Source organism: Paragemmobacter straminiformis (genome assembly GCF_014243445.1).
GTDB lineage: Bacteria > Pseudomonadota > Alphaproteobacteria > Rhodobacterales > Rhodobacteraceae > Paragemmobacter > Paragemmobacter straminiformis.
The window spans coordinates 396,682-506,234 of the sequence record NZ_JACLQD010000001.1; the positions used below are offsets into that span (position 1 = coordinate 396,682).

General features: G+C 66.5%; 114 protein-coding genes, 2 tRNA genes and 2 riboswitches (1 of these 118 running past the window's edge). Of the genes, 32 read left to right on the plus strand and 84 right to left on the minus strand.

Going from position 1 to position 109,553, the window contains the following annotated elements; genetic code table 11:
• Positions 1-102: 102 nt before the first annotated feature.
• Positions 103-1,368, minus strand: coding sequence for an ABC transporter substrate-binding protein (locus H7F16_RS01815; protein ID WP_185795843.1), 1,266 nt, complete (start codon positions 1,366-1,368; stop codon positions 103-105).
• Between the two features lie 40 nt (positions 1,369-1,408).
• On the minus strand, positions 1,409-2,386 hold the full coding sequence (locus H7F16_RS01820; protein WP_185795844.1) for an ABC transporter ATP-binding protein: 978 nt from the start codon (positions 2,384-2,386) through the stop codon (positions 1,409-1,411).
• A gap of 239 nt (positions 2,387-2,625) precedes the next feature.
• Between H7F16_RS01820 and H7F16_RS01825 the strand changes: the two genes are divergently transcribed.
• The 4 genes from H7F16_RS01825 to H7F16_RS01840 all read left to right on the plus strand — a co-directional run bounded on the left by H7F16_RS01825 (position 2,626) and on the right by H7F16_RS01840 (position 6,633).
• Positions 2,626-3,315: a GntR family transcriptional regulator gene (locus H7F16_RS01825; protein ID WP_185795845.1), complete on the plus strand. Its 690-nt coding sequence runs from the start codon at positions 2,626-2,628 to the stop codon at positions 3,313-3,315.
• A gap of 173 nt (positions 3,316-3,488) precedes the next feature.
• A complete protein-coding gene (locus tag H7F16_RS01830) occupies positions 3,489-4,733 on the plus strand; it encodes an efflux RND transporter periplasmic adaptor subunit (RefSeq protein WP_185795846.1) in 1,245 nt (414 codons plus the stop codon).
• Positions 4,730-5,428, plus strand: a complete 699-nt coding sequence (locus tag H7F16_RS01835) for an ABC transporter ATP-binding protein (protein ID WP_185795847.1) — start codon at positions 4,730-4,732, stop codon at positions 5,426-5,428. The genes H7F16_RS01830 and H7F16_RS01835 overlap by 4 nt, the downstream gene beginning before the upstream one ends.
• Entirely contained in the window at positions 5,428-6,633 is a 1,206-nt protein-coding gene (locus tag H7F16_RS01840) for an ABC transporter permease (protein WP_185795848.1), read from the plus strand. Before H7F16_RS01835 ends, H7F16_RS01840 begins: the two co-directional genes overlap by 1 nt.
• Before the next feature lies 1 nt (position 6,634).
• Here the strand turns inward: H7F16_RS01840 and H7F16_RS01845 are convergent, their stop codons facing one another.
• From H7F16_RS01845 to H7F16_RS01870, 6 genes are all read right to left on the minus strand, one after another.
• Positions 6,635-7,411, minus strand: a complete 777-nt coding sequence (locus H7F16_RS01845) for a pyrroline-5-carboxylate reductase (RefSeq protein ID WP_185795849.1) — start codon at positions 7,409-7,411, stop codon at positions 6,635-6,637.
• A complete protein-coding gene (locus tag H7F16_RS01850; RefSeq protein ID WP_185795850.1) occupies positions 7,404-8,099 on the minus strand; it encodes an SDR family oxidoreductase in 696 nt (231 codons plus the stop codon). The genes H7F16_RS01845 and H7F16_RS01850 overlap by 8 nt, the downstream gene beginning before the upstream one ends.
• 112 nt (positions 8,100-8,211) lie before the next feature.
• Positions 8,212-9,285 carry a maleylacetate reductase gene (locus H7F16_RS01855; protein WP_185795851.1) on the minus strand — a complete coding sequence of 358 codons (1,074 nt, stop codon included), beginning with the start codon at positions 9,283-9,285 and terminating at the stop codon, positions 8,212-8,214.
• A gap of 24 nt (positions 9,286-9,309) precedes the next feature.
• Entirely contained in the window at positions 9,310-10,512 is a 1,203-nt protein-coding gene (gene pcaF / locus H7F16_RS01860) for a 3-oxoadipyl-CoA thiolase (protein WP_185795852.1), read from the minus strand.
• Between the two features lie 12 nt (positions 10,513-10,524).
• Positions 10,525-11,190, minus strand: coding sequence for a 3-oxoacid CoA-transferase subunit B (locus tag H7F16_RS01865; RefSeq protein ID WP_185795853.1), 666 nt, complete (start codon positions 11,188-11,190; stop codon positions 10,525-10,527).
• Positions 11,187-11,921 carry a 3-oxoacid CoA-transferase subunit A gene (locus tag H7F16_RS01870; RefSeq protein WP_185795854.1) on the minus strand — a complete coding sequence of 245 codons (735 nt, stop codon included), beginning with the start codon at positions 11,919-11,921 and terminating at the stop codon, positions 11,187-11,189. The genes H7F16_RS01865 and H7F16_RS01870 overlap by 4 nt, the downstream gene beginning before the upstream one ends.
• 111 nt (positions 11,922-12,032) lie before the next feature.
• On the opposite strand from H7F16_RS01870, the gene H7F16_RS01875 reads away from it, so the two are divergent.
• Complete coding sequence (locus H7F16_RS01875; RefSeq protein WP_185795855.1) at positions 12,033-12,791, plus strand: IclR family transcriptional regulator domain-containing protein; 759 nt, start codon at positions 12,033-12,035, stop codon at positions 12,789-12,791.
• Positions 12,792-12,878: 87 nt separating this feature from the next.
• Here H7F16_RS01875 and H7F16_RS01880 read toward each other — a convergent pair.
• From H7F16_RS01880 to H7F16_RS01895, 4 genes are all read right to left on the minus strand, one after another.
• A tRNA-Arg gene (locus H7F16_RS01880) sits at positions 12,879-12,955 on the minus strand.
• A gap of 50 nt (positions 12,956-13,005) precedes the next feature.
• On the minus strand, positions 13,006-14,388 hold the full coding sequence (locus H7F16_RS01885) for a sensor histidine kinase (RefSeq protein WP_185796603.1): 1,383 nt from the start codon (positions 14,386-14,388) through the stop codon (positions 13,006-13,008).
• A gap of 161 nt (positions 14,389-14,549) precedes the next feature.
• Positions 14,550-15,968, minus strand: a complete 1,419-nt coding sequence (locus H7F16_RS01890) for a dihydrolipoyl dehydrogenase family protein (protein WP_185795856.1) — start codon at positions 15,966-15,968, stop codon at positions 14,550-14,552.
• A 2-nt stretch (positions 15,969-15,970) separates the two neighbouring features.
• A complete protein-coding gene (locus H7F16_RS01895) occupies positions 15,971-16,720 on the minus strand; it encodes a TVP38/TMEM64 family protein (protein ID WP_185795857.1) in 750 nt (249 codons plus the stop codon).
• A 217-nt stretch (positions 16,721-16,937) separates the two neighbouring features.
• Here H7F16_RS01895 and rpmH point away from each other — a divergent pair, with 217 nt between their 5' ends.
• Genes rpmH through yidD form a run of 3 tightly spaced genes read left to right on the plus strand, consistent with a single transcriptional unit; the run spans position 16,938 to position 17,782 of the window.
• Positions 16,938-17,072, plus strand: coding sequence for a 50S ribosomal protein L34 (gene rpmH, locus H7F16_RS01900; RefSeq protein ID WP_023666388.1), 135 nt, complete (start codon positions 16,938-16,940; stop codon positions 17,070-17,072).
• Between the two features lie 42 nt (positions 17,073-17,114).
• Positions 17,115-17,534 (plus strand): ribonuclease P protein component, encoded by a 420-nt coding sequence (rnpA, locus tag H7F16_RS01905; protein ID WP_185795858.1) that lies wholly within the window; start codon positions 17,115-17,117, stop codon positions 17,532-17,534.
• Positions 17,531-17,782, plus strand: coding sequence for a membrane protein insertion efficiency factor YidD (yidD, locus tag H7F16_RS19505; protein ID WP_185795859.1), 252 nt, complete (start codon positions 17,531-17,533; stop codon positions 17,780-17,782). Before rnpA ends, yidD begins: the two co-directional genes overlap by 4 nt.
• A gap of 148 nt (positions 17,783-17,930) precedes the next feature.
• Here the strand turns inward: yidD and H7F16_RS01915 are convergent, their stop codons facing one another.
• On the minus strand, positions 17,931-18,488 hold the full coding sequence (locus H7F16_RS01915) for a DUF3833 family protein (protein WP_185795860.1): 558 nt from the start codon (positions 18,486-18,488) through the stop codon (positions 17,931-17,933).
• A gap of 107 nt (positions 18,489-18,595) precedes the next feature.
• On the opposite strand from H7F16_RS01915, the gene ttcA reads away from it, so the two are divergent.
• The 4 genes from ttcA to yihA all read left to right on the plus strand — a co-directional run bounded on the left by ttcA (position 18,596) and on the right by yihA (position 22,922).
• Positions 18,596-19,477: a tRNA 2-thiocytidine(32) synthetase TtcA gene (gene ttcA, locus H7F16_RS01920; RefSeq protein ID WP_185795861.1), complete on the plus strand. Its 882-nt coding sequence runs from the start codon at positions 18,596-18,598 to the stop codon at positions 19,475-19,477.
• 192 nt (positions 19,478-19,669) lie between these two features.
• A complete protein-coding gene (yidC, locus tag H7F16_RS01925; protein WP_185795862.1) occupies positions 19,670-21,514 on the plus strand; it encodes a membrane protein insertase YidC in 1,845 nt (614 codons plus the stop codon).
• Entirely contained in the window at positions 21,511-22,260 is a 750-nt protein-coding gene (locus tag H7F16_RS01930; RefSeq protein WP_185795863.1) for an MOSC domain-containing protein, read from the plus strand. Before yidC ends, H7F16_RS01930 begins: the two co-directional genes overlap by 4 nt.
• A complete protein-coding gene (gene yihA, locus H7F16_RS01935) occupies positions 22,257-22,922 on the plus strand; it encodes a ribosome biogenesis GTP-binding protein YihA/YsxC (RefSeq protein WP_185795864.1) in 666 nt (221 codons plus the stop codon). The genes H7F16_RS01930 and yihA overlap by 4 nt, the downstream gene beginning before the upstream one ends.
• A 324-nt stretch (positions 22,923-23,246) precedes the next feature.
• Here yihA and lepA read toward each other — a convergent pair whose 3' ends face one another.
• Positions 23,247-25,046: a translation elongation factor 4 gene (lepA, locus tag H7F16_RS01940; RefSeq protein WP_185795865.1), complete on the minus strand. Its 1,800-nt coding sequence runs from the start codon at positions 25,044-25,046 to the stop codon at positions 23,247-23,249.
• A gap of 375 nt (positions 25,047-25,421) precedes the next feature.
• On the opposite strand from lepA, the gene H7F16_RS01945 reads away from it, so the two are divergent.
• Entirely contained in the window at positions 25,422-25,736 is a 315-nt protein-coding gene (locus H7F16_RS01945) for a hypothetical protein (RefSeq protein ID WP_422121094.1), read from the plus strand.
• A gap of 98 nt (positions 25,737-25,834) precedes the next feature.
• Here the strand turns inward: H7F16_RS01945 and H7F16_RS01950 are convergent, their stop codons facing one another.
• The 5 genes from H7F16_RS01950 to H7F16_RS01970 all read right to left on the minus strand — a co-directional run bounded on the left by H7F16_RS01950 (position 25,835) and on the right by H7F16_RS01970 (position 28,724).
• Entirely contained in the window at positions 25,835-26,335 is a 501-nt protein-coding gene (locus H7F16_RS01950) for a copper chaperone PCu(A)C (RefSeq protein ID WP_185795866.1), read from the minus strand.
• A gap of 38 nt (positions 26,336-26,373) precedes the next feature.
• Positions 26,374-26,715 (minus strand): hypothetical protein, encoded by a 342-nt coding sequence (locus H7F16_RS01955; protein WP_185795867.1) that lies wholly within the window; start codon positions 26,713-26,715, stop codon positions 26,374-26,376.
• A gap of 114 nt (positions 26,716-26,829) precedes the next feature.
• A complete protein-coding gene (gene rpmB, locus H7F16_RS01960) occupies positions 26,830-27,117 on the minus strand; it encodes a 50S ribosomal protein L28 (protein WP_185795868.1) in 288 nt (95 codons plus the stop codon).
• 289 nt (positions 27,118-27,406) lie between these two features.
• A complete protein-coding gene (meaB, locus tag H7F16_RS01965) occupies positions 27,407-28,405 on the minus strand; it encodes a methylmalonyl Co-A mutase-associated GTPase MeaB (protein ID WP_185795869.1) in 999 nt (332 codons plus the stop codon).
• A gap of 103 nt (positions 28,406-28,508) precedes the next feature.
• On the minus strand, positions 28,509-28,724 hold the full coding sequence (locus H7F16_RS01970; protein WP_185795870.1) for a DUF1127 domain-containing protein: 216 nt from the start codon (positions 28,722-28,724) through the stop codon (positions 28,509-28,511).
• A 314-nt stretch (positions 28,725-29,038) separates the two neighbouring features.
• Here H7F16_RS01970 and hrpB point away from each other — a divergent pair, with 314 nt between their 5' ends.
• On the plus strand, positions 29,039-31,471 hold the full coding sequence (hrpB, locus tag H7F16_RS01975) for an ATP-dependent helicase HrpB (protein ID WP_185795871.1): 2,433 nt from the start codon (positions 29,039-29,041) through the stop codon (positions 31,469-31,471).
• A 156-nt stretch (positions 31,472-31,627) separates the two neighbouring features.
• On the plus strand, positions 31,628-32,809 hold the full coding sequence (locus H7F16_RS01980; protein ID WP_185795872.1) for an MFS transporter: 1,182 nt from the start codon (positions 31,628-31,630) through the stop codon (positions 32,807-32,809).
• Between the two features lie 42 nt (positions 32,810-32,851).
• Here the strand turns inward: H7F16_RS01980 and H7F16_RS01985 are convergent, their stop codons facing one another.
• Both H7F16_RS01985 and H7F16_RS01990 read right to left on the minus strand, forming a co-directional pair.
• Positions 32,852-33,403 carry a cysteine hydrolase family protein gene (locus tag H7F16_RS01985; protein WP_185795873.1) on the minus strand — a complete coding sequence of 184 codons (552 nt, stop codon included), beginning with the start codon at positions 33,401-33,403 and terminating at the stop codon, positions 32,852-32,854.
• A 1-nt stretch (position 33,404) separates the two neighbouring features.
• Positions 33,405-33,896 (minus strand): DUF1993 domain-containing protein, encoded by a 492-nt coding sequence (locus tag H7F16_RS01990; protein ID WP_185795874.1) that lies wholly within the window; start codon positions 33,894-33,896, stop codon positions 33,405-33,407.
• 179 nt (positions 33,897-34,075) lie between these two features.
• On the opposite strand from H7F16_RS01990, the gene H7F16_RS01995 reads away from it, so the two are divergent.
• Positions 34,076-34,630: a hemerythrin domain-containing protein gene (locus H7F16_RS01995; protein WP_185795875.1), complete on the plus strand. Its 555-nt coding sequence runs from the start codon at positions 34,076-34,078 to the stop codon at positions 34,628-34,630.
• Positions 34,631-34,849: 219 nt separating this feature from the next.
• Here the strand turns inward: H7F16_RS01995 and argF are convergent, their stop codons facing one another.
• Positions 34,850-35,776 (minus strand): ornithine carbamoyltransferase, encoded by a 927-nt coding sequence (gene argF / locus H7F16_RS02000; RefSeq protein ID WP_185795876.1) that lies wholly within the window; start codon positions 35,774-35,776, stop codon positions 34,850-34,852.
• A gap of 134 nt (positions 35,777-35,910) precedes the next feature.
• Complete coding sequence (locus H7F16_RS02005; protein ID WP_185795877.1) at positions 35,911-37,089, minus strand: aspartate aminotransferase family protein; 1,179 nt, start codon at positions 37,087-37,089, stop codon at positions 35,911-35,913.
• A gap of 341 nt (positions 37,090-37,430) precedes the next feature.
• Here H7F16_RS02005 and H7F16_RS02010 point away from each other — a divergent pair, with 341 nt between their 5' ends.
• Both H7F16_RS02010 and H7F16_RS02015 read left to right on the plus strand, forming a co-directional pair.
• On the plus strand, positions 37,431-38,054 hold the full coding sequence (locus H7F16_RS02010) for a GcrA family cell cycle regulator (RefSeq protein ID WP_185795878.1): 624 nt from the start codon (positions 37,431-37,433) through the stop codon (positions 38,052-38,054).
• A gap of 243 nt (positions 38,055-38,297) precedes the next feature.
• On the plus strand, positions 38,298-38,729 hold the full coding sequence (locus H7F16_RS02015) for a VOC family protein (protein ID WP_185795879.1): 432 nt from the start codon (positions 38,298-38,300) through the stop codon (positions 38,727-38,729).
• A gap of 16 nt (positions 38,730-38,745) precedes the next feature.
• On the opposite strand, the gene H7F16_RS02020 is transcribed toward H7F16_RS02015, so the two are convergent.
• Positions 38,746-38,819: transfer RNA gene (locus tag H7F16_RS02020), tRNA-Gly, on the minus strand.
• A 43-nt stretch (positions 38,820-38,862) separates the two neighbouring features.
• Positions 38,863-39,513 carry an SOS response-associated peptidase gene (locus H7F16_RS02025; RefSeq protein ID WP_185795880.1) on the minus strand — a complete coding sequence of 217 codons (651 nt, stop codon included), beginning with the start codon at positions 39,511-39,513 and terminating at the stop codon, positions 38,863-38,865.
• Between the two features lie 90 nt (positions 39,514-39,603).
• On the opposite strand from H7F16_RS02025, the gene H7F16_RS02030 reads away from it, so the two are divergent.
• Both H7F16_RS02030 and H7F16_RS02035 read left to right on the plus strand, forming a co-directional pair.
• Positions 39,604-39,942, plus strand: coding sequence for a DUF952 domain-containing protein (locus tag H7F16_RS02030; RefSeq protein ID WP_185795881.1), 339 nt, complete (start codon positions 39,604-39,606; stop codon positions 39,940-39,942).
• Entirely contained in the window at positions 39,939-41,000 is a 1,062-nt protein-coding gene (locus tag H7F16_RS02035; RefSeq protein ID WP_185795882.1) for a quinone-dependent dihydroorotate dehydrogenase, read from the plus strand. The genes H7F16_RS02030 and H7F16_RS02035 overlap by 4 nt, the downstream gene beginning before the upstream one ends.
• A gap of 107 nt (positions 41,001-41,107) precedes the next feature.
• On the opposite strand, the gene H7F16_RS02040 is transcribed toward H7F16_RS02035, so the two are convergent.
• From H7F16_RS02040 to H7F16_RS02065, 6 genes are all read right to left on the minus strand, one after another.
• Positions 41,108-41,344 carry an Lrp/AsnC family transcriptional regulator gene (locus tag H7F16_RS02040; RefSeq protein ID WP_185795883.1) on the minus strand — a complete coding sequence of 79 codons (237 nt, stop codon included), beginning with the start codon at positions 41,342-41,344 and terminating at the stop codon, positions 41,108-41,110.
• Positions 41,345-41,438: 94 nt separating this feature from the next.
• Positions 41,439-42,962 (minus strand): ATP-dependent DNA helicase, encoded by a 1,524-nt coding sequence (locus H7F16_RS02045; protein ID WP_185795884.1) that lies wholly within the window; start codon positions 42,960-42,962, stop codon positions 41,439-41,441.
• A gap of 126 nt (positions 42,963-43,088) precedes the next feature.
• Entirely contained in the window at positions 43,089-43,262 is a 174-nt protein-coding gene (locus H7F16_RS02050; protein WP_185795885.1) for a hypothetical protein, read from the minus strand.
• Positions 43,263-43,418: 156 nt separating this feature from the next.
• Positions 43,419-44,699, minus strand: a complete 1,281-nt coding sequence (gene ccrA / locus H7F16_RS02055) for a crotonyl-CoA carboxylase/reductase (protein WP_185795886.1) — start codon at positions 44,697-44,699, stop codon at positions 43,419-43,421.
• Positions 44,700-44,803: 104 nt separating this feature from the next.
• On the minus strand, positions 44,804-46,195 hold the full coding sequence (locus H7F16_RS02060; protein WP_185795887.1) for a 1-acyl-sn-glycerol-3-phosphate acyltransferase: 1,392 nt from the start codon (positions 46,193-46,195) through the stop codon (positions 44,804-44,806).
• 39 nt (positions 46,196-46,234) lie between these two features.
• Positions 46,235-46,552, minus strand: a complete 318-nt coding sequence (locus H7F16_RS02065; protein WP_185795888.1) for a hypothetical protein — start codon at positions 46,550-46,552, stop codon at positions 46,235-46,237.
• A 365-nt stretch (positions 46,553-46,917) separates the two neighbouring features.
• Between H7F16_RS02065 and H7F16_RS02070 the strand changes: the two genes are divergently transcribed.
• The 4 genes from H7F16_RS02070 (at position 46,918) to H7F16_RS02085 (ending at position 50,423) form a co-directional block, all read left to right on the plus strand.
• Positions 46,918-48,882 carry a protein meaA gene (locus H7F16_RS02070; protein ID WP_185795889.1) on the plus strand — a complete coding sequence of 655 codons (1,965 nt, stop codon included), beginning with the start codon at positions 46,918-46,920 and terminating at the stop codon, positions 48,880-48,882.
• A gap of 174 nt (positions 48,883-49,056) precedes the next feature.
• Positions 49,057-49,416 (plus strand): YjiS-like domain-containing protein, encoded by a 360-nt coding sequence (locus tag H7F16_RS02075; RefSeq protein WP_185795890.1) that lies wholly within the window; start codon positions 49,057-49,059, stop codon positions 49,414-49,416.
• 111 nt (positions 49,417-49,527) lie between these two features.
• Positions 49,528-50,175 (plus strand): DUF1236 domain-containing protein, encoded by a 648-nt coding sequence (locus tag H7F16_RS02080; RefSeq protein ID WP_185795891.1) that lies wholly within the window; start codon positions 49,528-49,530, stop codon positions 50,173-50,175.
• Positions 50,176-50,225: 50 nt separating this feature from the next.
• Positions 50,226-50,423 carry a hypothetical protein gene (locus H7F16_RS02085; RefSeq protein WP_185795892.1) on the plus strand — a complete coding sequence of 66 codons (198 nt, stop codon included), beginning with the start codon at positions 50,226-50,228 and terminating at the stop codon, positions 50,421-50,423.
• Here the strand turns inward: H7F16_RS02085 and deoD are convergent.
• From deoD to H7F16_RS02145, 12 genes are all read right to left on the minus strand, one after another.
• Complete coding sequence (gene deoD, locus H7F16_RS02090) at positions 50,420-51,124, minus strand: purine-nucleoside phosphorylase (protein WP_185795893.1); 705 nt, start codon at positions 51,122-51,124, stop codon at positions 50,420-50,422. The genes H7F16_RS02085 and deoD overlap by 4 nt on opposite strands.
• Positions 51,125-51,288: 164 nt before the next feature.
• Positions 51,289-52,065 carry a succinate dehydrogenase iron-sulfur subunit gene (locus H7F16_RS02095; RefSeq protein WP_185795894.1) on the minus strand — a complete coding sequence of 259 codons (777 nt, stop codon included), beginning with the start codon at positions 52,063-52,065 and terminating at the stop codon, positions 51,289-51,291.
• A gap of 4 nt (positions 52,066-52,069) precedes the next feature.
• Positions 52,070-52,372: a hypothetical protein gene (locus H7F16_RS02100; RefSeq protein ID WP_241741141.1), complete on the minus strand. Its 303-nt coding sequence runs from the start codon at positions 52,370-52,372 to the stop codon at positions 52,070-52,072.
• Positions 52,369-52,653 (minus strand): hypothetical protein, encoded by a 285-nt coding sequence (locus H7F16_RS02105; RefSeq protein ID WP_185795895.1) that lies wholly within the window; start codon positions 52,651-52,653, stop codon positions 52,369-52,371. The genes H7F16_RS02100 and H7F16_RS02105 overlap by 4 nt, the downstream gene beginning before the upstream one ends.
• A gap of 131 nt (positions 52,654-52,784) precedes the next feature.
• The gene (sdhA, locus tag H7F16_RS02110) at positions 52,785-54,587 is read right to left on the minus strand and encodes a succinate dehydrogenase flavoprotein subunit (RefSeq protein WP_185795896.1); all 1,803 of its coding nucleotides are present in this window, start codon (positions 54,585-54,587) and stop codon (positions 52,785-52,787) included.
• A 10-nt stretch (positions 54,588-54,597) separates the two neighbouring features.
• On the minus strand, positions 54,598-54,969 hold the full coding sequence (locus tag H7F16_RS02115; protein WP_185795897.1) for a succinate dehydrogenase, hydrophobic membrane anchor protein: 372 nt from the start codon (positions 54,967-54,969) through the stop codon (positions 54,598-54,600).
• A 7-nt stretch (positions 54,970-54,976) separates the two neighbouring features.
• Positions 54,977-55,360, minus strand: coding sequence for a succinate dehydrogenase, cytochrome b556 subunit (gene sdhC, locus H7F16_RS02120; RefSeq protein WP_185795898.1), 384 nt, complete (start codon positions 55,358-55,360; stop codon positions 54,977-54,979).
• Between the two features lie 328 nt (positions 55,361-55,688).
• On the minus strand, positions 55,689-56,720 hold the full coding sequence (locus H7F16_RS02125) for a MaoC family dehydratase (RefSeq protein WP_185795899.1): 1,032 nt from the start codon (positions 56,718-56,720) through the stop codon (positions 55,689-55,691).
• A 112-nt stretch (positions 56,721-56,832) separates the two neighbouring features.
• The gene (locus tag H7F16_RS02130) at positions 56,833-57,036 is read right to left on the minus strand and encodes a DUF1737 domain-containing protein (RefSeq protein ID WP_185795900.1); all 204 of its coding nucleotides are present in this window, start codon (positions 57,034-57,036) and stop codon (positions 56,833-56,835) included.
• Positions 57,037-57,040: 4 nt separating this feature from the next.
• On the minus strand, positions 57,041-57,586 hold the full coding sequence (locus H7F16_RS02135) for an NnrU family protein (RefSeq protein WP_185795901.1): 546 nt from the start codon (positions 57,584-57,586) through the stop codon (positions 57,041-57,043).
• A gap of 43 nt (positions 57,587-57,629) precedes the next feature.
• Positions 57,630-58,475, minus strand: coding sequence for an HpcH/HpaI aldolase/citrate lyase family protein (locus H7F16_RS02140; RefSeq protein WP_185795902.1), 846 nt, complete (start codon positions 58,473-58,475; stop codon positions 57,630-57,632).
• Between the two features lie 88 nt (positions 58,476-58,563).
• Entirely contained in the window at positions 58,564-59,322 is a 759-nt protein-coding gene (locus H7F16_RS02145) for a sulfite exporter TauE/SafE family protein (RefSeq protein WP_185795903.1), read from the minus strand.
• Positions 59,323-59,473: 151 nt separating this feature from the next.
• Here H7F16_RS02145 and mdh point away from each other — a divergent pair, with 151 nt between their 5' ends.
• Positions 59,474-60,436, plus strand: coding sequence for a malate dehydrogenase (gene mdh, locus H7F16_RS02150; RefSeq protein WP_185795904.1), 963 nt, complete (start codon positions 59,474-59,476; stop codon positions 60,434-60,436).
• Between the two features lie 118 nt (positions 60,437-60,554).
• Here the strand turns inward: mdh and ilvD are convergent, their stop codons facing one another.
• The 19 genes from ilvD to cbiE form a co-directional block, all read right to left on the minus strand.
• On the minus strand, positions 60,555-62,396 hold the full coding sequence (gene ilvD / locus H7F16_RS02155; RefSeq protein ID WP_185795905.1) for a dihydroxy-acid dehydratase: 1,842 nt from the start codon (positions 62,394-62,396) through the stop codon (positions 60,555-60,557).
• An 80-nt stretch (positions 62,397-62,476) separates the two neighbouring features.
• Positions 62,477-63,616, minus strand: coding sequence for a fumarylacetoacetate hydrolase family protein (locus tag H7F16_RS02160; RefSeq protein WP_185795906.1), 1,140 nt, complete (start codon positions 63,614-63,616; stop codon positions 62,477-62,479).
• 61 nt (positions 63,617-63,677) lie between these two features.
• Positions 63,678-65,453, minus strand: coding sequence for an ABC transporter ATP-binding protein (locus tag H7F16_RS02165; RefSeq protein ID WP_185795907.1), 1,776 nt, complete (start codon positions 65,451-65,453; stop codon positions 63,678-63,680).
• The gene (locus H7F16_RS02170; protein WP_185795908.1) at positions 65,450-66,409 is read right to left on the minus strand and encodes an acetamidase/formamidase family protein; all 960 of its coding nucleotides are present in this window, start codon (positions 66,407-66,409) and stop codon (positions 65,450-65,452) included. Before H7F16_RS02170 ends, H7F16_RS02165 begins: the two co-directional genes overlap by 4 nt.
• Positions 66,410-68,023: an ABC transporter substrate-binding protein gene (locus tag H7F16_RS02175; RefSeq protein WP_185795909.1), complete on the minus strand. Its 1,614-nt coding sequence runs from the start codon at positions 68,021-68,023 to the stop codon at positions 66,410-66,412.
• Between the two features lie 41 nt (positions 68,024-68,064).
• Complete coding sequence (locus H7F16_RS02180; protein WP_185795910.1) at positions 68,065-68,985, minus strand: ABC transporter permease; 921 nt, start codon at positions 68,983-68,985, stop codon at positions 68,065-68,067.
• On the minus strand, positions 68,985-69,866 hold the full coding sequence (locus tag H7F16_RS02185) for an ABC transporter permease (RefSeq protein ID WP_185795911.1): 882 nt from the start codon (positions 69,864-69,866) through the stop codon (positions 68,985-68,987). Before H7F16_RS02185 ends, H7F16_RS02180 begins: the two co-directional genes overlap by 1 nt.
• Complete coding sequence (locus tag H7F16_RS02190) at positions 69,844-70,446, minus strand: ANTAR domain-containing response regulator (protein WP_185795912.1); 603 nt, start codon at positions 70,444-70,446, stop codon at positions 69,844-69,846. The genes H7F16_RS02185 and H7F16_RS02190 overlap by 23 nt, the downstream gene beginning before the upstream one ends.
• Positions 70,443-71,519, minus strand: a complete 1,077-nt coding sequence (locus H7F16_RS02195) for a transporter substrate-binding protein (RefSeq protein ID WP_185795913.1) — start codon at positions 71,517-71,519, stop codon at positions 70,443-70,445. Before H7F16_RS02195 ends, H7F16_RS02190 begins: the two co-directional genes overlap by 4 nt.
• A 215-nt stretch (positions 71,520-71,734) precedes the next feature.
• Positions 71,735-72,952 carry a peptidase T gene (pepT, locus tag H7F16_RS02200; protein ID WP_185795914.1) on the minus strand — a complete coding sequence of 406 codons (1,218 nt, stop codon included), beginning with the start codon at positions 72,950-72,952 and terminating at the stop codon, positions 71,735-71,737.
• A 3-nt stretch (positions 72,953-72,955) separates the two neighbouring features.
• Positions 72,956-73,714, minus strand: coding sequence for a precorrin-6A synthase (deacetylating) (gene cobF, locus H7F16_RS02205; RefSeq protein ID WP_185795915.1), 759 nt, complete (start codon positions 73,712-73,714; stop codon positions 72,956-72,958).
• Positions 73,715-73,775: 61 nt separating this feature from the next.
• Positions 73,776-74,579 (minus strand): CbtA family protein, encoded by an 804-nt coding sequence (locus H7F16_RS02210; RefSeq protein WP_185795916.1) that lies wholly within the window; start codon positions 74,577-74,579, stop codon positions 73,776-73,778.
• Between the two features lie 20 nt (positions 74,580-74,599).
• Complete coding sequence (locus H7F16_RS02215; protein ID WP_422121095.1) at positions 74,600-74,779, minus strand: CbtB domain-containing protein; 180 nt, start codon at positions 74,777-74,779, stop codon at positions 74,600-74,602.
• Positions 74,780-74,813: 34 nt separating this feature from the next.
• Positions 74,814-75,045, minus strand: a riboswitch (cobalamin riboswitch).
• 56 nt (positions 75,046-75,101) lie between these two features.
• On the minus strand, positions 75,102-75,410 hold the full coding sequence (locus H7F16_RS02220; RefSeq protein ID WP_185795917.1) for a DUF1636 domain-containing protein: 309 nt from the start codon (positions 75,408-75,410) through the stop codon (positions 75,102-75,104).
• Positions 75,407-76,132: a uroporphyrinogen-III C-methyltransferase gene (gene cobA / locus H7F16_RS02225; protein WP_185795918.1), complete on the minus strand. Its 726-nt coding sequence runs from the start codon at positions 76,130-76,132 to the stop codon at positions 75,407-75,409. Before cobA ends, H7F16_RS02220 begins: the two co-directional genes overlap by 4 nt.
• The gene (locus H7F16_RS02230; protein ID WP_185795919.1) at positions 76,129-77,451 is read right to left on the minus strand and encodes a cobyrinic acid a,c-diamide synthase CobB; all 1,323 of its coding nucleotides are present in this window, start codon (positions 77,449-77,451) and stop codon (positions 76,129-76,131) included. Before H7F16_RS02230 ends, cobA begins: the two co-directional genes overlap by 4 nt.
• The gene (gene cobM / locus H7F16_RS02235; protein WP_185795920.1) at positions 77,451-78,233 is read right to left on the minus strand and encodes a precorrin-4 C(11)-methyltransferase; all 783 of its coding nucleotides are present in this window, start codon (positions 78,231-78,233) and stop codon (positions 77,451-77,453) included. The genes H7F16_RS02230 and cobM overlap by 1 nt, the downstream gene beginning before the upstream one ends.
• Positions 78,230-78,580, minus strand: a complete 351-nt coding sequence (locus H7F16_RS02240; protein WP_185795921.1) for a cobalamin biosynthesis protein — start codon at positions 78,578-78,580, stop codon at positions 78,230-78,232. The genes cobM and H7F16_RS02240 overlap by 4 nt, the downstream gene beginning before the upstream one ends.
• Complete coding sequence (gene cbiE, locus H7F16_RS02245) at positions 78,577-79,755, minus strand: precorrin-6y C5,15-methyltransferase (decarboxylating) subunit CbiE (RefSeq protein WP_185795922.1); 1,179 nt, start codon at positions 79,753-79,755, stop codon at positions 78,577-78,579. The genes H7F16_RS02240 and cbiE overlap by 4 nt, the downstream gene beginning before the upstream one ends.
• On the opposite strand from cbiE, the gene H7F16_RS02250 reads away from it, so the two are divergent.
• Positions 79,754-80,506 carry a cobalt-precorrin-6A reductase gene (locus H7F16_RS02250; RefSeq protein WP_185795923.1) on the plus strand — a complete coding sequence of 251 codons (753 nt, stop codon included), beginning with the start codon at positions 79,754-79,756 and terminating at the stop codon, positions 80,504-80,506. The two genes, cbiE and H7F16_RS02250, sit on opposite strands and share 2 nt — an antisense overlap.
• Here the strand turns inward: H7F16_RS02250 and cobJ are convergent.
• From cobJ to H7F16_RS02285, 7 genes are read right to left on the minus strand one after another with little or no spacing between them, the layout of a single operon-like run.
• Positions 80,482-81,228 carry a precorrin-3B C(17)-methyltransferase gene (gene cobJ, locus H7F16_RS02255; protein ID WP_185795924.1) on the minus strand — a complete coding sequence of 249 codons (747 nt, stop codon included), beginning with the start codon at positions 81,226-81,228 and terminating at the stop codon, positions 80,482-80,484. The genes H7F16_RS02250 and cobJ overlap by 25 nt on opposite strands.
• Entirely contained in the window at positions 81,225-81,962 is a 738-nt protein-coding gene (locus tag H7F16_RS02260) for a precorrin-2 C(20)-methyltransferase (RefSeq protein WP_185795925.1), read from the minus strand. Before H7F16_RS02260 ends, cobJ begins: the two co-directional genes overlap by 4 nt.
• A 2-nt stretch (positions 81,963-81,964) precedes the next feature.
• Positions 81,965-82,594: a precorrin-8X methylmutase gene (locus H7F16_RS02265; protein WP_185795926.1), complete on the minus strand. Its 630-nt coding sequence runs from the start codon at positions 82,592-82,594 to the stop codon at positions 81,965-81,967.
• A complete protein-coding gene (locus H7F16_RS02270) occupies positions 82,584-83,744 on the minus strand; it encodes a precorrin-3B synthase (RefSeq protein ID WP_185795927.1) in 1,161 nt (386 codons plus the stop codon). Before H7F16_RS02270 ends, H7F16_RS02265 begins: the two co-directional genes overlap by 11 nt.
• A complete protein-coding gene (gene cobN / locus H7F16_RS02275) occupies positions 83,741-86,974 on the minus strand; it encodes a cobaltochelatase subunit CobN (protein ID WP_185795928.1) in 3,234 nt (1,077 codons plus the stop codon). Before cobN ends, H7F16_RS02270 begins: the two co-directional genes overlap by 4 nt.
• Positions 86,975-86,980: 6 nt before the next feature.
• A complete protein-coding gene (gene cobW, locus H7F16_RS02280) occupies positions 86,981-88,015 on the minus strand; it encodes a cobalamin biosynthesis protein CobW (RefSeq protein ID WP_185795929.1) in 1,035 nt (344 codons plus the stop codon).
• On the minus strand, positions 88,016-88,372 hold the full coding sequence (locus tag H7F16_RS02285; RefSeq protein WP_185795930.1) for a DUF1636 family protein: 357 nt from the start codon (positions 88,370-88,372) through the stop codon (positions 88,016-88,018). It lies immediately after the preceding gene.
• Positions 88,373-88,469: 97 nt separating this feature from the next.
• Positions 88,470-88,695, minus strand: a riboswitch (cobalamin riboswitch).
• Positions 88,696-88,736: 41 nt separating this feature from the next.
• Between H7F16_RS02285 and cobO the strand changes: the two genes are divergently transcribed.
• Both cobO and H7F16_RS02295 read left to right on the plus strand, forming a co-directional pair.
• Positions 88,737-89,378: a cob(I)yrinic acid a,c-diamide adenosyltransferase gene (cobO, locus tag H7F16_RS02290; protein WP_185795931.1), complete on the plus strand. Its 642-nt coding sequence runs from the start codon at positions 88,737-88,739 to the stop codon at positions 89,376-89,378.
• A 308-nt stretch (positions 89,379-89,686) separates the two neighbouring features.
• Positions 89,687-91,129 carry a cobyric acid synthase gene (locus H7F16_RS02295; protein WP_185795932.1) on the plus strand — a complete coding sequence of 481 codons (1,443 nt, stop codon included), beginning with the start codon at positions 89,687-89,689 and terminating at the stop codon, positions 91,127-91,129.
• Between the two features lie 2 nt (positions 91,130-91,131).
• On the opposite strand, the gene H7F16_RS02300 is transcribed toward H7F16_RS02295, so the two are convergent.
• The 4 genes from H7F16_RS02300 to scpA all read right to left on the minus strand — a co-directional run bounded on the left by H7F16_RS02300 (position 91,132) and on the right by scpA (position 95,734).
• Positions 91,132-91,734 (minus strand): transglutaminase-like cysteine peptidase, encoded by a 603-nt coding sequence (locus H7F16_RS02300; RefSeq protein WP_185795933.1) that lies wholly within the window; start codon positions 91,732-91,734, stop codon positions 91,132-91,134.
• Positions 91,735-92,019: 285 nt separating this feature from the next.
• Complete coding sequence (locus tag H7F16_RS02305) at positions 92,020-92,994, minus strand: GGDEF domain-containing protein (RefSeq protein WP_241741143.1); 975 nt, start codon at positions 92,992-92,994, stop codon at positions 92,020-92,022.
• The gene (locus tag H7F16_RS02310; protein WP_185795934.1) at positions 92,978-93,550 is read right to left on the minus strand and encodes a heme NO-binding domain-containing protein; all 573 of its coding nucleotides are present in this window, start codon (positions 93,548-93,550) and stop codon (positions 92,978-92,980) included. Before H7F16_RS02310 ends, H7F16_RS02305 begins: the two co-directional genes overlap by 17 nt.
• Positions 93,551-93,604: 54 nt before the next feature.
• Entirely contained in the window at positions 93,605-95,734 is a 2,130-nt protein-coding gene (gene scpA, locus H7F16_RS02315) for a methylmalonyl-CoA mutase (RefSeq protein ID WP_185795935.1), read from the minus strand.
• A 79-nt stretch (positions 95,735-95,813) separates the two neighbouring features.
• Here scpA and H7F16_RS02320 point away from each other — a divergent pair, with 79 nt between their 5' ends.
• Positions 95,814-96,266, plus strand: a complete 453-nt coding sequence (locus H7F16_RS02320; protein ID WP_338401943.1) for a DUF4174 domain-containing protein — start codon at positions 95,814-95,816, stop codon at positions 96,264-96,266.
• 58 nt (positions 96,267-96,324) lie between these two features.
• Here H7F16_RS02320 and H7F16_RS02325 read toward each other — a convergent pair whose 3' ends face one another.
• The 6 genes from H7F16_RS02325 to H7F16_RS02350 form a co-directional block, all read right to left on the minus strand.
• Positions 96,325-98,328: an acetyl-CoA carboxylase biotin carboxylase subunit gene (locus tag H7F16_RS02325; RefSeq protein WP_185795936.1), complete on the minus strand. Its 2,004-nt coding sequence runs from the start codon at positions 98,326-98,328 to the stop codon at positions 96,325-96,327.
• A gap of 120 nt (positions 98,329-98,448) precedes the next feature.
• Positions 98,449-98,676, minus strand: a complete 228-nt coding sequence (locus H7F16_RS02330) for a hypothetical protein (RefSeq protein WP_185795937.1) — start codon at positions 98,674-98,676, stop codon at positions 98,449-98,451.
• Between the two features lie 322 nt (positions 98,677-98,998).
• On the minus strand, positions 98,999-99,394 hold the full coding sequence (locus tag H7F16_RS02335) for a hypothetical protein (protein ID WP_185795938.1): 396 nt from the start codon (positions 99,392-99,394) through the stop codon (positions 98,999-99,001).
• A 123-nt stretch (positions 99,395-99,517) separates the two neighbouring features.
• Positions 99,518-99,655, minus strand: a complete 138-nt coding sequence (locus H7F16_RS02340) for a hypothetical protein (protein ID WP_185795939.1) — start codon at positions 99,653-99,655, stop codon at positions 99,518-99,520.
• A 214-nt stretch (positions 99,656-99,869) separates the two neighbouring features.
• Positions 99,870-100,277 carry a DUF6497 family protein gene (locus H7F16_RS02345; RefSeq protein WP_241741145.1) on the minus strand — a complete coding sequence of 136 codons (408 nt, stop codon included), beginning with the start codon at positions 100,275-100,277 and terminating at the stop codon, positions 99,870-99,872.
• A 33-nt stretch (positions 100,278-100,310) separates the two neighbouring features.
• Entirely contained in the window at positions 100,311-101,843 is a 1,533-nt protein-coding gene (locus H7F16_RS02350) for an acyl-CoA carboxylase subunit beta (RefSeq protein ID WP_185795940.1), read from the minus strand.
• Between the two features lie 178 nt (positions 101,844-102,021).
• Between H7F16_RS02350 and H7F16_RS02355 the strand changes: the two genes are divergently transcribed.
• From H7F16_RS02355 to H7F16_RS02365, 3 genes are all read left to right on the plus strand, one after another.
• Positions 102,022-102,375: a DMT family protein gene (locus H7F16_RS02355; protein ID WP_185795941.1), complete on the plus strand. Its 354-nt coding sequence runs from the start codon at positions 102,022-102,024 to the stop codon at positions 102,373-102,375.
• A gap of 37 nt (positions 102,376-102,412) precedes the next feature.
• The gene (locus tag H7F16_RS02360) at positions 102,413-103,621 is read left to right on the plus strand and encodes a multidrug effflux MFS transporter (protein ID WP_185795942.1); all 1,209 of its coding nucleotides are present in this window, start codon (positions 102,413-102,415) and stop codon (positions 103,619-103,621) included.
• Positions 103,622-103,718: 97 nt separating this feature from the next.
• On the plus strand, positions 103,719-105,113 hold the full coding sequence (locus H7F16_RS02365) for a helix-turn-helix domain-containing protein (RefSeq protein ID WP_185795943.1): 1,395 nt from the start codon (positions 103,719-103,721) through the stop codon (positions 105,111-105,113).
• A 74-nt stretch (positions 105,114-105,187) separates the two neighbouring features.
• On the opposite strand, the gene H7F16_RS02370 is transcribed toward H7F16_RS02365, so the two are convergent.
• The 5 genes from H7F16_RS02370 to betI all read right to left on the minus strand — a co-directional run.
• A complete protein-coding gene (locus H7F16_RS02370) occupies positions 105,188-105,427 on the minus strand; it encodes an HP1242/YdcH family protein (protein ID WP_185795944.1) in 240 nt (79 codons plus the stop codon).
• Between the two features lie 73 nt (positions 105,428-105,500).
• On the minus strand, positions 105,501-106,148 hold the full coding sequence (locus H7F16_RS02375) for a thermonuclease family protein (protein WP_185795945.1): 648 nt from the start codon (positions 106,146-106,148) through the stop codon (positions 105,501-105,503).
• A 53-nt stretch (positions 106,149-106,201) separates the two neighbouring features.
• The gene (gene betA, locus H7F16_RS02380; RefSeq protein WP_185795946.1) at positions 106,202-107,860 is read right to left on the minus strand and encodes a choline dehydrogenase; all 1,659 of its coding nucleotides are present in this window, start codon (positions 107,858-107,860) and stop codon (positions 106,202-106,204) included.
• An 18-nt stretch (positions 107,861-107,878) separates the two neighbouring features.
• Entirely contained in the window at positions 107,879-109,333 is a 1,455-nt protein-coding gene (betB, locus tag H7F16_RS02385; protein WP_185795947.1) for a betaine-aldehyde dehydrogenase, read from the minus strand.
• A protein-coding gene (gene betI / locus H7F16_RS02390) for a transcriptional regulator BetI (RefSeq protein ID WP_185795948.1) crosses the window boundary here: on the minus strand, positions 109,330-109,553 show its 3' portion. It continues 361 nt past the right edge of the window; the window shows 224 of its 585 coding nt (coding positions 362-585); its start codon lies off the right edge, out of view; its stop codon occupies positions 109,330-109,332. The genes betB and betI overlap by 4 nt, the downstream gene beginning before the upstream one ends.

Consider the following 109,553-nt stretch of genomic DNA (forward strand, 5'->3'; position numbering starts at 1 on the left):
GCACTTGTCGGGAAAGGCCCCCCGCAAGACGGGGGGCGCAGGCTTTGCCAGGGGCGCAACGCAAGGATTTTCCTGAAAATCCTTGCGCCGCACCGCCACCGCTCAGGCGGCGATGAACTCGTTCCACTTGCGGACCATGTACTGGTTCTCGTCCATGACCGAATTCCAGCAGGCCACCTTGCCCATGCGGTCATAAAAGGCCCCGCCGTCGCGCGTGTCGCCCGCACCTGCCAGCTTGTCGCCGAAGGGGTTGGTGATGTCGCCCGCAGCGGCCTTGCCTTCGAACCAGTAGCCCCATTCGTCGGCGGTCATGAACTCTTTCGAGGTTTCCGGCACCGCCGAGTAATAGCCCTGACGCATCAGGAAACCGCCGACCCAGCCCGAGAGATACCAGTTGATGTATTCATAGGCCGCATCCAGCGCCACGCCCGACAGGTTGGCCGACAGCCCGATGCCGCCACCCCACGAGCGGTAGCCCTCTTTCAGCGGCTGGTAGACGCAAGGGATACCCTTGGATTTGACGGCGGTGATCGCGGGCGACCACATCGACTGGATCACCACCTCGCCCGAGGCCATCAGGTTCACGGATTCGTCGAACGACTTCCAGAAGGCGCGGAACTGTCCCGCCTTCTTGGCCTCGGTAAAGATCGCCATCGTCTTGTCGATCTCCTCCTTGGTCATGTTGCCCTTGTCGCCATACTGGATGGCGCCCATCGCCTCGCAGACCATCGCGGCGTCCATGATGCCGATGGACGAGATGTCGAGGATCGAGGCCTTGCCCTTGAACTCGGGGTTCAACAGCTCGGTCCAGCTTTCGATGGGGCGGCCGATCAGGTCGGGGCGGATGCCCAGCGTGTCGGCGTTGTAGATCGTGGGGATCAGCGTCATCCAGCCCGATTCCTCGGCCACGAAATCCGTGCCGCCCGGCCCCGAGGTGAAGCCCACCGTATGCGGAGCCGTGCCTTGGGCGATGGTCGATTCCGGCGTCAGCTTGCCGTTGCGGAAGATGCCCACGATCTTGTCGTAATTGGCGATCTTCTTGGTATCCATCGCCTGCAGGTTTCCGGTCGGCCAGACCTTCTTGCAGATCCAGTATTCGATATCGGCAATGTCGAAACTGTCGGGCTGGGTCGCGGCGCGCTGCGTCACGGCGTCGGAATCGAGCGCCGTCATTTCCAGCGTGAAGCCAAGGTCCTCTTTCACCTTGGCCGCCACCTCGTTCAGGTTGGAAACGCCCGTGCCGAACTGGCGCAGCGTGATGTCCTTGATGTCCTGCGCCCAGATCATCGGCGCGGGAAAGGCCGAAGCGGCAAGGGCGGCAGCGCCCCCCTTCAGCAGGCTGCGGCGGCTGTAATGGTTCTTTTTCATTGCATTCGTTCCTCTGACTGTTGGTTTCTTTTTCGGGCTTTCAGGCGGAAAGGCGGTGCAACCGCCCTTCGTCCCAGGCAAGGCGCACGGCATCGCCGGGGGATTTCGGATCCGCGAAGAACTGCTCTTCGGGAATAAGGGCGAGAATGTCCTGATCGCCCGCCGCGCGGGCCGTCAGCGCGACATGCGCACCCTGGAACTCGACCGAGGTCACGACCGCCTCGGCCCCCTGCGCGGCAAGGCGCACGGCATCGGCGCGGATGGCGAAACGCCCCTGCGGCAGGGCCAGCACATTGTGCCCGCCCATGAAGCGCGCCACGAATTCGGTCTGCGGCGCGTTGAACACATCGCGCGCGCTGCCCGCCTGTTCGATCCGGGCGCTGTTCATCACCACGATCTCGTCGGCCAGCGCCAGCGCCTCGTCCTGCCCGTGGGTGACGTGGATGAAGGAAATCCCCAACTCGCGTTGCAGCCGCTTCAACTCGGCCCGCATCCGGATACGCAGGAACGGGTCGAGCGCGGACAAGGGTTCGTCCAAAAGCAGCACCTGCGGATCGGTGATCAGCGCCCGCGCCAGCGCCACGCGCTGCTGCTGCCCGCCCGAAAGCTGCGCCGGAAGCCGCGCGGCAAGCGCCGTCATATCGACCAGCTCCAGCATCTCGCCCGCACGGCGCATCCGCGCGGCCTTGTCCACGCCCTTCATCTTCAGCGAGAAGGCCACGTTCTCGGCCACCGACAGATGCGGAAACAGCGCATAGCTCTGGAACATCATCGCCGTGCCGCGCTGCGCGGGCGGCAGCGCCGACACATCCTTGCCCGACAAAAGGATCGAGCCTTCGGTAATCGCCTCATGCCCCGCGATCATCCGCAGGGTCGAGGATTTGCCGCAGCCCGATGGTCCCAACAGGCAGACATAGCTGCCAGCACGGAACAGATGGCTCACATCCGCCACCGCCACCGCGCCGCCCGCGTACCGCTTCGTCACATGGACGAGTTCAAGGTCATGTCCGCCGCGCATGTCGTCTCCGTCTGGTGCCTTGGGTCCAGTCGAGCGGGCGAAACGCGGCGAAGGGCAGGAAAAACCGCATGGCGGATATGGCGAAACGTCAACTGCCCGCTTTTTGGGCGGCTGTATCCGGTGTGCCGCATAAATTGTCGGCTAAATTGTATACAATAAGCCAGCCGATCCACCACAACACCGCACACCCTTGCAGCTTTTCGTCGAAACCCCCAAGAATCGGGTCAAAGGAGAGCGGTATGGATGACGCGAGCCGCGCGATGGAGGGCAACAGCGAGACGGTGGCAGGCCGCCTTGCGCTGGCCATCCACGAACACCGCCTCGCCCCCGGCACCAAGCTGGTCGAGGACGAGGTGGGCGAGATCTTCGGCGTCTCGCGCACCGTCGTCCGCGCGGCGCTGCAACAGCTTGCGCATGACCGGCTCGTCACGCTCAAGCGCAACCGGGGCGCCAGCGTCGCCCAACCCACCATCCGCGAGGCGCGCGAGGTGTTCGAGGCCCGCGCCCTGCTCGAACCGCGCACCGCCCGCTCGGCCGCAGCCCGCACCACCCCCGCCGATATCGCCCGCCTGCAAAGCCATATCGACGAAGAGCATGATGCCCTTCACGCAGGCGATGCGGGCCGCGCCCTGCGGCTTTCGGGCCTGTTCCACATCGAAATCGCCCGTATCGCCGATCAGGACACGATCTGCGCCTTTGTCACGCAACTCGTGGCGCGCTCGTCGCTCATCATCGCGCTCTACTGGCAGCGGCGGAACGCGCTGTGCGAAAGCCACGCCCACCACGCCCTGCTCCGCGCCCTCGCCGACCATGATGGCGACAGCGCCGAAGAGCTGATGAAAGGCCATCTGCTCGACCTCGTCTCCTCGCTCGACCTGCGCAACCTGCCCGGCCCGCCCCGCACCCTTGCCGAGGCTTTGGGCCGCTGATCGCCCCGCAGCTTCGGCGGCAGCTTGTGTCACAAGGGCGCGAGGCGCGGGCAATTTCCGCCGCAGCCCTTTGCCACATGGAAAATCAGCCCCATGTCGCGACGGAGAAGATGCGGCGTTGCGTATAACCCGCAAAGGCCGCAGCTTGGCCGTGACCTTGTGACGGATATCCGATGACCGACGACAGCACCGACATCTCCCGCCTGATCGCAGGCACGGGCAAATCCCGCAGCCCGTGGCTTTGGGGCGCCGCGATCGCGGCCGTGCTGGCCCTTGGCGGGGCGGGCTGGTGGATGACCGCCCGCAACAGCGTGGCAACCGTCAGCTACGACACCGCCGCCGTCACCCGGGGCGCCCTGACCGTGACCGTCACCGCCACAGGCACCGTGCAGCCGACGACCAAGGTCGATCTGTCGTCCGAACTCTCCGGCACGCTGGTCGCCGTGGGCGTGGACTACAACGACAAGGTGACCAAGGGGCAGGAACTCGCCCGCCTCGACGACACCAAGACCCGCGCGCAGGTCGCCAATGCCGAAGCCTCGGTCGCCGCCGCCCGCGCCCGCGTCACGCAGGCCGAAGCCACCGCGACCGAGAACGCCGCCACCTACGATCTGGCCAAGCAGTTGGAAAAGCGCGGCGTCACCGCGCGGCGCGACTTCATCTCGACCGATGCCGAATACCGCCGCTCGCAAGCCGCCGTCGACATCGCCCGCGCCGACCTCACCGTGGCCGAGGCCAATCTCGAACTCGCCCGCGCCGATCTGGAAAACTCGGTGATCCGCGCGCCCATCGACGGCATCGTGCTGTCGCGCACCGCCGAGGTGGGGCAGATCGTGGCCTCGTCTCTCAACGCGCCCGTCCTTTTCACCCTCGCGGGCGATCTCGCCAAGATGGACCTTCAGGTGGATATTGACGAGGCCGACATCGGCCGCATCGCCACCGGAAACGAAGCCACCTTCACCGTCGACGCCTTCCCCGGCCGCAGCTTTCCCGCCCGCATCGCGCAGGTGCGCTACGCCCCCGAAACCACCGACAACGTGGTGACCTACAAGGCCGTCCTGACGGTCGAAAACCCCGATGGCCTGCTGCGCCCCGGCATGACCGCCACCGCCGCCATCACCGTGGCATCGGTCGATGACAGCCTGATCATCCCCAACGCGGCCCTGCGCTATGCCCCGCCGCAGACCGCCTCGGCCAGCCGTGGCGGCAGCGGCCTGCTCGGTCTCATCATGCCCCGCCGCGGACCGGGCGGCCCTTCGGCCACGGCAGACGGAAAATCCGTCTGGGTCCTGCGCGACGGCACCCCCGTCAACATCCCCGTCACCCCCGGCGAAACCGACGGCCGCCAGACCGCCATCACCGCCGACGGCCTGACCCAAGGCGATGCGGTGATCACCGACCAGAGCGTGGCGCAATGACCCCGTTGATCGAACTGCGCAACGTCACGCGAAGCTATGGCAAGGGCGAGGCCGAGGTGCGCGCCCTCGACGGGGTGAACCTGACCATCGCAGCGGGCGAATTCGTCGCCATCATGGGCCCGTCCGGATCGGGCAAATCGACGGCGATGAACATCATCGGCTGCCTCGACCGCCCGAGCAGCGGGCAATTCCTGTTCAAAGGGGCCGAGTTGCAGGGCCTGAACAACGACCAGCGCGCGCTGATCCGGCGCAATTACCTTGGCTTCGTGTTTCAGGGCTTCAACCTTTTGCCCCGCACGACGGCACTGGAAAACGTCGAACTGCCGCTGATCTACAAGGGCATCGCGCCCGAAGCCCGCCTTTCCGTCGCCCGCGCCGCCCTTGCCAAGGTGGGCTTGCAGGGCCGCGAGGGCCACGACCCCTCCCAGCTTTCGGGCGGCCAGCAGCAGCGCGTCGCCATCGCCCGCGCCCTTGCGGGCAACCCCAGCGTGATCCTCGCCGACGAACCCACCGGCAACCTCGACAGCCACCGCAGCCACGAGATCATGCTGCTCCTGCAAGCCCTCAACCGTGACGAGGGCATCACCATCGTCATGGTCACGCACGAGATGGACATCGCCGCCTATGCGAACCGCCTTGTCGTCTTTACCGACGGGCTGATCACCGGCGACAGCCCCGTCAAGGTCGCCGCCTGATGCTGTGGGAAACCGTCCGCCTCGCCTTTCGGGCGATCATCCGCAACAAGCTGCGCTCTTTTCTGACCGTGCTTGGCGTGGTGATCGGCGTCGCCGCCGTCATCGCTATGGTCACCGTGGGCCAAGGCTCCTCGGCGCAGGTCTCGGCCAATGTCGCAAGCCTCGGCACCAATGTCCTCGTCCTGCGTCCCGGCCGGCAGACGATGGGCCCCGGCCCGCGCGAGGATGCGCCCCAGTTCACCCTGCGCGATGCCGAGGCGCTTTCGGACCTGACCGTTGCCGCCGCCGTCGCCCCCACCACCACCACCGCCGCCACCGTGGTCTTCGGCGGCGCGAACCGTTCGACCCAGATCACCGGATCGACCGCCGGTTACCTTGCCGCCTCGAACTGGCAACTCGCCAAGGGCCGCAGCTTTTCCGAGGCCGAGGAACGCGGCGGCGCGGCGGTCTGCATCATCGGGGAAACCGTGCGCCAGTCGCTCTTTGGCGCGGGCGATCCGGTCGGGCAGGCGATCCGCGTCAAATCCGTCTCCTGCACCGTGATCGGCCTGTTCTCGCCCAAGGGCGCGGGGTCGTTCGGGCAGGATCAGGACGACATCGTCCTGATGCCGATCCGCGCCGTGCAGAAACGGCTGGAAGGCAAGGATGACGTCGAGCGCATCACCGTCGCCCTGAAGAAATCGGTCACCGCCGAACGCGGCACCCGCGACATCCAGAACCTGATGCGCGACCGCCGCCGCATCGGCATCGGCAAGGATGACGACTTCTCGGTCACCAACATGGCCGAAATCGCCTCGATGCTCACCTCGATCAACTCGGTGCTGACGGGGCTTCTGTCCTCGGTCGCCGCCGTATCGCTGCTGGTGGGCGGGATCGGCATCATGAACATCATGCTGGTCTCGGTCACCGAACGCACCCGTGAAATCGGCATCCGTCTGGCGGTGGGCGCGACCTCGGGTCAGGTGCTGACGCAATTCCTGGTCGAGGCGGTGGTGCTGTCCGTCCTCGGCGGGGTGATCGGCATCGCGCTCGGTCTCGCGCTGGCCTATGGCGCCTCGCAATTCATGACGATTCCCTTCGCGCCGCAGGTTTCGGTCGTGGCGCTGGCCTTCTGCTTCTCGGCCTTCATCGGGGTGGTCTTCGGCTTCTTCCCCGCCCGCCGCGCGGCCAAACTCGACCCCATCGACGCGCTGCGCCACCAATAGGCTAGCCGCGCAGCCGCGCCAGAACCGCATCGAGCGCCGCCGCAAGCGCGTCATGCCCGCCGCGCTCGACCAGCACGCGATGCGCCATCTCGTTCAGACCGCCCCTTGTGGAATGCTCCTCGCGCAGCCGCCCGAGCGCCGAGGGATCGGCGCGCAGCACATCGCCCAGCGACCCGAACAGCGCCCGCAGATAGGTGTCCGCATCCGCGGCGGCCACACCTTGCGCCACCATCCAGCCCTGCGCCGCCTCGACCAGCCCGAAATAGCTGCCCATCAGCGCGCTGCCCGTGGCATAGGTGTCGAAATCCGGCAGATGCGCGACCTCGATCACCCCGCCAAGGCTGCGGAACAGCGCGGCCATCGCGGGATCGGGCGGGAAAATCGGCGTCACCCCCTGCCCCGTGGCGACAAAGGGCAAAGGCACCGCCCGCACCACCGATGCCACCGGAACCCGCGCCAGTTCCGCCACCCGCCCCACCGGCAGGCCCGCGACCAGCGACAGCACCCTTTGGCCGGGCCGGAAGGTCAGCGCGGCGATCACCGCTTCGGCCACCTGCGGGCGGATCGCCAGCACCACGCAATCGGCGGCATCGACCACCGCCTGATTGCTGGCCGCCACCGTCACGCCGGAAAACCGCGCCGCAAGCTCGGCCGCCACCGCCGCCCCGCGCGGCGACAGCACGACGGGCCAATCCCGCAAGGCCCCGCCCCGCATCCCTGCAACCATCGCCGCGGTGATCGTGCCTGTCCCGACGAAGCCCAGCACCGTCTCAGACATGCCGCGTCAACCCGCCATCGACCCGCAGGCTTTGTCCGGTGATGTAGCTCGACTCCTCGGTCAGCAGGAAGGCCGCCGCCTTGGCCTGCTCCTCGACCCTGCCGATCCGCTTCATCGCGGCCAGCTCGCCATATTTCGCCACATCGAGACTGTCGGTGAACCCCGGCAACAGGCAGTTCATGCGGATGTTCTTCGGCCCGTAGCGGTCGGCGTATAGCTTGGCAAAGGACGACACCCCCGCGCGATAGACGCAGGATGCCGGAAACCACAGCGACGGCTCGAAAGCCGCATAGGTCGTGACGTTCACGATGGACCCGCCGCCCTGCGCCTCCATGACCGGCGTGACCAGCCGCGCCATCCGCACGACCGATTTGACGATCATGTCATTGGCCAGATCCCAGTTCTCGTCGGTGATCTCGAGCAGATCGCCCTTGGGCGGGTGGCCGGTATGGTTCAGCACCGCATCGATCCGGCCATACGAGGCCATCGCCAGATCGACAATTCCCTTAAGGTCGTCGGCGCTTTGCGCAACACCCCGCCGCGCCACACCGCCAAGCTCGCGCGCCAGCGTCTCGCAATTCTCCGAAGGCGACATCAGCGCAAGCCTGTAGCCGCGCGCGTGCATCTCGCGCGCCACCGCCGCGCCGATGCCCCGCCCGCCACCCGTGACCAGACAAACCTTATCCATTTCCGTCTCCCGCGCGCCGCGCAAATCATAGGGCGACTGCCGCCCTGCCCGCGCCAAGATGCCTGTGGCGGGCGGCAACGGAAAGCCCCTAACGCAGCGGTCGGGCCTTCGCCTATGCGGCGGGGCGGTCGCCCTGCCATGCGGCCTGCAACAGGGCGCGCAGCGCGGCCTTGTCCAGCGGGCGCGGGTTCCAATAGGCATTCCGCGTGGCAATCTCGGCCGCCTTGTCCAGGTCGGCTTCCGCCATGCCCAGATCGCGCAACGCGAGCGGCGCCTTCATCGCCACGGCGAAATCGTAAAGCCCATCGCCCGCGCTGGCGGCCCCGAAAAGTGCTGCCACCGGCGCCAGTTCGGCCGCCGCCGCTTGCTGGTTATAGGCGATGGCATGGGGCAGGATCACCGCATGGGTTTCGGCATGCGGCAGATCGAAACTGCCGCCCAGCGTGTGGCACAGCTTGTGATGCAGCGCCATGCCGACCTGCCCCAGCACGGTGCCGCAAAGCCACGCGCCGTAAAGCGTCTCGCCCCGCGCGGCCAGATCGTCGGGATTGTCCATCACGCGCGGCAGCGCATCGCGGAACGCCCGTATCCCCTCGATCGCCATAAGCGACGAAATCGGCGAGCGGTTCTGCGCGTAAAGCCCTTCGGCGGCATGGGCCATCGCGTTCAGCGCGCTTGTCACCGTCATGCCGACCGGCAGGCTGCGCACCAGTTCGGCGTCATACAAGATCACCTCGGGCTGCACCTTGGCCGAGGTGAGCGTGGTCTTCAGCCCGTTCTCGGTCTGGCCCAGAATGGCGGTCGCCTCCGATCCGGCATAGGTCGTCGGCACCACGATCTGCGGCAGGTCGCTGCGCAGGGCGATGGCCTTGCCCAGCCCCGTCGTCGACCCGCCCCCCACCGAAACCACGCAATCGGCCCGAAGCGCGCGCGCCAGTTCCGTCGCCTCCTCGCTGATGGCGACAGGCGTGTGCATCGCGGCCTTGGAGAATACGCCCACCGCCCGCGCCCCCAGACGCGCGGCGAATTCCGCGCCGGTATCGGCCTGTTGCGGGGTCGTCAGAACCAGCGCACGGCCCAGCCCCATCCGCTCCATCTCTTCCCCGACAGCATGGCGGACACCCGCCCCGAACCGCACGCGCACGGCGGCGCTGTTGGCCGAAAACTCCGGCTGGAACAAAGACATGCCCGCTCTCCTGTTCAGTTTGGATCAGACCCGTTCCAGCGCGATGGCAATGCCCTGTCCCACGCCGATGCACATGGTCGACAGCGACCGCCGCCCCCCCGTCAGCGCCAGTTGCAGCGCCGCCGTTCCGGTGATGCGCGCGCCCGACATGCCCAAGGGATGGCCCAGCGCGATGGCCCCGCCATTGGGGTTCACCCGCGCGTCGTCATCCGCGATGCCCAGTTGGCGCAGCGTTGCCAGACCCTGGCTCGCGAAAGCCTCGTTCAACTCGATCACGTCAAAATCGGCCTGCGTCAGACCAAGCCGCGCCATCAGCTTGGCGCTGGCAGGGGCAGGCCCGATTCCCATGATGCGCGGCGGAACGCCGGCGACGGCCCCGCCAAGCACCCGCGCGACCGGTGTCAGCCCGTGCCGCTTGGCCGCCGCTTCCGATGCAAGGATCAGCGCCGCCGCCCCGTCATTCACGCCACTGGCATTGCCCGCCGTGACCGTGCCGCCCTTGCGGAAGGGCGTGCCAAGCTTGGCCAGCGCCTCGATCGTCGTCGCGCGCGGATGTTCGTCCTGCGCCACGACGACCGCCTCGCCCTTGCGCTGCGGAATGGTGACCGGCGTGATCTCGCGCGCCAGCCGCCCGTTGGCCTGCGCCTCCGAGGCCTTCGCCTGCGACCGCAGGGCAAAGGCGTCCTGATCGGCGCGGCTGATGCCGAAATCCTCGGCCACGTTCTCGGCCGTCTCGGGCATGGAATCGGTGCCGTAGGCCGCCTGCATCAGCGGGTTGACGAAACGCCAGCCGATGGTGGTGTCGTAGATCTCGGCGTTGCGCGAAAAGGCCGCGTCGGCCTTGGGCATGACAAAGGGCGCGCGGCTCATGCTTTCCACCCCACCCGCGATCATCAACCCGGCCTCGCCCGCCCTGATCGTGCGCGCGGCGGTCAGGATCGCATCCATCCCCGACCCGCACAGACGGTTGATCGTCGTCCCCGTGACCCCGACGGGCAGCCCCGCCAGCAGCGCCGACATGCGGGCCACGTCGCGGTTGTCCTCGCCCGCCTGATTGGCGCAACCGAAGATCACATCGTCCACCGCCTCCCAGTCGAGGGCGGCATGCCGCGCCATCAGCGCCCGCAGCGGCACGGCGCCCAGATCATCGGCGCGGACCGAGGAAAGCGAACCGCCGAAACGGCCGATGGGCGTGCGGATATAGTCACAGATGAAAACGTCGGTCATCGTCGGTTCCGTTCAAAGGCTGGGCGCGACCAGATCGGCCACAGGCTGCGGGGCATGAAGCGTCGCCCCCGTCATGGATTGCAACTCGTCAAAGGACAGTCCGGCCAGCTTCTCGCGCAGCACGAAGTGCCCGCTCTCGATATCGATCACCGCGTGGCTCGTATAGATGCGCGTCACGCAGCCGACCCCTGTCAGCGGCAGGGAACAGCGCTGCACCAGCTTGGGCTTGCCGTCCTTGGTCACGTGATCGGTGATCACCGCCACCCGCTTCGCCCCATGCACAAGGTCCATCGCCCCGCCCACGGCAGGCACGCCCTTGGGGCCTGTCGACCAATTCGCCAGATCGCCGGTCTCGGCCACCTCGTAGGCCCCAAGAATCGCCACGTCGAGATGCCCGCCACGCACCATCGCAAAGCTGTCGGCATGGTGGAAAAACGCCGTTCCGGGCTTGATCGTCACGGCTTTCTTGCCCGCGTTGATCAGATCCCAGTCCTCGCTCCCCGCCGCCGGAGCCTCGCCAAAGCCGAGGATGCCGTTTTCGGTGTGAAAGATCGCCTGCCGTCCGGGGGGCTGGAACTTGGCCACCATTTCGGGAAAGCCGATGCCGAGGTTGACATAAGCGCCGTCCTCGATGTCCTGCGCCGCGCGCCATGCGATCTGTGTGGCGGAAAGTTTCATGCCGCAGCCTCCGGATAGACCGCGCCCATGCGGTTCAGAGTTTCTTCCTGCGCGGGCTTCGCCACCTCGACCACGCCCTGCACGAAGATGCCGGGGGTGATCACCGCCTCGGGGTCGATCTCGCCGGGGGCGACGATCCGCGAGACCTGCACGATGGTCGTCGCCGCCGCCATGCACATCAGCGGGTTGAAATTCCGCGCCGCCATCCGGTAGGTCAGATTGCCCAGACGGTCGCCCAGATGCGCCTTGACCAATGCGACATCGGCCTTGAGCCAGCGTTCCTGCACATAGGACCGCCCGTCGAACACCTCGACCGGCTTTCCCTGTGCCAGATCGGTGCCAAAGCTCGTCGGCGTGTAAAACGCCGGAATCCCCGCCCCGCCCGCACGGATGCGTTCGGCCAGCGTGCCCTGCGGCACCAGTTCAAGCTCGATCTTTCCGGCAAGGTATCGCTCGGTAAAGACCACCGGATCGGCCGACCGCGGAAAAGAGCAGATCAGCTTTCGCACCATGCCCTGTTCGATCAGCGCCGCCAGCCCGACATGGCCATTGCCCGCGTTGTTGTTCACCACCGTCAGATCGCGCGGGTGGCCCGTGGCGACGAAGCGGTCGATCAGCGCGTGTATCAGCTCGATCGGCGCACCCGAACCGCCGAAGCCGCCGATCATCACCGTCGCGCCATCCTTGATGCCCGCCACGGCGGTCGCAAGGTCGGGAAGAGTCTTGTCCATCGGAAACCCCCTCAATCTGCGGCAAGGGATAGGCCACGGACGGGGCTTCCGTCCACCTCATTTGTGCGATATATCATCTTTGTTCACATATCGCACAAAACGGGGCGACGGATGATTTCGGAACGCGATACGATGTCGGGCCTCGCCAAGGGGCTTGCCGTGATCGAAACCTTCGCCGCCGACCGGCCGCGCCAGTCGATCAGCCAGGTGGCCGAGGCAAGCGGCCTCGACCGCGCCACGGCGCGGCGCTGCCTGCTCACCCTCGCCCAGCAAGGCTATGCCGATTACGACGGCAAGTTCTTCACCCTGACCCCGCGCGTGCTGCGCCTTGGCAGCGCCTGCCTTGCGACGATGCCCTTGCCGCAGATCGTGCAACCCCTGCTCGACCGCCTGTCGGACGAGATTGGCGAAAGCTCCTCGGTCTCGATCCTCGACGGCGGGGAAATCGTCTATGTGGCGCGGGCGGCGCAGCGCAAGGTCATGTCCATCGCGCTCATGCCCGGCTCGCGGCTTCCGGCCTATTGCACCTCGATGGGGCGCGTCCTGCTCGCAGGCCTGCCCGAAGCCGAGGCCCGCGCCCTGCTTGGCACGGCCCCGCTGCCCGCCCGCACGCAGCACACGCTGACCGAACCCGCCGCGATCCTGCGGGAATTGGAACAGGCCCGCGCGCAGGGCTACGCCTGCATCGACCAAGAGGTCGAAACCGGCCTGCGCTCGCTCGCCGTGCCGCTGGCCGACAGACGCGGCAAAACCGTCGCCGCGCTGAATGTCGGCTTTCCTGCGGGACCGGAACAGATGTCCGACGCCACCGCCCGCCTGCTGCCCCACCTGCAAAACGTCGCCCGCGAACTGCGCGGCAGCCTCGGCTGACCGCAGGGCTGAACCCCCCGCCCACGGCGATTTCCACCACCAAAGGCGGCAGCCTGCATCTGCACAGGCGTAGGGATTTTGAGGAAATGGCGGACCCGGAGCGATTCGAACGCCCGACCCTCAGATTCGTAGTCTGATGCTCTATCCAGCTGAGCTACGGGTCCGTCTTGGGGCAGCGTTTAGCCCCGCCTCGCGGGGGTTGCAAGGGATAAAATCACGCCTGATCACTCTCTCCGCCCAAGACCCGTTTCGGCAGGTGGATCATGAACTCGGTCCCCTCGGCATCGCTGCGGGCAAGCTCGAGCCGCCCGCCATGCCCGCGCACCAGTTCGGACGCGATGGCAAGCCCCAGCCCCGTGCCCCCCTTGCGCGCCCCGCCCTGAAAGGCGGAAAACAGGTGTTCGCGGGCCTTCGGCGGCAGGCCCGGCCCCGTATCACCGACACGGATCCACCATTCGGATTCGTCCTCGCCCCCCGCGATTTCGATGGTTCCGGGCTGGCCGACGGCCTCGATCGCCTGCCGCGCATTGCGCAGCAGATTGCCCAGCACGCGGTGCAGCTGTTCGCCATCGGCGCGGATCACCAACCCCGCAGGCACGTCGATCACGCATGAGACGAGGCCGGGTTCGGCGCCCAGCCCCTCGCCCCCCAGCCCTTCCCCCTCGACCACCTCTTCGGCCAGCACCCGCAGGGGCAGCCGCTTCAGCTGCGGCGGCGGCTCCTCGGCCTTGCCGAAGGCCAGCGTCGATTCGCACAAGGACACCGCGCGCGAGATCGACCCCACCAGCTTGGGCGCCGCCCGCGCCACCGCCGGATCGGCGCTGATCTCCAGACGGTCGGCGAAAAGCTGCGCCGTGGTCAGGATGTTGCGCAGATCGTGGCTGATCTTGGCCACCGCCCCGCCCAATTGCGCCAGCCGTTCCTTTTGCCGCAAGGCCCCCGTCAGTTGCGTCTGCATCTGCGCCAGCGCCTCTTCCGCCACCCGCAATTCCACCACCCCGGCCGAGGGCGTGATCACCCGCCGCGCATCCTCGGGCGCTTCGGCATAGGCCGACATATGGCGCACCACGCGACGGATCGGGGCCACCAGCAGCCGCTGCACCGCCAGAAACAGCAAAAAGGCCGTCACCGCCGAAATCAATGCCGACAGGAACAGGATGCGCAGCCCGTATTCCGCCATCGCCTTGCGCAGCGGCCCCGTCTCCATCGTGATCTCGATCAGCAAACCCGCGTCCTGCACCGGATTGCCGATCACGCGGATCACACGGTTCTCGCGGTCGACAAGCACCTGTGCCGCATCGCGGATCAGCTCCCAAGGCCCCGCCTGCCGCAGGTCATATGTGGCGCTGATCGGCTGCGGAATCGGCGAGGACAGCGCCAGTTGCCGCACCTCGTCGCGCCGCAGCACCACGTTGAACACCTCGGCATTCTTCAGAAGCTCGGTTTCCAGCGAGGCGCTGACCTTGGCATCGTCCGTCGCCAGCAGCGCGAGCGAGGCGATCTGCGCCTTCTCCAGCCGCAGCAAAAGATAGTCGGCACGGAAACGGGCGACCGAGGGCACGAAGATCAGCACTTCGGCCAGCATGACGAAGGCCATCGTCAGCAGCAGGAACCGCCCCGACAGCGTGTTCAGAAAGCCGCGCCCCCGCAGTTCCACCGATGCCCTACCCCGCCAAAGCCGTGGTCGCACATGCCACCACCCTCATAGGGTGCAGCCTTAGCAAAGAGTTGCACGGAAAGACAGACGTAAGCCCCGCCCTAGGGCAGGCGCTGCACCAGCCCCACAAGGCGCCGCAGCAAGGGGTTGGCGAACAGTTTCGGCGCGAAATAGGCCCCCGCCGCGCGCTTTGCCAGTTCCGCCAGCGTCGGATAGGGCAGCACCACGCCCGCCAGCGCCGAAACCTTCAGCCGCTGCGAAACCGCCAGCGCCAGCGGGGCGATCACCTCGCCCGCCCCGGCACCCACGACCGTCGCGCCGATGACGCGCCCGCGCACCACCAGCAGCTTGGCAAAACCCTCGGTCTGGCCCGCCGTGATCGCGCGGTCATTGCCCGCATAGTCGGCCCGCGCCACCGTCAGGGCAGCGCCATGCGCCTTGCGCGCCTCGGCCTCGGTCGGCCCCACCTGCGCCAGTTCGGGGTCGGCGAATGTCACGCGCGGAATGTGGTCGCCCCGCGCCCTCGCAGGCAGGCCCAGCACCGCCTGCCGGATCACCACGCCCGCCTGATAGGCCGCCAGATGGGTAAACTGCCCCTTCCCCGCCGCGTCTCCGATCGCATAGACCCGCCGGTTGCTGACCGACCGCAACCCCGCCCCGACGGCAACGCCGCCCTTGTCATGCACCACGCCCCCCGCCAGCAGGTCAAGCCGCCCCAGCGCCGCCTGCCGCCCCGCCGCCACCAAGAGATGCGTCCCCGTCAGTGTCCGCCCGTCCGACAGCACCGCCTCGACCCCCGGCGCAACCGCGCGCAGCCGCACGATGCCCGCGCCCTCGACGATCTCGACCCCCTCGGCCCGCAAGCGCCCCGCCACCACCGCCGCCGCCTCGGCATCCTCGCGCCCGAGGCAGCGCCCCGCCTCGATCACCGTCACCGCACAGCCCAGCCGCCGATGCGCCTGCGCCATCTCGATCCCGATCGGCCCGCCCCCCAGCACCAGCAGATGCGCGGGCCGCTCGCGGCTCTGGAACAGCGTCTCGTTCGTCATCATCGGCACCGTGTCGATGCCCGGAATATCCGGCACCACCGCCCGCGACCCCGTGGCGATGACGAAGCGTCGCGCCTGCACCGTCACCTCGCCCACCACGATCTCGCGCGCCGAGGTGAACCGCGCCCAGCCCCGCAGCACCCGGCAGCCCAGCCCCTCGAACCGCTCGGCGCTGTCATGGTGGGCGATCTGCCCGATCACATCGGCCACGCGGTCCTTGACCGCCCCGAAATCGACCGTAGGCTCGACCGCTGCCATGCCATAGGCCGCAGCCCCCCGCATCGCCTGCGCCACATGGGCCGAGGCGATCATCGCCTTCGACGGCACGCAACCCGTGTTCAGACAGTCTCCGCCCATGTGGTCGCCCTCGACCAGCACGACGCGCGCGCCCATCTGCACCGCCCCCGCCGCCACCGACAACCCGCCCGACCCCGCGCCGATCACGCAGATATCCGTCCTGATCCGTTCCATCCCTACCCCTTACCTTGCCGCCGGTTCCGCCATGTCCGAATCACGATGGGCAGGATGCCCAGCACCACCAACCCCGCCACCGGCCCCGCCACCGCCGGGCGCAGAAAGACCGACAGATCCGGCATCCCGCCCACCTCGAACACCTCGCCCAGCCCCGACCCGACCGAGGTCAACACCAGCGCCCCCGGCAAAATCCCCAGAACGGTCGTCACCGCGAATTTCGGGAACGAGATGTTCAGCAGCGCCGGCAACAGGTTCGCCACGAAAAACGGCACGACGGGGGTGACCCGCATCAGGAACAGCACTTCCCATTCATTCGCCGCCAGCGCCGCCCGCACCCGCGCCACGCGCCCGCCCTGCGCCGCGATCCTCGCCTCGAGCCCCGCGCCAAAGCCCGCGCGCACCGCCAGAAACAGCGCCATCGCGCCCAGACTGGCCGCGAACAGGTTGAACAGAACCCCCGGAAACAGCCCGAACAGGAAGCCGCCCGTCAGGGTGGCCATCGTGGCACCGGGCAGGCTGAAGGCGACGATGCCGACATAGGCCAGCACGAACCCCGCCACGCAGGCCGCGTAATGCGCATCGCGAAAGGCCAGCAATCCGGCCCTGTGCCGGGCAAGCGCCTCGAATCCCAGCGCATCGCGGAACCAGATGCCGCCGACCAGCGCCACCGCCAGAAGCACCAGGGCGGGAATCACACGCCAGGGGCGCGGCGCTTGGGCAGGATCGGGCGGCAAAGGCATGCGTGTCATGGCGCTCAGGATGGCCCTTTCCCGCCCATTGCGCCAGATGTGTCACCAAGGCTTGACCATGCCGCGCAGGCCGCAGGCCCGCGATGCGTTTTCTTGCCCGAAATCCGCATCCCTTGCGTTGACTTGGGCCGCGACCGACCGTAAAGGACGGTTCTCGAATAAAGCGGCGCTCGAATCCGTTCGGATTTGCGTTGCGTTGACAATACGGAGAGCCGCAATGAAGCGCACTTACCAACCGTCGAACCTGGTCCGCAAGCGCCGCCACGGGTTCCGCGCCCGCATGGCGACCAAAGGGGGCCGTCTTGTGCTGGCCGCCCGCCGCGCCAAGGGCCGCAAGCGCCTGTCCGCCTGATTTCGCGAACCGGCCCCGCGGGGCCACAATGCGGATGACGTCATGACACCGCCGGAGGAAACGGGCCAAGGCATCAGCGCCGATGCGCCCGGGGTTCCCCCGGCGGTTTCGCTTTGCCCTCTCGAAACACTTCGCAACCGCCCGGATTTCCTGCGCGCCGCCTCGGCGCGGCGTCAGGGCACGGGCGGCTTCCTGCTGCAAGCCCGCGATCGCCACGATGCCAGCGCCGCAGTGCGCGTCGGCTTCACCGCCTCGAAAAAGATCGGCAACGCGGTTTTCCGCAACCGCGCCAAGCGCCGCCTGCGCGAAGTGGCCCGCGCCCTTCTGCCCGCACGGGCCAGACCGGGCTGGGACTATGTCCTCGTCGCCCGCCCGCATGCCACCGTCAGCCGCGATTTCACCGACCTTCTGGCCGATCTGGAAACCGCCCTGCGCTCGGTCCACCGCGAGGGCGGGGCGTGACCCCGCTCGCCCGCGCCCTTGCCCTGCCGGTTCGGGCCTACCGCCTGATCCTGTCGCCCTGGGTGGGTCACGGCTGCCGCTTCCAACCCACCTGCTCGGCCTATGCCCTCGAGGCGCTCGAACGTCACGGCGGGCTGAAAGGCGGCGCCCTCACCCTGCACCGCCTCTGCCGCTGCCACCCTTGGGGCGGTCACGGCTATGATCCGGTCCCCGGATCGGACCCCGCGCACGACCGCGCCAAGGGCTGATCGCCCCCCCCTTCACCTTTGCCCAAATACTCCGGGGTCCGGGGCCGCGCCCCGGCGGGTTCCGCCACGCCCCGGCCCGAAGCGGGGCGGGAATTTTCGCAGAAAATTCGTCCCTCCGAAAATCCGGCCCCGCCCGAATCCGGCCCGTTCAGCGTTTCTCGAAGCTGATCGAGACATCCCCCACATCGACGCCCCAGCGCTTCATATAGGCGCGGTTGAACAGGTGCCGCTCGTCCTGCAACCACATCCAGTCGTCAAAGCCGACCCGCGTCACGCCGGTCTCGCCCCCGGCGCTCGGCACGGGCAGGTCGATGGTGTAGCGCCAGTTGAACCGGTCGCCCTTCTCCTGGCCCTTGGCAACGCCGATCACACCGGGCGCCGTCCCCTCCCAGGCCTGATCCGCCGTCACGGGGCCAACCTTGCGCAGGGTCCAGACGCGCTGCTCCGTCGATCCGTCCTCATAGACGAAATCCTCGACCAGCCGCAGCCGCTCGCCGTCCCAGTCGCCCGCGATCTGCACGGTGAATGACCGCCGCACCGTGCCGAAGACATCCTGAAACTGCCCGCGCGCCACAAGCCGCCCGTCGAAAAACCGCTCAAGCGCGAAATCGCGCTCCGTCATCGCCGCATCGGTAAGCGCGGGTTTGCCCGTGCATCCCGCCAGAACCGCCATTCCCGCCAAAAGTCCCGCCAGCACCAGACGCATCGCATGCACTCCTCTTTCCCCTTATACGCAAAGACCCGCCCGCCGGATTGCCCAAAGCGCCGCGCTCTGGCATATCGGCCCCCTGCCCCCCGCCAGAAAGCCGCGCCATGCTGGACGATTCCGACGACATCTCCGACGACATCCACCCGCTGTTCCACGGCGCGCCCTCCTCGACCGAATTCAAGAAACTGCGCAAACGCATCGTCCGGCAGGTGCGCGAAGCGATCGAGACCTATGGCATGATCCAGCGCGACGCCAAATGGCTGGTGTGCCTGTCGGGCGGCAAGGACAGCTACACCCTGCTTGCCGTGCTGCACGAGCTGAAATGGCGCGGCCTCCTTCCGGTCGAGCTGCTCGCCTGCAACCTCGACCAGGGCCAGCCCGGCTTTCCCGCCACCGTCCTGCCCGAGTTTCTGACCCGCATGGGCGTTCCGCACCGGATCGAATATCAGGACACCTATTCCATCGTCGTCGACAAGGTGCCGCAGGGCCGCACCTATTGCGCGCTCTGCTCGCGGCTGCGGCGCGGCAACCTCTACCGCATCGCGCGGGAAGAGGGCTGCTCGGCGGTCGTCCTCGGCCATCACCGCGACGACATCCTCGAAACCTTCTTCATGAACCTGTTCCACGGCGGCCGGCTGGCCTCGATGCCGCCGAAACTGGTGAACGAGGACGGCGACCTCATGCTCTTCCGCCCCCTCGCCTTTGTGGCCGAAGAGGATTGCGACAGATTCGCCCGCGCCATGAACTACCCGATCATCCCCTGCGACCTCTGCGGCAGTCAGGAAGGGCTGCAACGCGTGCAGGTCAAGAAACTGCTCGACGACTGGGAAAGCCGCAGCCCCGGCCGCCGTCAGGTGATGTTCCGCGCGCTGATGAACGTGCGCCCGTCGCATCTGGCCGACCCGAACCTTTTCGATTTCCTCAACCTCGCCACGGGTGCCGCGCCTGAAGGTCCCGACGACGGCCTGCCGCCGCAATTGCGCTAGGCCGTGGAAAGGGGGGCTGTCCGCCCCCCTTGAACCCCCCGAGGATATTTGGACGAGCATGAAAGGCGCAGGCTCGGGAATAACCCAAGCGTGACCCGCCGGATGCGCGGCAGAAAGCCCAAAGCCCTTGACCTTTGGCCCCCCTTCTGTTGAAGCACCGCAGACCCAATTTCACGAATGGCGGCGGTCCCGATGGACGATCAGAACAAGAACCTTCTCCTTGCAACCGTGCTGAGCTTCCTTGTGATCCTCGGCTGGTTCTTCTTCTTCCCGCCGGCAGATCCGGCGGTGGACCCCAACGCCCCGCTGACGGCCGTGACCGAGGCCGAGGCCCCCGCCCCCGCCGCCACGGGTGCGGCGACAGCCCCGGCCACCACCGAGGTGGCAGAACCCCTGCCCGAAGCGCCCCGTCTGACCGTCGACACCCCGCGTCTGGCCGGTTCGATCTCGTTGCTGGGCGGGCGGATCGACGATCTGTCGCTGAAAACCTATCGCGAAACGCTCGACCCCGCCTCGCCGATGGTGCGGCTTCTGTCGCCCGTGGGTCAGGAACATCCCTATTACGCGGTATTCGGCTGGGGCCCCGGCCAGGGCACCGCGGCCGAAGACCTGCCGAACGCCAAGACCGAATGGAAGATCGCCAAGGGCGGCACCCTTTCGCCCGACCAGCCCGTCACACTGACCTGGGCGAATGGCAAAGGCCTGACCTTCACGCGCGAAATCTCGGTCGATGACCGTTTCATGTTCACCGTCACCGACACGGTCGCGAACACGGGCACGGCCGCCGCCTCGCTGTTCCCCTATGGCATCGTCGCCCGCCACGGCAAACCCGCCGGCCTGCAGGGCTTTTACCTGCTGCACGAAGGCGTCGTGGGCCGCACCGACGGCAAACTGACCGAACAGAAATACAAGGACATCGAAAAGCTTCCCGCCGTCGAACGCGAAGGCGCGCAGGCCGAGGTTCTGGATGCCACGGCCGATGGCTGGATCGGCTTTACCGACAAATACTGGATGACCACGCTGATCCCCGAACAGGGCCAGCCCTTCACCGCCGTCACCAAATTCGTCCCCTCCGCCAGCATCTACCAGACCGAGACGCGCCACCCCGTCCAGACCGTCGAGGCCGGTGCCACCATCACCTCGACCACCCGGCTGTTTGCCGGTGCCAAGGAATGGGAAACGATCAAATCCTATCAGGACGACTCGAACGTCCCGGGCTTCATCGACTCCATCGACTGGGGCTGGTTCTTCTTCTTCACCAAGCCGATCTTCACCGTCCTGCATTTCCTGCACGGCTTCATCGGCAACATGGGTCTTGCGATCATCGCCCTGACCTTCGTGCTGAAACTGCTCGTCCTGCCCCTGGCCTACAAATCCTACGTCTCGATGGCCAAGATGAAAGAGCTGCAACCCGAACTCGAGGCGCTGAAAGAGCGCGTGGGCGAGGACAAGCAGAAACTCCAGCGCGAGATGATGCAGCTTTACAAAGAGAAAAAGGTCAATCCGGCGGCGGGCTGCCTGCCCATCCTGATCCAGATCCCGATCTTCTTCTCGCTCTACAAGGTGATCTTCGTCACCATCGAACTGCGCCACGCGCCGTTCTTCGGCTGGCTCAACGACCTGTCGGCCCCCGATCCGTCGTCGCTTTACAACCTCTTCGGCCTGCTGCCCTGGGCCGCGCCGGCGCATCCCTCGCTGATGGCGACGATCTTCATCGGCGCGCTGCCGATCCTGCTCGGCATCACCATGTGGCTGCAGCAAAAGCTGAACCCCGCGCCCGCCGATCCGGTGCAGCAGCAGATCTTCAGCTACATGCCCTGGATCTTCATGTTCATGCTGGGCGGCTTCGCATCGGGCCTCGTGGTCTACTGGATCACGAACAACCTGATCACCTTTACCCAGCAATACCTGATCATGCGCAGCCACGGCCACAAGCCCGACATCTTCGGCAACATCAAGTCGAGCTTCCGCAAGAAGCCCGCCGCCGCCGTGGCCGCCAACAAGCCGACCGCGCCCAAGGGCAAGGCCAAGAAATGACGGGCGGGCGGCTGACAGACATCTGTCGCCACCCGATCAAGGGACACGGACGCGAAGACCTCGCGTCCGTTCTCCTTTCTGCGGGCGCGTGCCTGCCGTGGGACCGGCACTGGGCCGTGGCGCACGAGGCGGCCAAGCTGGTTCCGGGCTGGAACCCTTGCGTCAACTTCGCCCGCGCGGCCAAGGCCCCGATGCTCATGGCGATCACCTCTCGCCTTGACGAGGCGACAGGCACCGTCACGCTTCACCACCCCGACCGCGGCAGCCTGACCTTCCGCCCCGACGATGCCGCCGACCTGCCCCGCTTCCTTGACTGGGTCGCACCGCTGAACCCCGCGAACCGCGCCCAACCCGCACAGATCGTCACCGCAGGGCGCGGCATGACCGACAGCGACTTCCCCTCGGTCGCCATCCTCAACCGCGCCTCTCTGGCCGATCTCTCGGCCCGCATGGGGCATGACCTCTCCATCCACCGCTGGCGCGGCAACCTCTGGCTCGACGGGGCGCCCGCGTGGAGCGAATGGGACTGGATCGGCCGCAGCATCCGCATCGGCGGCGCCACGCTGACCATCCGCGAACGCATCACCCGCTGCTCGGCCACCACGGTCGAACCCGACACGGGCGTCAGCAACGCCGACACCCTTTCCGCGCTTGAATCCCACTTCGGCCATCAGGATTTCGGCCTTTACGCGACCGTCACCACGGGCGGCACCATCGCCGTCGGTGACGCATGGAGCCTGACATGAGCCTGCAATTCACCCTCGCCCCCGAACCCGAGCACGAGGCGCGGGAAAAAGGGCGCCTGCTCTTTGCCGGCCCCGTGACCTTTGTCAAAGGCGTGGTCGCCATGTCGGGCCTGCCCCCAGCCGACCGGATCGAGGTCTGCTTCGCGGGCCGCTCGAACGTGGGCAAATCCTCGCTCATCAACGCGCTGACGGGGCGCAAGACACTGGCCCGCGCGTCGAACACGCCGGGACGGACGCAAGAGATCAACTATTTCGCGCTGGGTGACGGGCGGGCGCAGCCCGAAAAATACCTCGTCGACCTGCCCGGCTACGGCTATGCCGAGGCTCCGGTGGCCATCGTCGCGAAATGGCAGGCGCTGCTCAAGCAATACCTCTCGGGCCGCCAGACCCTGCGCCGCGCCTTCGTGCTGGTCGACACGCGCCACGGCGTGAAATCGGTCGATGACGAGATCATGCAGCTTCTTGACCGTTCTGCCGTGGCCTTTCAGGTCGTGCTGACCAAGGCCGACAAGGTGAGCATGGCCGAACGCCTCGCCACCATCGAACAGGTCAAGGGCGCGCTGGCCAAGCACCCCGCCGCCTACCCCGAGCTTGTGGTGACAAGTTCGGAAAAAGGCGACGGGATCGAGACGCTACGTGCGATCGTGGCGGGCTTGGAGTGAGGGCGTAGGGTGCGCACTCGCTGCGCACCACGTCCCGTCGCCCAAAGGTGCGCAGCAAGTGCGCACCCTACGGCTGGCTGATTGCGGCCGTAAGCCATTTCGGCATGGCGCGTGAACGCCGCGCTATTCTGGCCGCGCGGGAAAAGTTGGCGGGCCGACCAGAGGCCACCGGAACACTGGTTTCCGGCACGGCTCGCCCGGCCAAAGCGATGGCTGGAACCATGCTAGCCCAGACCCCAAAACGCGGCTCATCCCGTTACGGTCAAGTCGCGGCCAAACACTATGCAAAACGGGTCGCCGTAGACGAGTCGTGACCCTTTCGGGTCACGAATCCATCTTCAACGCCGAGATGAACGCCTCTTGCGGGATCTCCACCTTGCCGAACTGGCGCATGCGCTTCTTGCCGGCCTTCTGCTTGTCCAAGAGCTTGCGTTTGCGCGTGGCGTCGCCGCCGTAGCACTTGGCCGTCACGTCCTTGCGCATGGCGCTCAGCGTCTCGCGGGCGATCACGCGGCCGCCGATGGCCGCCTGGATCGGAATCTTGAACATGTGGCGCGGGATCAGCTCTTTCAGCTTTTCCACCATCGCCCGCCCCCGCGTCTCGGCGCGGTCGCGGTGGACCATCATCGACAGCGCGTCGACCGGCTCCTCGTTCACAAGGATCGACATCTTCACAAGGAAATCCTCGCGGTATTCGCTGATCTGGTAGTCGAAGCTGGCGTAACCCTTGCTGACCGATTTCAGGCGGTCGTAAAAGTCGAACACCACCTCGGCCAGCGGCAGGTCATAGACCACCATCGCGCGGTTGCCCGCATAGCTCAGATCAAGCTGGATGCCGCGACGGTCCTGACACAGCTTCAGGATATCGCCAAGGTATTCGTCCGGCACCATGATGGTGGCCTTGATGCGCGGCTCGGTGATGTGGTCGATATAGGTCAGATCGGGCATGTCGGCGGGGTTGTGCAGGTCGCGCACCTCGCCATCCTTCATATGCAGCTTGAACACGACCGAAGGCGCGGTGGTGATCAGGTCGAGGTCATATTCCCGCTCCAGACGGTCGCGGATCACCTCGAGGTGCAGAAGACCAAGGAACCCGCAGCGGAAACCGAAGCCAAGCGCGGCGCTGGTCTCCATTTCCGAACTGAACGAGGCGTCGTTCAGCGACAGCTTCTCGATGGCATCGCGCAGCGGCTCGAAATCCGCCGCATCGACGGGGAACAGGCCGCAGAACACCACGGGCTGCGCGGGCTTGAACCCCGGCAGCGGTTCCTCGCAGCCCTTGCGCTCATGCGTGATCGTGTCGCCGACCCGCGTGTCGCGCACCTGCTTGATCGAGGCGGTGAAAATCCCGATCTCGCCCGGCCCAAGCTCGGCGATATCGACCATCTGCGGCTTCAGCACGGCCAGCTTGTCGATGCCGTAGACGGCATTGGTCTGCATCATGCGCACGCGGTCGCCCTTGCGGACCACCCCGTCCATCACGCGGATCATCACGACCACGCCCAGATAGGCGTCATACCAGCTGTCCACCAGCATCGCCTTGAGCGGCGCGTCGGCGTCGCCCTTGGGCGCAGGCAACCGCGTGACGATGGCCTCCAGCACATCGGGAATGCCAAGACCCGACTTTGCCGAAATGGCGATGGCGTCCGACGCGTCCAGCCCGATCACGTCTTCGATGTTCTGCTTCACCCGCTCCGGCTCGGCCGCCGGCAGGTCGATCTTGTTCAGCACCGGCACGATCTCGTGCCCCGCGTCCAGCGCCTGGTAGACGTTGGCCAGCGTCTGCGCCTCGACACCCTGCGACGCATCGACAACCAGAAGCGAGCCTTCCACCGCGCGCATCGACCGGCTCACCTCATAGGCAAAGTCGACGTGGCCGGGGGTGTCGATCAGGTTCAGGATATAGGTCTTGCCATCCTTGGCCGGATATTCGATCCGCACCGTGTTGGCCTTGATCGTGATACCCCGCTCGCGCTCGATATCCATGCTGTCCAGCATCTGCGCCTTCATGTCGCGCGCGGCGACCGTGCCCGTCATCTGGATCAGACGGTCGGCAAGTGTGGATTTCCCGTGGTCGATATGGGCCACGATCGCGAAATTGCGGATGAGATCAAGCTGGGTCATGGCGCGGCATATAGCCTGTAACCCAAGGGTCGGGAAGGGGTAGCAATGCGCCCGCGCCGCGCTGGTGCCCGAAATCCCTGCCAGCGGCAGGCAAAGCCCGCGCCTTGCCCTTCACGCTTGCCCAAATACTCTCGGGGGGCGGCGCGGCCCGCCGCGCCCGGGGGGCAGACAGCCCCCCGCCACTCCCGATCCGGCACGAAACGGGGGCACATCTGGTAGCCCGCCCCGCCGCGACCACCAAGACCTGCGCCACCTGCGCGGATTGTCGCGCAAAGCACGGGGGTCATTGAAAAAACCACTTCGAATCAGCATAATCGGCGCACAAAAATGACCGTGGGCGGCCGATCACCCCGCATCCGGCAAGAGGCAGAACAGATGACCAGACATACCCTCTGCGCGGCGCTTGCCGTGCTGGCACTTCCTTTCATGGCCGCCGCCGCGGCCGCCGGCCCGATCGAGCGCGCCTGCCTGTCGTCGGGGCGCGATGCGGCGAACCGCTCGGTCTGCTCCTGCATCCAGCAAGTCGCCGACATGACGCTGCGCGGCGCCGACCAGCGCAAGGCGGCGGTGTTCTTCCGCAACCCCGACAAGGCGCAAGACACCTTCATGTCGAAGCGCGACGCCGACGATGCCTTCTGGGAACGCTACAAGAACTTCGGCGACACCGCCGAGGCCTATTGCGCAGGCTAGCAAACCGCCACGAAGCCCGCAGATGAAAACGGCGCCCCGCAGGGCGCCGTTTCGCATTCCGCAAGATCGCGCGGTGCGTCAGGCGGCACGGAGGGCGGTCAGTCCGACGCGCCCTTCTTGGTCATATGGCCGGAATGCTCGGTCATATCCATCTCGCCCGCCTTGCGACCGTTGTCGACGACGACCGGAAGCGTCAACTCGGCACCATCGGCGAATTCAAGCACCAGATCGAACTGGTCGCCATCCGCCAGCGCCCGTTTCAGGCCCATCAGCATGACATGGTCGCCCCCACGGGCGAATTCATGCATCTCGCCCGAAGGCAGGGCAACACCGCCTTCGATCTTGCCCATGACCATCACGCCATCGGCGCCTTCGGTATGGCTGTGCAGCTCGGCCTTGTCGGCAATGTCGGTATGGGCCCCGACAATGGTGCGATCCACATCCGTGTTGTTGTGGATCATGAAGAAAACCGCGCCCGAGCCATTGCCGATACGGGCATAGGCATCATGGACATGCATCTCTTCGGGGTGGGTTTGCGCCGTCGCCGCAAGGGGAAGAACCGCCAGTGCGGCGGCGGCGATCAGGGAACGGAAGCTCATGTCTTTGGTCCTTTGTGGAATGTTTCGCGGTGACGGGATCACAGCGAAACAGGCGGACCACGCGCCGAGGGCACCGGCGCCCCCGCCCCCGCATCCGGCAGGGGCATGGCGCAGACCTGCGGCTCCGACCGCGTGACGGGCCGCTGAACCTGCGGTGCCACTCCGGCCACGATGCCGGCGCTTGCCGCGGTGCAGACGGGGCAATGATGCGGCCGGGAAATCGGCGCGCCCGTGGCGTCAAGCGTGATCTCGGCCGTGCCGGACCCCGCGCAAACGACCAGTTCGGTCGCCCCCGCCATCTGCGACCGCGCAACGGCCGCCGTGACCGACGTCAGCGACAGAAGGACGGCAAGGAAAAGGGAAACGAAGGCCCGCAGCATGATGCATCCGGCCTAGCGGATCGGAACCGAAAGCGAAAGAGGACAGATGCGCGCAAGCGAAAGGCCCCGCCACGGATGCACCGGACGGGGCCAGATTTCATGCCACAAGGCAGATCAGGCGGTGGCCTGAACCTTGGCAATCTCTTTCTTGATCGCACGGGCGCGGTCCGACAGCTCGTCGTCCTTCGCCTTGGCGAGGAACGCATCCAGCCCGCCACGGTGATCGACCGTCCGCAGACCGGCGGCCGAAACGCGCAGCTTGAACGACTGGCCAAGCGCATCCGAGATGAGCGTGACATCGTTCAGGTTCGGCAAGAAGCGCCGACGCGATTTGTTGTTGGCGTGGCTGACCGTGTTACCGGACATCGGGCCCTTGCCCGTCAGTTCGCAGACGCGCGACATCGTCGTGATCCTTCGTGTGTAAACGGGACAGCCCCCCGAGTCTCCCCGAGGCGTCCGAATTCGATTGGGGGCTAGTAAGGCGAAAGCCGGGGGACGTCAAGCGATCAAGCCGCAGGGCCGGCAGGCAGTGCGGGATTTTTCGCAGAAAAATCGTGGCCCCGACAGCGATTTTTCTGCGAAAAATCCCGACAGCCCCCCGATGGCCCGCTTTGCACCGCGCGGGCACGGGGGGCCGCCCCCCCAGCGGCTTGCAGCGATTCCCCCCGCGATGTTTCGCGCCGCAAAACGCCTAAGCCAGACTTGCCAGCATTTCGGCCGCAGCAGCTTCGGGCGTCAGGCTGCCCGCGACGACCATTGCCCCAAGGGCGTCAAGCCTGTCCCGGGCCGAACCGTGGTGCAGCGCGGCAAGCAGCCCCTGACGCACCTCCTCCTCGAACCAGTGGCGCGCCTGTCCGGCGCGGCGACTGTCCCAATGCCCCGTCTCGCGCCGCCATGCGGCAAGGCTTTGCATCTCGGCCCAGGCGGCCCCGAGACCCGCGCCCGTCGTGGCCGAGACGCACAGCGCCTTGGGAAAGCCCTGCGGGTCTTGCGGGCGGCGGCGCAGCAATTGCAGCGCCCCCGCGTAATCGGCCATCGTACGCCGCGCGGCGGGTTCCAGCCCGCCATCGGCCTTGTTCACAAGGATGATGTCGGCCATCTCCATGATCCCGCGCTTGACGCCCTGCAACTCGTCCCCCCCCGCAGGGGCCAGAAGCAGGATGAACAGATCGCACAATTCCGCCACCACGGTTTCCGACTGCCCGACCCCGACGGTCTCGATCAGCACCACGTCGAATCCCGCCGCCTCGCACAGCGCCACGGCCTCGCGGGTGCGCCGCGCCACGCCGCCCATCTGCGCCTGGCTGGGCGAGGGGCGGATGAACGCGCGCGGATCGCGGCTGAGTTGCTCCATCCGTGTCTTGTCGCCAAGGATCGACCCGCCCGACCGCGCCGAGGACGGATCGACCGCCAGAACCGCCACGCGCAGGCCCTGCGCCGTCAGCATCAGCCCGAAACTTTCGATGAAGGTGGATTTGCCGACCCCCGGCGTGCCCGAAAGCCCGATCCGCAGCGCCTGCCGCCCCGCCGCGTCGCTGCCCGGCCCGCGCAGGCGGCCCAAAAGCGCAAGCGCCGCCTGCCGGTGATCGGCCCGCCCGCTTTCGACCAGCGTGATCGCCCGTGCAAGCGCCCTGCGGTCGCCTGCGGCAACCCCTGCGGCCAGATCGGCGCCTTCCGTCCTGTCGGCCATTCCCCCTCCAAGCGGGCGGCCCTGTGCGGCCCCCGAAGGACCGCGCGCCCGTTCACAGGGTTGTGCCACCGCGCCGCGACATATTCCAGTGGGCGCGTCTGCGTCAGACCAGACGCGTCTTGCCGTCCTCGTCGCGTTGCAGGCCGATATCCGACAGCAGATGCGGCGACAGCCCGTCAAGCCGTTCCACGGCCATATGCAGATGCCGCGCCTCGTCGCGGTCCTGCCTCCAGCGGGCAAGCTGGGCCAAGGACGGCAGCCGCAGCTGCGGCATGGAGACTTCGAGGCCGAATTTGCCCTGAACACCGATGAACGCCATGACACCCTCCCTGCTTGCAGCCCGCGACGGGGCCGATGCCTGACCTTGCGTCACCGCCCCGGATCGCGCTGTTCCTTGGGGCACAGGGCCGTAAAGGTTTCTTACCCGGGCAGGCATCTCGCAGGCGTGCCAAGGGCGGGCGTGCCACAGGCGGGCTTGCAAGGGGCAGGCGTGTAACGGGCGGACATGTCAGGCGCGGGCACATCAAGTGCAGGCGTCACGCGGGCAGGCGCGCCAAGGGCGGGCGTGACACGGGCGGGCGTTTTGGCTGCGGCCACGGTTCCCTCTGCCCGCAAGCGCGGCGATAAGGGGGCATGCGCGACTCAGGCCCTCTGCCCATCGACGAAGCCCTTCCCGACCTGCGCGCCGCCCTCGGGCAGCGCGGCATGGCGGTGCTTCAGGCGCCCCCCGGCGCGGGCAAGACCACGCGCGTTCCGCTCGACCTTCTGGCCTCGGGTCTGGTGCAGGGCCGCATCCTGATGCTCGAGCCCCGCCGCCTCGCCGCCCGCGCCAGCGCCGAGCGCATGGCCGAGACCTTGGGCGAAGCCATCGGCCAGACCGTCGGCTACCGCATCAGGGGCGAATCCAAAGTCACCGCCGCCACGCGGATCGAGGTGGTGACCGAAGGCATCCTCACCCGCATGCTGCAATCCGACCCCGAACTTTCCGGCATCGGCGCGGTGATCTTCGACGAATTCCACGAACGCTCGCTCAACGCCGACCTCGGCCTTGCGCTCTGCCTCGAGGTGCGCTCCGCCCTGCGCCCCGACCTTGCGCTTCTGGTGATGTCGGCGACACTCGACGCCGACCCCGTGGCGCGGCTGATGGGCGATGCCCCCACCGTAACCTCGGCGGGCCGCGCCTATCCGGTCGAAACCCGCTGGCTGCCCCGCCCCGTCGATGCCTCGATGCGCTTCGAGGGGGCGGTGACCGGCCTGATCTTGCAAGCACTGGCGGAAACGACCGAAGGCGGCCTCCTCGTCTTTCTGCCGGGCGAGGGCGAAATCCGCCGCGTCGATGCCGCACTGGCAGGGCGCTTGCCGCAAGGCGTGGTGACGCGGCAACTTTTCGGCGCGATGGATTTCGCCGCCCAGCGCGCGGCACTCGCCCCCGTTGCGGGGCGCAAGATCGTGCTTGCCACCTCGATTGCCGAAACCTCGCTCACCCTGCCCGATATCCGCGTGGTGGTCGATGCAGGCCGCGCCCGCCGCGCCCGTTTCGACGCCGCCTCCGGCATGTCGCGCCTTGTCACCGAACGCGTGACACGGGCCGAGGCCGAACAGCGCCGCGGCCGTGCCGGACGGGTGGCCACGGGCACCTGCTACCGCATGTGGACCAAGGGCGAGGAAGGCGGCCTCGCCCCGCATCCCCCGGCCGAGATCGAAGCCGCCGACCTGACCGCGCTCGCCCTCGAACTGGCGCTGTGGGGCAGCGCCGACCTGCCCTTCCTGACCCCGCCGCATCCCGGCGTGCTGGCCGAGGCGCGGGCGCTGCTGACGGGCCTTGGCGCGCTTGACGAAGCGGGGCGCATCACCGCCCACGGGCGCCAGCTTGCCGCCCTGCCGCTGCATCCGCGTCTGGCCCATATGCTCGCCGTGGCCGGCCCCGCCGCCGCCCCGCTTGCCGCCCTTCTGGCCGAACGCGACCCGTTGCGCGGTGCGCCCCCCGACCTGATGCTGCGCCTGAAAGCCATCGACCGCCCCCCGCCCGAAGCGCATCGCCCCACCATCGAGCGCATCCGCGACGAAGCCCGCAGGCTGGCCAAAGCCGCCGGTCCCGCACGGGCCGACCTGTCGGCGGGGCAGATGGCCGCCCTCGCCTATCCCGACCGTATCGGGCTGCGCCGCAAGGGCGATGCCCCGCGCTGGGTGCTTTCGGGCGGCAAGGGGGCGGCGATGGCCGCAGGCACGCCCCTTGCTGCCGCGCGCCTGATCGTCGCGACCGACCTCGATGGCGACCAGCGCGAGGCGACGGTCCGGCAGGCCGTAGCGATCACCGAAGCCGAACTGCGCGCCCTTTTCTCCGACCGCATCCACTGGCACGACCTGTGCGAATGGTCCCGCCGCGAGGGGCGGGTTCTCGCCCGCCGGCAAGAGCGTTTCGGCGCCCTCGTTCTCGACGACCGCCCCTGGCCCGATGCCCCGCCCGAGGCGACAGCCCGCGCCGCCCTCGACGGCCTTCGCCAGATCGGCCTGCCCTTCACCCCTGCCGCCCGCCGCCTGCGCGCGCGCATCGAACTCGCCCGCGGCGGCGGGGCCGACTGGCCCGATTGCCGCGACGAGGCGCTGTTTGCCAGCCTCGAGGACTGGCTCCTCCCCCATCTCAAGGCCCCCAGAACCGAAGCCGACCTGCGCGCGCTCGACCTGACCGAACCCCTCCGCGCCCGCCTGACATGGGAGCAAACCCAAACCCTCGACCAGCTCGCCCCCTCGCATTTCGAAACCCCGCTCGGCCGCCGCGTGCCGATCGACTACGACGGCGACGCCCCCGCGATCGAGGTGCGCTTGCAGGAAATGTTCGGGCTGGCCCGCCACCCCACCGTCGGCGCGAACCGGCTGCCGCTGCGCATCACGCTCCTGTCTCCCGGCCAGCGGCCTGTGCAAGTGACGATGGACCTGCCCGGCTTCTGGGCGAACTCCTACGCCGACGTGCGCAAGGACATGCGCGGCCAATACCCGCGCCACCCCTGGCCCGAAGACCCCACCCGGGCCGAGCCGACCCTCCGCGCCAAGCCGCGCGGGACCTAGGGCACAGGCGGCGCGCGCCCATCCCCTCCCGCGCCCGCTCCCGCGCCAAACCAACCGAAACGCGCTGAAACATCCTGTCAGCGCCGCCCCCCTTTTCCGGAACCGTTTTCAGCCTTAGACACAGCCCGTTCGCAAAAGACGACAAGGGGCAGGCAGATGACCGACGACATCACCAAAGCACGGCGTGGCCGTTGGGCCGTGGCGGCGATGTTCCTTGCCAACGGCTTCACGATGGGCGCTTGGGCCCCGCAGATCCCGCTTCTGCTGCCGCGCCATGACATCAGCGAATTCACCCTCGGCCTCCTGATCCTCGTCCTTGGCCTCGGGGCGGTCGGCTCGATGCTGTTCTCGGGCCGCCTCATCGCCCGCTACGGCAACCGCGCCGTCCTGCGCGGCTTCGCCCTCGCGGTCGTCCCCGTCCTGCCCGCCGTGGTCTTTGCGCCCGATATCCCGATCCTCGCGCTGATGATGGCCGCCCTCGGCGCGCTCATCGGCTGCATGGATGTGTCGATGAACGCCAATGCCGTCGATGTCGAACGCCGTCTGGGCCGGGCGATCATGTCCTCCTCCCACGGGTTCTGGAGCCTTGGCGGCTTCTTCGGCGGCGCCTTGGGCAGCTGGATCATCAAGCATTGGGGGGCCGAGGCGCAGGCGCTCTGGGCCGCAAGCGTGGCGGCGGTTCTGGTCCTCGGGGCCATGCCCTTCCTGCTGGGCGAAACGGCGGCGCAAAAGGCCGCGACCGCCGGGCACCCCAAAAGCGGGCTTCTGCCGCGCGATCCCGCGATCTGGCTGCTTGGCCTGCTCGCGCTCTTCTCGATGGTGCCCGAAGGCGCGGTCCTCGACTGGGCGGCACTTTACCTGTCCGAGGAACTCGGCGCCGACCTCTCCCGCTCGGGCCTCGCCTTCGCCTTCTTCTCGGGGGCGATGGCGGTGATGCGCTTTGCCGGCGACGGGGTGCGCAACCGCTTCGGCGCGGTGCAGACGCTGCGCGTCTCGGCCCTGATCGCGGCGGCGGGCATGCTCGGCGGCGCGCTGGCCCCGACCGATGTGATCGCCATCGCCAGCTTCACCCTCGCGGGCCTTGGCGTGGCCAATATGGTGCCGATCATGTTTTCGGCCGCCGGAAACCACCCCGGCCTGTCGCCGGGCGCAGGGATCGCTGCGGTCACGATGATGGGCTACGCCGGCATCCTCGTCGCGCCCTCGACCATCGGTTTCGTTGCGGAACATGTCGGCTTCCGCTTCACCTACGGAACGCTTGCGATCCTTCTCGTGATCGTCGCGGCCCTTGCCGGACGGACGGCGGCGGCAGACGGGGCCAGACCGGTTCCGGCCTGACGCCCCCCCGAAAAACACGCTGACGCGGCACCCCCTGCCGCGTCACGCCGCAAGAACGCCTTCCACCTGATCGGCTGTCACCAGCCGCGCGAAATCCGCACCCAGCAGCGACAGCGTCACCCGCAGCACCACATCGGCCCCAAGCCGCCCGCCATCATGCGCGGGCAGATCGAAGGCCAGCAAGGCATCCCCCGGCAAAACCACCTCGAACCCGAGGTCCGACGCCGCCCGCACCGTCGAGGTCACGCAAAAGGCCGCAACCGCCCCGATCACCACGATCCGCCCGACCCCCGCCCCGCGCAACAGCGCCTCGAGCCCCGTTCCCGCAAAGGCCGACGACCGCGACTTCCACAACACCGCCTCGCCCGCCAATGGCAGCGCGCAAGGCATCGCGGCCCCCGCCGGAAGGCCGCGCCGGAACGGCGTGCCCTCCTCGTCATGATGCACATGCACCACGGGCCAGCCCTTGGCGCGGAACAGCGCCAGCAGCGCCGCCACATGCGCCTCGACTTGCGGATTGGCCTGCTCCCGCCCTGCGGCGATGCGCTCGGCCATACCCATCTGCATGTCGATGCAGACCAGCGCGGTCGCCATCTCAGGCCCCCATGTAATCGCCCTTGCCCACCTCGACCCCGTTGTGGCGCAAGATGTTATAGGCGGTGGCAATGTGGAAGTAGAACTGCGGCAAGGAGTAGAAGTTCAGAAAGGTCTCGCCCGTCATCACCATGTCGTTGCCCCGCACCTTGATGGTGATGTTGCGCGTCTCGGCCCCCGCATAAAGCGATGCGTCGAACGACGCGATATACCCCCGCGCCGCCGCGATCCGGCCCTGCAATTCGGCGAAACTGGTTTCGGTGTCGGGAAAGCTCTTCGGCTCCTCGCCCGCAAGGCGGGCCGCCGCACGGGCCGCGAAATCGCAGGACAGCTGCACCTGCTTGACGAAAGGGAACATGTCCGGAAACAGCCGGAAGGTCAGCATCGCCTCGGGCTTGATGTTCTTGGCGACGCAATGCGCCTCGGCCTTGGTCAGGATGCCCGACAGCGCCCCGAGGAAACGGTCGTATACGGCGATGGAACGGTGATGCATGGCGTCTGGCCCCTTGTATTGCGGAAGGATCGATCACGGATCGACGGATCCCGGACCGACAGGTCCCGGATCGGGGGCCACCGTCCTCCCGCCCCCTGCCGCTGTCAATGCCCCGTTTGCCCGCCACGGCAGCCGCGCCGCCCCGTTGCGCCTTGCCACCGCATCCTGCACGATGGCGCATGACCGATGATCCCCTCGCCCTCGCCATCCGCACGGGCCTTCCGCCCGAACTCCTCGACCTGCTCCACGCGCATCCCCGCGCGGGCTGGCCGGACCATCCGCAGTTCCACGGCCTCGTCTCCTTCTGGCTTGACCGGCACATGGGCTTTCGCCACCTCATGGCCCGCATCCGCACCGAGACGCAAAGCCTGATCGACGGCACCGCCGACCCCGACAGCTTCCCGCAGCGCCTCGTCCCGCTCGGCCGCCGTCTCGTCGACGAATTGATCGGCCACCACCGGATCGAGGATGACGCCTATTTCCCCGAACTCGCCGCCCTCGAACCCCGCCTCGCGCATGGCTTCGAGATTCTCGACACCGACCACCACGCGCTCGATGCCCTGCTCGACAGTTTCGTGACCGATGCCAACACCCTGCTGCAAAGCCCCGACAGGCGCGCGCAGGCAGGACGCTTCCACGACAGCCTCTCGCCCTTCACCGCCCAGCTCGAACGGCATCTGGCCGACGAGGAAGACCTGATCCTGCCCGTCATCCTGAAACACCGCTTCGGCTGACCGCGCAAAAGCCGCACCTTCGCCGCCGCCCGCCGCCGCCAGCCGCAACCCCGAAGGCAAGCGCAGGCAAAGACCCTCGCCGCCTTCACATTCGCGCAAATATCCTCGGGGGGTGAGCCGCCCCCAAGGGCGGCGAGGGGGGCGGAAAGCCCCCCTGAACCCGCGCGCCTTGGCGCGCTTGTCGCCTGCGGCCGCAAGGCCGCTCCGCCTGGTCCGCGGTCACAGGCCGAGACACCAGCGCATCACCGCCTTTTGCGCATGCAGGCGGTTCTCCGCCTCGTCGAAAATCACCGAATGCGGCCCGTCCATCACCGCACTCGTCGCCTCGTCGTTGCGATGCGCGGGCAGGCAATGCATGAACAGGCTGTCGGGCTTGGCGCGCGACATGAGCTGCTCGTTCACCTGATAGGGCCGCAACTGGTTGTGGCGGCGCTCCTTGGCGCTTTCGGGATCATGCATCGACACCCATGTGTCCGTGACCACCAGATCCGCCCCCTCGACCGCCACGAAAGGATCACGGGCGATCACCACCTTCGACCCCTTCTCGCGGGCGAATTGCACGAAGCGATCCTCGGGATCCAGCGTTTCCGGCCCCGTAAAGGTGAAATCGAAGCCGAATTGCCCCGCCGCATGCAGGAACGAGGCGCAGACGTTGTTGCCATCGCCGCACCAGACCACCTTCTTGCCGCCGATGGGGCCGCGATGTTCCTCATAGGTCATCACATCGGCCATGATCTGGCAGGGATGGGTGCGGTTGGTCAGCCCGTTGATCACCGGCACCGTGGCATGTTCCGCCATCTCGAGCAGCGTCGCCTCTTCGAAGGTGCGGATCATGATCAGATCGACATAGCGGCTCAGCACCCGCGCCGTATCGGCAATGGTCTCGCCGTGGCCAAGCTGCATCTCCTTGCCCGACAGCACCATCGTCTCACCGCCCATCTGGCGCACGCCGACGTCGAACGAGACCCGCGTGCGGGTCGAGGGCTTTTCGAAGATCAGCGCCACCATCCGCCCCTTGAGCGGCGTGTCGTCGTCGGGCGACCCCTTCGGCCGGCCGTTCCGCGCGGCCTTCATCGCATGGGCAGAATCGATCATGCCGCGCAATTCGGTCGCATCGGTCTTGTGGATGTCGAGGAAGTGTTTCATTTCATTCATCTTTCCGGCGGAAGCACCGGGGGCATTCTGCCCCCGGACCCCCTGAGAGTATTTGGGCAAGGGTGACAATCAGACCGTTCGATCGCAGCCCGCTCCGATGCACGCGTTCCACGATGGCCAGCATGTCAAAGCGCCTGTTCCACGGCCACCGCCGCACGGTCGAGCCGGGCCAGAGCCTCGGCGATGTCCTCGTCGGCGATGTTCAGCGCGGGCAAAAGGCGCAGCACATTGTCGGCGGCAGGCACCGTCAGCAGATGCTCGGCATAGGCGGCCTTGACCACGTCGGTATTGGCGGCCCGGCACTTCAGGCCAAGGATCAGCCCCTGCCCGCGCACGGCTTCGAACACCTGCGGATGGGCGGCGACCAGACCTTCCAGCCCCTGCCGGAACCGTGCGCCCTTGCGGCCCACACCGGCAAGGAAGGCGTCGTCGGCCACGATCTCGACCACCTTGGCCCCCACCGCGCAGCCCAAGGGGTTGCCGCCATAGGTCGAACCATGCGTGCCCGCGACCATACCGCTTGCCGCGTTTTCCGTGGCCAGCACCGCCCCCAGCGGAAAGCCGCCGCCGATGCCCTTGGCGACCATCATGATATCGGGCGTCACACCGGCCCATTCATGGGCGAACAGCTTGCCCGTCCGCCCCATGCCGCATTGCACCTCGTCAAAGATCAGCAACGCACCCACGCTGTCGGCCAGATCGCGCAGCCCCTTCAGGCAGGCGTCGGGCAGCACGCGGATACCGCCCTCGCCCTGCACCGGTTCGATCATGATCGCCGCCGTCCTGCCCGTCACCGCGGCGCGCAGCGCCTCGTGGTCACCGAATTTCAGATGGGTGAAGCCCGGCATCAACGGGCCGAAGCCCTTGACCATCTTCTCGGACCCCGCCGCCGCGATGGCACCGGTCGAGCGGCCGTGAAACGCGCCCTCGAAGGTGATGATCTCGACCCGCTCGGGCTCGCCTTTGTCATACCAGTATTTCCGCGCCATCTTGATGGCGAGTTCGGCAGCCTCGGTCCCCGAATTGGTGAAGAACACCGTATCGGCAAAGCTGTTCTCGACCAGCAGGTCGGCCAACCGCTCCTGTTCGGGAATGCGATACAGGTTCGAGACATGCCACAGCTTGGCCGCCTGTTCGGTCAGCGTCGCCACCAGCGCCGGATGGGCATGGCCCAGCGCATTCACCGCGATCCCCGCCCCCAGATCGAGATATCGGCTGCCATCCTCGGCCGTCAGCCACGAGCCTTCGCCCTTGACGAAGGCAATGGGGGCACGGTTGTAGGTCGGCAGGACGTGAGGGATCATGGGGCATTGTCCTTGAAAGCGAAGCCATAGCCGTAAAGGCTGGCCTTGGGAGGTGTCAACGGAAGGAAAGGGTTCGCCCGGACGACTCGGGCAGGGGATTGCAGGAAAAATGCCGGAAGGGCGCGGCGCGGTCAGCGTCGGCGTCGGGGCAGCGCAAAGGGGGCGTTTCCTGCGGTCATGGCGTCGCCATAGCGAAACGCAGCCGATAAGTCCACCGTCAAGTCGGGGTTTTCCGCCTCGGCGCTTGATCTTCCGCCCCCCCGCCTGTATCCCGCCCGCTTGTATCCCGCGACGGCCCGTCTAGAATGGGGTCTTGTCGCATGAAACCACGGGGAATGCCGATGTCCTGGACCGACGAGCGCGTCGAGACGCTCAAGCGCATGTGGGCCGAAGGCCAAAGCGCCAGCCAGATCGCCAAAGAACTTGGCGGCGTGACCCGCAACGCGGTGATCGGCAAGGTGCATCGCCTTGGCCTGTCCAACCGCGTCGCCGGCGGCAAGGACGAGGACGAGGTGGAAATCCCCGCCGCCCCCGCCGCTGCCGCACGGCCCGACCCGCGCCCCGAACCCGCGCCCCGCGCCGAAGCGCCCGCGCCCCGCGCGGCCCCCGAACGCCCCGCCGCCGCTGCCCCCAGCGCCGCGCCCGCCGCCTCGGCCCCCGGCAATGTCACGCCGCTGCCGCTGCGCAAGGCCATCGTGCCCGCAGGCCAACCCCTGCCGCCGCAGCCCTCGGCCAACGAGATCAGCCCCGAAGCGCTGGCCTCGGTGCGCGAGGTCGAAAAGCGCGCCCGCAAGCTCACGCTCATGGAACTCACCGAACGCACCTGCAAATGGCCGATCGGCGACCCCGCGACCGATGACTTCTGGTTCTGCGGCCTGCCCTCGCTGCCCGGCAAACCCTATTGCGAGGCCCATGTCGGCGTCGCCTTCCAGCCGATGAGCGCGCGGCGCGACCGCCGCCGCTAGGGCCGGATCGCATCAGGCCAAAACGATGCCCCCTGCCGGATCGGCAGGGGCACCCTGCACGGGCGGGGCGCCACGATCCGACCGCGCACCCCCCGAACCGGCACGCCCACCGCAGGCCCCCTTGCCAGCGCCAGCAACAGCGCGCGCGCGGCGTCGGCTTTGCCGATCCTCAGGCCACGCCAGCCCCCCTTGACCGCCTCCCGTTCCCGCAGTCACGATGGGGCGAAAGGAAGGGGCCCGCCCATGCACCAGATGATCTTCGTCAACCTGCCCGTATCCGACCTGCCGCGGTCCATCCGCTTTTACGAATCCCTCGGTTTCACCCTCGAGCCGCGCTTCACCGACGATCAGGCCGCCTGCATCGTGATCTCTGACGCGATCTTCCTGATGCTGCTGACCCACGCGCGTTTCGACTATTTCTCGGCCCTGCCCCGCTCGGATCCGGCAAAATCCTCGGCCGCCCTGCTCGCCCTGTCGCGCGACAGCCGCGCCGCCGTCGATACCATCACCGAAGCCGCCCTTGCCCACGGCGGAACCGAACCCAAAGCCGCCATCGACTACGGCTTCATGTACAGCCGCACCTTCCTCGACCCCGATGGCAACGTGTTCGAACCGATGTGGATGGACATGGAACAGGCCGAAAAGGCCGCCACCGCCGTCGACTATCCGGAATGATCGGGAAGGGTTTCGGTGGAGCGGGCGGCGGGAATCGAACCCGCGTCTCTTGCTTGGAAGGCAAGGGTCTTACCATTACACAACGCCCGCGCTGACGCCTATCTAGCCAGCGATAAGACCGAGTGCAAGACACTCAGGCCAAAATCGGCGCGATCAGCTGCGCACCTTCCGCGCGGTTGGAATTGACCGCCACATCCACCCGATGGCAGCGCAACACGCCCTCGGCGCTCGGCTTCATCAGGACCGCCGCCCCGTGCCCTGCCTCGCCCAGCCACAACGGCCAGTCGCGCGCTTCCAGCACCACGGCCTCGCGGTGGTGCAGCCCCGCCATCCCCGGCCCCGCATCGGTCGAGACGATGGCCACGGTGTCGATCTCGCCCCAGCGCTGCCACAGCCCCGCAAAGGCCAGCGGCGCACCGTCGCTGCGGGTGAAATACCACGGCAGCTTGGCCTTGCCTTCGGTCTGCCATTCGAAGAACCCGCTTGCAGGCACGATACAGCGCCGCGCGCGCACCGCCTCGCGGAAGGCGGGCTTCACCGCCACGGTATCGGACCGCGCGTTGATGATGAGCGGCCCGTCCGCAGGCGTCTTGTACCAACCCGGAATGAACCCCCAGCGCATCGCCCGCAGCCGCCGCGCCCCGCCCTCGCTCGTCACCACGGCGACGGGCGTCGTGGGACAGACGTTGTAGCGCGGCACCGGCGGCAGGTCGTTTCCGGGCAGCGCGTCGAACAACGCCGCAAGCGCCTCGTTCGGATGGGTGATGGTGAAACGTCCGCACATCGCGCGAACATAGGCGCGTCAGGCCCCTGCGCCAAGCCGTCCCCCTCGCAGCCCATTGACCGACCGCGCGGCGCGGTGCATGAACCGCCCATGCTGATCTACAAGATCTTCCGTCGCCCCGAATGGGATGCCTTCCGCGCCGCAGGTGAAACCGCAGGCGCGCCGGTCGATCTGGCCGATGGCTTCATCCATTTCTCGACCTCGGCACAGGTCGCGGAAACGGCGGCCAAATGGTTCGCCACCGAAAGCGACCTTGTCCTCGTCGCCTTCAACAGCGACACCCTCGGGCCCGCGCTCAAATGGGAAGCCTCGCGCGGCGGGGCACTGTTCCCGCATCTCTACCGCCCCCTCCGCCTGGCCGAGGTCGTCTGGGACAAATCCCTCCCCCTCGGGGCCACCGGACATATCTTCCCCGAGGGCGTATGGTGACCCTCGTCGAACGCGCCGCCCTCGCGGCCCTGCACCGGCTTGATCCCGAAACCGCCCACGGCCTGTCGCTCGCCGCGCTGCAATCGGGCCTTGCCCCGCTGTCCGGCCCCGTCACCTCGCCCCGCCTTGCTGCCACGCTCGCGGGAATGGCGCTGCAAAACCCCGTGGGCCTCGCCGCGGGCTACGACAAGAACGCGACCGCCGTGGCACCGCTGTCGCGCGCGGGCTTCGGCTTCATCGAGGTCGGCGCCGCCACCCCCCGCCCGCAGGCAGGCAACCCCAAACCCCGCCTGTTCCGCCTGACGGAAGACCGCGCCGCGATCAACCGCTTCGGCTTCAACAACGACGGGATGGAGGCGATCGCCGCCCGCCTTGCCGCCCGCACGCGCGGCGCGGTTCCAGTGGGCCTCAACCTCGGGGCCAACAAGGACAGCACCGACCGCGCCGCCGATTTCTCCCGCGTCCTCGCCCTCTGCGGCCCGCATGTCGATTTCGCCACCGTCAACGTCTCCTCGCCCAACACCGAGAAACTGCGCGACCTTCAGGGCCGCGCCGCCCTTGGCGCCCTGCTCGCGGGCGTGATGGACACGCGCGCCGCCCTCGCACGGCCGATCCCCGTCTTTCTCAAGATCGCCCCCGACCTGACCGACCAGGACCTCGTCGATGTGGCCGAAGTCGCCCTCGCCTCGGGCATCGCGGGCATCATCGCCACCAACACCACCCTCGCGCGCGACGGGCTGAAAAGCCGCCACCGGACCGAGGCGGGCGGCCTCTCCGGCGCGCCCCTGTTCGAGAAATCCACCCGCACCCTCGCCCGCCTCTCGCACCTGACCGAAGGCAGGGTCCCCCTCGTCGGCGTGGGCGGCATCGGCTCGGCGGAACAGGCCTATGCCAAGATCCGCGCAGGCGCCACGGCCGTGCAATTCTACACCGCGATGGTCTATCAGGGCCTCTCCCTCGCCGCCGAAATCGCCCGCGGCCTCGACAGCCTCCTTGCCCGCGACGGCTTCACGACCGTGGCCGAAGCCACAGGCACGGACCGCGCCCGCTGGCTCTGACCCGTTCAGCCTTGCGGAAATACTCCGCAGGGGGTGACGGGGCAAAGCCCCGAGGGGGGCGCGAAGCCCCCCTGATTTTTCGCAGAAAAATCGTCCCGAACGTGGCGTCAGAACGCCTTGAAGGTCATCGTCGTCAGGGTGCGCACGATGTCCGGAATGTCGAACAGCCGACCCGAGAGGTAATGCCCCACATCCTCCTCGTCGGGGATATAGACCTTGGCGATCAGGTCATATTCCCCGCTGGTCGAGAACAGCTCGCTCACCACCTCGCGGTCATAGATGGCATCGGCAACCTCGTAGGTCTTGCCGGGGGTGCAGCGGAACTGGACGAAAACGCAGCGCATGGAAGCCTCCTGATCTTGGCCAGACCCTAGCGAAACCCCGGCCCCGCCGCAATTTTCTTTGAAGAAAATTGCAAAATCCCTGCAAGGATTTTGCTCACTCCTCGCCCGACAGCGCCAGCGCCACCGGCCCCTTGCGCAGGTCGTCGACCCCCAGCGCCTCTTTCGGGCGGCCCAAGCGGTAGCGCGTGACCCAAAGCAGCCGCTTCTCGGCCCGCGTGATGGCGACATAGGCCAGACGCTTCCACAGCGGCACCCCCGCCTCCGAGCGCCCCGCCTGTGCCGCGGCATAGATGTCGGGGGCAAAGACCTGCACATCCTCCCACTGCGAGCCTTGCGCCTTGTGGATCGTCACCGCCGCCCCGTGCAGAAAGGCCGCCCCCATCTTCGCCGCCGAAGGGATGAAGGGCTCCACCTCGTCGGGCTTCTCGATCTTGATGATGCTGGCGGCCGAGACTTGCGGATCTTCCGCCCCGACCACATGCAGCCGCGCGAAACCGTCCTTGCTGCCGGGTCCAAGGTAGATGACCTGCGCCCCCTTGATCAGCCCCCGCGCCTCGAGGTCGATGCGCTTCTTGCGATGCTTCAGCGGCAATTCGATACCGTCGCAGATCAGCGGCTCGCCCGGCAGCAGCGCATCCTCGGGCGCGCCGTATGCCCCCCGAAAGGCCGAGATCAGCCGGATGCGCGTGGCATTGCGCCAGACCAGCACGGGGCTGCGCGCCATCAGGTCCGCGTCCACCCGCTCGGCCAGCACCACCCGCCCGTCGGACGCCGCCGCCTGTTCCACCATCCGCTCGAAGCGGTCGAAACTCAGCGCCTCGTCCCCCAGCGCATGGGCCAGATCGAGGATTGGGTTGTCCTGCGTCTGGCGGTGTATCCGGCTCAGCACCAGCTTGCGCGACCCGCCCAGCCGGTCAAAGACCATCTCGCCCGAAAGGCCCACGGGGGCCAGCTGCGCGGGGTCTCCGAACAGCACGAGCGTCGGGAATATCTCGCGCAGATCCTCGAGCGCCTTCTCGTCCAGCATCGAGCTTTCGTCGATGAATCCCACATCCAGCGGCTCTTCGCGCCGCTTCCAGCCCTTGATGAAATCCGACCCCTTCAGCCCCGCCGCCGCCAGCGCACCGGGGATCGAGGCGACCTGCTGGTAAAAGCCCAGCGCGCGGTCGAGCGCCAGATCGGTCAAACCCTCGACCACCGGCCGCTCGCCGTTTCCGGCCAGCCATTCCGCGATGCGCTCGTATTCCGGATCGTAAAGCGGGGTGTAAAGGATGCGGTGGATCGTCGTCGCCGGAACCCCGCGCAAGCGCAGCACCGAGGCCGCCTTGTTAGTCGGCGCCAGCACCGCCAGCGTGCGCCGGTCCTTGCGGCGCTTGCCCTCGTAATCGCCCGAAACCACGTCGACACCGGCCGCGACCAGCGCCTTGGTCAGGCTGGCCAAAAGCATGGTCTTGCCCGACCCCGCCTTGCCCACCACCGCCAGCACCGAAGGCTTGCCCTCGGCCCGCGGCGTCAGCTCGCCCGAGGCAAGGTCGATCCCGTTGAGGTAAAGCTCGGCCGCCACGCGGTCCCAGGCTTCGGCCTGATCGTCGGAAAAGGTAAGGGCGGGCACGTTCATGCCGGCCAGCATAAAGGCCCGCGCGGCAAGATGACAGGGGCTGCGGCCCGATGCCCGCCCCAAGGGGGGCCGCCTGCCCCCCTTGACCCCCCCGGGAGTATTTTCACAAGGCTGAAACGGCGCGGGTCAGTTCATCCGCCCCGACGGCGTATCCCCGTCTCCGGCAGGCGCGTGGCCGGCGATCTCGTCGCGGGCGACCGCGATCAGCTCTTCGGTCTTGCGGGCGATGTCGGGAAGGTCGTTCTGCTCGGCATAGGCCCGCAGGTCGGCGAGCACGTCGAATATCCACTCGTGACCCATGACCTGACCCGCAAAAACCACAACCAACCGTACCGGATCAGCATAACACTCCACCAAGGGGTGAGAGTATCACCCCGAAACGCGACAATCGGTTTCCGGAACGGAAACGAAAACGCCGCCCGAAGCGGGCGGCGTCTTGCGGGGTTGCGGTCAGGCTCAGGCCGGGCGGCTGGCTTCCAGCGTATCCTCGAACGTGCGCAGCCCGGGGCGCGGGGCCTGCACAAGAACGGCCATATTGCCCGGTTTGTGCTGGTTTTTCAGCATCTTCATATGGGCCTGCGGAATTTCGGCCCAGGGAAAGACCTCGGACATGCAGGGGTCAAGCCGGCGCTCGATCATCAGACGGTTCGCCGCACTTGCCTGTTTCAGATGGGCGAAATGGCTGCCTTGCAGGCGCTTCTGGTGCATCCACATGTAGCGCACGTCGAAGGTGCAGTTGAAGCCCGTGGTGCCCGCGCAGATCACCACCATGCCCCCTTTCTTGCACACGAGGGACGAGACGGGAAAGGTCGCCTCGCCCGGATGTTCGAAGACCATGTCGACGTTCACGCCCTTTCCGGTGATGTCCCAGATCGCCTTGCCGAACTTGCGCGCTTCCTTCAGCCAGTCGTTGTATTCGGGCGTGTTGACCTTGGGCAATTGCCCCCAGCATTTGAAATCGTTGCGGTTGATGACCCCCTTGGCGCCAAGGCCCATGACGAAATCGCGCTTGGATTCGTCCGAGATCACGCCGATCGCATTGGCCCCCGCCGTGTTGATAAGCTGGATCGCGTAGACGCCAAGCCCGCCCGATGCGCCCCAGACCAGCACGTTCTGGCCCGGCTTCAGGTCATGCGGCTCGTGTCCGAAAAGCATCCGGTAGGCTGTGGCCAGCGTCAGCGTGTAGCAGGCCGATTCCTCCCATGTCAGGTGCTTGGGCCGCGGCATCAGCTGCTGGGCCTGAACCCGCGTGAACTGGGCAAAGGATCCGTCCGGCGTCTCGTATCCCCAGATCCGCTGGCTGGGCGAGAACATCGGATCGCCGCCGTTGCATTCCTCGTCGTCGCCATCGTCCTGGTTGCAGTGGATCACGACCTCGTCGCCCACCTTCCAGCGCGTGACCTTGTCGCCCACCGCCCAGACGATGCCCGCCGCATCCGACCCTGCGATGTGATAGGGCTGCTTGTGGCCGTCAAAGGGGCTGATCGGCTGTCCCAGACCGGCCCAGACGCCGTTGTAATTGACCCCCGCCGCCATCACCATGACCAGCACCTCGTGGCTGTCGATGGCCCATGTGTCGACCACTTCCACCTGAAAGGCCTGCGTCGGCTCGCCATGCCGCTCGCGCCGGATCGCCCAGGAATACATCTGCTTCGGCACATGGCCCAAGGGCGGCATCTCGCCCAGTTCGTACAGGTCCTTCACCTCGGCGTCATAACGGTGCGTGTCCAATGCCATCGGGGCCTCCATGCCATGCCGCGCCGCAGAATCGGGGCGGGTCGAGACAGAGATAAAGGATGAAAGCGCAATATTGCAATAGATGAAGCGCCGTTTTTGTAATTTTATGTCTGCCGCGTTGCGGCATCCGCCCGCTCCAGCCGCTGCAGGACTGGGGCTGCGTAAAAGGCCACCAGCCCCTCCTTGCCCGCCCGCACCTGCAAATCCGGCCCGATCATGCCGCGCCGCTGCAAATGGCGCAGCGCCCTGCGCAGGGTTTCGTCCAGACCGCCCGGATGCAACCGCAAGGACGCGCCGTCAGCCTCGAGCCGTCGGACCAGATCGGCCACCCGCGCGGCCAAAGCCCCCGCATCCCCCGCGCCCAGCGCCGCGGCGACCAGAGGCACGGGCAGCACCGGCACCGACCGCACGATGCGCGCCATCATCTCGGCCCCCAGCGCCGCGACCGGATCACCCCCGGCATCGCCCCCGGCACCGGCACCGGATTCGGCCATGAAGGCGCGCAAGGACACCGGCGCGCCGAATCCCGCAGCCGTGGCCCCGAAACCGGGAAAATTGCCCCGCAGCATCCGCCACAGCATCCGCGCCGAAAATGCAGCCGCCCCCACCACCGTGGGCCGGAAACGCCGCTGCCCCGTATCGGCCGCCTCGACTAGCACGCGGTCCTCGAGCACGCGGTCATAGGCCAGCCCGACCGGCACGAACAGCACGTCGCGCCCCGCCGGATCGAAGCCCGCGACGAAATAGGACAAAAGCCCCAGCCGCGCCGCGCCCACCTTTCCGTCAAGGCTCAGCCCGCCCTCGGGAAAGATCGCCTGCGCCACCCCTTCCGAGGCCGCCATCTGCACATAGCGCGCCAGAACCCGCCGGTAGAGCGTGTTGCGCGACCCGCGGCGGATGAAATAGGCCCCCATGCCGCGGATCAGACGGCTCAGCGGCCAGACCCGCGCCCATTCGCCCACGGCATAGGAAATCGCCTGCCGGTCGGCGATCAGCCATGTGACCAGCACGTAATCCATGTTGCTGCGGTGGTTCATCACGAAGACCACGGTCGCGTCGCGGTCGATCCGGTCGAGCGTTTCCGACACCGATCCGATGCGCACCTCGTAAAAGGCCCGGGTGATCCAGCGGGCCAATTGCACGGCAAAGCCGAAATACATGGTCGCCGAAAAGGCGGGCACGATCTCGGCGGCATAGTCGCGCGCCTGCTCGGCGGCGACATTGGGGGGAATCCCGGCCTCGGCCGCCTGTTCCGCCACGGCCTGCATCACCTTGGGGTCATAGGCCAGCCGCAAGATCATGTCGTGACGCCGCGCCAGCTTGAAGGGCGCTATGGGCCGTTCCAGCCGCGCGTTCAGCCGCGCGACCGCCTGCTCCATCCGGCGGCGGAAGAACCAGCGCACCGAAGGCACCAAAATCCGGTCAAGCGCCGCGATGGCCGACAGGACCACCACAAGGATGACCAGCCAAAGCGGAAGTTCGACCGTCGCATTCATGCAGCCACGCTGCCCGCAGCGCGGTCCGCTGTCAAAGCGTCAGTTCAGCGTGACGGATTTCTGCGTGCAGACATCGACATCCTGCACCACCGTCTCGTCGCCATCGTCAAAGACCGCGCGCAGGTCGAAGACGCAATTGCCCGACCCGTTGTCGAAGTTCACCGACAGGCTTGCCCCCGGCGCCAGCGTCTGGCCGCCCAGAAGATTCTCTTCCCACGACACATCACCATCGGCCGAGCCGTAGAAGCCGACGATGCCGAAGCCGGTCGCGTTGACCACATCGAAAACCGCATCCTGCGCCGCCACAGGGGCAGCCATCAGAACCGAAACGACACCAAGCGCAAGCGAAACGCGCATCGATCAAAGGCCCTTCGACCCTCGGCCCCCCTTGTTGTGCCGCAGCGCGGCAGGAGCCTTCGCCGTGAATATAGGTGCGGGATACCGAGTTGTTAAGAGGGTCCTCCCACGATCTGCATCGGCCAAGGCAAGGGGGGCTTTCCGCCCCCCTCGGCCCTGCGGGCCTCACCCCCCGAGGATATTTGGGGCAAGAGGAAGGGAAAGCCGCCCTGTCCTTTTCACACAGCGCGCGGCACATCGGCCCGCCGGGGGCCACCGATGCCGCGCCGCGGAATGCCGCAACGCGGCGAATTGACAAGGAACGATTATGTCCTCTATTACCGTCCTGACGTAAGAAAATTGCCGAGAGCGCGCAGGAGTCCCCCATGACCGCCAAGAAAGACAGCCCCTGGCTCTTCCGCACCTATGCCGGCCATTCCACGGCCACCGCCTCGAACGCGCTCTACCGCACCAACCTTGCCAAGGGGCAGACGGGCCTGTCGGTCGCCTTCGACCTGCCCACCCAGACCGGCTATGACAGCGACCACGAACTCGCGCGGGGCGAGGTGGGCAAGGTCGGCGTGCCCGTGGCGCATCTGGGCGACATGCGCATGCTGTTCGACGCGATCCCGCTCGAGGCGATGAACACCTCGATGACGATCAACGCCACCGCCCCGTGGCTGCTGTCCCTTTACATCGCCGTGGCCGAAGAACAGGGGGCCGACATCGCGGCCCTGCAAGGCACCGTGCAGAATGACATCATCAAGGAATATCTCTCGCGCGGGACCTATATCTGCCCGCCTGCGCCCTCCTTACGCATGATCACCGATGTCGCGGCCTATACGCAGAAACACCTGCCGAAATGGAACCCGATGAACGTCTGCTCCTACCATCTGCAAGAGGCGGGGGCGACGCCCGAACAGGAACTTGCCTTTGCCCTCGCCACCGCCTGCGCCGTGCTGGACGACCTGAAAACCAAGGTCCCCGCCGCAGACTTCCCCGCGATGGTGGGCCGCATCTCGTTCTTCGTGAACGCGGGCATCCGCTTCGTCACCGAACTGTGCAAGATGCGCGCCTTTGTCGACCTATGGGACGAGCTTTGCGCCACCCGCTACGGCATCACCGACGAGAAATTCCGCCGCTTCCGTTATGGCGTGCAGGTGAACTCGCTCGGTCTCACCGAACAGCAGCCCGAAAACAACGTCTACCGCATCCTGATCGAGATGCTCGCCGTGACGCTGTCGAAAAAGGCCCGCGCCCGCGCCGTGCAACTGCCCGCCTGGAACGAGGCGCTTGGCCTGCCCCGCCCGTGGGACCAGCAATGGTCGCTGCGGATGCAGCAGATCCTCGCCTATGAAACCGACCTTCTGGAATACGACGATCTTTTCGACGGCAACCCCGCCATCGACCGCAAGGTCGAAGCCCTCAAGCAAGGCGCGCGCGAGGAACTGGCGCAGATCGACGCGATGGGCGGGGCGGTCGCGGCCATCGATTACATGAAATCCCGTCTTGTCGAATCGAACTCCGACCGTCTTGCCAAGATCGAGTCGAAAGAAACCACCGTCGTCGGCGTCAACCGCTGGACCGAGGCCGCGCCCTCTCCCCTTACCGCAGGCGATGGCGCGGTCATGCAGGCCGATCCGCAGGCCGAGGCCGACCAGATCGCCCGCCTGACCGCATGGCGCGAAGCCCGCAACCCGCAGGCCGTGGAAAAGTCGCTCGCCGCCTTGCGCCAGGCCGCCGCCACGGGGGCCAACATCATGCCCGCCTCCATCGCCGCCGCCAAGGCGGGGGTGACCACCGGCGAATGGGGCGCCGTGATCCGTCAGGCCTTTGGCGAATACCGCGCCCCCACCGGCGTTTCCTCTGCCCCCTCGAACCGGACCGAGGGGCTAGAGCCGATCCGCGACGCCGTGGCGACCCTTTCGGCCAAACTCGGCCGCCCGCTCACCTTCCTCATGGGCAAACCCGGCCTTGACGGCCATTCCAACGGAGCCGAGCAAATCGCCGCCCGCGCCCGCGACTGCGGCATGGCGATCCATTACGACGGCATCCGCCTGACCCCTTCAGAAATCGTGGCCTCTGCCGCCGAAAAGCGCGCCCATGTCATCGGCCTGTCGATCCTCTCCGGCTCGCACCTGCCGCTGATCACCGAAACCCTCGACCGCCTGCGCGCGGCGGGCCTGTCGGACATCCCCGTCGTCGTGGGCGGCATCATCCCCGACGAGGATGCCGCCAAACTCCGCGCGATGGGCGTCGCCGCCGTCTACACCCCCAAGGACTTCGAGCTGAACCGCATCATGCTCGACATCGTCACGCTGGTCGACCGTCAGGCCATCGCCGCCGAGTAAAGGCCAGTCGCGCAGGCGCACCCGACAGGGCGTAGGGTGCGCAGGTGCTACGCACCTTCCACCGCCTTCTGACGAAACCTCGTCATTTCCCCGCCTTGCGTTTGACCCAAATCAAGGCCCGATCCGTGCCACGGGCGCAGGGTTCCCCCAAGCAACATAGCCAAAGGGACCCCCATGTTCGACCGTATCCGCGCCTTCCTCGACCGCTGGCATGACCTGAAATCCGTCGACGCCCTGTCCGACCGCGAGCTTGACGATCTTGGCATGTCGCGCGCCCAGATTGCTGAATTCATCGCCATCCCCGCCGATGTGCCCGACCGCATCGCCCGCATGGCCGCCGTATTCGGCATCCCCGAAGCCGAGCTTCAGGCCAGGCGCGCCGATTACCTCGAACTGCTGTCCACCTGCCACCACTGCCCCGACCGCGCCGCCTGCACGCTTGCCCTGCACAAGGGCGACATCCGCAGCCCCGCGGACGCCGCCTTCTGCCCCAACGCCGAAATCTACGCCGGCCGCAGCCCGCTCGCGGCCTGACCGGAACGGGAGGGTCCTCCCCTCTCCCGACCCTGCCCCCCCGCACCCGTGATGGAACGGGGCGGGGGGGGTTCGTGTTACTCCTGTGTCTCAACAAGGAGGACACGACCGATGCTCCGCTTGCTTACCCTTTCCGCACTGCTTCTCGCCGGTGCCGCCCATGCCCAGGACCAGATGGCGGTCACCGCATGGACCGACCTGAACCTGCGCGCAGGCCCCGGCCCGGTCTATCCCATCGTCGCGGTCATCCCCGCACAAACCGCCGTCAGCGTCGGCGGCTGTCTGGCCGAGCAAAGCTGGTGTCAGGTCACCTTCGACGGCCAGACCGGCTGGGCCTCGGGCGATTATCTGACCGTCGTGGAAAACAACGCCCCCGTGGCGATCTACCCCAACCGCGACCGCTTCAAGCTCAAGACCACGACCTATGACGGCGACACCGCAGGCAATGCCACAGCAGGCGGCGCAATCGGGGCCGTTGCGGGCGCGCTCATCGCGGGGCCCATCGGCGCGGCCGTGGGCGGTGCGGTCGGCGCGGCCAGCGGGGCTGCGTCCACGCCCGAAACGACGGTCACAACCTATGTGCGCGACAACCCCGTCGATCCGATCTACCTCGAGGGCGAGGTCGTGACAGGCGCAAGCCTGCCCGAAACCGTGACCTTGCGGCCCGTGCCGGAAACCACCTACTCCTACGCCTATATCAACGGCGTTCCGGTTCTTGTCGAAAACGGCCAGCGCCGCATCATCTACATCGTGCGCTGACCTGCCCGGACGGGGCGGGCCAACCGCCCGCCCCGAACCGCAAGGATGCCATGCCCCTCTTGCTGCTTTTTCTGCTCCTCGGCACGCTGGCCTATATGTGGCTCGCGCGCCGCAACGCGACGCTGACCCGGCATTGCCGCTGGCGGCTTGACCGCACGACAGGCCCCACGGCATGGCGCTGTGCCGCCTGCGGGGCAGAAACCACCGCCCCGCAAGGAAAATCCCCGCGCGACTGCCTGCGCCCCTAGGCGAAAGCCGCCGTCAGCGCGATCTCGACCATATCGCCGAAACTCCGCTCGCGCTGGTCGGCGGGCAGGGCCTCGCCCGTCAGGATGTGGTCCGAGATCGTCAGCACCGCCAGCGCCCGCCGCCCGTAACGCGCGGCAAGGGTGTAAAGCTCGGCCGCCTCCATCTCGATGGCCAGCGTGCCATGCCGCTGCAACTGGTCCGACAGGTCCTGCCGCTCGTCATAGAAGGTGTCGCTGGAATAGACCCCGCCCACATGCGTGGTGATCCCCTTTGCCACCGCGGCCCCATGCGCCGCCGCCAGCAGCCCGAAATCGGCCACGGGCGCAAAGCTCAATTCGCGGAAGATCGACCGCGACGGGCTGCCCAGTGTCGTCGTCGCCTGCGCCAAGACCAGATCGCGCACCTTCAGATGCGGCTGCAACGCCCCCGCCGACCCGATGCGGATCAGCGTCTGCGCGCCGAAATCGCGGATCAACTCGTTGGCATAGATCGAAATCGACGGCATCCCCATGCCCGACCCGTGGATGGTCACGGGCTTGCCGCGCCATGTGCCGGTATAGCCCAGCATCCCCCGCACCTCGTTCACCAGACGCGGGTTTTCAAGAAAGGTCTCCGCCGCCCAGCGCGCGCGATAGGGGTCTCCCGGCAGCAGCACCGTCTCGGCAATGTCGCCCGCCCTTGCCCCGATATGAACCGTCATCCCCGCCTCCCTGCGTTTCGCGCCAAACTAGGGCCAAGGCGTCACAAGGGAAAGGGGGCCTTGCCGCCGGAAATGCGCCGCGCTTGCCAGACCGGACCCAAAGCCCCGCCATGCAAAAGGGCCGGAGAAATCCCCGGCCCTGTTCCGCATCAGCGCAGCCGCCCTCAGACCACGCGGTCGACCATCATCCGCTTGATCTCGGCAATCGCCTTGGCGGGGTTCAGCCCCTTGGGGCAGGTCTTGGCGCAGTTCATGATCGTGTGGCACCGATACAACTTGAACGGGTCCTCCAGCGCATCCAGACGCTCGGGCGTGGCCTCGTCGCGGCTGTCGATGATCCAGCGATAGGCATGCAGCAATGCTGCCGGCCCCAGATACTTGTCGCCATTCCACCAGTACGACGGGCATGACGTGCTGCACGACGCGCACATGACGCATTCATAAAGCCCGTCCAGCTTCTTGCGATCCTCGATCGACTGCCGCCATTCCTTGGCGGGGCGGTTCGTCTTTGTCTCGAGCCAGGGCATGATGCTCGCATGCTGGGCGTAGAAATGCGTCAGATCGGGGATCAGGTCCTTGATCACCGGCAGGTGCGGCAAGGGGTAGATCTTCACATCGCCGCGCACCTCGTCGAGGCCATAGATGCAAGCCAGCGTGTTGATCCCGTCGATGTTCATCGCGCAAGACCCGCAAATCCCCTCGCGGCAGGACCGGCGGAAGGTCAGCGTCGGGTCGATCTCGTTCTTGATCTTGATCAGCGCGTCCAGAACCATCGGGCCGCAGCTGTCCATATCGACGAAATAGGTGTCGACGCGCGGGTTCTCGCCGTCATCGGGGCTCCAGCGATAGATCTGGAACTTGCGCACGTTCTTGCCCGCAGGCTTCGGCCATGTCTTGCCCGTGCGGATTTTCGAATTCTTCGGCAGCGTGAACTGGACCATAGGCTTATCCCTTCCATTCCGGGAATGAGTAGAGCGGCCGGCTCGGAGGCTGGCCTGATTTCTGGTAGACGCAGGCGTCAAAGACCGCCGCAGGGTCGCGCCCGCCAAGGTAGTCCGACGTCACCGTCACATCGACCGAGGCCGACATCCGCCCGTCCGATCCGACGCCAACCCCGACCTCGCCGCGCGGGCCCGCCGCAAGACGCGCCCGCTCGAAACATTGCCGTTCCGCCTGCTCGACCGTGACCGGCCCGCACGCGGCCAGTGTCAGCAAAGAAAGGCCAAGCGCCAGCCCCCGCATCATCATATCACCGGCGCGGCGATGCCCGCCGCCCTGAAACAGGCCTGCGTCGGGGCGCGGCCCGCGATCGTGCGGATCAGCGCCTCGGTCGAAGACCCCGCCACCGTGCCCACATCGCGCACCAGCGTCTGGATTTCCGCCGCATCGGCATTCTGCACGATGCATCGTGTCGCAGCCCCGTTGCCGACCACGGGCGAGACGACCGTCTCGGCAGTGCGTCGCCCCACCTTGTCGGCCACATCTTCGGGCGAACAGGCCGCCAAAAGACCAAGGGCAAGAACGGGCATCAGTTTCAGGCAAGACATGGGCAAACCTCCGGTCAGGACCAATCCCGACCAGCCTGCACCGGAACGGATCGGGGCCGCAGCCCCGCCCCTTCCGCGCCCCGCCGAAGCGGCATCTTCCCGCCGAAGGCCCATCAGAACTTGCGCTCCGCGGGGGCGATCTTCTTCAGGCTGATCCCGCCTTGGGCTTCGGTCGTCAGCGGGTCCACATGCACCGCGCGATAGCCCAGCGTGACCTTGTCGCCATCGACCCATGCCAGCGAATGCTTGCGCCAGTTGGCATCGTCGCGCTGCGGGTGGTCCTCATGCGCATGCGCGCCCCGGCTTTCGGTGCGGGCATGCGCGCCATAGATCGTGGCCAGCGCGTTGGGCATCAGGTTGGTCAGTTCCAGCGTTTCCATAAGATCGCTGTTCCACACAAGGCTGCGGTCCGTGACCTTCAGGTCCGCGACCTTGCCCGCAATCGCGGTCATCTTCGCCTCGCCCTCGGCCAGCGTCTTTTCGGTGCGGAACACCGCCGCGTCGGCCTGCATCGTGCGCTGCATCTCGAGCCGCAGCTCGGCGGTGGGCGTGGCGCCCGCCGCATGGCGCAAACCGTCGAACCGGCCCAGCGCCTTGTCCACCTCGGCCCTGTTCACGGGGGCCACGGCTTCCTTGGGGTTCACAATCTGCCCGGCCCGGATGGCCGCGGCCCGGCCGAACACCACAAGGTCGATCAGGCTGTTCGACCCCAGCCGGTTCGCGCCATGCACCGAGGCACAGCCCGCCTCGCCCACGGCCATCAGGCCGGGGAACACGGCATCCGGATTGTCGGCGGTCGGGTTCAGCACTTCGCCCCAATAATTCGTCGGAATCCCGCCCATGTTGTAGTGAACCGTCGGCAGCACCGGGATCGGCTCTTTCGTCAGGTCCACACCCGCGAAAATCCGCGCCGATTCCGAAATGCCGGGCAGCCGCAGGTCCAGCGTTTCCTTGGGCAAATGGTTAAGGTGCAGGTGGATATGGTCGCCATTGGCCCCCACGCCCCGCCCTTCGCGGATTTCCAGCGTCATGCAGCGGCTGACATAGTCGCGCGGCGCGAGGTCCTTGTAGTGCGGCGCATAGCGTTCCATGAACCGCTCGCCATTGGCGTTGGTCAGATAGCCCCCCTCGCCCCGCGCCCCTTCGGTGATAAGGCACCCCGACCCGTAGATGCCGGTCGGGTGGAACTGCACGAATTCCATGTCCTGAAGCGGCAGACCCGCCCGCGCCACCATGCCGCCGCCATCGCCGGTGCAGGTATGGGCCGAGGTCGCGCTGAAATAGGCGCGGCCATAGCCGCCCGTCGCCAGCACCACCATCTTGGCGTTGAATACATGGATCGTGCCGTCATCCAGCTTCCACGCCACGACACCCGTGCAACGCCCTTCGGTCATGATCAGGTCAAGCGCGAAATACTCGATGAAGAATTCCGCGTTGTTCTTCAGGCTTTGCCCGTAAAGCGTATGCAGGATCGCATGCCCCGTGCGGTCGGCCGCGGCACAGGTGCGCTGCACCGGCGGGCCTTCGCCATATTCGGTCGTATGGCCGCCGAACGGGCGCTGGTAGATCTTGCCCTCTTCGGTGCGCGAGAACGGCACGCCGTAATGCTCCAGCTCGTAGACCGCCTTGGGGGCCTCGCGCGCCAGATATTCCATCGCATCCGTGTCACCCAGCCAGTCCGACCCCTTGACGGTGTCGTACATGTGCCATTGCCACGAATCCGGCCCCATGTTGCCCAGCGAGGCCGCAATCCCCCCCTGCGCCGCAACCGTGTGGCTGCGCGTCGGGAACACCTTGGTCACGCAGGCCGTGCGCAAGCCCTGCTCGGCCATGCCCAGCGTCGCCCGCAGCCCTGCGCCACCGGCACCCACCACGACCACATCATAGTCGTGAACCTCATACGGATAAGCCGTCATGTCGAACCCTTCAAAGAGCGATCTTGACCAGGGCGTAAAGCCCCGTGGCCGTGATCACATAGGAAAGCGAATGCGCCAGAATGACCAGGCCGCGCCGCGTGGACCCGTGGCTGTAATCCTCGATCATCATCGTGGCCCCCTTGGCAAAGTGCCGCATCGAGACGAACAGCACCAAGCCCGTCAGAATGGCCGGAAAAGGCCGCGCAAAGGTGGCAACCACGGCCTCGTGGCTTTGCCCCAGCGCATGGCCGAAGATGTAAAGCCAAGTCGGCACAAGGAAAGCCAGCGCCACGGCGCTCGCGCTCATATACCAGTGATGCTCGGTCCCGGTATGTGCGGCACCCTTGCCCACGGCCCGTTTGCGGTCGGTCAGATAACGCATGATGCCCTCAGACGATCAGAACGGTCAGGATGGTCAGCACGACCGATCCGATGATGCAGCCCCAGCCCAGTTTTTCCGCCGTGGGAATGTCCAGACCATGCCCCGCGTCAAAATAGAGGTGCCGCAGACCGGCAAGGTAGTGGTACCACAGCGCCCAGGCCGAAAGCGTGAACACCAGATCCCCGAACCAGCTTGTCGCCACCGCATCGGCCACGGCGAAATACTCGGGCGACACCGCCGCCGCCAAAAGCCACCACACCGCCAGCATCGTGCCGACGATCAGCCCGTTCCCCGTGATCCGCGTCAGGATCGAGGTGATCGAGGTGAGTTGCGGACGATAAATCTGCAAATGTGGGGAAAGCGGTCTCTCGACCCGCTTCGCTTCAGCCATTTCGGTTCCCTCCGTCGCTGTCAGCCGGCAAGGCCGGTCCGCGCTTCGATCTCATTGCGTGAATGAATAGCGCTTTTTCCGGCCGAGTCACGCTTCACAACGCCGCAGCGCGGCGATGTTCGCGCTAAACCCCGAAGTTTTTTCAATTTGTGATCACAGGTTTCAAAACTGTGATCACTAAACGCCAAACCGTCGGAACCGCGCCAGCCGCCACGGTTTCTGACGCAGAAACCGGCACGGAATTTGGCGCAAATTCCGCCCGCACCGACCTGCCGCCGATTTTTGCGTCAAAAATCGCACCGGAATTTGCGTCAAATTCCGCGCCCCGTCACAGCGGAACCAGCGCCCAGTAATCAAGGTCAAGCAGAACCTCGGGCGCATACTTCCCGTCCGCCCCCTTATGGGCAAAGGGGGCCGCGCCGTCCTTTACCGCCACCAGCCGCAACCGCAATGCGCCCACGCCCTTGGCCCCCGTCTCGGCACGGTCAAGCACTTCCGACCACGCCCGCACCGTATCGCCCGCAAAGCACGGGTTCGCATGCGCCCCCGCATTCAGCGCCACGATCATCTGCGCATTGGCAAGGCCGTTGAAACTCAGCGCCCGCGCAAGGCTGATGACATGCCCGCCATAGATCAGCCGCCGCCCGTCCTCGCGCTGGGTCACATCGAAATGCACCTTGGACGTATTCTGCCACAGACGCGTGGCAAGCATATGCTCGGCATCCTCGATCGTGACCCCGTCCACATGGTCGATCTTCTCGCCAACCGCATAGTCGCCCCAGCGATGCCGCTCGCCCGCCAGCGCGAAATCATAGGCCGAAAAATCCAGCCCCTCGGGCACCACCAGCGATGCGGGATCGACCACCGCCGCCAGTTCCGGCACCACCGCCTCGGGCGCGGGGGCCGAAAGGTCGCGCTTCTTCACCATCACCCAGCGCACATAGTCCAGCACCACCACCCCGTGCTGGTTGAACCCGCGACTGCGCACATAGACGACGCCGGACTTGCCGTTGGAGTTCTCCTTCAACCCGATCACAACCGATTCCGACCGCAGCGTATCCCCCGCCCAGACCGGGGCCAGCCACCGCCCCTCGGCATAGCCAAGGTTCGCCACCGCGTTCAGGCTGATATCCGGCACCGTCTTGCCAAAGACCGTATGAAAGGCGATCAGGTCATCCATCGGCGCCGCAGGCAGCCCGCAGGTCCGCGCAAAGGCATCGCTGGAATAGACCGCCCCCCGCGCCGGATAAAGCGCATGGTAAAGCGCCCGCTCTCCGCCCGACAGCGTGCGCGGCACCGCATGGACGATGGTCTCGCCCAGACGGTAATCCTCGAAGAAGCGGCCTGCGTTGGTTTTCATGATTGCGTGAATCCTTTTCTAACGCGCCCGTGCATGCGTCTGCATCACCTGTGCATTCCGCCCGGCCCCCCCGTTCCACCCCCTTCGGGGCGGAACGGTAAAGGCAGCGCACTTACTGCTCGCCCAGTTTCAGGTCGGGCGAATAGTCCCCCGGAACCTCTTTCACCACGGCCTGTCCGCAGCGCATCACGCCCTTGGCGGCGTCATAGGCATAGGTGGGGCCGCCATGCAGCTCCCACCCCTTGCTCAGCGCCAACGAGACCTTGTGGCAAAAGGCAGACGTGTCGTCCTCTGACAGAAAACGATACAGTTTCATAAGGTTACCCCCAAGGCTGCACGCCAAGCCAGTTGTGGATCATCATCACGATCCCCACCACGACCAATGCGCCGACCACCGCCATCACCTCTTTCGATGCAGGCACCGGCGGGTTCTTCGTCCATTGCGGTTCCGCGCGGTTGATCAGGATCACCGATCCCACCGCCCAGGCCAGCAATCCGCCGAACAGCAGGACCGAGGCAAGGTCGCCGTTAACCAGCAAATGCGCGACCGCCCAGGTCTTAACGGCTGTCAGTTGCGGATGCCGGATCTTCCGCGTGATCGCGGTTTTCAGTCCAGACGCGGCGTAAAGATAAAACGCCAGCAACATCAGCGTGTTGTTGATGTGGATCATAAAGGCCGGCGGATACCACAGGTCCACCTGATCGACCCCGCGATAGCCGAGAATCATGCAAACGACCCCGACAATCGTTACCGCCCCCAGAACCGCCTTGCCGCCGTTCCCCATCCGCGCCCGCGCCTCGGGCGCCAGACGTTTCAGAAAATGGGCGCCCGTCCACAGCACCAAACCCAGTATGATCAACAGCACGGCAATACTCCCTTGAACCCGTCAGTTGCCGCGCACCCTGCCCCTATTCGGCCAAGGCCGCAATCGCCTCGGCCTTTGCCAGCACCGCTTCGGCCCCGGCAACGTGCAGATTTTCAACGATCTTGCCGTCAAGAACCGCCACGCCCTGCCCTGCGGCCCGCGCTTCGGCATAGGCTGCGATCTGGCGCCGCGCCAAGGTTACCTCATCCGGCGAAGGGGCGAAAATCTCATTGGCGACAGGCAGTTGCAACGGATGGACCAGCGTCTTGCCGTCAAACCCCATATCCCGCCCCTGCTCGCATTCCGCCCGCAGCCCCGCCTCGTCCTTGAAGGCATTGTAGACCCCGTCCACGATCACCCGCCCCTCGGCTTTTGCCGCCAACAGGCATAGGCCCAAGGCCGGCTGCAACGGCATCCGGTCGGCGCGGAAACGGCTTCCCAACTCTTTTGCAAGATCATTGGTCCCCATGACCATCCCCTCAAGCCGCCCATGCCCTGCAATCGCACCCGCGTTCAGCATCCCCTTCGCCGTCTCGAGCATCGCCCAAAGCGGTTTGCCGGTCAGCGCGGCCACGGCATCCAGATCGGCGGGTCCGTCAACCTTCGGCACGAGAATCGCGTCCACCCCGGCAAGCGCGCCGAAATGCAGGGCATCCCCGCGCCCCCACTCGGTGTCGAATCCGTTGATCCGCACGATCCGCAGGCGCGGCCCGTAATCGACCTCGGCCAGAAACCGCGACAGCGTGGCCCGTGCGGCAACCTTCTCGTCCGGCGCCACCGCATCCTCGAGATCGAAGATGATCGCATCCGCCGCCAACTCCCGCGCCTTTTCCAAGGCACGCTCTTTCGAGGCCGGAATATACAGAACAGACCGGAACGGGCGTGACATGTCGGACTCCTCCAAGCAATATTCTTTCGCCTGAAGACACCATTTCGTCACTTTCGGCAAGCCCAATTTTGCCGCAGCGCAGCAAAACCTAGCCGATCAAGCCAATTCCCCGGCTCGCATCCCAGATCAGCTTGAGAGAGATCGCCAGCAGCGCCCATGTCACCAGCCGGAAAAAGAACACCTCGGGCAAGACCTTGACCAGCCGCACCCCGGCAAGAACCGCCAAACCCGCGACCGGCATCAGCAAGACCGCTACATGCAGGTTCTCGGCGGAGAATTGCCCCAACATATAGTAGGGGATCAGCTTTATTGCATTCACATAGGCGAACAGGATGGTCGACGTGCCCGCGAAGACCATTTTCCGCAGCCCCAAAGGAAGCGTATAGACCTGATAGGGCGGCCCCCCCGAATGGCTGACGAAGCTGACGAAGCCGGTGATGATTCCCCAGAACATCCCCGGCCCGACCTGCGCGGGTCGCGGCTCCGAGTCGAGCTTCGGCCGCAGGATCATGTTCAGCGCAAAGACGAAACCGATCAGGCCGACCAGCATCGTCACCCATTCCTCCGACACGATCCGCGCCGTCAGATACCCCGCGACCACCCCGATCGTCGTAGCCGGCACCAGGATCGCCAGCACCCGCTTGTCAAACTCGCGCCGATAGGCCCAAAGTCCGACCATGTCCGAGACGACATAGACCGGCAAAAGCAGTCCCGCCGCCGTCACCGGCGAAATCACCAGCGCCAGAACCGGCACGCCAAGCATGCTGACGATGGGCAATCCACCCTTGGACAGGCCGACAAGAATCGCGGCCAGTCCCGCCACCGCCCAGAACACCAGCCCTTCCATCGACGCCTCCGAAACCCTGCCCCGCGGCCTTTAGCGCAAACAAGTGCGGCATACCACCTTTTGCCGCATGCAATGGCATACCGAGACGCTTGCCAGACGGCTTTTGCAAGCGTAGGCACACTGCGAACCAATCCACACGGGAGATGAACCCATGGCACGACCCAAGATCGCCCTCATCGGCGCCGGTCAGATCGGCGGCACGCTTGCCCATCTGGCCGCCATCAAGGAACTCGGCGACGTCATCCTTTTCGACATCGCCGAAGGCACGCCCCAGGGCAAGTCGCTCGACATCGCCCAATCCGGTCCGTCCGAAGGGTTCGACGCCGTGATGAAGGGCACCAACAGCTATGCCGACATCGCAGGCGCCGATGTCTGCATCGTCACCGCTGGCGTGCCGCGCAAGCCGGGCATGTCGCGCGACGACCTTCTGGGCATCAACCTCAAGGTCATGAAGTCGGTCGGCGAAGGCATCAAGGCCCACGCCCCCAACGCCTTCGTCATCTGCATCACCAACCCGCTCGACGCGATGGTCTGGGCCTTGCGCGAATTCTCGGGCCTGCCGCACCACATGGTCGTCGGCATGGCGGGCGTCCTCGACTCGGCCCGCTTCCGCCACTTCCTCTCGGTCGAATTCGGTGTGTCGATGCGTGACGTCACCGCCTTCGTCCTTGGCGGCCACGGCGACACGATGGTTCCGCTGGCCCGTTATTCCACCGTCGCCGGCATCCCGCTTCCCGACCTGGTCAAGATGGGCTGGACCACGCAGGAAAAGCTAGACGCCATCATCCAGCGCACCCGTGACGGCGGGGCCGAGATCGTCGGCCTGCTCAAGACCGGCTCGGCCTTCTACGCGCCCGCCACCAGCGCCATCGAAATGGCCGAAGCCTTCCTCAAGGACCAGAAACGCGTCCTGCCCTGCGCAGCCTATGTGAAGGGCGCTTACGGCCTCGACGGTCTTTACGTCGGCGTTCCCACCGTGATCGGCGCGGGCGGGATCGAGCGGGTCGTTGCGATCAACCTCGACCCTGCGGAACAGGCGATGATGGACAAGTCCGTCGACGCCGTGAAAGGCCTTGTGGCCGCCTGCAAGGGCATCGACCCCTCGCTGGCGTGAAGACACCGGCCCATCGACCAAAAGGCGCGCTCCGGCGCGCCTTTTTCTTTGCCCGACGCTGCGCCGCAAATGAAAAAGGGCGCCCCGCAGGACGCCCTTTCCCCGAATTCAAAACGCCTCACGCCTCGTCAGGCAAGACCCGCACCGCGCCCTTGTCGGCGCTTGAAGCGAACAGCGCATAGGCTTTCAACGCCTGCGACACCTTGCGCGACCGCGGCTTGGCGGGCTTCCATCCCAAGCGGTCCTGCTCGGCCCGGCGCGCGGTCATCTCGGCTTCGGAAATCCGCAGGTTGATCGTGCGGTTCGGGATGTCGATGTCGATCACGTCCCCCTCGCGCACAAGGCCGATCGCCCCGCCCGATGCCGCTTCCGGCGAGGCATGGCCGATCGACAGGCCCGATGTTCCGCCCGAGAAGCGGCCATCGGTCAGCAGGGCGCAGACCTTTCCAAGACCTTTCGATTTCAGGTAGCTGGTCGGATAGAGCATCTCCTGCATCCCCGGTCCGCCCTTGGGCCCTTCGTAGCGGATCACCACGACATCGCCCGCCTTGACCTCGTTGTTCAAAATCCCTGCAACGGCGGCGTTCTGGGATTCATAAACCTTGGCCGGACCCGAAAAGACAAAGATCGACTCGTCCACGCCCGCCGTTTTCACGATGCAGCCGTCCAGCGCGATATTGCCCTTCAGCACCGCCAGACCGCCCTCTTTGGTAAAGGCGTGTTCGACCGAACGGATCACGCCATGCTCGCGGTCGAGGTCGAGTTCCTTGTAACGCTTGTCCTGGCTGAAGGCCGTGGCCGAGCGCACATTGCCCGGAGCCGCCTTGAAGAAATGGCGCACGTTTTCATGGTTGGTGCGGCTGATGTCCCAATGGTCAAGCGCCGCACCCATCGTGGGCGAATGCACCGTGACGCAATCGCGGTTCAAAAGGCCCCCTGCATCCAGCTGGCCAAGGATCGACATGATCCCGCCTGCGCGGTGGACATCTTCCATATGCACGTCCTGCTTTGCGGGCGCGACCTTGCACAGGCAGGGCACCTTGCGCGACAGCGCGTCGATGTCGTCCTGGTCAAAGTCTATCCCGCCCTCATGGGCTGCGGCCAGAATGTGCAGGATGGTGTTGGTCGACCCGCCCATCGCGATATCCAGCGCCATCGCGTTCTCGAACGCCTTCTTGTTCGCCACGTTGCGCGGCAGGATGCTGTCGTCATTCTGCTCGTAATAGCGCTTGGCAAGATCGACGATCAGGTGACCCGCTTCGACGAACAGGCGCTTGCGGTCCGCGTGGGTGGCAAGGGTCGAGCCGTTGCCCGGCAAAGACAGGCCCAAGGCCTCGGTCAGGCAGTTCATCGAATTGGCGGTGAACATGCCCGAGCAAGATCCGCAGGTCGGGCAGGCCGCCTTTTCGATCTCTTCCACTTCGGCGTCGGAATAGCTTTCGTCGGCGGCAACGACCATCGCATCGACGAGGTCGAGCGCGATTTCCTTGCCCTTGATCACGGCCTTTCCCGCTTCCATCGGCCCGCCCGAGACGAAGACGACCGGAATGTTCAGCCGCATGGCGGCCATCAGCATGCCGGGGGTGATCTTGTCGCAGTTGGAAATGCAGACCATCGCATCGGCGCAATGGGCGTTGACCATGTATTCCACGCTGTCGGCGATGATCTCGCGCGAGGGCAGCGAATAGAGCATGCCGTCATGGCCCATGGCGATACCGTCGTCGACCGCGATGGTGTTGAACTCTTTCGCAACGCCCCCCGCGGCCTCGACCTCGCGCGCGACCATCTGGCCGAGGTCCTTGAGGTGAACATGGCCCGGAACGAATTGGGTGAAGCTGTTGACGATGGCGATGATCGGTTTGCCGAAATCGCCGTCTTTCATCCCCGTGGCCCGCCAGAGGCCGCGTGCCCCCGCCATGTTGCGGCCGTGGGTGGTGGTTCTGGAACGATAGACGGGCATCGGGGTTTCCTCCGGTCAAAGGGTCGCCGCAGCGGCAATCCGCATGTGGCATTGCGCATCGCAAGGGTCAAGGGACAGGGCTAGAGAAGCCCGCGCGCCGAAAGGTTTTTCATCAGGGCGCCTGCACCGAAACGCCATTCCGGCGCCTCGGTTGAAAGCCGCACGGTGTTGACCAGCCGTCCCAGTTCAGGGGCGGCGATGGTCACCACGTCGCCAAGGTGGTGGGTGAAGCCCTGCCCCGGCCCGTCACGGTCCTGCACAGGGGCGAACATCGTGCCGCAATACAGCACGAAACCATCGGGATATTGATGGTGCCGCCCCCGCGCCTGCGCCACAAGGTCCGCAGGATCGCGGCTGATTTCGGCCATCGACGACCGCCCCGACAGCGTGAACCCGTCTTCGCCGGCAACCGTGAGCGTGAGTTCCAGTTTACGCGCCGTGTCCAGCGTGAAGTCACCGTCGAAAATGCGGATGAACGGGCCGACGCTGGCTGCCGCGTTGTTGTCCTTGGCCTTGCCAAGGAGCAGCGCCGAGCGGCCTTCGACATCGCGCAGGTTCACGTCATTGCCCAGCGTCACCCCGACGATGCGCCCCGTGCTGTCGACCACCATGACCACTTCGGGTTCGGGGTTGTTCCATTTGCTGATCGGATGCAGCCCCACGCTGGCGCCATAGCCGACTGCCGCCATCGGCTGGGCCTTGGTGAAAACTTCGGCATCCGGACCGATCCCCACCTCGAGGTATTGCGACCAGAGCCCCTCGGCCTGCAACAGGCGCTTTACCTCGGCTGCCTGTTCCGACCCCGGAACAAGATTGCGCAACGAGTCGCCGATCGCTCCGGCCACCTTTGCCCGAATGGCATCGGCGCGGCTTGCGTCGCCTGCGGCGCGTTCCTCGATCACGCGTTCGATCATCGAGCGGGCAAAGGTGACGCCGCAGGCTTTGACCGCTTGCAGGTCGTTGGGCGACAGAAGGTGCGTCACCTCGGCCACGGGTTCGACGGAAGCGGCGGCGATGTCGTCGAGCGCGCCGATATCCTCGCCCGCGATTGCGGCAACAAATCCTGCGATATCAGGCTGTTCCAGCAGGTCGCGCATCGTGGGGGCCGCCTTGGTGGTGATGTCGACCACCCGCCCGGCCCGCAGCGTCACGACCGAAGGGCCGATGCCAGCGCGCCAGACGCGCCCGAGAAACAGCCCTTTTTCCGGCAATCCTACCATATCCGCCCCCCCGAAAATCCCTGTGGCGCAACTTGGCGGGCGGCGCGGGCGAGGGCAAGCCCTAGACCTGCTTCTGCACCAGATGGCCGCCGCCGATATCGACCAGTTCCACGCGTTCCGGCCCGTGACCGATGGCGTGGACAGGGCTTGGCACCTCGCCCGCCAGACGCAGGCTTGCGGCCCGCTGGTGGGTGGGGTCGGGCACGGGCACCGCGTCGATCAGGCGGCGGGTGTAGGAATGTTGTGGATTTCCAAAAACTTGCGCCCGCGTTCCCAGTTCGACGATCTGGCCCAGATACATCACCGCCACGCGGTCCGAGATGTTTTCGACAACCGCCATATCGTGACTGATGAACAGGAAGGCGATACCGAATTCCTGTTGCAGGGCGCGCAAGAGATCAAGCACCCGCGCCTGCACCGAGACGTCGAGCGCCGAGACGCTTTCATCGGCGATGATCAGTGCGGGGTTCAGCGCCAATGCACGGGCGATGCAGACGCGTTGGCGCTGTCCGCCCGAAAACTCGTGCGGGTAACGGTCAAGCCCGTCCGCCGACAGACCGACCCGCGCCATCAGGTCCGCCGCCCGCGCCCGCTGTTCCGCCGCCGTGCCGACGCCGTGGATCACCAGCGGTTCCGCGATCAGCGCGCCCACGGTCATGCGCGGGTCGAGAGCGGCCATCGGGTCCTGAAACACCATCTGCACGCGGCGGCGCAGCGCCTTTTGGCCCGCGGCATCCAGCCCCTCCAACGCCTGTCCGCCCACCTCGATCCGGCCCGCATGGGGCACGAGGCCGACGATGGCCTTGGCGATGGTCGATTTGCCACATCCGGATTCTCCGACAAGGGCGAAGGTCTCGCCCCGCCGGATGTCGAAGCTGACATGTTCCACGGCGTGGACGTTCTGGGTGACCCGCCCCAGCAATCCACCGCGCAGCGGGAAACGCACGACCACATCGCGCAGGCTGGCGATGGTGTCGCCCGTCACTTCGGCGCGCGCGGCGCCTGCGCCCATGCGCGGCACGGCAGCGAGAAGGTCGCGCGTGTATTGCGCGGCGGGGCGGGCGAAAAGGTCGGCGGTTGTCGCCTCTTCGACCATCGCGCCGTCTTTCATGACGATCACGCGGTCGGCCATTTCGGCGACCACGCCCATGTCATGGGTGATAAGGATGATGGCCGTGCCCATGTCGCGCTGAAGGTCGCGCAACAGGTCCAGAACCTCGCGCTGCACGGTGACGTCGAGCGCGGTCGTGGGTTCGTCCGCGATCAGCACCTCGGGGCGCAGGGCAAGGGCCATCGCGATCATCACGCGCTGGCGCATCCCGCCGGAAAGTTCGTGCGGATACTGGGTCATGCGCCGTTCGGGCTGCGACAGGCGCACGGCTTGCAGCGCCTGCACGGCACGGGCGCGCGCCTCGGAGCGCCCCACGGGTTCATGGGCGCGGATGGCTTCGACCAGTTGCGCCCCGACCGTAAGCACGGGGTTAAGGCTGGTCATCGGTTCCTGAAAGATCATCGCGATCCGGTCGCCACGCAGGGCGCGCATCCTGCTTTCGGGCAGGCTGGTCAGTTCGGTCGCGCCCAAGCGAACGCTACCGCCCGTCACCCGCACCGCAGGGGGCGGCAAAAGGCCCATGATCGCAAGCGAGGTGATCGACTTGCCGGACCCGCTTTCGCCCGCAATCGCCAGCATCTCGCCGCGCCGCAGGGTAAAGGAAAGATCCCGCACAAGCGGCTTCAGCCCGTTTTCGGTGCGAACCGAGACACAGAGGCCATCGACCGCCAGCACGGGGGCATCCGGGGCCGCGACAGCCCCGGATATGTCTTGCATCGCGGTCATTCGAACACGCAGCGCGGGAAGTAGAAGCTGACCACCCAGTTCGGCATATCGACGATTTCCGAAATCCGCAGGTCGCCGCAGGTCGACACCAGCATATAGGCATCGACCGCCGCCATGCCGCGCGTGGCGCAAAGGAAGTCGACCATATTGGCCACCGCATCTCGGCTTGCCGCCATAAGATCGGGGCCGATGCCCGTCGTCACCTCGTAGCCCTTGGCATCCAGATGGCGGGTGACGGGGCCAGAGGTGGTAAAGCGCGGTGTCTTGAGGTTCGCGCCTTTCACGAGGTCGAGTGTCAGGACCACATCCATCGGGGATTCGATGGCGGTGCCGCACACCTCGCCATCGCCTTGGGCGGCATGGGTGTCGCCCACGCTGAACAGGGCGCCCGCGACTTCGACGGGCAGGTAAAGCACCGTGCCCGCATTCAGATCGCGGATGTCGAGGTTGCCGCCCACGCGGCGCGGCGGGACGACCGAATGCAGCCCCTTTTCCGCCAGCGCGTTGCCGATGGTTCCGGCAAAGGGTTTCAGCGGCACGCGGGCCACATCGGACCACAGAGCCGGGGCCATGCTGGCGGGGTCGTATTTCCACACTTTCAGCGCGGGTTCGGTGAACTGGTCGGCAAGCAGGCCGAAGCCGGGGATATTGGCCGTCCAGCCGAAACCCGCGCCGTCGAATGCACGGGGGGCGAAGCTTTCGATCGTCACCTTGACCGCATCACCGGGTTGCGCACCCTCGATGTAGATCGGACCCGAGACGGGGTTGATCTTGCCGAAGTCGAGGCTGACCACATCGGCCACGGTCGACGACGGGCCAAGCTGGCCCGCCGAAGAATCGTTGCAGTGAAACAGGATCGTCGATCCGGGTTCGGCGCGCACGACGGGGGCAAAGGAATTGTCCCAGCCGAAATGGTGCTGCGCGCCGTGGATCGTGTAGTTGCAGTCCTTGCACATTTACTGCTTCACCCAGACGTAGTCGTAGTTGACCGGAATCGAGACCGGGTCGACGTAAAGCGCGTCCTCGCCGCCCATGCGGTCGGATTTCATGGTGTAGCGTTCTTCGTTGAACACCGGCACCCAAGGCGCCTGTTCCATCACGCCCATGTAGACATCGGACCAGAGTTTCAGGCGGTCTTCGGCCTTGGCGGGGTCGGCCATGCTGTCGGCTTCGGTCGCTTTGGCGTCAAGCGCCTCGTCGCAGAATTTGGACCAGTTCCAGCCACCGTCACCGGCACCGGCGCAACCAAGGATCGGGCCGTAGAAGTTCGACGGATCGGGGAAGTCCGCGATCCACGCCATGCCGCCCGACCAGACCATCGGCGCGGTGCCTGCGCCGCCGGCCTCGATCACGTTGGCCTGTGCCAGCGACTGGATGTTGGCCTTGATCCCGATGGCCGCAAGATCCTGCTGGATGGCCTGGGCGATACGGGGGTTCGGGTCGGTGTTCATGACGTAAAGCTCGGTTTCGAACCCGTCCGCCAGACCGGCATCGGCCAGCAGTTTCTTGGCCGCTTCCACGTCATAGGCGTAGCCTGCGTAATCCTTGGTGTAGCCCGGCATCGAGGGCGGCAAGGGCTGCGTGGCAGGCACGGCGCGGCCGTTGATGATCTGGACGATGCGGTCCTTGTTGATCGCCATGTTCACGGCCTTGCGCACCTCGACCTTGTCGAAGGGCGGGGTCTTGACGTTCAGCGTGATGTAGCCCGTCTGCAACTGGCCGCCGATGACGACATGCGCGGCCTGGGCGGGGTCGCCCATCACCTCTTGGAATTTCGCGGGGGGGATGCCGTCGCCGGGGACGTCGACTTCGCCGTTCTGCAGGCGCAGCAGGGCGACGACGGGTTCCTGACCGACCTCGAACACGACCGAGTCGAGGAAGGGCACGCCCGGACGCCAGTAGTCGGCGTTCTTCTCGAAGACCAGCCGTTGGCCAAGCGTCCATTCTGCCAGTTTGTAAGCGCCCGTGCCGACCGGCTGCTTGCCGAAATCGGCCCCTGCGGCATCGACGGCCTCTTTCGGCACGACCGAGGCGAAGTTCAGCGCCATGACATGCAGGAAGGTGGCGTCGGGGCGCGACAGGGTGATCTTGACGGTCAGCGGATCGACCACTTCCACGCCCGACAGCCCGTCGGGTCCGGCCTTGTCGAAGCCTGCGATCGAGCCGAAGAAGCCCGCACCCGGCGATTGGGTGGCGGGGTCGGTCACGCGGCCGAGCGAGTATTTCACGTCTTCCGCCGTCATCTCGCGGCCGTTGTGGAATTTGACGCCAGCGCGGAGTTTGAAGGTGTAGGTCAGGCCGTCTTCCGAGATTTCGTAGCTTTCGGCCAGACCGGGGCGCAGCTGGGTGGTGCCGGGGACATAGTCCATCAGCCCGTCGAAGAGCGATTTGATCATCGACCAGTTCTGCCAGTCATAGCCGATGGCAGGGTCGAGGGTTGCCACGTCGTCCTTGTAGGTCACGGTGATCGAGCCGCCGGCCTTGGCTGCCGGATCGGGGGTGTAGTCCTGTGCGGCGACGGGCAAGGCCAAGGTCAGGGCCAGGGCGGTCGAGGTGAGCCATTTCTTCATGTTTTTCTCTCTCCTGTTGGTGGGCCAGAAACGGGGATGCGCTACCGGAGCCGGATGCGCGGATCGACGAAGGGGGCCAGAACATCGGCCAAAAGGTTACCCAGAACGATGGCGCAGGCCGAAACCAGCGTGACACCCATGATGATCGGGATGTCGACGCGCTGGATCGCCTGCCACGCAAGCTGGCCGATGCCGGGCCAGCCGAAGACGGATTCCACGACGACGATGCCGCCCATGAAGATGCCGATATCGATGCCGATCATGGCGATGATGGGCAGAACGGCATTGGGCAGGGCGTGGCGGAAGATGACGCGGCTGCGGGTCAGCCCCTTGGCGCGGGCGGTGCGGATGAAGTCGGCGCGCAGGACGTCGATCATGCTTGACCGCATCATGCGGCTGTACCAGCCGGAGCCGAGGATGCCCAAGGTCACCGCAGGCAGCACCAGATGCCGCCATGTGCCGTAGCCGCCGATGGGGAACCAGCCGAGTTTGACGGCAAAGACGTAAAGAAGCAGCAGGCTGACCACGAATTGCGGGGCCGAGACGGTCACGAACGAGGCCATCATCAGCGCCTGATCGGCAAGCCGGCCGCGCAACAGGGCGGCGGCGATGCCCATGCCGAGGCCAAGCGCCAGCTCGCAGGCGATGCCCGCCAGCATCAGTTGCAGCGTGGCCGGAAGGCGCGAGGCGATGAGTTCGGCGACTTCGGTCTTTTGCAGGTAGCTGCGTCCCAGATCACCCTGCGCCAGACCGGCGAGATAGCGCCCGTATTGCACGACGAAGGGCTGGTCGAGGCCCAGTTGCCGGCGGATGTTTTCAACCGTTTCCGCAGTGGCCGAACGGCCCGCGATCTGGCGCACCGGATCGGCGGGCAGGACGTAGAGCAGGAAAAAGGTGATGAAGCTGACACCCAGCAGGATCAGGACCGCCTGCACGATGCGCCGGACAAGATAGGCTGCCATCAGTCGCGCCCCCGTTGCGTCGGGTCGAGCACATCGCGCAGCGCATCGCCCACAAGGTTGAAGGCAAGCGCGAGCAGGATGATCGCGGCCCCGGGAATGAACACAAGCCAAGGGGCGGCCTGAAAATAGGTCTGGTTCTCGAAGATGATGTTGCCCCAGCTTGGTGTCGGGGGCTGCACGCCAACGCCCAGAAAGGACAGGGTCGCTTCAAGAAGAACCGTCGTCGAGATGCCGAGCGTGCCCCAGACGATGATCGTGGGCACCAGATGCGGCAGGATGTGGCGGAAGAGGATGCGCCCCGTGCCCGCGCCCAGCGTCCGCTCGGCTGCGATGAAGTCGCGTGTCGCAAGCGAGGTCGTTTCGGTATAGATCACCCGCGCCGTCTGCACCCAGTTCACCAGCGCGATCACAAGGGCCACGATCCAGAGCGAGGGCTGGAAGATCGCGGCAAGGCATATCGCCAGCAAAAGCGCGGGAAAGGCCATCATCAGGTCGGTGAACCGCATCAGGGCCGATCCGACCCAGCCGCGGAAATAGCCCGCGACGATACCGACCGCCGTGCCGATCAGCAGCGCCATCCCGTTCGCCACCACGCCGATGACAAGCGAGGTCTGCGCGCCGTAAAGGATGCGGGTGAAAAGATCGCGGCCCAGCAGATCGGTGCCGAAGATGAAGGTGGCATTCGGTGGCAGGGGAGCGCCCTCGATGGTCAGACCGTCGAAAAGCTGTTCGTCGGGCTGGAACGGCGCGATCCACGGCGCGAGAATGGCCCCCGCCACGACCAGCACGATCAGCGCAAGGCCAAGCAGCGCCATCTTGCGCTGCATCAGCCGTGCCATCGGCCCCGCCGGGCGCAGGTCAGCCACGGTTCTGTCGCTCATCCGGCCCTCCGTCCAAACCGGCCACGACGCGGGCGGCGGCATCCTCGAAAGTCACGCGCCAAGCCATCGCCATCTGGCGCAACTGGGCATAGGCCTCGGCTTCGGTCTTGCCCTTGGCGGCAAGGGCTGCGACCGCCCGCACCACGGTTTGCCGCTCGTCCAGCCGCCGGCGCAGGCCTGCAATCTCGACCGAAAGCGCGCGCTGCGCGTCAAAGGCATCGCGGGCGATGAGCAGCGCGGAATATCCCCCGTTGTCACCGACGGGCTTCAAAAGCTGCGCATGTGCGCCCGCACGCAAGGCCCATTCGATGCGCCCCGGAGCCTCGGACCCGATCAGCGCGATCATCGGCATGGGGGATTCGCCGGGCGACCACGGGAATTGTTCGTCATGGCCCATGTCGGCGTCGAAAAAGACGAAATCCGCGCCCAGCGCCTCGGCCCCCAGTTCGGGCCAGACCTGCGCCACGCGCAGGCCGATGGCGGCAAGCTGGCGTGTCAACGCCTGCACAGTGGGGTGCGGGCGATGCAGGATCACCGCCTGCGCGCCACCAAGGTTCTGGATGCGGATCGGCCGTCTCATGACACCACCCGCAACGAGGGGGCGGGGGCGACGCGCCCGCGGGTCAGGTAGGGGTCGCCCGCCACCGCGGATTGCGCGCGGACCACCTGAAACGCGCCGCCGCGCACCTGCGCGATCAGCACCGGCAGGCGGGTATGATGCGTCTTTTCATCGACCACCGAGGCCGCACCGGACAAAAGCGAGGGAAGGCCCGCGTTCTCGATCCCTTCGCGGCCGTGCAACAGCCGCGCGAGTTCGCGCACCGCCGCAAAGGCCGCCGCTTCGTGCGACGAGCCGAAATTGCCGCCCGGCCAATCCTGCGCCCCGCGAAAGTAGGGGCCTGCGGCAACCAGCCCTTCGGCGGCCTGCCCAAGGGCGGGAAATTCGCATTCGGTCAGGTTGCAGGACAGGACCGGACAGTTCTGCGCGGTGAAATGCGCATCTTCGCGGCCAAGCGCGCGATAGGCGGCAAGAAATTCGTAGGACGAGGGGCCGATCAGCGAATTCACGATGAAATCGGGGCGGGCGAAGCGGATTTCGTCAATCATGCGGCCCACTTCGCGCGAGCCGATGGGAAGGTAGCGTTCGCCAAGAACCTCGCCACCCGCTTGCGTCACCACCTCGCGGGCAAGGCGGTTCATCTCCCAGCCCCAGATATAGTTCGAGCCGGTCAGATAGGTGCGGCGCCCGTGGGCAGGCATCACCCAGTCAAGCAGCGGTAGAAGATGCTGGTTCGGGCAGGCGTGGGTATAGACGACGTGATCCGAGGCCTCGAACCCTTCGTAGGGGACCGTATACCACAGCGTCCCGCCCAGCTTTTCCAGAACGGGGATCACCTCTTTGCGGCTCCAGCTTGTCACGCAGCCGATGACATGGCGGGCAGAGGTGTCGCGCAGGATTTCTTCGCACAGGGGGCCGTAAAGATCGACGTTCCCGCCGGGATCACGTTCGACCGGGACGAAGGAGATGTCGAGCGCGGGGTCGGCGTTGACCTGCGCGATGGCGGAAAGGGCACCCGAACGGCAGGCCTCGGCGATCAGCGTATAGCTGCCCGACCGCGAATAGAGCAGGCCCAGTTCGATCCGCCGTTTCATTCCGCCCCCGTTTGCCACCCCCGAAAAGCAACGGGCCCCGATGCGGGAAGCGCAAAACTTCCTGCATCATGGGGCCCGTGTGCCGCTCGGCGTCTCGCCAATGTCGGACAGACACTAGGCGCAAGTCGTCGCGGGTCAAGGGGCTGCGCGCGTTCCGGCGCCGTGCCAGATGGCGATGGCGTAAATTTTGGGCAATCGGGCGGGTGCCGGACCCTCTAGCCCCGCACCAGCCGCAGCAGAACCCGCACGGCCGCCGCCATGTCCTGCACCGAGACCCATTCGAGCGGGCCGTGGATTTCCTGCATTCCGGTGAAGATGTTCGGCGTGGGAACGCCCATCTCGGTCAGCCGCGAGCCGTCGGTGCCGCCACGGATCGGGACGGAAACCGGCTCGATCCCCTCGGCAAGGCAGGCGGCGCGGGCGCGTTCGACGGGGGTCATGTCCTTTTCCAGCCAATAGCGCATGTTGCGGTATTGCTTCTTGATCTCGACCGTCACCTCGGCGCGCGGTTCGCCCGCCTGCACGGCGGCGCAGACCTGACGCAAGAGCGCACCTTTGGCTTCCAGCCCGTCGAGTTCGAAATCGCGCAGGATGAAGCGCAGCTCGGCCCCGGCTGCCGTTCCGGTCATTTCGTAAAGGTGGATAAAGCCCTCGCGGCCTTCGGTCACTTCCGGAACCAGCGTGCCCTGCGGCAGGGTGGTCACGATCCTCGCCGCCAGATGCAGGGCGTTGACGAGCTTGCCCTTGGCATAGCCCGGATGGGCCGAGACGCCGGTGATCCTGACCACCGCGCCATCGGCCGAGAAGCTTTCGTATTCGATCTCGCCCACCATGCCGCCGTCGAGCGTATAGGCGAAGTCGGCGGCCAGATCGGCGGGCAGGCGTTTGTCGACGCCGCGCCCGATCTCTTCGTCAGGGGTAAAGGCAAGGCGGAGGGTGGGGTGGGGGATGTCGGGGTTGGCCAGCAGGTGGCGGGCCAGCGTCATGATGATCGCGACGCCTGCCTTGTCATCGGCCCCGAGCAGCGTGGTTCCGCTGGCGGTGATGATGTCATGGCCCAGCTTGTCGGCCAGATGCCGGGAATTGGCGGGCGAAAGCAGCAGGCCCGGCGCATCGGCAAAGGTGATGTCGCCGCCGTTGTAGCCGCGATGGACGACGGGTTTGACGCCCGTCGCGTTGAATTGCGGGGCGGTGTCGACATGGGCGAGCAGGCCGATGGTCGGCCCGGCGGCGGTGGCCGGAACGGTCGCAAGCACCGCGCCGTAGTCGGTCACGCGCACATCGGATGCGCCGATGCCTTCCAGTTCCGCCGCCAGAAGGCGCGACAGGTTCAGCTGGATCGCCGTGCTGGGTGCTGCGGTCGAGCGTTCGTCGCTTTGCGTGTCGATGGCGGCGTAGCGCACCAGACGGTCTTCAAGTTCCCGGTCGAACATCGCCTATCCTTTCCGGCGCAGCACATAGATATCCATGATCCAACCATGCTCTGCCCGCAGCCGCTCGCGCAAGGGCGGGATGGTGGCGGCCATTTCGGCAAGCGGGCCTTGGGCAAGAACCTCTTCGGCCATGCCGACATAGGCACCCCACCAGATATGCACACCCGCAGGCGGAAGGGTCAGGAAAGAGCATTCGCCGTCGAGCATGACGACCAGCGTCCCGATGCCCTCGGGCCAGCCGTGGTCGCGCAGCTGGCGGCCCGTGGTGACGGTGAAGGGGGCGCCCACCTCGTTGACGGGGATGGCGTGGCCTGCGGTGAGAACCTGAACCGAGGTCACGGCGGGAATGACCGTGACCTTTGGCTGCGGGGCAAGCCGCGCCGCGATGCGCAGCGTGCTGTCGTAAAGCGAGGGATCCCCCCAGACGAGCAGGGCGACACGACGGATTTTCTGCGAAAATTCCCGCCCCGCGCCCGCCCGTGCGATGGCCGCCACCCATTCGGTGGCGATGGCATCGTGCCACGCCTCGACCCCCGCAAGGTAGCCTGTGGAGACATCGCGCTTGGGCATGTCGAATTCCGCCACGGCCACGCGGGGCGCATGTTCGGCCAGCATGGCGTGGCGCAAACCGGCAAGGTCGGATTTGTCCGGCCCCTTTTTCGGGATCAGGATCAGGTCGGCCTGCCGCATCGCCTTGATCGCCTGCAGCGTCAGATGGTCGGGGTTTCCCGTGCCGATGCCGATCAGGAACAGCTCTTCCATCCGTCTCTCCTTTGCGGAACGGGGGCCAGACCGGCCCCCGCCCCTTTTGCGACATGCCGTCTTATACGCCGTCGCCGCGCGACCAGAAATGACCCGCGATCCAGCCAAGCGCCGCCCATGCGAGCAGACCGACGCCCAGCACCCGCGCCGCGAAGGCCGCGGCGAGTTCGGGCGGGGCCACGCCGAAGTAATCCCCGAGCGTGGGCGCGCCGATCACATGCGGCAGGGCAAGCGCCGCCCCGGCAAGGACGAAAGCCCAGGGCTTGCGGCCATAGCCGAGCAGCAGGAAGCCCGCCGCCGTCAGCCCTGCCGTGGCCCACCACCAGACCTGTCGCGCGCCAAGATCGGCCGCGACGCTGCCCGGAAGTTCCGGCGGCAGGCCCAGAGCGGGGGCAAGCTGGAAGGCGGCGTATCCGCCAAGCCCCCAAAGCAGGCCCTGCAACGGACCGACGCGCTGCCCCATCGCCGTCGCCGCTCCGAAGCCTGCAACAAGGATGAAGGCGTAGGCCACGTAGATCAGAACGGTGAAGGCGACGGTCAGCAGGTCACGCTTTATATCCGGCCCCGTGCCATGACCGGCTGTGCCATGTTCATGGGCGGAATGGTCGTGCCCCGCTTCTGCCTCTGCGTCCGGCGCAGCCTGTGCCACAGCGGCCCCGTCTGCTGCCCCTTCTGCGGCCGCGTCTGCTGCCGTGCCGTGGTCGTGGGCATGTCCTGCGGGGGCGGCGAAATGGACCCTTTCGCCCGACTCGAACTGTTCGCCCGCGAGAATCAGGGGTTGCACAAACCAAAAGTGCAACAGGGCGGCAATCAGCCCTGCTGCACATCCGGCGAACACCGCGCCGGAGACCATGCGTTGAAACATGGTTCTATCTGGTCAGAAGCTCAGTGGCAGGGGAAGCCGGTCGCATGACGCATGTCATGCGCGGCGTCGTGCAGCGTGGCCGACTGGGCATGGCCTGCCACGAACATCAGGGTCACGCCGATCGCCATCACGGCCATGATCGAACCGGCAGCCTGTGCCAGCGAACCCGAAAGCGTCTTTACCGAGGTCATCGTCTTCATCTCATCATCTCCCGACCGTCACACCCGACGGCGTATGTTTCACTCGCACAAGGTCGGTCTCCTGGCTCGCGGGTCGCGGCAGCCTTCGCCTTCCCATCCGTTGCCGGCTATGCCGGTTCCAGACAGTGGCATCCGAAGGCCGCTCGCCGCTTACAGTCGCGGGGGCGGCTGGGGCTGGGGGCGCCTCGGTTGGTCCGCCCTTCCCCATTCCCGTTTCAGTCCCGGTGCTTTGCACCATGCGGGACACCTTGTCGTTACATCTGTCACAGCAATGGGCGGAACGGTCAAGATGCTTTGCGCCACATCAGGGCGCGTCCGCGACCTAGGCGGGGATCCGCGCCACAGCCTTTGTGCGCAGCGCACCCAAGGGGCGGGCGTCGGCAAAGTTCCCGTCGGGCGAGGCGGCATAGAGCCGGGCAAAGGTGACCAGATCCGGCAGGTCGGATTCGGCCACGTCTCCGAACAGGTAAGCGGTCTTGCCAGTGTCGCGGAAAGACACCGTGGACGGGCGCGTGCAGCCCGACATGCATTCGACCAGGCCGACCGTGGCTGCGCTGCCGAGTGCGGCCTGAAGCGTTTCGGCAAAGCCGGACCGGCCCAAGGCGCAGGTCGAGCAGAGCGTGACCTTCATGCGTCCTCTCCGGCCAAGGGACCGTAGAGGATCAGGCCCGGAAGAAGCCCCGGCCCCTGTGCCAGATGCGATGCCAGCCCCTCGATCGTCGTGCGGGTCAGTTTCTGGTCGGGGTGACCCACGGCTTCGGCCAGCAGGGCGGGCGTATCGGCGGGCAAGCCATGCGCCATCAGTTGCGCGCACATGGCCCCGAAGGTGCGTTTGCCCATGAAGACCACGGTCGTTGCCATCGGGTCGGCCAAGGCCGCCCAGTTGAGGTCGGCGGGCAAACCGCCCGTCACATCGGCCCCTGTCAGGAACTGCACCCGCCGCGCCGTCAGACGCCGCGTCAGCGGAATGCCCGCAGCGGCAGCGGCGGCACTGGCCGAGGTCACGCCGGGGATGATCTCGTAGGGGATGCCCGCCGCGTCGAGCGCGGTGGTTTCCTCTTCCAGCCGCCCGAACAGCCCGCAATCGCCCGATTTCAGCCGCACGACGCGCGCGCCCGTCGCCGCATAGTCGACCAGAAGGCGGCTGACATGGTCTTGCTTGGGCGAGGCACGGCCCGCCCGCTTGCCCACGCCGACCAGATCGGCACCCGCCCGCGCATGCGACAGGACCGGACCCGACGACAGGTCGTCGAACAGCACCGCATCGGCGGCCTGCAACCGCGCCACGGCTTTCAGCGTAAGCAATTCGGGGTCGCCCGGACCCGAGGAGACAAAGGAAACGAAGCCCGTCATGTGGCCTCCGCAATCAGATGGAAAAAGGTGCCGGTGGCCCGGCCGCCGCCCGGAAAACCGCGCCACGACCCGGTTTCCGCGACATCTGCCCCCGTGGCATCGACCACGCGGGCAAGCGGCGCATTGGGTTGCGACAGGATCGTGGCGTAGTGGAATTCATGCCCGCGCAGACGTGCGCCCGCCGCATGGGCGGGCATGGGAACAAGCGTTTCGGCAAGGCGATAGCCCAGATGCATCCGCCGCTTCTCGAAGCTGGTTTCAAGCCCCAGAAGCCCCGCCATTTCGTGGCGCGTGCCATCTGCGGCAACGATCCCCTGCCCCATCGCCATGTAGCCCCCGCATTCGCCATGCACGGGGCGGGTTTCGGCAAAACCGGTCAGGCCCTTGCGGAACCGGCCTGCGGCTGCAAGCCGTCCGGCGTGGAGTTCGGGGTAGCCCCCCGGCAGCCAGCACGCGCCTGCGCTGTCGTCCGGCGCCTCGTCGGCCAGCGGCGAGAAGGGCAGGATGGTTGTCCCCGCCCTGCGCCAGCCTTCGAGCAGATGCGGATAGACGAAGGAGAAGGCCGCGTCGCGTGCCAAGGCGATGCGTTCGGCGGGCGGCGGCACGGAAAGGGCGGCACCTGCGGCCCGCGTCGGGGCAGATGCCGATTGCAACGCGTCAAGGTCGATGTGTGTGGCGACGAATTCGCCGGCCTCGGCCATGATGGCGGCCAGTCTTGGCAATTCCTCGGCCTGGACCAGACCGAGGTGGCGTTCGGGCAGGGTGATCGAGGATTTGCGCGGCAAGGCCCCGAAGACGCGGATGCCCGCGCGGTCCATCCCGTCGCGCACCAGCGCCTCGTGGCGGGGCGAGGCGACCTTGTTCAGCACCACGCCCGCGATCCGCACATCGGCCCGCATCGCGGCAAAGCCCAGCGCCACGGCGGCGGCCGATTGCGCCTGCCCGCCCACATCGAGCACCAGAACCACGGGCCAGCCCATCAGCGCCGCGATGTCGGCCGAAGCGCCCGTTCCCGCCTCGCCCGGCTTGGCGACACCGTCGAAAAGGCCCATCGAGCCCTCGGCGATCACCAGATCGGCCCCTTTGGCCACCTGCGCCAGCCCTGCCAGACGGTCGGCCCCCATCGCCCATGCGTCGAGGTTCACCGAAACCCGCCCCGCCGCCGCCGTATGGAAAGCGGGGTCGATGTAGTCAGGCCCGCTTTTGAACGGTTGCACCACGACCCCGCGCGCGCGGAAGGCGGCAAGCAGGCCCAGCGTCAGCGTGGTCTTGCCGGTTCCCGAGGCGGGGGCCGAGATGAGCAGGCCGCGAGGCAGCATCAGACACTGTCCGGAAAGCGCGGGTGCGTGCCGACGGGACGGTAGCGGCGGTCGTAATCGCCCGCATAGAGGCGGCTTTCGGCAAAATCCTCGGCCCCGATGGCGCGGCCGACCATGATGAGGGCCGTGCGCTCCATTTCCCCCGCAATCGCGGTTTCCAGCGTTTCGAGGGTGGCGCGCACGATCCTTTGGTCGGGCCATGTCGCCCGCCAGACCACCGCGACAGGGCAATCGGCGCCGTAATGCGGGGTCAGTTCGGCGATCACCTTGTCGAGGATGTGGATCGACAGGTGGATGCAGAGCGTCGCACCCGTGGCGGCAAAGGCCCCGAGGTTCTCGCTTTCCGCCATGGCGGTTGCCCGGCCCGAGGTGCGGGTCAGGACGACGGATTGCGCCACTCCGGGCAGGGTCAGTTCCGCGCCCAGGGCCGCTGCGGCGGCTGCAAAGGACGGAACCCCCGGCGTCACGTCATAGGCAATGCCCATGTCACGCAGGCGGCGCAACTGTTCGCCCATCGCGGACCAGACCGAAAGGTCGCCCGAATGCAGCCGCGCCACATCCTGCCCCGCTTTGTCGGCCGCCGCGATTTCGGCCATGATCTCGTCAAGCGACAGCGAGGCCGTGTTCACGATCCGCGCGCCTGCGGGGCAATGCTGCAACAAAGCCTCGGGGACCAGAGAGCCTGCGTAAAGGCAGACGGGCGAGGCGGCGATGAGATCGCGGCCGCGAATGGTGATAAGGTCGGCAGCCCCCGGCCCCGCCCCGATGAAATGAACCGTCATGCCCCGTCTCCTTCCGCTATCGCCGCCGTTGCCATGCCGTTGGGTGTCACCACCCGCGCCACGACAAGCCGCGCTTTCGCCCCCGCTGCCCGCAAGGCCGCCGCTTCCGCGACCGACCCCGTGCCGAAGGCTTCCTTCACACGCGCCGACCGGGTCGGCGTTTCCGTTCCCGACACATCCACGGCCCGCACCGCCAATCCTGTCCGCGCGGCCAGCGCCGCCATCACCGCAGCGTCCGCCTTGCGTATATCGGTCGCCAGCACATCCGCTTTCCCCGCAAGCGCAAGTGCCGCCATCAGGTCCTCGACCGTGGCGGCTGCGCGAAAGCCCAAGCCTGCCACCCTCATCGCACGACGCTCCACTGCACCACGGGGCGCGCGGCCTGCCAGTCGCGCATACGCCCAAGGGTGCCTGCCTGCGCGATATCATAGCGGGCAAGGCTGCCGCCATGCGCGGCGTGCAGGCCGTAAAGCAAGGACTCGCTTTCCAGCGTCACGGCATTCATCACCACCCGGACGCCGGCGGGCAAGGCCGACCAGAGCCGAGCCATCAGGTCCGCATCGGCACCGCCCCCGACAAAGACGGCATCGGGCCGGGGAAGCGAGGCAAGCGCATCGCCCCATGCAGCCTGATGCACCGTCAGGCGGTGGTCGATGCCGAACCAGCCGGCATTCGCCACGATATTGGCCGCACGTTCGGGCCGCGCCTCGACCGCATGGGCAAACCCGCCGGCAAGGCACCATTCGACCGAGATCGACCCCGACCCCGCGCCAAGATCCCACAGCGTCTCGCCCCGTCGCGGGGCCAGAGCCGAAAGCGTCAGCGCACGGACGGGGCGCTTGGTGATCTGGCCGTCACTTTGGAACATATCGTCCGGCAAGCCGCCCGAACGCGGCAGGCCGTTGCCCTTTGCCACGATGGCGACGGCCACGGGGGCCGTGATACCGGTCACGTCAAATCCTGCGGCGGTGGTCGTGGCAATGCGCGCGCGCGGGCCGCCCAGAGCCTGCAACACGGTCAGATCCGAAGCCCCGAACCCCGCGCCGACCAGCCATTCGGCCAGTTCGGCAGGGGCCTTGCCGTCGCGCAGCAGGCAGATCGCCCGCGACCCTTCGGCCAGCACCCCGCGCAGGCGCGCATAGGGGGCCGCGTGCAGGCCCAGACAATCCACCGACTCGATCCGCCAGCCAAGGCGCGCGGCGGCGAGCGCAAAGGTCGATGGCGCCGGATGCGCCACCCATTCGCCCGCCACCAGATGCGCGGAAAGACTGCCCCCCGCGCCGAACCAGAACGGGTCGCCCGAGGCCAGAACCACCACGCGCCGCCCCCGCAGGGCAAGCACGGGTGCCACATCGAAGGGCACGGGCCATGCGCGGCCACGGTCTGCGGCGTTCACCAGTGCAAGATGGCGCGGCCCGCCGAAGATCACCTCGGCCGCGTCGATTGCGGCGCGGCTTGCATCGGCCAGCCCTGCCAGTCCATCTTCGCCCAGACCGATGATCGAAAGCCAGACCTCAGCCATGACGCGCATCCTTCTTCTCGGCGGCACGACCGAGGCTTCCGCCCTTGCCGCCGAACTGGCGCGTTGCGGGGTGGATGCCGTCTTTTCCTATGCGGGCCGCACCGCGGCACCCGTGGCGCAGCCGCTGCCCACGCGCACCGGCGGGTTCGGCGGGGCCGACGGGCTTGCAGCCTATCTTGGCGCCGAAGGCATAAGCCATGTGATCGACGCCACCCATCCCTTTGCCGCCGGAATGAGCCGGAACGCCATAGCCGCATGCAGGGATACACACACCCCGCTTCTGGCGTTCGAACGTCCGGTCTGGATGGCCGGTCAGGGCGACCGCTGGAGCCATGTTGCCGACACCGAGGCCGCTGTCGCCGCCCTGCCCGACAGCCCTGCCCGCGTGTTTCTTGCCATCGGGAAGCAGACGCTGCATGCCTTTGCCGCCAAGCCGCAGCATCATTACCTGCTGCGTCTTGTGGATCCGCCCGAAGCGCCGCTGCCGCTGCCGCTGGCCAGCGTGATCCTTGCCAAGGGCCCCTTCAGCGCAGAAGGCGACGAAGCCTTGCTGCGGGCCCATGCCATCACCCATGTCGTCGCCAAGAACGCCGGCGGCAGCGGAGCCGAGGCGAAGCTGCACGCCGCCCGCGCCCTTGGCCTGCCCGTGATCCTGATCGACCGACCGCACCTTCCCCCCCGCGCAAGGGCGGAAAGCGTGGCCGAGGTGATGGCGTGGATTGCCGGTCATCCCGCCCGCCTTGGCGTATAGACCCAGCTGCCCACCCGGCGCGTGGCGGAATTGCCGACGATCACGACGGTCCGCATATCGGCCATTTCGGGCGTGGCCTCGCCCAGTGTCACGGTCACGATCCGCTCGTCCGGCGTGGTCACGGCGCGGGCAAAGGTGATGAGGCGATCGGGGCCGCACACCTCGCGCAGCACATCGAGCGCGCGGGCGAACTGGTGCGGGCGCGAGGCGGAGCGGGGGTTGTAGAAGGCCATCGCGAAATCGGCCTCACCTGCCAGACGCAGGCGCTTTTCGACCAGCTCCCACGGCTTCATGTTGTCCGACAGGTTGATGGCGCAGAAATCATGGCCCAAGGGCGCGCCCGCATGGGCCGCCGCCGCCAGCATCGCCGTGATGCCCGGAAGGATACGGATTTCGGGCAGGTCGCCCGCGAATGCCTCTGCCGCCTCGAACACCGCGCTTGCCATCGCGAACACGCCCGGATCGCCCGAGGAGACGACGACCACACGCTTGCCATCGGCGGCCATCCGGAGGGCCAGCGCGGCGCGGTCCATCTCGACACGGTTGTCCGAAGGGTGCAGCGTCAGCCCCGGGCGCGGGGCGACCCGTGCGACATAGGGAATATAGCCCACGACATCGGTCGCCTGCGCCAAGGCCTCGCGCACCTCGGCCGTGACCATCCCCTCGTCGCCGGGACCAAGTCCGGCGACCGCGACCCAGCCCTTCGTTCCCAAGCCCTTCATTCGACGGCCTCCAGTTCCGGCCTGCGCCCGTGCCCGTGGACAAGGACGATGGCGAAATAGGGAACGTCCGAGACATCGACATCGACCAGCCGCGCGATGCGCTGGTCGGGCATGGTTCCGCGTTCGACGAGCCATGCCTGATCGAGCCGCCCTGCCGCATCGAGCGCCGCCCGCACCTTGGGCAGGTTGCGGCCCGTCTTCATCACCACAAGCGCGTCGGCGGCCTGCATGTGATGCACAAGATCGGCCTCGGGCAGCGTGCCCATCAGCACGGTCAGCACATCGTCGCCCCAAGTGATCGGCGTGCCCGTGGCGGTCCAACAGCCGGTCATCCCCGTGATGCCGGGGATGACCTCGACCACGGCGCGGCCTTGCAGGCGGGTGTAGAGGTGCATGAAGGAGCCGTAGAAGAAGGGGTCTCCCTCGCACAGGACGACGACATCGGCGCTTTGCGCCACTTGTGCCAGACGGTCGGCCCAATCGTCGTAGAACCGTGCCAAAGCGTCGCGGTATTCCGGCCCGTCGAAGGGCAGTTCGGTCGTGACGGGGTATTCCATCGCATATTCGGTGACGCCCGCCGCCAGCATTCCCTGCACGATCCGCCGTGCCTGACCCTGACGCCCCTTTTTGCGGAAATAGGCGACATGGGCCGCGCTGCGGATGGCCCTGTCGGACCGGACCGACATCAGGTCGGGGTCGCCCGGCCCGAGACCTGTGCAGATGATCTTGCCCATCGTCATTCCTTCCGGCTGGCGAGCGCGTTGACCGCCGCCACGGTGATGGCCGACCCGCCAAGCCTGCCGCGCACGATCATCGACGGGACGGGGCGGTCCTGCATCAGCGCGTCCTTGCTTTCCGCCGCCCCGATGAAGCCCACGGGGCAACCGATGATCGCGGCAGGGCGCGGGCAGGCGGGGTCTTCGAGCATGTTCAGAAGGTGGAACAGCGCTGTCGGCGCGTTGCCGATGGCGACCACCGCCCCCGCGAGATGCGGGCGCCACAATTCGAGCGCCGCAGCCGAGCGGGTGTTGCCCATCTCGGCGGCCATCGCGGGAACGCGGGGGTCTTGCAGGGTGCAGATGATCTCGTTCCTTGCGGGCAGGCGGGGGCGGGTGATTCCTTCGCTGATCATCCGCGCATCGCACAGGACCGGCGCGCCCGCTTCCAGTGCGGCGCGTGCGGCGATGGCCATTCCTTCGGTGAATTCGACAAAGGCCTCAAGCCCCACCATGCCGGCGGCATGGATCATCCGCACCACCACCACTTCCTCTTCGGGGGTGAATCGCCCGAGGTCCGCTTCGGCGCGGATGGTGGCAAAGGAGCGCAGGTAGATTTCCGCGCCATCGGTGATGTAGCTATGGGGCATTGGACGTCTCGGTCAAAAGCTCTGGCTGGGCCAGCAATTCATCGGCCGTCAGCGACCGCGCGGCCACATCCGCCGCCGTGCCGTTCCGGACCAGATCGAAGCCCGCAGCGGTTGCGGTCAGCGTCAGCGGAGCCGCGGACGGGTGGGCGCAGCCCTTGGCGCAGCCCGAGAGGTGCAAAAGCGCCCCTTCGGGCAGCTTGGGGGCCAGGGCCCGCGCCAGATCACGCACGGGCGCAAGCGCCTGCAGACATGCGGGCGCACCCGTGCAGGCCACCACGCGCAGCAACGGATCGTCGGCGTGGGTGACAAGCCCGGCAAGGGCAGGCATCGCGCGCGCGCCCTCGACCAGCAGCATCCGCCACGGCGTCACGCGCATGTCGCCAAAGCCTGCAAGGGCCGCAAGGGTTTCGGCGCGCATCTGGCCGAATTCGAACCCGACCAAGGCACCCTGAGCAACCAGTCGCGGCCGCTGCAAGATGTCAGGTGCCACGGACATCGGCGCGGCCATGAACCGCGCGGGCGGCAGGGCGCCGCGCGCCACAAGCGCCGCCATCCGGCCCCGCCCGCCCGTCACCCCGCCCGCATCGACGAACCAGCGCGCCAGATCGAGTGCTGCGTCCACCGCCGTGCCGACAGTGACCGCAGCACCCGTTCGCATGCCTTCGGCGCGCACGATCAGACCGCCCGCCCCCTGCTCGACACGGATATCCGCCGCCGCCCCGCGCAGAACGGGCGTGGCACCCGTATCGACCGCATAGCCGAATTTGCCGGGGAGGACGGGGAAGTCACGAAGCCGCGCGACAAGTTCGGCCGCGATGTCCTGCGCCCCGTCGCCTGCGTTCCAGAAGGGCGTGACCTGAATGTTGCGCATCGCTTCGGTCTGGCTGTCGGCGTCGATCAGCCCCAAATCCGCAAGGCCCGCGATCAGCGCCGGATGCCCCGCTTCGGTCACGCCGCGCAGCTGCACGTTGCCCCGTGCCGACAGGTCGATGAGACCATTGCCGAAGTCCTGCGAGAGCGCGGCGATCCGCAGGGCCATCGCCGCCGGCAAGCGCCCGCCGTGCAGGCGCACCCGCACGACCAGCCCGTCGCCCGACAGCATCGGGCGCAGCGCCCCCGGACACCAACCCTGCACGACGGGTCCGCTCATCCCCGCTCCTCCAGTGCCGCAGCAATCGAATTCCGCCGTGTCACCCAAAGACCCGCCTCGCGCAAGGCGGCAAAACGCGCACGCAGGGCCGCCAGCGCCTGCGGGTTCTCGCGCTCCATGAAGTCGACCAGATCGTCACGACCCAAGGTCGCCTCGTGATAGAGATCGAAGAGATGCGCCGGAACCGCCCGCGTGAGATGGGCATAGGCGGCAAGGTTGTCCAAGGTGGCCGTCACCTCGGCCGCGCCCCTGAAGCCGTGGCGCATCATGCCCGTGGCCCAATCGGGGTTCGCCGCCCGCGCCCGCACCACGCGGCCGATCTCTTCCGAGACGGTCCGCGCCCGTGGCGCATCGGTGGTGGCATCCATGTGATAAAGCGCAGGGGCAGCGCCGCCCAAGGCCACCTTTGCCGCCGCAACACCGCCTTCGTGTGCGGCATAATCGGGGGCCATCAGCACATCGGTTTCCACCATGTCCTGCACATGGGCAAAGGCATCGGCCCGCAGGACGCGGGCTTCAAGGGCGGCGCGCGCCTCATGCGCCTCGCCCTTGGCATCGACGGCCCAGCTCGAGGCCGAAAGCCATGCCTCGCCCGCCGCCGCGCGCCCCGTGTCCGAGTAATCCTCGAGCGCGCCGGCCATGCCCATGCCGTAAAGGCCGGGTTTCGGGCCGAACACCCGATGGCCGCGCGTGACATAGGGGTTGTCCTCGGGCGCTTCGTCGCGTGCGGCCAAAGCCTCGGCCCCTGCTTCGAACAGCTGCGCGAGGCCGGGGAAAACATCGCGGAACAGGCCCGATACGCGCAGCGTCACGTCGATACGGGGGCGGCCCAGCAGCGCCAGCGGGACCACCTCGAAGCCCGACACGCGTTCGGAGCCTTCGTCCCAACGCGGTGACAGGCCCGCAAGATGCAGCGCCATCGCCACCTCTTCGCCCGCCGTCCGCATCGTGGCCGACCCCCAAAGGTCGAGGATCAGCCCCTTGGGCCAATCGCCCTTGTCCTGCAAATGCCGCCGCAGCAGTTCTTCGGCCAGTTTGACCCCTTGGGCATGGGCCGCGCGGGACGGCACGGCGCGGGGGTCGACGGAATAGAGGTTCCGTCCGGTCGGCAGCACGTCGACCCGTCCGCGCCACGGCGACCCTGCGGGACCGGAATCGACCCGGCGCCCTGCAAGCGCGTCGCTCAGGCCCGCGCTTTCTCCGGCCGCCGTGCCGTAGATGTGCAGCCCGTCGCCATACTGGCTTTCCTTGATGTCGCAGACGAAACGGTCGATCCGCGTGATCGCCTCGGCCGCGCTTGCCGCCGCGTCGAGGCCAAGGTCGTCTTCCACGCCCGAGGCCCTTGCCTCGTCGCGGATGGCGGCGATCAGGCGGTCGCGGCGCGACGGGTCAAGCCCGTCGGCGGTGGAATATTCATCAAGCAGCCGTTCCAGCCGCAACAAGCCTTCGGGCACCCTGGACAGCGCAAGGGGGGGCGGCAGATGGCCCAAGGTCACCGCGCCGATCCTGCGTTTGGCCTGCGCGGCCTCGCCGGGGTCGTTGACGATGAAGGGGTAGATCACGGGCAAGGCACCGATCAGCGCCTCGGGCCAGCAGGCGTCGGACAGGGCGACCGACTTGCCCGGCAACCATTCGAGCGTGCCATGCGCACCGACATGCACAAGCGCGTGCAGGCCCTGCGCCCTGAGCCAGAGGTAGAAGGCGACATAGCCGTGGCGCGGTGTGCGGCTGAGGTCGTGGTATTCGCCCTCACGTCCCCGCACCTCGCCCCGTTCGGGCTGCAAGGCCACGAGGGCCGAGCCTGCCCGCAGCGCGGCGAAGCGGAACACCCCGCCAAGGCAGGCCGGATCGTCCTGCGGCGCGCCCCAGGCGGCAGCCAGATCATCGCGAAGGCTTTGCGGCAGGCCAGCCAGAGCCGCCTGATATTCGGCAAGCGGCCAGTCGATATGCGCGCCCGCCAGCCGATGGCCAAGGTCGTCCACCGGCGCGACGCGATAGCCCTCGGCCGCCAGCGAGGCGAGCATTCCGTTCACCGAGGCCAACGCGTCGAGGCCGACGGCATGGGCAATCTGGTCCGGCCGACCCGGATAGGTCGACAGCACAAAGGCGAGGCACCGCCCGGACGCCTGCGCTGTCGCAAGCCTGTGCCATGCGGCCACGCGGTCGGCCACCAGAGCCACGCGCCCCGCATCGGCCCGATGCGCGAAACGCGAGAATTGCAGATCGGGGTCGCGCTTGAGCGGGGATTTGAACGATACGACGCCTGCGAAAAGCCGGCCGTCCACCTCGGGCAGCACGACATGCATCGCGAGGTCGGCCGGAGACAGGCCCCGCGCCGATCCGGCCCAGTCGCGCCGCCGCGCCGTGGACAGGGCGACCTGGAACACAGGCCCCCCCGCCGCATCGAGCGGCGACGTCCCGTCCGGCCCGCGCCCCGAAAAGGCCGTGGCATTGACCACGGCGACGGGCTTCAGCGCCGCGAAAGCCCCGGCCAGAAACGCCGCAGCCCCCCCGGCCTTGAGCGAGGGGACAAACAGGCCCGAAACCGCAAAGCCCCGCGCGCGCAGGGCCGAAAAGAGGGCGTCCACGGGGGCGGTGTCGGCACTGGTCAGGTAGCTGCGGTAAAAGACGACCGCCACCGCAGGGGCTTGCGCAGCCTCGGGCCCTTTTACCACGCCCGCATCGGGCAGGTACCAGCCGCAATCGGGCACGGTCTTGTCACCCGGCACCGGCCCCGCATAAAGCCCCGCCGCCAGCGCAAGTTGCGCCAGCGCCGCCTGCGCCGCCACGGCCCCCCCCGCATCGCAAAGCGCCATCAGCCTGCGCAGGGTCGAAACCGGCAGGGTCGAGGCGGCGTCAAGTGCCGCATCCTCGCGCCCGTCCGCAGGCAGCACGGCAAGCGCGATCCCTTTTCTGCGGCACAGGTCCTGAACCGAGGCGATGCCATAGGGCCAGTAGCTTTCGCCCCCGATCAACCGGATCAGGATGCCCTTGGCCCCCGAGAGCGTCCTTTCGACATAGGTGTCGACCGACAGCGGGTGGCGCAGCGCCACGAGGTTGACCAGACGCACGCTCGGCAATCCGGCCTTGCCCCGATGCCATCCTGCCGCGAAAGCGCCAAGGTCACTGTCGGAAAAGGACATCACCACCAGATCGGCAGGGTCTTGCCCTACGTCGAACGGGGTGTCCGTCTCCTCGAGCCCGTGGCTTTCGCGAAAGACGACATGCATCGCAGATCAGGCCCCCAGAACGGCGGCGATGGCGGCGGCGTCGATATCGTCATGCTCGGCGATCACGACAAGCTGCCCCTTGCGCGGGTTTGCACCCCAAGGGCGGTCATACTGATAGCGCACCCGTTCCCCCACGGCCTGCACCAGCATCCGCATCGGTTTTCCGCTGACGGCGACGTAGCCCTTCACGCGCAGGATGTTCTGTTCGCGCGCAAGGCGCTGGATGGCGGCGACCAGCACCTCGGGGTCGGACACTTCCGGCAGATCGATCACGACGCTGTCGAAATCCTCGTGCTCGTGGTCGTCGGCGCCGTCATGGTGGCTGGGACGCGCGGCCAGATCATCCTCGGCCCTGGCGTTCAGGCCAAGGATCACCCGCGGGTCGATGATGCCATCGGTCATCGCGATGATCGGCAGGCGGCGCGGGGATTCGGCCTCGATCACCAACCGCGCGGCGGCCAGACCGGCCTCGCCCGCAAGATCCGCCTTGGAAAGCAGCACGATGTCGGCGCAGGAAATCTGGTCCTCGAACACCTCGGACAGGGGCGTCTCGTGGTCGATGCTGTCATCGGCCTCGCGCTGGGCCTGCACGGCGGCTTCGTCCGGCGCGAAACGGCCTGCCGCGACGGCTTCGGCATCGGCCAAGGTCACCACGCCATCGACGGTGATGCGCGAGCGGATCGCGGGCCAGTCGAAGGCCTTGAGCAAGGGCTTGGGCAGGGCCAATCCCGAGGTTTCGATCAGGATGTGGTCGGGCCGGACCGGCAGCGCCATCAATGCCTCGATCGTGGGGATGAAATCGTCGGCCACGGTGCAGCAGATGCAGCCATTGGCAAGTTCGACGATGTTCTCGACGGGGCAATTGTCATCGGCGCAGGATTTAAGGATATCGCCATCCACCCCGACAGTGCCGAATTCGTTGACAAGGATCGCCAGACGCTTGCCCTGGGGGTTCATCATCAGATGCCGGATCAGCGTGGTCTTGCCTGCACCCAGAAAGCCGGTGATCACGGTAACGGGGATTTTTGACAGATCGGACATTCAGCTCTCCATTGGCGGAATTCGGGCAAGGCTTTGCTTGCGGAAGATGACGGGCCGCTCGCGCCAGGGCACGATGCCATCGGCGGTGGCGGCATAGGCACCGGCACCGGCAAGGATATCGGCGGCATCGGCCTCGGTCAGGCGGCCATAGACGTAAGACCACTTCCCCGCGGCAGACAAGGCGACCGAGCAGCCCTGATTGCAGGCGGAAAGGCATTCGACCGGAACGATCCGCACGCCTGCGGGCGCGCCCGCACCCGTCAGGGCGGCGTGGAGCCTTGCGCCCGGGGCCACGGCCCCCTCGGGCAGCGGCTCTCCGGCCTTGCAGGTGATACAGACATGCAGAACAGCGCCCATCGGTCGTCCATCGCTTGGCGCGGGCGGGGCGACCTGACGACAGGGCAGGCCAAGGCGCACCCCTGATCGTCGGCTGCGGCACACCCCGTCCGCCCGGTTCAATCCTCTCGCGCTGGCAGGTCTCCCGGCTTGCGGATTCAGGGTCTCCCCAACGCTCCGTCCGCCTTCCCGCCCCCTTTCGGGAACAGTGGCACGGGACGGACCTTTCCGGTCACGGTCGCGGGGGCGGCTGCGCTTCGGTCCTGCGCCCCGTTGGGTCGCAAAACCTGTCGCATTCCCTCTTGGCCTGCCGTAGGACAGGCACCAACGCATCCCGTCACCTGTGGCAGATGCCAAGCCAGAGTCAAGGACAAGGACCGTCACCATGAGCGACGACCGCGACATCCCCGAAGCAGGCACCCCCGAGGCCGAGGCCCGCCATGCGATGAAGATGGCCAAGAAGAAGGCCGCCCGCGACAAGATCATGGCCACCAAATCGGGCGAAAAGGGTCTGGTCATCGTCCACACCGGCGCGGGCAAGGGCAAGTCGTCCTCGGGCTTCGGCATGATCCTGCGCTGCATCGCCCACGGCATGCCCTGCGCGGTGGTGCAGTTCATCAAGGGCGCATGGGACACGGGCGAACGCCGCCTGATCGAAGGACATTTCTCGGACCTCTGCCAGTTCCACGCGATGGGCGAGGGCTTCACCTGGGAAACGCAGGACCGTGCCCGCGATATCGAAATGGCGCGCAAGGGCTGGGAAAAGGCCAAGGAGCTGATCCTGAAGCCCGACATCCGCCTTGTGCTGCTCGACGAGATCAACATCGCGCTGCGCTATGATTACCTTGACGTGAACGAGGTCGTGGCCTTCCTGCGCGACGAGAAGCCGCCGCTGACCCATGTCGTCCTGACAGGGCGCAACGCGGGCGAGGCGCTGATCGAAGCCGCCGATCTGGTCACCGAGATGACGCTGGTGAAACATCCCTTCCGATCGGGCATCAAGGCCCAGCCGGGCGTGGAGTTCTGAGCCGGGGCGGGGGGCCAGCCCCCCGCACCCCCCGGGATATTTGGGCGAGTATGAAAGGCGCAAGGTAGGAAAGTGTTAAGGTTTACCTGCCAAGGTAACACTGCGGTACAGGGAGGGATCCCGATGACCGCCGAGTGTGAAAGCACCGCACCTCCCCCGCACATGCGGCCCGAGGTGCGGTGTGACTGCAATTTCATACTCGTCCCAAATATCCTCGCCGAAGGCTCCCGCCCCTTCCGCCATGCCGCCCTTTCAGAACCTGCCCCTGATTTTTCGCAGAAAAATCGCCGCTCCGGAAAGGCCGCGACATGCCCGCTTTGATGATACAGGGCGCAGGCTCGAACGTCGGGAAATCGCTTCTCGTCGCGGGTCTTTGCCGGGCGGCGCGGCTGCGCGGGCTGGGGGTCGCGCCGTTCAAGCCGCAGAACATGTCAAACAACGCCGCCGTGACGGTGGACGGGGGCGAGATCGGGCGGGCGCAGGCCCTGCAAGCGCGGGCCTGCGGGCAGGACCCGCATACGGATATGAACCCCGTGCTGCTGAAGCCGGAATCCGAGGTGGGCAGCCAGGTCGTCGTGCAGGGGCGCCGCATCGCCACAGTCAGGGCGCGGGATTATGCCGCACTCAAACCCTCGCTCATGGCCCCCGTTCTCGAGAGTTTCAACCGCCTGTGCGCCGCCCATGATCTGGTGATCGTCGAAGGCGCGGGAAGCCCTGCCGAGGTCAACCTGCGCGGGGGAGACATTGCCAATATGGGCTTTGCCCGCGCCGCCGATGTTCCGGTGGTGCTGGTCGGCGATATCGACCGTGGCGGGGTGATCGCCCAGATCGTCGGGACCAAGGCTGTCCTCGACCCGGACGACGCCGCGATGGTTGCGGGCTTTCTCATCAACAAATTCCGCGGGGATGTCAGCCTGTTCGACGACGGCTACAGGCTTATCGAAAGCCTCACCCGATGGCGGGGCTTCGGCACGCTGCCCTTCTTTCCCGATGCCTTCCGCCTTCCGGCCGAGGACGCACTCGACATTCCGGCCCGCACGGGGAACGGCAGTTTCCGCATTGCGGTGCCGGTCTTCTCGCGCATCGCCAATTTCGACGACCTCGACCCGCTGGCGCAAGAACCTTCTGTCTCGATTGCGATGGTCCGCGCGGGCGAGGCGATCCCGCCTTGCGATCTGGTCATCCTGCCGGGGTCCAAGTCGACACGCGCCGATCTTGCCTATCTGCGCGCCCAAGGCTGGGACATCGACATCGCCGCCCATATCCGGCGCGGCGGGCATGTGCTGGGCATCTGCGGCGGCTATCAGATGCTTGGCGCGACCGTCGATGACCCCGAGGGCATCGAAGGTCCGGCGGGCGCAACGGCCGGCCTTGGCCATCTGGAGGTTGCCACCACCATGCAAGGCGACAAACGGCTGACGCGCACGGTGGCCACGCATGTTCCCACGGGGCTGACGCTCGAGGGCTACGAGATCCATATCGGGCGAACCTCGGGGCCGGATTGCAGCCGCCCCTTTGCCATGATCGGCGGCGCGGCTGACGGGGCCATTTCGGCCAATGGCCGCATCATGGGCAGCTATCTGCACGGGCTGTTCGCCAGCGACCGGTTCCGCAGCGCCTTTCTTGCCGCACTCGGGGCGGCGCCTTCGGGGCTAAACTATGGAAAGGGCGTCGAAGACACGCTCGACGCCCTTGCAGCCCATATGGAACGGCATATCGACGTGGCGGGGCTGCTCGCCCTTGCCCGCTAGGGTCAGCTTCCGGCGCCGGGAAGGATACCACCCACCATCAGCGCCACCCAGCGCTGCGGATTGCGCGGGTCTTGCATCCGCAGGAAGGTGTAGCCGGTTTCGTCCCACCGCTTCACCGCCCCGCGCAGGTTGTCGAGCACCAGGTCGGCACCATCGGCATGCAGGACCAGAACCGCATGGGACTTGCCGCCGCGGTCAAGCACCGAAGCCAGCAGCAGGCGGTCGGGCGAGATGCCCGCCTCGATCAGGGCTTTCTTCTTGAAGAGCGCATAGTCCTCGCAGTCGCCGCCGCGTGCCGTGGGCAGCGCCCATTTCTCGGCAAGGTGGTACTGCTGCATGTCGCTGACCGGATGGATGCGCGCATTGGCCTTGCGGTTGATCGACACGACCAGTTCCATCTGCGCCGCGCCGAGAGGAGCCGAGGAGGTTCCCGCAGCGCAGGCCCAGCCGTAGGTGGCGCAGAGGCCCGTCGCACCGCCGGGGGCCGAAACCACGGCCCGCATCGGCAGAACCCCGCCCGGCGAGGTCGAGTCGATGGCCTTTGCACCCGAGGTGAAAGCAGCAAGCGACAGTGCGGCGGCGAGGATGATCTTGGCGATACGCATGGCAATATCCTTTCGGCACAAGAACTTGCGTTCCTGCGGGGTCCGGAGCGCATTCTCCGGTTTCGTCTTTCTGGCGGTCTTGCCGGGGCTACCGTTGCCAATGGCCTTGCGGCGAGGTCGGTTCGTCCGGGTCGATCAGTCGGGCGGGTCTGTCGTTCCGCCTGAAATTGTTTTTAGACGCGGAGCCCCGCAAAGTCCTTGTGGCATCCGGCGGATTTCGGACAGCCAAGGTCTGCACCCCGTCACAACGGATGATGCCGCCATACCCATACCCCCATACTTCCGTCATGGAACCGTCGGTCCGGCTGCGTCATTCTGTGCCAGAACCGCCCGTCCGCGCCCCGCGCGCTTGGCCGCGTAAAGCGCCGCATCCGCTGCGGCGAGCAGGCTTTCGGCGCTTACCCCTGCCTGACGGTCGAAGAGCGCAAGGCCAAGCGATGCCGCGACCCGGCATTGCGCGCCGCCGTAGGCTATGGGTTCCGCCATCCGCAGGGCGAGGCGGTCGGCCACGGATTGCAACCGCGCGGCATCGGGAACCGAGGGCAGGACCAGCACGAATTCGTCGCCACCGATCCGCGCCACCGTATCGCCCGCCCGCGTTTCCGCCGCCAGAACCTGTGCCGCCTGCGCCAGGACATGGTCGCCTGCGGCATGGCCGAGCGTGTCGTTCACCGCCTTGAAATGGTCGAGGTCGACATGGATCAAGCCAAAGCGCCGCCCGCCCGCGATCAGCCCGTCAAGTGCGGCCATCAGCGCGCGGCGGTTGCCGATGCCGGTCAGGGCATCGCTTTGGGCTTCGGTCTCGGCGCGGAGGCGGGCGCCTTCGATGCGGGCATTCAGGCGGCGCAGCTCGTCGGTGACGGCTGTCTTGGCCTCGACCAGATAGAGAAGTTCGACCGTCAGTTCCGTGGCGGCAAAGTCGGCATCGGTAAGGGCATAGCGGCGCACGGCTTCGACCACGCCAAGCCCGAAGGACAGGTCAAGCAGCGCGCCACCCGCTCCATCGGGAATGGCAAGGCCGCGCAGCACCGTGCCATCGGCGGCACGCAACCGCAAACGCCGCGCCGCGAGGATCGAGGCGATATCGCGGCCCTCAGGCGGACCTTCGGGCGGGAAAGCCTCGGCAAAGGTTTTTGCCGTGCCGAGGACACGCGCCAAGGTTGGACCCATCGCCGTGATGCGGCCCTGCGCGTCGAGCCGCAGCAGCATGGGCATCAGGGCGGACAGGGCCGCAAGATCGACCTCAACCCGCAAGTGCAAACCCCCGTCCTTCGGCAAAATCCGACTCGACCAGCCGCAGGGTGATGGCGTTCGCCTCGCGGGTCAGGACGACAAGGGTGCCGTAATCGTCGGCCATCGCGCGGATCAATCCTGCGATCACCGCCGCAAAGCCGGACAGGCCCGCGCCGACAGAAAGATGCCAGACGCCGCCCCCGGACCGAACCGTCAGGCGAGGAAGGTCGAGATCGGCAACGGCAAGGCGGACACGGTCGGGCAGATCCTCCAAGGCAAGAAGGAATGCGACGAAATCGGCCCCGCCAAAGCGCAAGAGCCGCCGGATCGCCGCCGAGGAAGGGTGCGAGACGAGGTAGGTTCCCAGATCCTCGAGCAGGGCCTCCGGCTCGTGCCGCGTGACCTGTGCGGCGGCGGAAAGCAGCGCGTCGGTCAGCGCGTCGTCATAGGGGCGCAACGCCTCGAACCCGGTTTCGGCCAGACCGCCAGGCAAGCCCGCGCTGCGCGCGATGGCCCGCCATGCCGCATCGCCAAAACTGTCGCGCAGAAAACACTGCAGCGCCCTGTTGCAAAGCCCGTGCATCACCCGACCCCATAGTCCCCGGAGTCAGGCTGCGCGATTCGGCTTAACGGCAGGTTACGGGCGGGCGTCGCGGATCAGGGTCAGGATATGCTTGGCCGCTTCGGGAATGTTCGTGCCCGGCCCGAAGATCGCCTTGACGCCGTGGTCGAAGAGGAACTGGTAATCCTGCTGCGGAATGACGCCGCCGCAGATGACCAGAATATCGTCGGCCCCTGCGGCCTTGAGCGCCTCGACCAGTTTGGGGGCAAGGGTCTTGTGCCCTGCGGCCTGACTGGAGATGCCGATGACATGCACGTCGTTGTCGATGGCGTCCTGCGCGGCCTCTTCCGGTGTCTGGAACAGGGGGCCCACATCGACATCGAAGCCGATATCGGCGAAGGCGGTGGCGATGACCTTGGCGCCACGGTCGTGGCCGTCCTGCCCCATCTTCACCACCAGCATCCGCGGGCGGCGGCCTTCTTCCTGCGCAAAGGCTTCCACATCCTGCTGGATCTGGGCAAATCCCTGATCCCCTTCGTAGGCCGCGCCATAGACCCCTGCGAGGGTTTTCACTTCGGCCCTGTGCCGTCCGAACACCTTTTCCATGGCCGTGCTGATCTCTCCAACTGTGGCCCGCGCGCGGGCGGCATCGACGGCGGCTTCGAGCAGGTTGCCCCCTTCCGTGGCACGGCGGGTCAACTCGTCCAGCGTGGCCTGACAGGCGGCTTCATCCCGCGCGGCGCGGGTCGATTTCAGCCGTGCGATCTGGGCATCGCGCACGGCGACGTTGTCGATATCGAGGATGTCGATGGGGTCTTGCTTGTCGAGCTTGTACTTGTTGACGCCGACGATCACCTCGTCGCCACGGTCGATGGCCGCTTGCCGTTTGGCGGCCGATTCCTCGATGCGCAATTTGGGCATGCCGCTGGCGACCGCCTTGGTCATGCCGCCCATTTCTTCGACCTCGTCCATCAGCGCCCAGGCCTTTTCGGCAAGCTCGTTGGTGAGGCTTTCGACATAGTAGGACCCGGCGAGCGGATCGACGACCTTGGTGATGCCGGTTTCCTCTTGCAGGATCAGCTGCGTGTTGCGCGCGATGCGGGCGGCGAAATCGGTGGGCAGGGCAATCGCCTCGTCCAGCGCGTTGGTGTGCAGCGATTGCGTGCCGCCAAGCACGGCCGCAAGCGCCTCGTAGGCGGTGCGGACCACGTTGTTGTAGGGATCCTGCTCTTGCAGGGACACGCCGCTGGTCTGGCAATGGGTGCGCAGCATGAGGCTCGAGGTCTTTTTCGCGCCGAAGCCTTCCATGATGCGGTGCCAGAGCATCCTTGCCGCGCGCAGCTTTGCGGCCTCCATGAAGAAGTTCATGCCGATGGCGAAGAAGAACGACAGACGCCCCGCGAATTCGTCGACATCCATGCCCCGTTCCAGCGCGGCGCGCACGTATTCGCGCCCGTCTGCCAGCGTGAAGGCAAGCTCTTGCACAAGGTTCGCGCCCGCTTCCTGCATGTGATAGCCGGAAATCGAGATCGAGTTGAACTTGGGCATCTCCTTGGCGGTGAATTCGATGATGTCCGCAATGATCCGCATGCTGGGTTCGGGCGGATAGATGTAGGTGTTGCGCACCATGAATTCCTTGAGGATGTCGTTCTGGATCGTCCCCGAAAGGGCGGCCCGCGACACGCCCTGCTCCTCGCCCGTGACGATGAAGTTGGCGAGGATCGGGATCACCGCGCCGTTCATCGTCATCGACACGGAAACCTTGTCGAGCGGGATGCCGTCGAACAGCACCTTCATATCCTCGACCGAGTCGATGGCGACGCCCGCCTTGCCGACATCGCCCACCACGCGGGGGTGGTCGCTGTCATAGCCGCGGTGGGTGGCAAGGTCGAATGCGACCGAAACCCCCTGCTGGCCCGCGGCCAGCGCCTTGCGGTAAAAGGCGTTGCTTTCCTCGGCGGTGGAAAAGCCCGCGTATTGGCGGATGGTCCAGGGCCGGCCCGCGTACATCGTGGCGCGGACGCCGCGGGTAAAGGGGGCCACGCCCGGCACCTCGCCCATCTGCGGCAGGCCCGCGACGTCCTCGGCGGTGTAAAGCGGCTTGACGGGGATGCCTTCCAGCGTGTCCCAGACCAGCGTTTCCGGCGCGGCGCCCTTGAGTTCCTTGGCAGCCAGTGCCCGCCATGTTGCAATCTTGTCCGACATGGTTCCGCATCCTTCACATCTTGGCCGGTGTGACACCGGCGGTCTTGGGTTTCGCGGCGACAGGCTTATATGTTCGCCTATGGCCCACCGCATGAAACCGCTTTACGTCCTAGTCCTTACGGCACTGCTTCCGCTTTCGTCCGCAGCGCAGGAGGTGGCTGAATTCCGGTCCCTGCCCGCGTCGGATGTGGTGGTGGCCGATCTTATGTTCGCCAAACGCGGGGTCGTGGTTTTTGCCGACTCGGCAAATGACCCGAATTTCGTCCGCCAGATGGAGCTGATCGCGCGCGACCCCAAGGCGCTGGCAGAGCGTGACGTGGTCGTGATCACCGACACCGACCCCGCCGCCAAGACGGCGTTGCGCCAGAAACTGCGCCCGCGCGGGTTCAGCCTTGTCCTGCTGGACAAGGACTGGCAGCCCGAATTGCGCAAACCGCTGCCTTGGGACGTGCGCGAGATTTCGCACGCCATCGACAAGTTTCCGCTGCGCCGGCAGGAAATGAACGAGCGGCCCGCAGCGGCAGGCGGATAGGGCGCAACGCCCATCGCTTTGCGGCAAGGGATAGAGACCGCTTTGGGCAGGGGCGGGTTCACTCGAACTCCATGATGACATCGTCGACCCGCAGGCTTGCGCCTGCCGTGGCGTTGATCTTCTTGACCACGCCCTTGCGTTCGGCCTTGAGGATGTTTTCCATCTTCATCGCCTCGACCGTCGCCAGCGCCTGCCCTTCCTGAACCTCGTCGCCCTCTTCGACGGCGATCTTCACGATCAGGCCGGGCATCGGGCACAGCAGGAAACGCGAGGTGTCGGGGGGCAGTTTTTCCGGCATCATCAGCGCCAGTTCGTGTTGGCGCGGGGTGCGGACGTGGCATTTCAGATCGGCGCCACGCAGGCGCAGGCGGAAGCCGCCGGGCACCTTGCCGACCTTCATCACCAAGGGTGTGCCATCGACGACGAGCCGCGCCAGCGCCTGACCGGGCGTCCAGTCCGAGGCCACGCGCAGGGCCGCGCCATCGGCAAAGGTGACGGTCGAGCCGTCGCGGTCGGCGGCGATGGTCAGCGCCATCGACTGGCCTTGCACGGCGACGACCCAGTCATCGCCCACGCGGCGCTGGTGGTTGTCCATCGTGCCGGTGATCTTGGTGCGGCGGATTTCCGCGACGCGGTTCATCGCCGCCGCCGCCGCCGCGACACGCCGCAGCGTGGCATCGTCAAGCGTGGCGCCCTGAAAGCCTTCGGGATATTCCTCGGCGATGAAGGCGGTCGTGATGTTGCCCGACACAAAGCGCGGATGGTCCATCACCGCCCCGACGAAGGGCAGGTTGTGGCCGATCCCCTCGACCTCGAACGTATCCAGCGCAAGGCGCATTTCCTCGATGGCATCGGCGCGGGTTGCGCCCCATGTGCAGAGCTTGGCGATCATCGGGTCGTAATACATGCTGATCTCGCCGCCCTCGAACACGCCGGTGTCGTTGCGCACGATCCCGCCGCGCGGGGTGGTGCCTTCGACCGGCGGGCGGTAGCGCGTCAGCCGCCCGATCGAGGGCAGGAAGTTCCGGTACGGGTCTTCGGCATAGAGACGGCTTTCCATCGCCCAGCCGTTGATCTTCAGGTCGCTCTGCTTGAAGGGCAGCGGCTCGCCATTCGCCACGCGGATCATCTGCTCGACAAGGTCAACGCCGGTGATCAGTTCGGTCACAGGATGTTCGACCTGAAGCCGGGTGTTCATTTCGAGGAAGTAGAAGTTGCGGTTTCCGTCGACGATGAATTCCACGGTTCCTGCACTGGTGTAGCCCACGGCCTTTGCCAGCGCGCAGGCCTGTTCGCCCATCGCCTTGCGCGTCGCCTCGTCAAGGAAGGGCGAGGGCGCCTCTTCGATCACCTTCTGGTTCCGGCGCTGGATCGAGCATTCCCTTTCATGCAGGTAGACACAGTTGCCGTGTTTGTCGGCCAGCACCTGAATTTCGATATGGCGCGGTTGCGTCACGAATTTCTCGATGAAGATACGGTCGTCCCCGAATGAGGCCGTCGCCTCGTTCTTCGATGACTGGAAGCCCTCGCGCGCCTCGGCATCGTTCCATGCGATGCGCATCCCCTTGCCGCCACCGCCGGCCGAAGCCTTGATCATCACGGGATAGCCGATCTGGCCCGAAATCTTCACCGCCTCGTCAGCATCGGCAATCAGGCCCATATAGCCCGGAACGGTGGAGACGCCCGCTTCCTGCGCGATCTTCTTCGAGGTGATCTTGTCGCCCATCGCCTCGATGGCCGGGGACGGAGGACCGACGAACACCACGCCCGCCGCTTCGAGCGCCGCCGCGAAGGCGCGGTTTTCCGACAGGAAGCCATAGCCCGGATGCACCGCCTGCGCGCCGGTCGCCTTGACCGCGGCCATGATCTTGTCGATCACGATATAGGACTGCGCGGCAGGGGCGGCACCAATATGCACCGCTTCATCCGCCATCTTGACGTGCAGGGCGTTCCGGTCGGCATCGGAATAGACCGCCACCGTCTTGATGCCCATCTTGCGGGCCGTCTTGATGACGCGGCAGGCGATTTCGCCGCGGTTGGCGATCAGGATCTTGTCGAACATGGCTCTCCCCCAAAACCGTTCCCGGGCCGGGGAACGGCAGAAATGCAAAAGGCCACCCGGGGATTGCCCCCGGATGGCCCTTGAACGATGGAACGTCCCCGCCCGAAGGCAGGGGTCAGATCAGTAGCAGACGCCCGCGTCGTCGGCCAAAGCACCAGCGCCAGCGCCGATTGCCGCGCCGGTGAGGGCGTTCTTGTCGAGAATGTCGGCCGCGAGCGCGCCGGTGACGGCACCGATGGCCGCACGGCCACCATCACCCGTGCCGCAGCGGATGCCGGACTGGCCGGGGGCGCAGGCGGCAAGGCCGAGAGCGGTGACGGAAAGAAGGGCGAAAGGAAGGATGCGCATTTAAGACTGCCTCGTGCTTGGGTTATTCTTGCAGCGCAGTCTATCGCAAGGCGAGGGCGGGGAAAGCGAAAAGACGCATTCCGCAGGTTCACGGCCCGCCGATCGGCAAAACAACGCCCATCGGCAAAAAGACGCCCGACCCGCGACGGGTCAGGCGCAAGGCATTGGGAAGGGCAGACATCGGGACCGCCCCGCAAGGGGGCGCATTCCACAATGACATCAGTGTCCATCACTTCCGGCGCCCGCGCCAAATCACAATTCGCCCGTGCCGCGCCTTGCGCGACGAATTGCCGAAATGCGAATGTTGCGGGCGGGATCATGCCTATTCGTCCTCGTCCCAGTCTTCGTCAAAGGCCACGGGCGGGGCATCGGGGGCGAAAACCTCGGGGAACGAGGCTTCGGCCCGCTTCACGTCGATGCGCAACAACGCCTCGTAGCTTTCGGGATCGAAGGGGTCTTCGGCGGGCACGACCTCGCGCCCGAAAAGCCAGCCGAGGCGACCCGCGTCGAGATTGCCGCGTTCGAAGGGTTCGTCGCCGAAACAGGCCCAGAGCGCCGCCATGAACCCCTGATCGGCCATGCGGTCGGCGTGCTTGCGGTCCTTGTAGCGTTCGCGCCGGACGATCTTGGTCGGACCGTCCTTCTTGTTGGCGCGGCGGATGGTGAACTGGAAATCCGTCCCCGGAAGGCGGCCGGGAAAGCCGCGATGCTTCAACATGTCATGCCCCTTTGGATGCCAAGGGGCGCGTGATGCAGCATCGGCAGCCCAGCGTCAAACGAAACACCGGACAGAATAAGGGCGGGCCGGGGACATGCGCCCCCGTTGGCCCGCCCCAGTGACTTACTTGTACTTGCCGGTGTAGGTCGGTTCGGTCGAGACAGCTGCGTCATCGACGTAAACGACTTCTTCCTTCTTCGCCGCACAACCGGCGACAAAGGCAACCATGCACAGTGCAAAAACGATTTTGCTCGTCGACATCCTCTACTCCTATTTTCTTGGAGGGTCATTGCGGATGAAACACCATCCGCCCGCCCCCATTGCGAGGTATAGGCCGCTTGGGCACGACCCGCAGCCACCTTATCGGAAATCATCCGCAAAGGACACGGAAACTCGCCCAAGTTGTCGGCCTGTGGCACAGCTACATCACGAAGCCCATGAGCGGCAACGGAAAACGAAACGGGACGGGCTGTCATCAGAACATCTCCCATTCGCATTTCCCGCCTTCGACCCGATAGGATTCGAAGAACTGGACGGCTTCGGGTGCGCTGTCGCCAAAGTCCAGCGCGCGGTCTGAAAGCGAGATCACCACCGCCTCGGGCTGGGGGCCGAATTCGCTGAGGCGTGGCAGGGCGAAATTCTCGCACAGCCAGATCATGTCGGTTTCGGCGGTATCGAAATCGACCGCTCCGGCGATGTCGGGGGCCAGAAAGCGGAAGCGCGTGACCATGCCATCCGGTCCGGCGACGTTCCAGATCACATCCTGCAAGGTCACGGGCTGGCCCGAAGGCACCTTGACCGCCACGCCCCCGCCTGCAACGACCTGCGGTCCCTCTTGGCCAGCGGCAAGCCCCGCGCAAAGCGCGGCGGGCAGCAGGGACAAGGGAAAGGCAGGGGCGCGGTGCATCACGTCACATCACAGCGGGATATTGTCGTGCTTCTTCCACGGGTTCGCCAGTTTCTTGGTGCGAAGGCTGGCAAAGGCCCGCGCCACGCGGCGGCGGGTGGAATGGGGCATGATCACTTCGTCGATGAAGCCTTTTTCCGCCGCAACGAAGGGGTTGGCGAAGCGGTCCTCGTAATCCTTGACCCGTGCCGCGATCTTATCCTTGTCGCCGAGTTCGCTGCGATAGAGGATCTCGACCGCGCCCTTGGCCCCCATCACGGCGACCTCTGCCGTGGGCCAGGCATAGTTGAAATCGCCGCGCAGATGCTTTGACGACATGACGACATAGGCCCCGCCATAGGTCTTGCGCGTCAGCACCGTGACCTTGGGCACGGTCGCCTCGCCATAGGCGAACAGCAGTTTCGCGCCGTGCTTGATGACACCGCCGTATTCCTGCGTGGTTCCGGGCAGGAAGCCCGGCACGTCGACCAAAGTCAGAATGGGAATCTCGAAGGCATCGCAGAAACGGACGAAGCGCGCGGCCTTGCGCGACGCGTCGATGTCGAGGCATCCGGCCAGAACCATCGGCTGGTTCGCCACCACGCCGACGGACTGCCCCTCGAGCCGGATGAAACCGGTGATGATGTTTGCCGCGAAATCCTTCTGGATCTCGAAGAAGTCGCCCTCGTCGGCGATCTTCAGTATCAGTTCCTTCATGTCATAGGGCTGGTTCGGATTGTCCGGCACAAGGGTATCGAGCGACATTTCCACGCGCGCCGGATCGTCGAAGAAGGGGCGCACGGGCGCCTTTTCGCGGTTGTTGAGCGGCAGGAAGTCGATCAGGCGCCGGGTTTCGGCGAGGGCTTCGACATCGTTCTCGAAGGCACCGTCCGCGACGCTCGACTTCTTGGTGTGGGTCGATGCCCCGCCGAGTTCTTCGGCGGTGACATGTTCGTTCGTGACGGTCTTGACCACATCCGGCCCCGTCACGAACATGTAGGAACTGTCCTTGACCATGAAGATGAAGTCGGTCATCGCGGGCGAATAGACCGCCCCGCCCGCACAGGGGCCCATGATCAGCGAAATCTGCGGCACCACGCCGGATGCAAGGATGTTGCGCTGGAACACCTCGCCATAGGCGGCAAGGGACGAGACGCCCTCTTGAATGCGCGCGCCGCCCGAATCGTTGATGCCGATCACCGGTGCGCCGTTCTGGATCGCCATGTCCATGATCTTGCAGATCTTGGCCCCGTGGGTTTCCGAAACCGACCCGCCCAGCACGGTGAAATCCTGCGCAAAGACATAGACCATGCGGCCGTTGACCGTGCCCCAGCCGGTGACCACGCCGTCGCCGGGGGTTTTGCTTTCCTCCATGCCGAAATCGGTGCAGCGGTGCTGCACGAACATGTCGAATTCCTCGAAGCTGCCTTCGTCGAGCAGCAATTCGATCCGCTCGCGGGCGGTCAGCTTGCCCTTGGCGTGCTGTGCCGCCACGCGCTTCTCGCCGCCGCCCGCCCGCGCCACGGCGCGGCGGTCTTCCAGCTCTTGCAAGATGTCTTTCATGACGGAACTCCCCCCGATTTCGGCGGACCATAGCGGTATGTAACAGGGGCGCAAAACGGAACCTCGCATATTTGCAAATTATTGGCAGATCACCCGAAGCGAAACGCAAAGTTGCAAATAATGTCGCCAGCGCCCCGCAAGCGCGCTAAACCCCTGCAACGTCGCGCAAAGGTGCCCCATGCCCACGATTCCCACACCGATCCTGACCATCGGCCTGCTTCTGGCCTCGAACATCTTCATGACCTTCGCGTGGTATGGTCACCTGCGGTTCAAGGCCGCACCCCTGTATCTTGTCATCCTCGTCTCTTGGGGCATCGCCTTTTTCGAATACGTGTTGCAGGTTCCCGCCAACCGCTACGGGCACGGAACCTTTAGCGCCGCGCAGCTGAAGACCATTCAAGAGGTGATCACCCTTTCGGTCTTTGCCGTCTTTTCGGTGCTCTACCTAAAGGAGCCCCTGGGCTGGAACCACGCGCTCGGCTTTGCCTTCATCGCCTTGGGGGCGTTCTTCATCTTTCACAAATGGGGCTAAGGTGGACTTCTGCCCGACCCGCACCTAAGACCAATCCATGCAAAGCCGCTTTCTCGACCGCCGCACCGCGCCGCATATCGCCACGCTGATCCTGCTTGCGGGGCTTTCGGCGCTAACCATGAACATCTTCCTGCCGTCGCTTCCGGGAATGGCGGCCTATTTCGGCGCGCCCTATGCGCTGATGCAGCTTTCGGTGGCGCTTTACCTTGCGCTTTCGGCGGTGCTGCAAATCGTGATCGGCCCGATTTCGGACCGCTACGGCAGGCGCAAGGTCATCATCGGGGCGTTGATCCTGTTCCTGATCGCCACGGCGGGCACCCTGCTTTCGCCCAATGCGACGGTGTTTCTGGTGTTCCGCATGGCGCAGGCAGTGATCGCGGCGGGCATGGTGCTGTCGCGGGCCGTGGTGCGCGACATGGTGCCCGATGCGCAGGCGGCCAGCATGATCGGCTATGTGACGATGGGGATGAGCATCGTGCCGATGATCGGCCCCGTGATCGGAGGCGTGCTGGACGAGGCTTTTGGCTGGCACGCGAATTTCGCGCTGCTGCTTGTGCTTGGCCTTGTGACGCTGGCGCTGTGCTGGGCCGATCTGGGAGAGACCGCCACCTTGCGCCGCGTGTCCTTGATGGACCAGATCCGCAGCTATCCTGCCTTGCTGAAGTCGCAGCGCTTCTGGGGCTATGTGCTTTGCGCGAGCTTCGCCTCGGGCTGTTTCTTCGCCTATCTGGGCGGGGCGCCCTATGTCGGCAATACGGTGTTCGGCCTGTCGTCTTCGCATATCGGCGTGCTGTTCGCGATTACCGCCGTGGGCTATGCGGGCGGGAATTTCGTCGCGGGCCGGTATTCGGTGCGGCTGGGCATGAACCGGATGATCCTGATCGGCTCGTCGCTGACGCTGGCGGGATTGGGATTGCTGACGGTGCTGACCCTGGCGGGGCTGCATTCGGCGCTGGTGTTCTTTGGCTGCACCATCTTTGTCGGCGCGGGAAACGGGATGACGCTGCCCAACGCCAATGCGGGAATGCTGTCGATCCGGCCAGAGCTTGCGGGCACGGCATCGGGGCTGGGCGGGGCGATACAGGTTGGCGGCGGCGCGGCGCTGGCTGCCCTTGCCGGCGCGCTGCTGGGGCCGGGTTCGTCGGAATTGCCGCTGGTGCTGCTGATGCTGGCCTCGGCGCTGGCATCATTGGGTGCGATTTTCTGGGTGATCCGCCGCGCACGGGCGATCGGGCTGCCGACGTGACAGACGGGCCGCCGCCGCGACCGAGAAGAACCTTGACCGCCCCGCAAATCCCACCGACTTTGCAACCTGACGCAGCGATGTTTGCAAAGGGACGGGCATGGCCACGCAGAAGCTTTACGCCGGAGCCAAGCTCCGCGAAATCCGCGCCCGCCTTGCCCTGACGCAAAAGACCTTTGCCGACAAACTGGGCGTTTCGCTGCCCTATCTGAACCAGATGGAGAACAACCATCGCCCCGTTTCAGCCTCGGTCGTGCTGGCGCTGGCGCAGGAATTCGGGCTCGACGTCACCGAATTGACCGTGGGAGAATCGGAACGGCTGGTCAGCGACATGCGCGAGGCACTGGCCGACCCCGTCTTTGCCAAGACCACGCCACCGCTGGCGGACCTGCGGCTTGCGGCCTCGAACGCCCCTGCCCTTGCGCGCGCCTTCCTCGACCTGCATCGGGCTTACCGGCAGACGCATGAACGCCTCGCCTCGCTGGACGAGGCGCTTGGCCGCGATGACGCCGCCTTGCGCGCCAGCCCTTGGGAAGAGGTGCGCGACTTCTTTCACTATTGCGACAATTACATCGACGCCATCGACCGCGCGGCCGAGCATTTTGCCACTTCGGCCGCTTCGCGCGACATCACCCGCACCGCGACCGAGGCGCTGGAAAAGCGCGGGATCACGCTGGCGTTTTCCGAAAACCCCGATTTGCGCCACTACGATCCCGCCACGCGCCGTCTGACCCTTTCGGATCGCAGCGCAGGCCCGACACAGCGGTTCCAGCTTCTGATGCAGGTGGCGCTGCTCACGCAGAACGAATTGCTTGACGCCACGCTTGACCTTGCGCGGTTCACCACGCCCGAGGCGCGGGATATCGCCAAGATCGGACTGGCCAATTACTTTGCCGGCGCAGCCCTTCTGCCCTATCGCGCCTTTCAGGCCGCCGCCCTTGAAACGCGCCACGATCTCGAACGTCTGGCCGACCTTTTCGGTGCGTCGATCGAACAGGTCGCGCACCGGCTGTCGACGCTGCAACGCCCCGGTGCCAAGGGCATCCCCTTCTTCTTCGTCCGCGTCGATCAGGCGGGAACGATCACCAAGCGGCACTCGGCCACGCGCCTGCAATTCGCCCGCTTCGGCGGGGCCTGCCCGCTGTGGAATGTCCACCGCGCCTTTGAGACGCCGGGGCAGTTCCTGCGCCAGCTTGCCGAAACCCCCGATGGCGTGCGCTATCTTTGCCTTGCGCGCGATGTGTCAAAACCCGGCGGGGCCTACCATGCCCCCGTCAAACGCTTTGCCATCGGTCTGGGCTGCGAGGTGCAGCACGCCCCTGCGATGGTCTATTCCGACGGGCTCGACCTCAAGGGCCGGTTCGAGCCTATCGGCATTTCCTGCCGTATCTGCGAAAGGCGCGATTGCCATCAACGCTCGGTCCCGCCGCTGGAGCGCCGGTTGAGGGTGGACCCCGACCGTCGCGGCCTGCTGCCTTACGAAATCGCCGAATGAAGAAAGCGGGCGCATCGGCGGCCCGCTTTCCTTTGGCTTGAATATCCTTGGGAGGGGGGCCCCCCGGCGCGGTGTCAGCCCGCGGTCAGCGCGTGCCAGATGTCGTCCTTCAGCCGCATCCGCTTTTGCCGCAAGCTGCCTTCATGTTCCGGCGTTACGGGTTCGACCAGCGTTTCGGCGCGATGCACGGCGCGGTTCACCTCGTGGTAGTCCTCGACCATCTTGGCGAAATGTGCGTCCTTGGCCTTGAGCGCGTGGATCGCTGCGGCCTTTTCGGGGAAATCCTCGTAAAGGTCATGGGGCGTGTTGGACATGGCGCAATCTCCTTCTTTACCTTGCGCCCCGAAGATACCGGACCCCGACGCCGGCAACATTGACCTCGGTCAACTATCTTGACGCTTTGCGGAATCCGGCGGCCCTTGCCTGCGCCTCGGAACAGAACCACCGCTCGCCCTTTGACTCGTTTATGCGGGTGGCGGCGTAGTCGGCCTGTCCGGCCATGTGGTAGACGCGCCCCTTGGTGCCGATGTTGCCCTTGATCGTGCAAGAGGGGTCGGGCGCATCCTGCGCCGTGCCGTGGCGATAGTCTTCGGGCGTGACCATCTGGCCGCCCCAGATGCCCAGACGTCGCGCCTTGGCTTCGGCCTCGGCGGCGACGTAGCGGTGCGAATAGCGCAGGTAGGCGGTTGCCGTGCCCTGCCTGACCAGTTGCTCGCCAAGATCGACGCCCTTTGCCGCGCAGATCGAGACGGCCCGGCCATAGCGGTCGCGGTCCTGCACCTCGCATTCCAGCCGCGCGCGTCCGGCCAGATCGGCCAGAGCCTGCGCCGCCGCCTGCCCGCAGGGCCAGGGCTTGCCGTTCCGGTCGCAGGTCTGGTCATGTTCGGGGGCATCGATCCCGAAGAGGCGCACATGTTTTGACCCGATTTCCAGCGTATCGCCGTCAATCACCCGCGCGCGGCCGACGATGGTTTCGGCAAATGCGGGAAAGCCGCACAGGATCAGAACGAGAAGTGAACGAATGATTAATGCCATCCCCCTTCATCGCGGGGAATGGCGCCATGCTCAAGGGCGGAACGAAATCTTCGTTAACGCTGCGCCACGCGCCAGTTCGGGTTGATCCACGGTTCCAGATTCGAGGCGGGAAGCGGCGTGCGGCCCAAAAGGTGGTCTGCCGCCTTTTCCCCCACCATGATGGACGGGGCATTCAGGTTGCCATTCGTCACCTGCGGAAAGATCGAGCTGTCGGCCACGCGCAGGCCGTCGACGCCAATCACGCGGCATTCGGAATCGACCACGGCCATCGGATCGTCGCGCCGCCCCATCCGCGCCGTGCCGCAGGGATGATAGGCGCTTTCGACATGTTCGCGGATGAAATCGTCAAGCTGGGCGTCGGTCTGCACGGCGGCACCGGGCTGGATTTCGTGCTTCATGTAGGGGGCAAAGGCCTCTTGCCCGAAGATCTCGCGCGTCAGGCGGATGCAGCGACGGAAGTCTTCCCAGTCGGACGGGTCGGACATGTAGTTGAACAGGATTTTCGGGGCGTCCGCCGGATCGCCCGAACGCAGGGTGACCGCTCCGCGCGATTTCGACCGCATCGGGCCGACATGGGCCTGAAAGCCGTGGCCTTCGGCTGCCGCCTTGCCGTCATAGCGCACGGCGATCGGCAGGAAGTGATACTGGATGTCGGGGTATTCGACGCCCGCCTGCGAGCGGATGAAGGCGCAGGCTTCGAACTGGTTGGACGCCCCCAGCCCCTTTCCGGTGAACAGCCATTGCGCCCCGATGCGCGCCTTGCCCCACAGGTTCCAGTGCTTGAACAGGGTGATCGGCTGGCTCGCGGCGAATTGCAGGTAAAGCTCCAGATGATCCTGAAGGTTCGCGCCCACGCCCCGACGGTCGGCCACGACGGCGATTCCGTTCGCGCGAAGATGCGCCGCATCGCCGATGCCCGACAGCATCAGGATTTTTGGCGTGTTGATCGACGAGGCCGCGACGACGACCTCGCGGCTGGCGGAAATCACCTCGATCTTGCCGCCGCGCTCGACCTCGACCCCCGTGGCGCGGCCGTTCTCGATCACGACACGGCGGGCAAAGGCGCGGATGGTGGTGACGTTGCCGCGCTTCATCGCGGGTTTCAGGTAGGCATTGGCCGCCGACCAGCGCTGGCCGCGGTAGATCGTGGCCTCCATCGGGCCGAAGCCCTCTTGCTGTTGGCCGTTGTAATCGGCGGTGACCGGATAGCCCGCCTGTTCGCCCGCCTTGATGAAGGCCGAGAACAGCGGGTTCGACCTTGGCCCCCGCGTCACATGCAGCGGGCCGTTGGCCCCGCGAAAGGCGCGGTCGCCGCCGTCGGTGTGACCGTGCCATTGTTCCATCCGCTGGAAATAGGGCAGCACATCGGCATAGGCCCAACCGTTCGCGCCCATCTCGGCCCAGGTGTCGAAATCGCGGGCGTGGCCGCGCACATAGACCATCCCGTTGATCGAGGACGACCCGCCGATCACCTTGCCGCGCGGCGTGGCCAGCACGCGCCCGCCCAGATGCGGTTCGGGTTCGGTGTGGAAGCCCCAGTCGTAGCGCGCCATGTTCATCGGATAGGACAGGGCCGCAGGCATCTGGATGAACGGCCCCGCATCGGTGCCGCCATGTTCGATGACGATGACGCGCGCGCCCGCCTCGCCCAGCCGGTAGGCCATTGCCGAACCAGCCGAGCCCGCACCGATGATGACGAATTCCGCGTTCATTTCCAAACCCTTATACGATCAATACGGCGCGTCGACGGGGCCCATGCCCACATAGACCGACTTCACTTGTGAATAATGCTCGATGGCCGCATGCCCGTTCTCGCGCCCGACGCCCGACCGCTTCGACCCGCCAAAGGGGCTTTCGACCGGCGTCAGGTTATAGGCGTTGATCCATGTGGTTCCGGCCTGCAACTGGCCCACGACCCGATGCGCGCGGGCCAGATCGGCGGTGAAGACCCCGGCCGCAAGCCCGAACTCGGTGTCGTTGGCGCGGGCGATCACCTCGTCCTCGGTGTCGAAATCGAGAACCGCCATGACGGGGCCGAACACCTCTTCCCGCGCCAGTGTCATGGCATCGGTCACATCGGCAAAGACGGTGGGTTGCACGTAATAGCCGGTGTTCAGCGCCGCGCGCGACCCGCCGCAGACCAGACGGGCGCCCTCGCCCTTGGCGGTTTCGATGTAGCCCAAGACCTTGTCGAGCTGTGTTTGCGAAACAAGCGGGCCCATCTGCGTGGCCTCGTCCAGCGGGTCGCCAAGGACGATTTTCGCCGTCCGCTCGGCCAGACGCGCAAGGAAGCGGTCCTTGATGCCCTTTTGGACGAAAACGCGCGTGCCGTTGGAACAGACCTGCCCCGCCGAATAGAAGTTGCCCAGCATGGCCGCGCCGATGGCATCCTCGACGCTGGCATCGTCGAACACGACGAGCGGCGACTTGCCGCCCAGTTCCATCGTGACATGGCGCACGCCTGCGGCGGCGGCGGCATAGACCTTTTGCCCCGTGGGGACCGACCCCGTCAGTGAGACCTTGGCCACGCGCGGATCTGTCACCAGCGCGCCGCCCACGGCCCCGCGTCCCTGCACCACGTTGAACAGACCGGCGGGAAGCCCCGCCTCGTGGAAGATCTCGGCCAGTTTCAGCGCGCCAAGCGGCGTCACCTCGGACGGTTTGAACACCATCGCGTTGCCCATCGCCAAGGCGGGGGCGGATTTCCAGCAGGCGATCTGGCTGGGATAGTTCCAGGCGCCGATGCCGACGCAGACGCCCAGCGCCTCGCGCAGGGTATAGACGAAATCGCGGCCCAGAGGGATGGTCTGGCCCGTGACGGTCGGGGCAAGCCCCGCGAACCATTCAAGGCTGTCGGCACCGCTTGGCCAATCGGCGACCAGCGTTTCCTGAATCGGCTTGCCGGTGTCGAGCGTTTCGAGACGCGCGAGTTCGGGGTTGCGGTCGCGGATGATGTCGGCGGCGCGGCGCAGGATGCGGGCGCGCTCGACAGGCTTGAGCGCGGCCCAGGCCCCCTGCGCTGCCGTGGCACCGGCAAGGGCCGCTTCGATCACGGCCGGCGTGGCCTCGTGGACGATGGCGACGACTTCGCCCGTGGCGGGGTAGATCACCTCGATCGGCGCGCCGGAAGCGTCTTCGACATAGGCTCCATTGACGAAATGGCTGGCTACGGGTCGCGCCTTCATGCGGGTCGTCCTTCGAGTTGGGCATCGAGATAGGCAAGCGCCGTCGCGACCGCGGCAGCGCCGTCGGGCAGGCCGGATTTCAGCACTTCGCGCAGGTAAAGTCCGTCGATCAACGCGCCGAGACCTTCGGCGATCTCTTCGGCGCGGTCACCGCTGAGCGGGCGCAGGCAGACAAGCAGATTCGACCGGAGCCGCCGCTGGTAGACTGCAAGCAACCGCT

What these genes read in the sequence shown, in the direction of transcription:
- H7F16_RS01895 (WP_185795857.1), bottom strand. Translation starts at nt 16,720, where the DNA reads ATGACACGCATGCCTTTGCCGCCCGATCCTGCCCAAGCGCCGCGCCCC.
- sdhC (WP_185795898.1), bottom strand. Translation starts at nt 55,360, where the DNA reads ATGGCTGAAGCGAAGCGGGTCGAGAGACCGCTTTCCCCACATTTGCAG.
- cobJ (WP_185795924.1), bottom strand. Translation starts at nt 81,228, where the DNA reads ATGAAGGGCTTGGGAACGAAGGGCTGGGTCGCGGTCGCCGGACTTGGT.
- H7F16_RS02095 (WP_185795894.1), bottom strand. Translation starts at nt 52,065, where the DNA reads ATGGTCCAGTTCACGCTGCCGAAGAATTCGAAAATCCGCACGGGCAAG.
- H7F16_RS02320 (WP_338401943.1), top strand. Translation starts at nt 95,814, where the DNA reads ATGGCCCACCGCATGAAACCGCTTTACGTCCTAGTCCTTACGGCACTG.
- H7F16_RS02030 (WP_185795881.1), top strand. Translation starts at nt 39,604, where the DNA reads ATGCTGATCTACAAGATCTTCCGTCGCCCCGAATGGGATGCCTTCCGC.
- cobM (WP_185795920.1), bottom strand. Translation starts at nt 78,233, where the DNA reads ATGACGGTTCATTTCATCGGGGCGGGGCCGGGGGCTGCCGACCTTATC.
- H7F16_RS02360 (WP_185795942.1), top strand. Translation starts at nt 102,413, where the DNA reads ATGCAAAGCCGCTTTCTCGACCGCCGCACCGCGCCGCATATCGCCACG.
- H7F16_RS02230 (WP_185795919.1), bottom strand. Translation starts at nt 77,451, where the DNA reads ATGCTGCCTCGCGGCCTGCTCATCTCGGCCCCCGCCTCGGGAACCGGC.
- H7F16_RS02160 (WP_185795906.1), bottom strand. Translation starts at nt 63,616, where the DNA reads ATGGTAGGATTGCCGGAAAAAGGGCTGTTTCTCGGGCGCGTCTGGCGC.
- H7F16_RS02215 (WP_422121095.1), bottom strand. Translation starts at nt 74,779, where the DNA reads ATGAAGACGATGACCTCGGTAAAGACGCTTTCGGGTTCGCTGGCACAG.
- ttcA (WP_185795861.1), top strand. Translation starts at nt 18,596, where the DNA reads ATGCTGGACGATTCCGACGACATCTCCGACGACATCCACCCGCTGTTC.
- H7F16_RS02190 (WP_185795912.1), bottom strand. Translation starts at nt 70,446, where the DNA reads ATGAGACGGCCGATCCGCATCCAGAACCTTGGTGGCGCGCAGGCGGTG.
- rpmB (WP_185795868.1), bottom strand. Translation starts at nt 27,117, where the DNA reads ATGTCGCGCGTCTGCGAACTGACGGGCAAGGGCCCGATGTCCGGTAAC.
- H7F16_RS02175 (WP_185795909.1), bottom strand. Translation starts at nt 68,023, where the DNA reads ATGAAGAAATGGCTCACCTCGACCGCCCTGGCCCTGACCTTGGCCTTG.
- H7F16_RS01875 (WP_185795855.1), top strand. Translation starts at nt 12,033, where the DNA reads ATGATTTCGGAACGCGATACGATGTCGGGCCTCGCCAAGGGGCTTGCC.
- H7F16_RS01830 (WP_185795846.1), top strand. Translation starts at nt 3,489, where the DNA reads ATGACCGACGACAGCACCGACATCTCCCGCCTGATCGCAGGCACGGGC.
- H7F16_RS02085 (WP_185795892.1), top strand. Translation starts at nt 50,226, where the DNA reads ATGCCCCTCTTGCTGCTTTTTCTGCTCCTCGGCACGCTGGCCTATATG.
- H7F16_RS01980 (WP_185795872.1), top strand. Translation starts at nt 31,628, where the DNA reads ATGACCGACGACATCACCAAAGCACGGCGTGGCCGTTGGGCCGTGGCG.
- H7F16_RS02220 (WP_185795917.1), bottom strand. Translation starts at nt 75,410, where the DNA reads ATGAAGGTCACGCTCTGCTCGACCTGCGCCTTGGGCCGGTCCGGCTTT.
- H7F16_RS02265 (WP_185795926.1), bottom strand. Translation starts at nt 82,594, where the DNA reads ATGCCCCATAGCTACATCACCGATGGCGCGGAAATCTACCTGCGCTCC.
- H7F16_RS02145 (WP_185795903.1), bottom strand. Translation starts at nt 59,322, where the DNA reads ATGGAAGGGCTGGTGTTCTGGGCGGTGGCGGGACTGGCCGCGATTCTT.
- cobW (WP_185795929.1), bottom strand. Translation starts at nt 88,015, where the DNA reads ATGTCCGATCTGTCAAAAATCCCCGTTACCGTGATCACCGGCTTTCTG.
- ilvD (WP_185795905.1), bottom strand. Translation starts at nt 62,396, where the DNA reads ATGCCCGTCTATCGTTCCAGAACCACCACCCACGGCCGCAACATGGCG.
- H7F16_RS01885 (WP_185796603.1), bottom strand. Translation starts at nt 14,388, where the DNA reads ATGGCCTTCGTCATGCTGGCCGAAGTGCTGATCTTCGTGCCCTCGGTC.
- betA (WP_185795946.1), bottom strand. Translation starts at nt 107,860, where the DNA reads ATGAACGCGGAATTCGTCATCATCGGTGCGGGCTCGGCTGGTTCGGCA.
- H7F16_RS01855 (WP_185795851.1), bottom strand. Translation starts at nt 9,285, where the DNA reads ATGTCTTTGTTCCAGCCGGAGTTTTCGGCCAACAGCGCCGCCGTGCGC.
- ccrA (WP_185795886.1), bottom strand. Translation starts at nt 44,699, where the DNA reads ATGGCATTGGACACGCACCGTTATGACGCCGAGGTGAAGGACCTGTAC.
- H7F16_RS02040 (WP_185795883.1), bottom strand. Translation starts at nt 41,344, where the DNA reads ATGCGCTGCGTTTTCGTCCAGTTCCGCTGCACCCCCGGCAAGACCTAC.
- H7F16_RS02350 (WP_185795940.1), bottom strand. Translation starts at nt 101,843, where the DNA reads ATGAAAGACATCTTGCAAGAGCTGGAAGACCGCCGCGCCGTGGCGCGG.
- lepA (WP_185795865.1), bottom strand. Translation starts at nt 25,046, where the DNA reads ATGACCCAGCTTGATCTCATCCGCAATTTCGCGATCGTGGCCCATATC.
- H7F16_RS02045 (WP_185795884.1), bottom strand. Translation starts at nt 42,962, where the DNA reads ATGAACGTGCCCGCCCTTACCTTTTCCGACGATCAGGCCGAAGCCTGG.
- betB (WP_185795947.1), bottom strand. Translation starts at nt 109,333, where the DNA reads ATGAAGGCGCGACCCGTAGCCAGCCATTTCGTCAATGGAGCCTATGTC.
- H7F16_RS02060 (WP_185795887.1), bottom strand. Translation starts at nt 46,195, where the DNA reads ATGAATGCGACGGTCGAACTTCCGCTTTGGCTGGTCATCCTTGTGGTG.
- rnpA (WP_185795858.1), top strand. Translation starts at nt 17,115, where the DNA reads ATGACACCGCCGGAGGAAACGGGCCAAGGCATCAGCGCCGATGCGCCC.
- H7F16_RS01850 (WP_185795850.1), bottom strand. Translation starts at nt 8,099, where the DNA reads ATGGATAAGGTTTGTCTGGTCACGGGTGGCGGGCGGGGCATCGGCGCG.
- H7F16_RS02325 (WP_185795936.1), bottom strand. Translation starts at nt 98,328, where the DNA reads ATGTTCGACAAGATCCTGATCGCCAACCGCGGCGAAATCGCCTGCCGC.
- H7F16_RS02340 (WP_185795939.1), bottom strand. Translation starts at nt 99,655, where the DNA reads ATGTCGACGAGCAAAATCGTTTTTGCACTGTGCATGGTTGCCTTTGTC.
- H7F16_RS02210 (WP_185795916.1), bottom strand. Translation starts at nt 74,579, where the DNA reads ATGTTTCAACGCATGGTCTCCGGCGCGGTGTTCGCCGGATGTGCAGCA.
- H7F16_RS02105 (WP_185795895.1), bottom strand. Translation starts at nt 52,653, where the DNA reads ATGCCCGTTCTTGCCCTTGGTCTTTTGGCGGCCTGTTCGCCCGAAGAT.
- H7F16_RS01835 (WP_185795847.1), top strand. Translation starts at nt 4,730, where the DNA reads ATGACCCCGTTGATCGAACTGCGCAACGTCACGCGAAGCTATGGCAAG.
- pcaF (WP_185795852.1), bottom strand. Translation starts at nt 10,512, where the DNA reads ATGACCGACGTTTTCATCTGTGACTATATCCGCACGCCCATCGGCCGT.
- H7F16_RS01970 (WP_185795870.1), bottom strand. Translation starts at nt 28,724, where the DNA reads ATGGCGTTCATCGGTGTTCAGGGCAAATTCGGCCTCGAAGTCTCCATG.
- H7F16_RS02270 (WP_185795927.1), bottom strand. Translation starts at nt 83,744, where the DNA reads ATGAGCGGACCCGTCGTGCAGGGTTGGTGTCCGGGGGCGCTGCGCCCG.
- H7F16_RS01995 (WP_185795875.1), top strand. Translation starts at nt 34,076, where the DNA reads ATGACCGATGATCCCCTCGCCCTCGCCATCCGCACGGGCCTTCCGCCC.
- yidC (WP_185795862.1), top strand. Translation starts at nt 19,670, where the DNA reads ATGGACGATCAGAACAAGAACCTTCTCCTTGCAACCGTGCTGAGCTTC.
- H7F16_RS01840 (WP_185795848.1), top strand. Translation starts at nt 5,428, where the DNA reads ATGCTGTGGGAAACCGTCCGCCTCGCCTTTCGGGCGATCATCCGCAAC.
- H7F16_RS02180 (WP_185795910.1), bottom strand. Translation starts at nt 68,985, where the DNA reads ATGGCAGCCTATCTTGTCCGGCGCATCGTGCAGGCGGTCCTGATCCTG.
- H7F16_RS01825 (WP_185795845.1), top strand. Translation starts at nt 2,626, where the DNA reads ATGGATGACGCGAGCCGCGCGATGGAGGGCAACAGCGAGACGGTGGCA.
- H7F16_RS01990 (WP_185795874.1), bottom strand. Translation starts at nt 33,896, where the DNA reads ATGCATCACCGTTCCATCGCCGTATACGACCGTTTCCTCGGGGCGCTG.
- H7F16_RS02355 (WP_185795941.1), top strand. Translation starts at nt 102,022, where the DNA reads ATGCCCACGATTCCCACACCGATCCTGACCATCGGCCTGCTTCTGGCC.
- H7F16_RS02195 (WP_185795913.1), bottom strand. Translation starts at nt 71,519, where the DNA reads ATGAAACGGCGGATCGAACTGGGCCTGCTCTATTCGCGGTCGGGCAGC.
- H7F16_RS01820 (WP_185795844.1), bottom strand. Translation starts at nt 2,386, where the DNA reads ATGCGCGGCGGACATGACCTTGAACTCGTCCATGTGACGAAGCGGTAC.
- H7F16_RS01930 (WP_185795863.1), top strand. Translation starts at nt 21,511, where the DNA reads ATGACGGGCGGGCGGCTGACAGACATCTGTCGCCACCCGATCAAGGGA.
- H7F16_RS02240 (WP_185795921.1), bottom strand. Translation starts at nt 78,580, where the DNA reads ATGAGGGTGGCAGGCTTGGGCTTTCGCGCAGCCGCCACGGTCGAGGAC.
- cobN (WP_185795928.1), bottom strand. Translation starts at nt 86,974, where the DNA reads ATGCATGTCGTCTTTCGCGAAAGCCACGGGCTCGAGGAGACGGACACC.
- H7F16_RS02005 (WP_185795877.1), bottom strand. Translation starts at nt 37,089, where the DNA reads ATGATCCCTCACGTCCTGCCGACCTACAACCGTGCCCCCATTGCCTTC.
- H7F16_RS02025 (WP_185795880.1), bottom strand. Translation starts at nt 39,513, where the DNA reads ATGTGCGGACGTTTCACCATCACCCATCCGAACGAGGCGCTTGCGGCG.
- H7F16_RS01845 (WP_185795849.1), bottom strand. Translation starts at nt 7,411, where the DNA reads ATGTCTGAGACGGTGCTGGGCTTCGTCGGGACAGGCACGATCACCGCG.
- rpmH (WP_023666388.1), top strand. Translation starts at nt 16,938, where the DNA reads ATGAAGCGCACTTACCAACCGTCGAACCTGGTCCGCAAGCGCCGCCAC.
- scpA (WP_185795935.1), bottom strand. Translation starts at nt 95,734, where the DNA reads ATGTCGGACAAGATTGCAACATGGCGGGCACTGGCTGCCAAGGAACTC.
- H7F16_RS02310 (WP_185795934.1), bottom strand. Translation starts at nt 93,550, where the DNA reads ATGCACGGGCTTTGCAACAGGGCGCTGCAGTGTTTTCTGCGCGACAGT.
- H7F16_RS01815 (WP_185795843.1), bottom strand. Translation starts at nt 1,368, where the DNA reads ATGAAAAAGAACCATTACAGCCGCCGCAGCCTGCTGAAGGGGGGCGCT.
- H7F16_RS01865 (WP_185795853.1), bottom strand. Translation starts at nt 11,190, where the DNA reads ATGAAACTTTCCGCCACACAGATCGCATGGCGCGCGGCGCAGGACATC.
- H7F16_RS02010 (WP_185795878.1), top strand. Translation starts at nt 37,431, where the DNA reads ATGTCCTGGACCGACGAGCGCGTCGAGACGCTCAAGCGCATGTGGGCC.
- deoD (WP_185795893.1), bottom strand. Translation starts at nt 51,124, where the DNA reads ATGACGGTTCATATCGGGGCAAGGGCGGGCGACATTGCCGAGACGGTG.
- cobO (WP_185795931.1), top strand. Translation starts at nt 88,737, where the DNA reads ATGAGCGACGACCGCGACATCCCCGAAGCAGGCACCCCCGAGGCCGAG.
- H7F16_RS02065 (WP_185795888.1), bottom strand. Translation starts at nt 46,552, where the DNA reads ATGCGCGTTTCGCTTGCGCTTGGTGTCGTTTCGGTTCTGATGGCTGCC.
- H7F16_RS02300 (WP_185795933.1), bottom strand. Translation starts at nt 91,734, where the DNA reads ATGCGTATCGCCAAGATCATCCTCGCCGCCGCACTGTCGCTTGCTGCT.
- H7F16_RS02185 (WP_185795911.1), bottom strand. Translation starts at nt 69,866, where the DNA reads ATGAGCGACAGAACCGTGGCTGACCTGCGCCCGGCGGGGCCGATGGCA.
- H7F16_RS02295 (WP_185795932.1), top strand. Translation starts at nt 89,687, where the DNA reads ATGCCCGCTTTGATGATACAGGGCGCAGGCTCGAACGTCGGGAAATCG.
- H7F16_RS02165 (WP_185795907.1), bottom strand. Translation starts at nt 65,453, where the DNA reads ATGACCGCGATGCAAGACATATCCGGGGCTGTCGCGGCCCCGGATGCC.
- H7F16_RS01955 (WP_185795867.1), bottom strand. Translation starts at nt 26,715, where the DNA reads ATGCTGCGGGCCTTCGTTTCCCTTTTCCTTGCCGTCCTTCTGTCGCTG.
- H7F16_RS01890 (WP_185795856.1), bottom strand. Translation starts at nt 15,968, where the DNA reads ATGGAACGGATCAGGACGGATATCTGCGTGATCGGCGCGGGGTCGGGC.
- H7F16_RS02285 (WP_185795930.1), bottom strand. Translation starts at nt 88,372, where the DNA reads ATGGGCGCTGTTCTGCATGTCTGTATCACCTGCAAGGCCGGAGAGCCG.
- H7F16_RS02100 (WP_241741141.1), bottom strand. Translation starts at nt 52,372, where the DNA reads ATGATGATGCGGGGGCTGGCGCTTGGCCTTTCTTTGCTGACACTGGCC.
- H7F16_RS02365 (WP_185795943.1), top strand. Translation starts at nt 103,719, where the DNA reads ATGGCCACGCAGAAGCTTTACGCCGGAGCCAAGCTCCGCGAAATCCGC.
- H7F16_RS01985 (WP_185795873.1), bottom strand. Translation starts at nt 33,403, where the DNA reads ATGGCGACCGCGCTGGTCTGCATCGACATGCAGATGGGTATGGCCGAG.
- cobF (WP_185795915.1), bottom strand. Translation starts at nt 73,714, where the DNA reads ATGGAAGAGCTGTTCCTGATCGGCATCGGCACGGGAAACCCCGACCAT.
- H7F16_RS02050 (WP_185795885.1), bottom strand. Translation starts at nt 43,262, where the DNA reads ATGGGTCACGAGTGGATATTCGACGTGCTCGCCGACCTGCGGGCCTAT.
- H7F16_RS02375 (WP_185795945.1), bottom strand. Translation starts at nt 106,148, where the DNA reads ATGGCATTAATCATTCGTTCACTTCTCGTTCTGATCCTGTGCGGCTTT.
- H7F16_RS02125 (WP_185795899.1), bottom strand. Translation starts at nt 56,720, where the DNA reads ATGAAAACCAACGCAGGCCGCTTCTTCGAGGATTACCGTCTGGGCGAG.
- meaB (WP_185795869.1), bottom strand. Translation starts at nt 28,405, where the DNA reads ATGGCCGACAGGACGGAAGGCGCCGATCTGGCCGCAGGGGTTGCCGCA.
- yihA (WP_185795864.1), top strand. Translation starts at nt 22,257, where the DNA reads ATGAGCCTGCAATTCACCCTCGCCCCCGAACCCGAGCACGAGGCGCGG.
- H7F16_RS01950 (WP_185795866.1), bottom strand. Translation starts at nt 26,335, where the DNA reads ATGAGCTTCCGTTCCCTGATCGCCGCCGCCGCACTGGCGGTTCTTCCC.
- H7F16_RS02335 (WP_185795938.1), bottom strand. Translation starts at nt 99,394, where the DNA reads ATGTTGAAGCATCGCGGCTTTCCCGGCCGCCTTCCGGGGACGGATTTC.
- H7F16_RS01915 (WP_185795860.1), bottom strand. Translation starts at nt 18,488, where the DNA reads ATGCGTCTGGTGCTGGCGGGACTTTTGGCGGGAATGGCGGTTCTGGCG.
- H7F16_RS02330 (WP_185795937.1), bottom strand. Translation starts at nt 98,676, where the DNA reads ATGCGCATCCTTCCTTTCGCCCTTCTTTCCGTCACCGCTCTCGGCCTT.
- sdhA (WP_185795896.1), bottom strand. Translation starts at nt 54,587, where the DNA reads ATGACGGCTTATCCGTATGAGGTTCACGACTATGATGTGGTCGTGGTG.
- H7F16_RS01945 (WP_422121094.1), top strand. Translation starts at nt 25,422, where the DNA reads ATGACCAGACATACCCTCTGCGCGGCGCTTGCCGTGCTGGCACTTCCT.
- H7F16_RS02260 (WP_185795925.1), bottom strand. Translation starts at nt 81,962, where the DNA reads ATGGGCAAGATCATCTGCACAGGTCTCGGGCCGGGCGACCCCGACCTG.
- cbiE (WP_185795922.1), bottom strand. Translation starts at nt 79,755, where the DNA reads ATGGCTGAGGTCTGGCTTTCGATCATCGGTCTGGGCGAAGATGGACTG.
- cobA (WP_185795918.1), bottom strand. Translation starts at nt 76,132, where the DNA reads ATGACGGGCTTCGTTTCCTTTGTCTCCTCGGGTCCGGGCGACCCCGAA.
- H7F16_RS02250 (WP_185795923.1), top strand. Translation starts at nt 79,754, where the DNA reads ATGACGCGCATCCTTCTTCTCGGCGGCACGACCGAGGCTTCCGCCCTT.
- H7F16_RS02130 (WP_185795900.1), bottom strand. Translation starts at nt 57,036, where the DNA reads ATGAAACTGTATCGTTTTCTGTCAGAGGACGACACGTCTGCCTTTTGC.
- H7F16_RS02140 (WP_185795902.1), bottom strand. Translation starts at nt 58,475, where the DNA reads ATGTCACGCCCGTTCCGGTCTGTTCTGTATATTCCGGCCTCGAAAGAG.
- H7F16_RS02115 (WP_185795897.1), bottom strand. Translation starts at nt 54,969, where the DNA reads ATGCGTTATCTGACCGACCGCAAACGGGCCGTGGGCAAGGGTGCCGCA.
- H7F16_RS01870 (WP_185795854.1), bottom strand. Translation starts at nt 11,921, where the DNA reads ATGGACAAGACTCTTCCCGACCTTGCGACCGCCGTGGCGGGCATCAAG.
- mdh (WP_185795904.1), top strand. Translation starts at nt 59,474, where the DNA reads ATGGCACGACCCAAGATCGCCCTCATCGGCGCCGGTCAGATCGGCGGC.
- H7F16_RS02170 (WP_185795908.1), bottom strand. Translation starts at nt 66,409, where the DNA reads ATGTGCAAGGACTGCAACTACACGATCCACGGCGCGCAGCACCATTTC.
- H7F16_RS02075 (WP_185795890.1), top strand. Translation starts at nt 49,057, where the DNA reads ATGTTCGACCGTATCCGCGCCTTCCTCGACCGCTGGCATGACCTGAAA.
- H7F16_RS02080 (WP_185795891.1), top strand. Translation starts at nt 49,528, where the DNA reads ATGCTCCGCTTGCTTACCCTTTCCGCACTGCTTCTCGCCGGTGCCGCC.
- pepT (WP_185795914.1), bottom strand. Translation starts at nt 72,952, where the DNA reads ATGTTCGACCGGGAACTTGAAGACCGTCTGGTGCGCTACGCCGCCATC.
- argF (WP_185795876.1), bottom strand. Translation starts at nt 35,776, where the DNA reads ATGAAACACTTCCTCGACATCCACAAGACCGATGCGACCGAATTGCGC.
- H7F16_RS02070 (WP_185795889.1), top strand. Translation starts at nt 46,918, where the DNA reads ATGACCGCCAAGAAAGACAGCCCCTGGCTCTTCCGCACCTATGCCGGC.
- hrpB (WP_185795871.1), top strand. Translation starts at nt 29,039, where the DNA reads ATGCGCGACTCAGGCCCTCTGCCCATCGACGAAGCCCTTCCCGACCTG.
- H7F16_RS02015 (WP_185795879.1), top strand. Translation starts at nt 38,298, where the DNA reads ATGCACCAGATGATCTTCGTCAACCTGCCCGTATCCGACCTGCCGCGG.
- H7F16_RS02370 (WP_185795944.1), bottom strand. Translation starts at nt 105,427, where the DNA reads ATGTCCAACACGCCCCATGACCTTTACGAGGATTTCCCCGAAAAGGCC.